The organism is Pseudomonas sp. PAMC25584 (assembly GCF_058135675.1).
Map to the genome: position 1 here is coordinate 4,474,243 of NZ_CM176870.1, position 113,571 is coordinate 4,587,813.

A 113,571-nucleotide genomic window follows, 5' to 3' on the forward strand; every position below is an offset into this window, starting at 1 on the left:
CGTCGTCCAGCAACACGGCCGCGTTCGACAACGCAGCGCCGGACGTCACCCCCGCGTGAATCTCATAACCACTGACCTCCGCGTCCTCCAGCAACAGGCGCCCACGCACATTGCGCAATTGCTTGTGCTCCTCCAGCGTCGTACTGAACGCCAGCCAGCCCAGACCTGCACTCGACCCGGCCGGCCCCTCGAGCCCGAGCGGGTCATGCACCTGCTCGCCGAGCATCTGCAAGCCGCCGCAAATCCCCAGCACCTTGCCGCCGTAGCGCAAGTGCCGCGCCACCGCCGTGTCCCAGCCATTGGCACGCAGGTACGCGAGGTCACTGCGCACGCTTTTCGAGCCCGGCAAGATAATCAGGTCGGCGGCGGGAATCGGCTGGCCCGGGCCGATGAACTGCAAGTCCACCTGGGGATGCAGGCGCAGCGGGTCGAAGTCGGTGTGGTTGCTGATGCGCGGCAATACCGGGACGACCACCTTGAGCACCTGGGCAGCCTTGTCGATCTGGCGCTGGTCGATGCCGTCTTCGGCTTCCAGATGCAGGTCCATTATGTAGGGCAATACGCCAACCACCGGCTTGCCAGTGCGTGCTTCCAGCCAATCCAGCCCCGGCTGCAACAAAGCGATATCGCCGCGAAAACGGTTGATGATGAAGCCCTTGACCCGCGCTTGCTCGGTCGGCGAAAGCAATTCGAGGGTGCCGACCAGATGAGCAAATACGCCGCCGCGATTGATGTCGGCGATCAGCAGCACCGGGCAGTCCACAGCTTCGGCGAAGCCCATATTGGCAATGTCATTGGCGCGCAGGTTGATCTCCGCCGGGGAGCCCGCGCCTTCCACCATCACCACTGGGTAGGCCTCGCTCAAGCGCGCGTGGGACGCCAGCACCGCGCGCATCGCGATGGCTTTGTAGTCGTGATAGGCGACCGCGTTCATGCTGGTCACGGCACGGCCATGGATGATCACTTGGGAGCCGGTATCGCTGTTGGGTTTGAGCAGCACCGGGTTCATGTCTGTGTGCGGCGCCAGGTTGGCGGCCTGGGCCTGCACCGCCTGGGCGCGGCCGATTTCGCCGCCTTCGGCCGTTACCGCGCTGTTGAGCGCCATGTTCTGCGGTTTGAACGGCACCACCGCGACGCCCTGGCGGACCAGCCAGCGACACAGGGCGGTGACCAGGGTGCTTTTACCGGCATCGGACGTCGTGCCTTGCACCATCAGCGTACTCATGGCGCTTCCTTGTAGGCGATCAGCGCCTGTTCGAGGCGCAGCCAGTCGGCATCGGTGTCGGGCAGGCCGAAACGCAGGCTGCTGTCGTGGACGAACAGGCGCAGCAGAATGCCGCGTTGGGCCATGAACGCATGCAGGCGTTCGGCGTGGGGTGTGATCAGCCATTGGAACAGGGCGCAGCCGCCCTGGGGTTGAAAGCCTTGGCGTTCCAGCAACTCGAACAAGCGCTGGCCGGCTTCCTGGCAACGATTACGTTGCCGGGTGTGCCCAGCGGTATCGCGCAGACACGCCTGGCCGATCACCCGCGTCGGCCCGCTGACCGCCCATGGCCCGACCTGTTCGGCCAACAGCTTGAGCAACCGGCGCTCCGCCAGCACAAACCCCAGGCGCACACCGGCCAGGCCGAAGAACTTGCCGAACGAGCGCAGCACGATCAGGCCGACCTGATGGGCCTGGCCTGCCAGGCTCAGGTGCGGCGTGACGTCCATGAACGCTTCGTCCACCACCAGCCAGCCACCGCGCTGGGCCAGCCGCGCGTGCCAATCCAGCAGACGTTGCGGGGACAGGCTCAGGCCGGTCGGGTTATTCGGGTTGACCACCACCAGCACGTCCAGGCTGTCGAGAAAGAAGTCGACTTCCTGCTCCTGCACTTCGCGCACCACGTAGCCCGCGCGGCGCCAGGCCTCGGCGTGCTCGGCGTAGCAAGGTGACAGCACACCGACCTTGCCACCCCGGCGCAGGCGCGGCAGCAGTTGGATCGCCGCCTGGGAACCAGGCACCGGCAATAAATGCGCGGTACCGTAATACTCGCTGGCGGCTTGTTCCAGGCCGTCGTCGGTTTCCGGCAGGCGCGCCCAGGCGTGCAACGGAATCTCGGGGATCGGCCACGGCCAGGGCGCCAGGCCGCTGGACAGGTCGAGCCATTCGGCTTCGGCAATCCCGTATTCAATCGCCGCCTTGCGCAGGCGACCACCGTGCTCAAGCATACAATTGCCCCCCGATGCATAGAATCAGCAGCCACAACCATACGCCGCGCTGCACCAGTTGCCAGCCTCGGTCGATGGCGTCTGCATCCGCCGCCGGGCCTTCGCCCAGTGGCGGGCGCTGGTGCAGTTCACCGTGGTAGATCGCGGCACCGCCCAACTCGACGCCCAAGGCACCCGCCCCCGCCGCCATGACCGGGCCGGCGTTGGGGCTATCCCAGGTCGGGCCCTGGCGGCGCCAGCATTTGATCGCCAGCCGGGTTTTACCGAGTACGGCGTAGGTCAACGCCACCAGGCGTGCCGGAATATAGTTCAGTACGTCGTCGATCTTGGCCGCCGCCCAACCGAAGCGCTCAAAGCGTGCGTTGCGATAGCCCCACATCGCGTCGAGGGTATTGCTCAAGCGGTACAGCACCACGCCCGGCACACCCGCGACGGCAAACCAGAACAGCGCGGCAAAGACGGCGTCACTGCCGTTCTCCAGCACCGATTCAGTGGCGGCGCGGGCCACTTCAGTGCGATCCAGCTCACTGGTCTGGCGACTCACCAGGTAACTCACGCGCCGACGGGCTTCGTCCAGGTCATCGCCGCGCAAGGCCTGAGCCACCGGGATCACGTGTTCACCGAGACTGCGCATGCCGAGGGCACAGTACAACGCGAGGATCTCCAGCACCCAGCCGATATAGGGCGCCCACGACAACGCGGTGGCCAGCAGCGTCAGCGGCACCACCGCAATAAACCACGCGGTCACACCGTGGCTGCGCCAGCCACGGCCGCCACTGTTGAAACGCCGCTCAATGCGCACGGCAAAATTACCGAACGCCACCAGCGGATGCCAGCGCTTGGGCTCGCCCAGCAGCGCATCCAGCGCCACCGCCGCGACACACAGCAAGGCCACACTCATTGACTCACTCCCCAGGTATTCTCATACAACATGTCACTCAGCGGCCGCGGTTCGGCCCAGCCTTCGAGCTGCAACATCGGTGCCGGGTAGAACGCCTCGACCGGCCCCAGGCACAACACCGCCAAGGGTTTCGCGCCGGGCGGCAAGCCCAGCAGGTCGGCCAGGGCCTGCGGCTCGAACAGCGAGACCCAGCCCATGCCCAAGCCTTCGACCCGCGCCGCCAGCCACAGATTCTGGATCGCGCAGGACAACGAGGCCATGTCCATTTCCGGCAAGGTGCGTCGGCCGAAGATATGCCGCTCGCGGTCATCCATCAGCGCCGCCACCAGCACTTCGGCGCAGTCGTGGATACCTTCGACCTTGAGCTTCATAAATGTATCGGAACGCTCGCCCAACGCTTCGGCGGTGCGTATGCGTTCTTCCTCCACCAACTGTTGAATCCGGCTACGCAGTTGGCGGTCGCTGATGCGGATAAACCGCCACGGCTGCATCAAGCCAACGCTCGGCGCCTGGTGTGCGGCCTGGAGCAAACGGTGCAGCAGTTCGGGAGCCACATCGCCGCCGCTGAAGTGACGCATGTCGCGGCGCTCGGCGATGGCGCGGTAGACGGCCTGGCGCTCGGCTTCGGGGAAGGCGTTGTCGGTCATGAGCCTATCGCGGGCAAGCCCGCTCCCGCAGTGGATTCGTGGTGTCTAGCCGAGTGCGATTCGCCTTCGCCGGGCGCAAACAGCGCAGCAACGGCGCGGGGATTGGAAGGGAAATAGAAGTGGACGTAGGACGCGGTCAGCCGCCCCTGCCGATACACCGCCTCCGCCCCGCGCCCACCATTGGGGCTCACGCCACGGGCAACGGGCTGCCATTCGGTACTGGTCAGCGAGTGGTGATAGGTATGACCGCGCAACACGCCCTCGGGCAATTCGACGCTTTGCAGGGCCAGGGCGGCGAGTTTCTTTTGCATCACCGCATCGCCCTGCAGCAGGCCGACCAGTTCGGCGCGGATGCCGTCGACATCGGTGAGCGAGTCCAACAGATAAAGCATCCCGCCACACTCGGCGAGCAGCGGTTTGCCGGCAGCGTGATGGGCACGGATCGCACCCAGCATCGCGGTGTTTTCCGACAGCGCCTGGTGATGCAGTTCGGGGTAACCGCCAGGCAGATAGAGGCTGTCGGCCTCAGGCAATTGGCGATCATGGATCGGCGAGAAGAAGCTCAACTCAGCGCCCATCGCCCGCAGTAGATCGAGGCTCGCACCGTAGGTGAAGGCGAAGGCTTCGTCACGGGCGATGGCGATACGCACGCCGGCCAGCAACGGTTCGGCGCGGGTCACGGGCGGTGCGGCAAAGGTCACCGGCGGCGGTAACGCGACCTCGCAACTGCTGCCCAACGCTTGGGCGGCAGCGTCCAGGCGCAGGTCGAGGTCATTCAGTTCGCTGGCTTGCACCAGGCCCAGGTGGCGGCTGGGCAATTCGATAGCGGTCTCGCGGGACAGCGCGCCATACCAGCGCAGGCCTTCGGTGAGGCTGCCTTCAAGCAGTTGTGCATGGCGCAGGGTGCCGACGCGGTTGGCCAGCACGCCGGCGAACGGCAAGTCCGGCTGGTAGCGTGCCAGGCCGAGGGCCAAGGCACCGAAGGTTTGTGCCATGGCCGTGCCATCGATCACGCCGAGCACCGGCACACCGAAGTGTCGCGCCAGGTCAGCGCTGGAAGGCGTGCCGTCGAACAGGCCCATCACGCCTTCGATCAGGATCAGGTCCGCCTCCCCCGCCGCTTCCCACAGCAAGCGGCGACTTTCCTGCTCGCCTACCATCCACATATCCAATTGATACACCGGCGCACCGCTGGCGCGCTCGTGAATCATCGGGTCGAGGAAGTCCGGGCCGCATTTGAACACGCGCACCTTGCGACCCAGGTTGCGGTGCAAACGGGCCAGCGCGGCGGTGACCGTGGTTTTGCCCTGGCCGGACGCCGGCGCGGCGATCAAGACGGCCGGGCAATGACGGGGCTGATTCAAAGTTCGACGCCTTTCTGTGCCTTGATACCGGCTTGGAATGCGTGCTTGAGCATGCCCATCTCGGTGACGGTGTCGCCCATTTCGATCAGCTCGGGCTTGGCGCCACGGCCGGTGACGACCACGTGCTGCATCGGCGGGCGGGCCTGCAGGTCACCAAGGACTTGATCCAGGTCGAGATAGCCGTGCTTGAGCGCGATGTTCAGCTCATCCAGCACCACCAGGCGGATGGACGGGTCTTGCAGCAATTGGCGGGACACCGCCCAGGCAGCTTCGGCGGCCGCGATGTCGCGCTGGCGGTCCTGGGTTTCCCAGGTAAAACCCTCGCCCATCACATGAAAACGCACTTGCTCGGGGAAGTGGCGGAAGAACAGCTCTTCGCCGGTGCTGTTGCGCCCCTTGATGAACTGCACCACACCGCACTGCATGCCGTGGCCCATGGCGCGGGCCAGCATGCCAAATGCCGAGCTGCTCTTGCCTTTGCCGTTGCCGGTCAGCACCAGCAGCAAGCCGCATTCGTTCGGAGAATTGGCGATGCGCTCATCGATCACGGCTTTTTTACGCAGCATGCGCGCCAGGTGGCGTTCGTCGCGCTCGGGGGAATCGGTCATGGCAGCTCTCCGTTGGGGCTGGACAAAAACGGCGGGCAGGAAAAATCAAAAACAGACAGCCAAGCATCGCCCACCGTGATGCTGTTGGATGATCCGGGCCGGTCTCCGGGCTCATGAGTGGCGCGCTAGAGCACACGCCGACGGCGCGCCTTCCCATATCGCGGGCGATACAGTGGCAAACAGCACCGTTTTGACTCATTTACCGTTGCGGGGGCAGCGCCGGAATCGCGGCAACACTGTGTACAAGTGCGCTCACTCACCGGCTTCCCTGTTTCACTCAGTCGACCCGTAGGTCACAGAGCACCTGGAACAAGCCGCGAAGGTTAGTGGGTTGGGGGTGGAGCGTCAATTAAAGCTGGCCTTGTACTTGAACCATCGTCGCAACACACACCTCTACCCTTACAGGCATCCAGGAGAAAACCATGCATAAAACAAGACTCGCCTTACTGATCATGCTCGCGGGCAGCCTTGCCGCCTGCGGCGAAAGCTCGACCCTGAAGGTATCCGACGGCACCGGGCCCTCACCGCAATTGCCGGAGCCGAACAAGACGCTGATCCCCACTGTGAACATCGCCCCGGCCATTGGCTGGCCAGCGGGCACCAAGCCCACGGCCGCCGCCGGCACCCAGGTGGCGGCCTTCGCCGAAGGCCTGGACCACCCGCGCTGGCTGTACGTATTACCCAACGGCGATGTGCTGGTGGCGGAAACCAACGCGCCGCCCAAGCCGGATGATTCCAAAGGCCTTCGTGGCTGGGTGATGGAGAAAGTCATGGGCCGCGCCGGCGCCGGGGTACCGAGCCCGAACCGCATCACCCTGCTGCGCGATGCCGACCATGATGGGGTCGCGGAGACCCGCACGGTATTCCTGGAAAACCTCAACTCGCCCTTCGGCATGACGCTGGTCGGCAATGACCTGTACGTGGCCGATTCGGACAAGCTGCTGCGCTTTCCCTATCAGACGGGCGAGACCGCGATCAAGACCGCCGGCAGCAAGGTCATCGACCTGCCCGGCGGCAGCATCAACCACCACTGGACGAAAAACGTGGTGGCCAGCAAGGACGGCAGCAAGCTGTATGTGAGCGTGGGTTCCAACAGCAACGTGGCGGAGAACGGCCTGGAGGCGGAACAAGGCCGCGCCGCGATCTGGGAAGTCGACCGCGCCAACGGCCAGCACCGTATCTTCGCCTCCGGCCTGCGCAACCCTAACGGCATGGCCTGGGAACCGCAGAGCGGCAAGCTGTGGACGGCCGTGAACGAGCGCGATGAGATCGGTAGCGACCTGGTACCGGACTACATCACGTCGGTCCAGGATGGCGCCTTTTATGGCTGGCCCTTCAGCTACTACGGGCAGCACGTGGATGTACGCGTCACGCCGCAAAACCTGGACATGGTGGCCAAAGCCATTGCGCCGGACTACGCCGTAGGCCCGCACACCGCCTCGCTAGGCCTGACCTTCGCCGAGGGCAGCAAACTGCCGGCGCCCTTTATCAACGGCGCGTTCATCGGCCAGCACGGTTCGTGGAACCGCAAGCCGCACAGCGGCTACAAGGTGATCTTCGTACCGTTCGAGGGCGGCAAGCCGAAGGGGCCGCCGGTGGACGTGCTGACCGGGTTCCTCAACAGCGACGAGAAAGCCATGGGCCGACCGGTTGGCGTGGTCATCGACAAGCAGGGCGGCTTGCTGGTGGCGGATGATGTGGGGAATAAGGTGTGGCGGGTTTCTGCGGCTAAGTAACCGCCCCCAAGACCACCACAAAACAAATGTGGGAGGGCGCTTGCTCCCGATAGCGGTGGGTCAGTCACCAAATGCAGGGACTGACACGCCCTCATCGGGAGCAAGCGCCCTCCCACATTTGGGTCTAGGTTTTATCTAAGGGTTACGCGCCAGGTTTTCAGCCGGCAACACACGCTTGGCGCTCAGGTAGGCATTCTGCCAATACGCTTTGGACAGCGTATCCAGCTTCACCGTACCGCCCGTCTGCGGCGCATGTACAAAGCGCCCTTCGCCGACATAGATCCCGGCGTGGCTGACCTGCGAGCCGCCGCCCGTGGCGAAGAACAACAGGTCACCGGTTTGCAGGTTCTGCTCGCTGACGTCCTGGCCACGCATTACGATCAGTTCGCGCGTGGTGCGCGGCAGGGAGATGCCGGCGGCATCACGGTAGACAAACCCGATCAGCCCGCTGCAATCGAACCCGGAGTCTGGCGTGTTGCCACCCCAACGATAAGGCGTACCGACCAGGCCCAGCGCGCGGAAGAGCACGTCTTCGGCGGCCGGCGAGAAATTCTGGCTGGTGTTGAATACCGGTTTAGGCTTGGCCGCGACAGGCGCTGGCTGCGGTCGGCTTGCGCAGGCGCTGAGCAGCGCGGCGCAAACAATAAGAATCAGGCGGGCCGAGGTCGACATGTGCAGAACAATCCTGGTCTGGATGCGGCTTTCGCTGCCGAACGCTGAAAACCAGAACGCGCAAGCAAGGCTTGCGCGAACGGATTACAACAATGTTCAAGGATTCTAGCGCTTACACGTCAAACTTCAAGTATCACTTTAACTTTACTTACTGGCGGTAATCGTCGTCGGGGCCATGGCGAGTGCGCGCTTGGCTTCGATGAAGGTTTTGCTCCAGTAGCTGTCGCCCAGGCTGTCGACTCGAACACCACCACTGCGGCGGCTGCTGGAGTGGATAAACTGGTTATCGCCCAAGTAGATACCGGCGTGACTGACGCGACCACGACCACTGGTGCTGAAGAAAAGCAGATCGCCAGGCTTGAGGTTGTTACGCGCGACCAACGGTGCATTCACGTTGATCATTTCGCGAGTGGAGCGTGGCAGGTTCATGCCAGCTTCTTCACGAAACAGGTAACCGATAAAACCGCTGCAATCGAAACCGGCTTCGGAAGTGCCGCCGAAACGGTAACGGGTACCGATCAGGGACATGCCGCGTTCGAGAATGCTGTCGGCCAGAACGGGAAGCTGATAAGGCTTGTTGCCAGCGAAGGCGGCCAGTTCTTTTTCGGTTGCCAGCTCTTCCTCATAAACAGTGGAAGACTGCGCAGCAACGAATTTTGCCTGATTTTTATACTGTTGATCGTGCTGCTCGGCCACTTGTTGAGGGTGGGAGGCGCAACCAAACAACAGGGCTACGAGTGCGAGAGGCACGAGGGGTGCGAAGCGATTCAGCATGGGCACGACCGTGGCAAATGTGTAAAGAAGCCGAGACTATGCCTTCTATCACATCGATTTGCAAATTCAATCGTGATCTATGTGACTTACTGTTTGCGCTATGACATCTAAGCCCTTAATACCCTATGCACGTGTTTTGCGTGGCCAAGCCGGCCAAAACGCAGGTTTTCTGGCGCCTGGAATTTGCTTAAACCCCACGAAATACAAGGGTTTGCTACCAGCCGAGGGTTTCCTTAAGGAAGGGAATCGTCAGCTTGCGCTGGGCCTGCAAAGAGGCCTGATCGAGCTGTTCGAGCAAATCGAACAACGCGCTCATGCTGCGGGTGCCACGGGTGAGGATAAAGTGCCCGACCTCGTCGGTGAGGTGCAGGCCGCGACGGGAAGCACGCAATTGCAGGGCACGCAATTTGTCCTCGTCGGACAATGGGCGCATCTGGAAGATCAGCGCCAGGGTCAGGCGCGACTTGAGGTCCGCCAGCTTGACCGGCAACTCACGGGGCGAGGTCGAGGCCGCGATCAACAGGCGGCGGCCGCTGTCGCGCAGGCGGTTGAACAGATGAAACAGCGCCTCTTCCCAATCCGCCTTGCCGGCGATGGCCTGCAGATCATCCAGGCACACCAGTTCGTATTGTTCGAGGTTGTCGAAAATCCCGATCCCGCGATCCATCAACTCGGCCAAAGGCAGGTAAACCGCCGGTTCACCCATTTGCTCGAAGCGCAGGCACGCGGCCTGCAACAGGTGGGTGCGCCCCACGCCCTGCTTGCCCCACAGATAGATCAGGCTTTCAGTCCACCCGGCGTCGGCTTCGCAGAGCCGCTCGACATAGCCGAGTGCAGCGGCATTGGCGCCTGGGTAGTAATTGATAAAGGTGGCGTCGTCACGCAGACGCACACCTAAGGGCAGCTGAATCGGTTTCATGCTGACTGAACGGTTCCGATCGAACCGTTAGTGGCCTCTGTGAAAAGTTTGCAAAGTTTATACCCGTGACGCCGGGCGCACAATGCAGCAGACCACAAGCAAAATCAAAGGTTTGCGTTAACTTGCTGGATTTACGCGAATTGTTTGACGCGACAGTGCCAGAAACCACAAACCCGGCCTGAGCCGGGTTTGTGACACCGCGATTACACGTCGGGGTCCTCGACGCCCGTATACACATCCGAATCCTTATACAGATCGTGTACATGCCGCACCAGCACCATGATCACCGCCGCCACCGGCAGCGCAAGCAGGATGCCGGTAAAACCGAACAACTCGCCGCCGGCCAGGATCGCAAAGATCACCGCGACCGGGTGCAGGCCGATGCGGTCGCCCACCAGCAGCGGGGTCAGCACCATGCCTTCGAGGGCCTGGCCGACCATGAACACCGCGACAATCCCAAGCATCGGGTACAGGTCACCGCCAAACTGGAACAGCCCGGCTACCAGCGCAGCACCGATGCCAATCACAAAGCCCATGTACGGCACGATAGCGGCCAGGCCGGCAATCAAGCCGATCAACAGGCCCAGCTCCAGGCCGATCGCCATCAAGCCGGCGGCATAGATAATCCCCAGGGCCAGCATCACCAGTAATTGGCCACGCACGAACGCCCCCAGCACCTCATGACACTCCCCGGCCAGGGACACGATGCGCGCCTCGCGGGCGCGCGGCAGCAGGCCACGAATCTTGGCCATCATGATGTCCCAGTCCCGCAACAGGTAGAACGCCACCACCGGGATCAACACCAGGTTAGTCAGCCAGCCAATCAGCGCCAGGCTGGATGCCGTCGCCTGACTGAGAACCACGCCGACAATATCGCTGGTCTGGCCCATATGATCGCTGATCGCGGCCTTGACCTTGTCGAACTTCCAGAAGCCATCCGCCAGCCCCAGCTTAGCCTGGGTCCACGGCATCGCCGTATGCTGCAGCCAGTCGAGCATTTGCGGCGCCAGCTCATACAGACGGAACAATTGCTTGGCCAGCATCGGCACCAGCACCAGCACCAGCGCCGTGATGATCAGCGTAAACAGCGCAAACACAGTGACCACGCCCAAGGTCCGTGACAGGCCGGCTTTCTCCAGGCGATCCACCACGGGATCAAACAGATAGGCGAGCAACAGCGCTATCAGGAACGGCGTCAGGATCGAATGCAGCAACAACACAAAAATGCACAGCAGGGCGATTCCGCCAAGCCAAACCCAACGACGCGTATCCGCCATAAACCACTCCATCTTTTATTTACTTTCCCCTTCTATATAGAGAAGGAAGAACATTCACCAACGAAAACGCAGTTGCGCCTGCGGCTCAGGGGCGGCGGCCGGCTGTGTAGCGTCCACCGGCGGTTGCTGAGCCGGCGCCTCACCTGCGGGAATCTCCTGCAACCTGGCCAGACTCAACTGAGTCCGCAACTGATCGGCGCTGCCATTGACGCGATACACAATACGATTGCCATCCACGCGCTGCGGCTGGCCGCCAAACGGCTCAAGCAAGTGGCCCAGCGCGGCGTAGCGTTCCAGGGTCATCCCCTGCACTTCCAGCAATTGCTCGGTGCTCACACCCGGCTTGACAGCAAAGCGCGGCGCCAGTTTTTGGCTGACGGCCAGCATCACGGCATCGGCCACGGCGGCGGTGTCGGCCCCTTGCGCAGTGCCCTGCTCGCTCTTGTCGCCCAGCCACAGGCGCCATTTGGCCTGCCATTGGCTGCCTTCCTGGCGCGCATGCACCGCGAGCATCGCATCGGCGCCGTAGCGTTCCGAGGCCGCACGCAACGGCGTGGCGTCCGCGCTTTCCAGATTCGGCGCGGTGGCAACCACCTGCTCATCCAGATCCCCCAACGGCAGGCGCAGCGGCAAGCCGCGGTGTTGCGCCGCGCGCCGCAACGCCTGGGCGATGGCCTGGCCATCACCCACCAGGCTGCTGCCGTCGGTCGAGTCGTTCAGCCACCAACCGAGGATCGACGGCCGATTGCTGCCCCAGATCGACAAGCCCGCGCCACGCAACGCGCGATCGGTGCTGACCGGATCGAAATCCACTTGCAGGCTTTCCGGCGGGCCGGCGTCGTAGCCGTATTGGCTGATGATTTGTTGCGGGTCCTTGCGAACCGCCGCCAGGCCCGGGCCATCGACGGCCTTGGCGTCGCCAGTCAGGCGGAGCACCAGGGTTTGAACGGCGCGCTGGGTCGCCTGGTCGCGTTCTTGCGGGGACTGGCTGCTGACCGGTTCGAGTACTTGATAAAGACCATTGAGGGTTTCGGCATGACTCGCCAGGCTGACCAACGACAAGCAGCCTACAAAAAAGACATTACACAGACGCATGGAAGATTCCCGAACGACAAAATTAGCGGCTGGAACAGACCGCGTGATCTCGGTTTGCCAAGGCTGTGACCACAGCGACCGGCAAAACATTCACGGAGTCTCGGTAAGTTTTCCTACTGTCATAACGATAGCGGCTTCAAGGCTATACCTTAATACGCACCGAAGCAGAGCCGATTAGCATTTTTTTAACCGGCTTTTTAACCTATATGGCCCTGCCCGTCGGCCCGAGGATGGCCGCTGCCCCTCAAGCCTGATAAAATCGCGCGCCTTCGCAGACCGTCAGCGGCTGGGCCTTTTTCACAAGAGCCCTTGCCCACTCGGTCGTTACCCCTGAATCCCCCCTAAAGGCCTGGATCATGAGCAAGCAACCCTCCCTGAGCTACAAGGACGCCGGTGTAGACATCGACGCCGGTGAAGCATTGGTCGAACGCATCAAGAGCGTCGCCAAGCGCACTGCGCGCCCCGAAGTCATGGGCGGCCTGGGCGGTTTTGGCGCCCTCTGCGAAATCCCGGCCGGCTACAAACAGCCGGTGCTAGTCTCCGGCACCGACGGCGTGGGCACCAAGCTGCGCCTGGCACTGAACCTGAACAAACACGACAGCATCGGCATCGACCTGGTCGCCATGTGCGTCAACGACCTGGTGGTGTGCGGCGCAGAGCCGTTGTTCTTCCTTGACTACTACGCCACCGGCAAGCTCAACGTCGAGACCGCCACCCAGGTGGTCACCGGTATCGGCGCCGGCTGTGAATTGTCGGGTTGCTCCCTGGTCGGCGGCGAAACCGCTGAAATGCCGGGCATGTACGAAGGCGAAGACTACGACCTGGCCGGTTTCTGCGTCGGCGTGGTAGAAAAAGCCGAGATCATCGACGGCTCCAAAGTCGCTGCCGGCGACGCCCTGCTTGCCCTGCCATCGTCCGGCCCGCACTCCAACGGTTACTCGCTGATCCGCAAGATCATCGAAGTGTCCGGCGCCGACATCGAAAACATCCAGCTCGACGGCAAGCCACTGACCGACCTGCTGATGGCCCCGACGCGCATCTACGTCAAGCCACTGCTCAAGCTGATCAAGGACACGGGCGCGGTCAAAGCCATGGCCCACATCACCGGCGGCGGCCTGCTGGACAACATCCCGCGCGTCCTGCCAAAAGGCGCCCAGGCGATTGTCGACGTGGCCAGTTGGCAGCGTCCTGCGGTATTCGATTGGCTGCAAGAGAAAGGCAACGTCAACGAAACCGAAATGCACCGCGTACTGAACTGCGGCGTGGGCATGGTGATCTGCGTGGCGCAAGAGCACGTGGAAACCGCGCTGAACGTACTGCGCGAAGCCGGCGAGCAGCCTTGGGTCATCGGCCAGATCGCCGCTGCTGCTGAAGGCGCGGCTCAGGTTGAACTGAAGAACCTTAAGGCGCACTGATGCCTGCAACCTGTGATGTCGTAGTGCTGCTCTCCGGCACCGGCAGTAATTTGCAGGCCCTGATCGACAGCACGCGCACCGGCGACAGCCCGGCGCGCATCGCTGCGGTGATCTCCAACCGCAGCGACGCCTATGGCCTGCAACGCGCCAGGGACGCGGGCATTGCCACGCGCACCCTGGATCACAAGGCTTTCGAAGGTCGCGAGGCCTTCGACAGCGCCTTGATCGAACTGATCGACACCTTTAACCCCAAACTCGTGGTACTGGCCGGCTTCATGCGCATCCTCAGCGCAGATTTCGTGCGGCACTACGCAGGACGGCTGCTGAATATCCACCCTTCCCTGCTGCCCAAGTACAAAGGCATGCACACCCATCAGCGCGCCCTCGACGCGGGCGACAGCGAGCATGGCTGCAGTGTGCATTTTGTTACGGAGGAACTCGATGGCGGGCCTCTGGTCGTACAGGCAGTGGTTCCGGTAGAGTCTGACGACTCGGCGCAGACGCTTGCGCAACGGGTTCATACCCAGGAACACAGGATTTACCCGCTGGCTGTTCGCTGGTTTGCCGAGGGGCGGTTGATTCTTGGTGAACAGGGTGCATTATTGGACGGTCAGTTACTCGCGGCCAGCGGCCACTTGATTCGAACCTAGGAGATTTTATGCGTCGCGCCTTGCTCTTCGCTTTTGCGCTGTTCGCCTTGCCTGCGGTGCAAGCAGCAGATTTACATCCTTTCTCCGCCAGCTATACCGCCGACTGGAAACAGTTGCCCATGAGCGGCTCGGCCGAACGCAGCCTGACCCACAATGGCGACGGCACTTGGACCTTGAACTTCAAGGCGTCCATGATGATCGCCAGCCTCACCGAAACCAGCGTGATCCACTTCGACAAGGACGCCCTGCAACCGAAGAGCTACACCTTCGAACGCGGCGGCCTGGGCAAGGCGAAGAAGATCAACCTGGACTTCGACCAGACGGCCAAGAAAGTCACCGGTTTTGAAAACAAAGATCCGGTCAACGTCGCCCTGCAAAGCGGCATGCTCGACAAGTCGACCTACCAGTTGGCGCTGCAGCGCGATGTCGCGGCAGGCAAGAAGAGCATGAGCTACAACGTGGTTGAAGGCACCGACGTCGACACCTACGACTTCCGCGTGATCGGCCCGGAAAAGGTCCAGACCAAAGCCGGCTCCATCGACGCGATCAAGGTCGAGCGCGTGCGTGACCCAACCCAAAGCAAGCGTATCACCCAGATGTGGTTTGCCAAGGACTGGGGCGGCATCCTGGTTGCTCTGCGTCAGGTGGAAACCGACGGCAAGGAATACAACATCATGCTGCTAGACGGTACGGTTGACGGTCAGTCTGTCAAAGGTAGCTGATAGCGCTGATGCGTTGAAAAGAGCCTCGCGCAATGCGGGGCTTTTTTTCGCCTGGGATTTTTTAGGCAAGGCCACTATCGCCATCGCGAACAACGCCAATCCAATATTAAAGCCTTACGCCAAGATGAAACTTTTGTCATAAAACTCAGCAGCCTGCGGCGCAATGTCGCGGTTTACGCGGCCTGCTGGATTGTTGCGATTACTGCAAAGAACTGTTGCAGGAAAAATCAGTTTACGTAGCAAGCTAACAAAACATATAACAAACGCCTGCGACGACTTGCCGCAGATCAACCAGAGATTGGAGCAAGCAGATGACTGTAAAAGTAACTGAACGCGACGACGAACATATGTCCCACGAAGCATTGGGCCATGGGATTCACATCTGGGATGTACACCAACAAGACCTGCTGGTCGGCATGTTTCATAACGAGAGCGACGCTCATAATTATAAGAACGAGCTCGAAAGCCTTGAGATGAAACGCCAGGCACAAAGCGTCTGAATATTTGTAAGACAGGCGCCAGGCCCACGCAGCTTGGCTGCCTGAAAACAAAAACCCGCCTTTGAGCGGGTTTTGTTGCCTCTACAGCCTCACCACATCAGATCATCCGGGATCTGGTAGGCGGCGTATGGATCATCCTCATCCGGCACCTGGCTTTCCGTCAGGATATTGAGCTGGACGATACGCTCCGGCGCGCGCTCCTGGATCTTCAGTGCCGCTTCGCGCGGAATCACCTCGTAACTGCCAGCGTGATGCACGATCGCCAGGGAACCGTTGCTCAGCTTGTTACGCATCAGCGTGTTGACCGACAGACGCTTGACCTTCTTGTCATCCACGAAGTTGTAGTAGTCCTCGGTGGTCAGCTTGGGCAGGCGCGAGGTCTCGATCAGTTGCTTGACTTGGGCCGTGCGGGCCTTGGCCTCGGCCTTTTCCTGCTGCTGGCGGTTCAGCTCCTGGTCGCGCTTGACCTTCTCGGCCATCGCTTCCTGGGCCAGGCGTGCCTGGGTGTCATCGGCCTCGGCCTGGCCCTTGTGGACCAGACGTTGCTGTTTCTGTTTGTCTTTGCCGACCTGCTTGGCCTGCTTTTGGTTGACCAGACCTGCTTTGAGCAACTGGTCGCGAAGGGAAAGGCTCATGGTGCTTACTCACTTAGGCAACTGCTCAACCGCAGCTGGACACATTCTTTTCCTGGCGTTTGGCTTCGCCCCACAGGGCGTCCAACTCTTCGAGGGTGCAATCTTCCATGGATTGGCGCGTATCGCGCAATGCCTGTTCGATAAATCGGAAACGTCGCTCGAACTTGGCATTGGCACCGCGCAAGGCAGTTTCCGGGTCGACCTTGAGGTGCCGGGCCAAGTTGACCGCCGCAAACAGCAGGTCACCGACTTCATCGGCGATGGCCACTGCATCGTTATCGGCCATGGCTTCGAGCACTTCATCCAGCTCTTCGCGGACGTTATCCACCACCGGCAAAGCAGCGGGCCAGTCGAAACCGACCTGGCTGGCGCGCTTTTGCAATTTGGCGGCACGGGACAGGGACGGTAAAGCGGTGGGCACATCGTCGAGTAGGGAAAGTTGCTCAGGAGCGTCGGACTTTTCTGCACGCTCCTCGGCCTTGATCTGCTCCCAGCGCGCCTTGACCTGCTCCTCGCTCAGTTGCGCGACATCCAGCGGCGCGTACAGATCGCCGGTGGGGAATACATGGGGATGACGTCGAATCAGCTTGCGGGTGATGCTGTCGATCACTCCGGCGAACTCGAAGCGCCCTTCTTCGCGCGCCAGTTGGCTGTAATACACCACTTGGAACAGCAGGTCGCCCAGTTCGCCTTGCAGGTGATCGAAGTCGCCGCGCTCGATGGCGTCGGCGACTTCGTAGGCCTCTTCCAGGGTGTGCGGGACGATGCTCGCGTAGGTTTGTTTGATGTCCCACGGGCACCCGTACTTCGGATCGCGCAGGCGGCTCATCAGGTGCAGCAGATCTTCAAGTGAATACATCATTCTATTTCCGATCAGGTATGAACACAGCCGATCAAATGTGGGAGGCGGCTTGCCCCCGATTGCGGTGGGTCAACCAAGAATCTGGTACCTGACACTCCGCTTTCGGGGACAAGCCCCTCCCGCCTTTCAGACTGTGTTCATCCAGATGCTCATGGGGTGCGGTTGCGCCGGGTTTCGATGATGTTCGGCAACTGGGAAATCCGCCCCAGCAACCGCCCCAACGCGTCCAGCCCCGGAATCTCGATGGTCAGGGACATCAACGCGGTGTTGTCCTCCTTGTTCGAGCGGGTATTGACGGCCAGCACGTTGATCCGCTCATTGAGCAGCACTTGCGACACGTCACGCAGCAGGCCGGAACGGTCGTAGGCACGGATGATGATGTCCACCGGATAGGTGAGCACCGGCACCGGCCCCCAACTGACCTGGATGATCCGCTCCGGCTCGCGCCCGCCCAACTGCAGCACCGAGGCGCAGTCCTGGCGGTGAATGCTCACGCCACGGCCCTGGGTGATGTAGCCGACAATGGCGTCGCCCGGCAGCGGCTGGCAGCAACCGGCAATTTGCGTCATCAGGTTGCCGACGCCCTGGATCTGGATATCGCCACGCTTGCCAGGCTTGTAGCCGGTGGCTTTGCGCGGGATCAGTTCCAGCTGTTCGTTGCCCCGCTCCGGCTCCACCAGTTGCTGGGCCAGGTTGACCAGTTGCGCCAGGCGCAGGTCGCCGGCACCGAGAGCGGCAAACATGTCTTCGGCGATCTTCATGTTGGCTTTTTCAGCCAGCTTGTCGAAATCCACCTGGGGCAGGCCCAGGCGCGCCAGTTCGCGTTCGAGCAGGGTTTTGCCGGCGGCGACGTTCTGATCGCGCGCCTGCAGCTTGAACCAGTGGACGATCTTCGCCCGCGCCCGCGACGTGGTGATGTAGCCCAGGTTCGGGTTCAGCCAGTCGCGGCTCGGCGTGCCGTGCTTGCTGGTGATGATCTCGACCTGTTCACCGGTCTGCAGGCTGTAGTTGAGCGGCACGATGCGCCCGTTGATCTTGGCGCCCCGGCAGTTGTGGCCGATTTCGGTGTGGACGCGGTAGGCAAAGTCCAGCGGCGTGGCGCCCTTGGGCAAGTCGATAGCGTGGCCGTCGGGGGTGAAGATGTAGACCCGGTCCGGTTCGATATCCACCCGCAGTTGTTCGGCCAGGCCGCCGATGTCGCCGAGTTCTTCGTGCCATTCCAGCACTTGGCGCAGCCAGGAGATTTTCTCTTCGTACTGGTTGGACCCGGCCTTGACGTCGGTGCCCTTGTAGCGCCAGTGCGCACACACCCCCAACTCCGCCTCTTCGTGCATGGAGTGGGTGCGGATCTGCACTTCCAACACCTTGCCCTCGGGGCCGATCACCGCTGTGTGCAGCGAGCGATAGCCGTTTTCCTTGGGGTTGGCGATGTAGTCGTCGAATTCCTTGGGGATGTGCCGCCACAGGGTGTGAACGATACCGAGCGCGGTGTAGCAGTCGCGCACTTCCGGCACCAGCACCCGCACGGCGCGCACGTCGTAGATCTGGCTGAACTCCAGGCCTTTGCGCTGCATTTTGCGCCAGATCGAATAGATGTGCTTGGCGCGGCCGCTGATGTCGGCGTCGACGCCGGTGGCCTGCAGCTCGGCACGCAACTGGCCCATCACGTCGGTGATGAAACGCTCACGGTCGAGCCGGCGCTCATGCAGCAGCGTGGCAATCTGTTTGTATTGGTCGGGTTCGAGGTAGCGGAAGGACAAGTCCTCCAGTTCCCACTTGATATGGCCGATACCCAGGCGATGCGCCAGGGGCGCGTAGATGTCGAAGACCTCGCGGGCGACGCGGTTGCGCTTTTCGTCGTCGGCGGTCTTCACCGCACGGATCGCGCAGGTGCGTTCGGCCAGCTTGATCAAGGCGACGCGCACGTCGTCGACCATCGCCACCAGCATCTTGCGCAGGTTTTCCACCTGGCCCTGGGTGCCCAGCACCATGGACTGGCGTGGGCTGAGGCTGGCGCTGATGGCGGCCATGCGCAGCACGCCGTCGATCAACTTGGCCACCAGCGTGCCAAAACGCTGGCTGACCAGCGGCAAGGCAATATGCCCTTCCCGCACGCCGCGATAGAGCACGGCGGCGATCAGCGAATCCTGGTCCAGCTTGAGATCCGCGAGGATCTCAGCGATTTCCAACCCGGTACGAAAGCTTGAAGTGCCCTCCGCCCACAGGTTCTTGGCCGCATTGTCTTGCTGTTCAGACTCACGAGCGAACTCGCAGGCTGCTTTCAAGGCTTCACGGTCCAGTGCCGGGTCGACACTGACGGCATGATCCAGCCATGCCTCGAGATTGATACTGCCGTCGGTGTTGATCGGCTGGTGTGCTCTCACCTGTACCATCTTGCTTACCTTCCCTACGACGCACCTTTGATGCGCCAAAAATCATCGCTGACCTGCTTTATCACTAAAGCTCACACACTCCCAGGCAGATCACGGCCCAGGAGAATGCAGGCCAGTCGGATTAAACGGGCGTCCTAGCCCGCTTCAAATAACGCCATCGCCTCGACATGCGCGGTTTGCGGAAACATGTCGAGAATCCCGGCACGTTTTAGCCGGTAGCCCTGCTTGACCAGCTCAACCGTGTCCCGCGCCAGCGTGGCCGGGTTGCAGGACACGTACACCAGGCGCTTGGCTCCCAGAGTGGCGAGCTTGCGCACAGCCTCCAGGGCACCATCGCGGGGTGGGTCCAAGAGTACCGCAGAAAAGCCCTGTTTGGCCCAGTCCGCGTCAGTCAGCGACTGGGTTAAATCGGCCTGAAAAAACTGCACATTATGCAAATTATTGCTGATGGCATTGAGCGCCGCGCGCTCGACCATCGCCTGTACACCTTCCACCGCCACCACTTCGCGCACCTGGCGAGCAAGTGGCAGCGCGAAGTTACCCAGGCCGCAAAACAGGTCCAGCACCCGCTCATCGGCTTGCGGCGCCAGCCATTCAAGCGCCTGGGCCACCATCGCCGCGTTGACCCCGGCGTTGACCTGAACAAAATCGCCCGGTCGATACGCCAGTTCCAGATCCCATTGTTCCAACCGATAGCCAAGGGCCTGGTCAGGCTCGACCGGTTCGGGCTGGCCCTCGCCATGCAGCCACAACTGGGCCTCATGGAAAGCGCAAAATTCGTTGAGGATCAGCAGGTCGGCGTCCGACAACGGCGCCATATGCCGCAACAATACGGCGATGGACGACCCGCTGAACAACTCCACATGCCCCAAAGCCTGAGGTTTGCTTAGGCGGCGCAGCATACCGGGCAAACGCTGCATGATCGGTTGCAAGGCCTGTACCAGCACCGGGCAATCGTCGATGGCGACGATGTCCTGGCTGGCCACGGCGCGGAAACCGACTTCCAGTTTCTTGGCCTTGGCATCCCAGCGCACGGCCACACGGGCGCGACGCCGATAGCCCAGCTCGGGCCCGCTCAACGGCGCGGCCCACTCTTGCGGCTCGACCCCCGCCACACGCGACAGCTGCTCGGCGAGCATGCGCTGTTTCAGGGCAAGTTGTTCAGCATGGGGCAGGTGCTGCACGCTGCAACCGCCGCAACGGCCGAAGTGCGCGCACGGTGCCGGGCGGCGCAGCTCGCTGGCCTTGAACACCCGCTCGGTGCGCGCCTCGACCACTTTGCCGTGGGCGCCCAACACCCGCGCTTCGACCTCTTCGCCGGCCAGCGCACCGTTGACGAACCACGTGCGGCCTTCAAAGAACACGATGCCACGGCCATCATTGGCCAGGCGCTCGATGGTCAGGCGTTGCTTTTTGCCCACGGGGATCTGTGGGGCACGGCTGCCGCCCGTCGGTTGGAAGCGCAGGCCTCTCTCGTGCTTGGCCATCAGTTGGGTTCGTCGAAAATGCCGGTCGACAAGTAACGGTCGCCACGGTCACAGATGATCGCGACGATCACCGCGTTTTCCACCTCCTTGGACAATCGCAACATGCCGGCCACGGCGCCGCCAGCGGACACGCCGCAGAAGATGCCTTCTTCACGGGCCAGGCGGCGCGTGGTGTCTTCGGCTTCACGCTGGGCCATGTCGATGATGCGATCCACGCGCGAGGCGTTGTAGATCTTCGGCAAATACTCTTCGGGCCAGCGACGAATGCCGGGGATCGACGCGCCTTCCATCGGTTGCAGGCCGACGATCTGGATCGCCGGGTTCTGCTCTTTCAGGTAGCGCGAGTTGCCCATGATGGTGCCGGTGGTGCCCATGGAGCTGACGAAATGGGTAATCGTGCCCTGGGTCTGGCGCCAGATTTCCGGGCCGGTGGTGGTGTAGTGCGCCTCGGGGTTGTCGCCGTTGGCGAACTGGTCCAGCACCTGGCCACGGCCTTCGGCGGCCATGCGCTCGGCGAGGTCGCGGGCGCCTTCCATGCCTTCTTCCTGGGTGACCAGGACCAATTCGGCACCGTAGGCGGTCATCGCAGCCTTACGCTCGGCGCTGCCGTTGTCGGGCATGATCAGCACCATCTTGTAACCCTTGATCGCCGCAGCCATGGCCAGGGCGATCCCGGTGTTACCGGAGGTGGCTTCGATCAGGGTGTCGCCGGGTTTGATCTGCCCGCGCAGCTCGGCGCGCGTGATCATCGACAGCGCCGGACGGTCCTTGACGGAACCGGCCGGGTTGTTCCCTTCGAGCTTGAGCAACAGGGTATTGCTGGTTTCACCCGCCATGCGTTGCAAGCGGACCAGGGGCGTGTTGCCGACGCAATCGGCGATTGTAGGGTACTGCAAGGTCATGGCGTATTCGCAATCCAGACTGCGGGGACGAACATCATACCGGGAAAGCCTGGCGCGCCATATCACGCAAAGTGCGGTGCTTATGGCTTATAGGAATAAGCGAGTGAAGTGGCGCGCCCATCGGGGGCAAGCCCCCTCCCACATTTGCCCTGTGCTCACCAAAAATAGTGTGTACCCCACAACCCCCTGTGGGAGGGGGCTTGCCCCCGATGGACGCGCCTCGATAAATGGACTAGCCCAAATACCCATCGCCATGATTTCTCTGAAAAACCTCTTCCCCCATCGCCGCGATCTGCCCGTCAATCAGCGCCTCAAACGGCTTGAGCAGCGCGGCAAACGATGTCGGCGCCTCCAACACCTGCAACGCCTGCACAATCGCCTCTACCGTCGACAACGCACCGGGGCCCGGCGCCTTGCGCAGCCGGTAGCGCGAGACGGCCGCCTCGACCAGCGTCACCCTGGGCAGCGCCGCCAGCAGCGGGTTGAGGTGCAACAACTTGCGCGCCTTGCGCCATGTGCCGTCGGGGACCACCAGCAACAACGGCTCGTCACTCTGTCCATAAGCCTGCAGCGGCCGGGCATCGTCAGCGGGAAACAACAGGCGCGCCTGATAACCAGGCGGGTTCAACAAACTCGGCAGATCATCGAATACCTCGCCCACCACCAACTGCGCATTTTTCAAGCCCAACGCCGCCAGCCGCGCGGTATTGAGCGCATGGTTGACCTCGCTCGGGTGCTGCAGCAGTAACACGCGGGTGCGGCTGTCGAGGCTGGGGATCAGCGCGCACAGGCAATGGCTGGTAGGCCGCAGGCAACGGGAGCAGTGGGGTCTGGACATGGTTTTTCAGGCCTGGTTGAGCTGGGTTTTGAGCAAGTCGCGAAAGGTCTGGATCAGCGGTTCACGGCTACGGCCACGGCGCATGATCATCGAGAACGGCGCCTGGTAGCCGAAGGTCGCCGGCAGCAGCACCCGCAGGTCGCCCTTGTCGGCCCACGCCTGGGCGTAGTGCTCGGGCAGGTAGCCGATGTAGGCGCCGGACAGCACCAGGATCAGTTGCGCCTCCATACTTTCCACGGTGGCGGCGCTGTGCTTGAAGCCATGGCGTGCCAGCTCCGCCTGGCTCCAGTAGCCGCGCCCGACCATGCGTTGTTGGGTGATCACCTGTTCAGGGATGCGCCGCTCATTGAACAGCGGGTGCCGGGTGCTGCAATACAACCAGTGCTGCTCGCGGTACAGCGGCATATAGATCAGCCCGCTCATGCGATTGGAAAACGCGCCGATGGCCAGGTCCAAGCGGTTGTCCTGCACGCCCAATTGCAGTTCGTAAGGACTCATCACCGACAAATGCAAATGCACCGCCGGGTGTTCCAGGCTGTAGGCGCCGATCACTTCGGCGAACGGCAGGGCCTTGTCGCTGACGGTGGAGTCGAGCACGCCAAGCTTAAGCGTGCCACGCAGTTCGCCTTTGAGCGCGGCGGCGTATTGCTCGAAGCCTTCGAGCTCGCCCAGTAGCCGCAGGGTTTCCTGATGGAACAGCTCGCCCTTGCTGGTCAGGCTGAACCCGCCCCGGCCGCGATGGCACAGCACCAGGCCCAACGCCGATTCGAGCTGGCTCATATAGGTGCTGATCGCCGAGGTCGAGAGGTTGAGTTCGTGCTGCGCATTGGCGAACCCCTGGTGGCGCACGATGCTGACAAAGATGCGCAGGAGTTTCAGGTCGGGCAAGGCGTTGGCCATGGTCGGCTCCGGGGAGGTGATCGCAGCAGTCTACCTGCCGGCATTAGTTTAGAAAAATCTGAACTAAGTATTTACCCCTGCCGATTCTTCCCGCCCCAGGCTTTTCGCAGAATCGGCCCCTTATAAACACAACAACGATGAGGCAATCCCGTGGACAAGATTTTCCACCAACCACTGGGCGGCAACGAAATGCCGCGCTTCGCCGGCATCGCCACCATGATGCGTCTTCCCCATTTGCAATCGGCCAAGGGCCTGGACGCGGCCTTTATCGGCGTGCCACTGGACATCGGCACCTCGCTGCGCGCCGGCACCCGCTTCGGGCCCCGGGAAATCCGCGCCGAATCGGTGATGATCCGCCCGTACAACATGGCCACCGGTGCCGCACCGTTCGACTCGCTGTCGGTGGCCGACATCGGCGACGTGGCAATCAACACCTTCAACCTGCTCGACGCCGTGCGCATCATTGAAGAAGCCTACGACGAGATCCTCGAGCACAACGTGATCCCCATGACCCTGGGCGGCGACCACACCATCACCCTGCCGATCCTGCGGGCGATCCACAAGAAACACGGCAAGGTCGGGCTGGTACACATCGATGCCCATGCCGACGTCAACGACCATATGTTCGGCGAGAAGATCGCCCACGGCACCACCTTCCGCCGCGCGGTGGAAGAAGGCTTGCTCGATTGCGACCGCGTGGTGCAGATCGGCCTGCGCGCCCAGGGCTATACCGCCGAAGACTTCAACTGGAGCCGCAAGCAGGGCTTTCGCGTGGTGCAGGCTGAAGAATGCTGGCACCACTCCCTCGCGCCGTTGATGGCCGAAGTGCGCGAAAAAGTCGGCGGCGGCCCGGTGTACTTGAGCTTCGACATCGACGGTATCGACCCGGCCTGGGCACCGGGCACCGGCACGCCGGAAATCGGCGGCCTGACCACCATCCAGGCGATCGAAATCATCCGTGGCTGCCAAGGCCTCGACCTGATTGGTTGCGACCTGGTAGAAGTTTCGCCGCCTTACGACACCAGCGGCAACACCTCGCTGCTGGGCGCCAACCTGCTGTACGAGATGCTCTGCGTACTGCCCGGCGTGGTGCACCGCTGATGAGCGCGCGCGAGGTATTGCAGGCCGCCGCCGATTTGGTCTCGGCCTTTGCGCGCAATGATCGCGCGGCCTACTTCGGCGCATTCACCGCCGACGCCAGCTTTGTGTTCTACACCCTGCCCCAGCCGCTGCTCAGTCGCGATGCCTACCAGGCATTGTGGGATAGCTGGCGCCGGGACGAGGGGTTCGAGGTGCTGTCCTGCATCTCGAGCAACGCCGTTGTCAGCCTGCAGGGTGATGTGGCGATTTTTATGCATGACGTGGCCACCGAGCTGCGCATGAACGGGGAGCAATTCAATAGCCAGGAACGCGAGACCATTGTCTTCACACGGCAAGGGTTAGACGTACAACAAAAACAAGGCCTGTGGCTGGCCTGTCACGAACATTTGTCCGCTATGCCGGAAGGGCTGCCGCCCCCTTAGCCAATGTGATCGGAGCTGATCATGAATAATAAAAACAACGAAAACAGTATTCGCAAGATAGAAACCAACGGGGTCGAACAGATCCCGGACCACGAACGTACCGCCGGGCCCAAGGATCTGTTTCGCCTGATCTTCGGCGGTGCCAACACCTTTGCCACGGCGGTGCTGGGCGCCTTCCCGGTGCTCTTCGGCCTGTCGTTCCAGGCCGGTGTCTGGGCGATTGTGCTGGGCGTGCTGGTGGGTGCGCTGATCCTGGCGCCCATGGGCCTGTTCGGGCCGATCAATGGCACCAACAATGCCGTGTCGTCCGGGGCGCACTTCGGTGTACACGGGCGGATTATCGGCTCGTTTCTGTCATTGCTGACGGCGATTGCCTTCTTCTCACTGTCGGTGTGGAGTTCAGGGGATGCGCTGGTAGGCGGTGCGAAACGCCTGATCGGCCTGCCGGAAACCGACCTGACCCTGGGCCTGGCCTACGGCGTGTTTGCCATTCTGGTGCTGACGGTGTGCATCTACGGCTTTCGCTTCATGCTGTGGGTCAACCGCATTGCGGTATGGGCGGCGAGCCTGCTGTTTCTGTTGGGGATCTTCGCGTTCGCGCCGACCTTCGACAGCCACTTCGCCGGCACCGTCGCCCTCGGCCAGAGCGGCTTCTGGGCCGCGTTTATCGGCGCGGCGCTGGTGGCCATGAGCAACCCGATCTCCTTCGGCGCGTTCCTCGGTGACTGGTCGCGCTACATCCCGCGTGAAACGCCGAAAATGCGCATCATGCTGGCGGTGGTCGCAGCACAGATCGCCACCTTGATCCCGTTCTTGTTTGGCCTGGCCACTGCGACCATCGTCGCGGTCAGGGCGCCGGACTACATCGCTGCCAACAACTACGTCGGCGGTTTGCTGGCGGTGGCGCCGAGCTGGTTTTTCCTGCCGGTGTGCCTGATCGCGGTGATCGGCGGCATGTCCACCGGCACCACGTCGCTGTATGGCACGGGGTTGGACATGTCCAGCGTGTTCCCGCGCCTGCTGTCGCGGGTCAAGGCCACGTTGCTGATCGGGGTGATGTCGATTGCCTTCATCTTCATCGGACGTTTCGCCGCCAACCTGGTGCAAAGCGTGTCGACCTTCGCGGTGCTGATCATCACCTGTACCACCCCATGGATGGTGATGATGATCATCGGCCTGATCGTGCGCCGCGGCTTCTACTGCCCGGACGACCTGCAGGTGTTTACCCGCGGCGAACGCGGCGGGCGCTACTGGTTCAGCCACGGCTGGAACTGGCGCGGCCTGGGCGCCTGGATTCCGAGCGCGCTGGTGGGGCTGTGCTTCGTCAACCTGCCGGGGCAGTTTGTCGGGCCACTGGGCAATCTCGCCGACGGCATCGATATCAGCCTGCCGGTGACCTTGGGGCTGGCCTCGGCGGTGTACCTGACCTTGCTTCGCGTGTTCCCGGAACCGGCTTGCGTATATGGGCCGACCGATCCGCGCAGCAAACGCACGGACGTGCGCGCTGAACCGGCGCTGCAACAGGCCGCCTGATTCCCATAAAAAAGACAATCGGAGACTCGCCGTCATGGCTTTGGATTTATTCGTCGTACTCATCTACGCCGCCGGCATGCTCGTGCTCGGCTATTACGGCATGCGCCGCGCCAAGACCCACGAAGACTACCTGGTCGCCGGGCGCAATCTCGGCCCGACGCTGTATATGGGCACCATGGCCGCCACGGTATTGGGCGGTGCGTCCACCGTCGGCACCGTGCGCCTGGGATATGTGCACGGCATCTCCGGCTTCTGGCTGTGCGCCGCGCTGGGCATGGGGATCATTGCACTGAACCTGTTCCTGGCCAAGCCGCTGCTGAAGCTGAAAATCTTCACCGTCACCCAGGTCCTGGAAAAACGCTACAACCCCATGGCCCGCCAGGCGAGTGCGGTGATCATGCTGGCCTACGCGCTGATGATCGGCGTGACCTCGATCCTGGCCATCGGCACCGTGCTGCAGGTGCTGTTCGGCCTGCCCTTCTGGATTTCGGTGCTGCTCGGCGGTGGCGTGGTGGTGGTGTACTCGACCATCGGCGGCATGTGGTCGCTGACCCTGACCGACATCGTGCAGTTCGTGATCAAGACCGTCGGCCTGATGTTTATCCTGCTGCCGATCTGCCTGTACCGCGTCGGCGGCTGGGACGAACTGGTGACCAAGCTGCCGGCGTCGAGCTTCAGCTTCACCGCGATCGGCTGGGACACGATCATCACCTACTTCATGATCTACTTTTTCGGCATCCTGATCGGCCAGGACATCTGGCAACGGGTGTTCACCGCTCGCGACGAAAAAGTCGCCCAGTACGCAGGCACCTTCGCCGGTTTCTACTGCATTCTCTACGGCCTGGCCTGTGCGTTGATCGGCATGGCGGCCCATGTGCTGATCCCCGATCTGGATAACGTCAACAACGCGTTTGCCGCGATCGTCAAAATGTCGCTGCCCGATGGGATTCGTGGATTGGTGATTGCGGCGGCGTTGGCGGCGATGATGTCGACGGCCAGCGCCGGCTTGCTGGCGGCGTCCACCGTATTGACCGAGGACCTGCTGCCACGTTTGCGCGGCGGCAAGCAGTCGAGCCTGAACATCAACCGCCTGTTCACGATGCTGACCGGTATCGCGGTACTGGGCATCGCCCTGGTGGTGAACGATGTGATCAGCGCCCTGACCCTGGCTTACAACCTGTTGGTGGGGGGCATGCTGATCCCGCTGATTGGGGCGATTTTCTGGAAGCGCGCGACGACCGCAGGGGCGATTACGTCCATGACCCTGGGCTTTGTGACCGCGCTGGTGTTCATGTTTAAGGATGGCTTGGACGCGAACACGCCGATCTACTACAGCCTGGCGGTGGCGTTGGTGAGTTTTGTCGGGGTGAGCCTGTTGTCGCGCCGGCCTGAAACGGTGCCCGCTCGGGCGGCCTGAACAAACACTTGGCCTATCACGTTTTCTTCAGCGGGTGCGACGTCGGATGTCGCACCCGTTTTTTTTTGCGTGGCGTACAAGACAGGGTGGGGGCGGGTTTGCTCGCTCCTACACAAGCCCGCACCTACATTAATTCTGCGGCATTCCAGTGGCTGCGGTTTAGCGCCGACGTGGACGACGCTGCTCATCATCCGTGCGAATGGGCACCGGCTGCAGCGGGGGCTCGATCAGACCCAGCGCAACGCCAAGGTCGTGGAGCCAGTTTTGGATTTTCTCTTTCATGATTGCCCCCTTTGAGGGTAGTGCGGGTCGGCGGGAATTCGTTCGCCTCTTCCTACAGATAGTAGCCCTAACTCCTACGCATTGCTTCAACGAAACCACAACGAACTATTACTGAATTGATTCAAATGCCGACGGTACGTTCAGGCAATCGCACGGGCGTCTTGCGGCAACTCTGCCTGGCCTTCGCGCTGCAGTTCGATCCATGCGTTGAGATTAGCGCCGAGCATACCCTTTCGCCACATCAGCCAGGTGGTCGCAGTGGCAAAAGGCCCAGATAGGGGATGAACGGACACGCTGTCCTTGCCTGGCAGGCTGTCGAGCATGGATTCGGACATCAGGGCCACGCCGGAACCGGCGATCACACAGGCGAGCATGCCCTGGTAAGACTCGATCTCAATGGCGCGGCCCATGGCCACGCGCTCGTGGGAAAACCACGTCTCCAAACGTCTGCGATAGGAACAACTGCGTCGGAAGGTGAACACCGCACGGCCGGCCACATCCTGGGGACCGTGTACCGGTGGGTGGTCGGCTTCGCAAATCAGCACCAGCTTTTCGTCGCACAGGGGCACACCGTCCAGCGTCGCGAGGGTCAGCGGGCCGTCGACCAGCGCAGCGTCAAGACGCCCGGTGATCAAGCCTTCCAGCAGCTCCCCGCTGGGCGCCGACTGCACCTGCAAATTCACCAGCGGATACGCCTTGTGGTAGCGCGCCAACAGTTTCGGTAAGTGAATCGCGGCGGTGCTGTACATGCTGCCCAGCACAAAGTCGCCGGCCGGTTGCCCGCCTTGCACGGCACCGTGGGCTTCGTCGTGCAGCGCCAGCAGACGGGTGCTGTAGTCCAGCAACACTTTGCCCGCTGGGGAAAGCTGCAGGCGTTGACGTTCACGGACGAATAAATCGACGCCCAGTTGTTCCTCCATCTGCTTGAGCCGGGTCGACAGGTTCGACGGCACGCGGTGCAAGCGCTCGGCAGCGCGGGTGATGGAGCCCTCTTCCGCCACGGCCTGGAAAATGCGCAATTGACTGAACTCCATACCTTTCTCCAAAACTGAACAAGTTGATCACTATTATTCAATTTTACAGAACATCAATCCACCTTAGCCTGCACATCATTCGCTTTCCCGCAGGAAACCTTGAACATGTCCCCCTTGATTCGCCTCCTCGCCAGCTTTATCGCCTTGATGATGGCCATGGGCATTGGCCGCTTCGCCCTCACCCCGCAAATGCCGCATTTGCTGAGCGAAGGACAGATCGATCTGACAGGTGCCGGGCTAATCGCTGCCGCCAACTACCTGGGCTACTTCGTCGGTGCGGTGGATTCGATTTTTGCCCGCAGCCATCAGCATGTGCGCGCCCGTTTGTACGGCGGGTTGTGGTTGTGCGTGCTGCTGACCCTGGCGTCGTACTGGGCCCATGGGTTCTGGCCGCACCTGCTGTTGCGCTTCGGCACCGGCGTGGCCAGCGCCTGGGCACTGGTGATGATCACCAGCCTCAGCCAACCGCTGGCGATTGCCGCAGGGCAGCCACGCTTGGGCGCCCTGGTGTTTGCCGGGCCGGGCCTGGGGATTCTATTGACCGGCCTGCTGGCGCTAGGCTCGAACCTGCTGGGGCAAAGCTCCGCGACGCTGTGGCTGGTCTACGGCGGGGTGGCGCTGCTGATGCTGCTGGCGATCCTGCCTTTCCTGCCTCGACCGAGCCTCACTGACGCGCCCATCAGCGGCGCGGACAGCAATGCGAGCATCGCGCACCTGGGCGGGATTTATTTTCTGTTCGGCCTTGGCTACATCATTCCGGCGACCTTTCTGTCACAGATGGCCAGCGCGCAGTTCAAGGGCGCCTGGCAGGCAGACCTGTTCTGGCCATGCTTTGGCCTGGCGGCTGCGCTCGGTGTGGTCGTGGCGAGCCTGCGCCGCAAGGCCGCGAACACAACCCGTCGCTGGCTGATGACAACCCTATGGCTGCAAGCGGCGGGCGTGTTTGCCTGCTTGCTGGGCAACGGCTGGGGTCTGGCGCTGGGCGTGTTGCTGTGCGGCGGGCCTTTTCTGGCGTGTATGCAGTTGGTGATGGCGCGCTTGCGGGAGGTGGCGCCGCACGGCTATCAGCGCAGCACCGGGGTGCTGACTGCCTGCTTCGCGATCGGCCAACTGAGCGGCCCGTTGCTCGCATCGGTGAGCAGCCATCTGAGCGACGGCCTGCAACCGGCGCTGGTGATTGCCGGTTGCGGGCTGTTATTGGCGGGCGCGGTGTTGCTGCGCCACGCTACGACGGTCACCCAGCAATCACCGGCGTTGACACGCGAGCTTGTTCGCGTCGAGCGAGCACCAGCAAAAACAGCCCACCCAGGAAACAGCCGGTAAACCCGGCGTAGAAGTCCACCAGCAGAATCCCGAACAACGGCCCGCAGAAGGCAAAGGTGTTGTATTAGGCTCAGCAACGGTGCGCGCCTAAATTCTGTACACAATCACTTGCACGCCCGTTGCGCACACAGATGGCCAACCGTGCAACAAACAGCGCTGAGAAACGTGCCCCAGGCCATGTCCATGAGCGCCAGCCCCGCCGACCAACCTTGCAGCGTGGCCCAGTTGCTCAGGTCATACGTGCCGTAGGCCACCAGACCGAACAAAGCCCCCAGGCGCGCCGCGCGCAGCCAAGTGCCGCTGGGCAAGATCACCAACACCACGCAACCGAGGACATAGAGCAGATAGAACAGCATGGCAGGCAACAGCCGCGGCTGCTCGAGCATCAGCGGGCCCAACAGGGTTTTGTAGGTCGGCCCCATGAGGACACCGAGCCAGAGGCCGTCGAACACCAGAAAGGCGAGCAAGGTGCCGAGGTAAGCGAACAAGGATTTGCGGGGCATCGGCACAGCCTCTGTAGGAGCGATTTGCTCCTACAGAAGAGCAAACCGCACTTAGCTTAGTTCAATACGATCCGCGTGAATCACAATCTGGCCCTGCTTGTAGAGCGCACCAATGGCTTTCTTGAAGTTGCCTTTGCTAACGCCGAACAAGTTGCTGATCACTGCCGGGTCGCTTTTATCGCTGACCGGCAAGCTACCGTTGTTTTCACGCAGCTTGGCGAGGATCTTCGAGTTGAGGCTGGAGGCCGCTTCCTGACCGACCGGTTGCAGGCTCAGGCTGATATTGCCGTCGGCGCGGATTTCCTTGATAAAGCCTTTCTCTTCCTTGCCCGGGCGCAGGAACTTGAACACTTCGTTCTTGTGGATCAGGCCCCAGTGCTTGTTGTTGATGATCGCCTTGAAGCCCATGTCCGTGGCCTCGGCCACCAGCAGGTCGACTTCCTGGCCCACCTGGTAGTTGGCGGGCGTCTTATCGAGGTAGCGGTCAAGACGCGCGGTCGCGGTGATGCGCTTGGTGTGCTTGTCGAGGTAGACATGCACCACGCAATATTCGCCAGCGGTCAATTGACGTTTTTCTTCCGAATACGGCAGCAACAGATCCTTGGGCAAACCCCAATCGAGGAAAACACCAATGCTGTTGACTTCGACGACTTTCAAACTAGCGAATTCGCCGACTTGAACTTTGGGTTTTTCAGTGGTGGCGATAAGTTTGTCATCGCTGTCCAAGTAAATGAATACGTTAAGCCAGTCTTCATCTTCACTGGGAATATCTTTGGGGATATACCGATTAGGCAAGAGGATTTCACCGTCTTGCGCACCATCCAGGTACAAACCAAAGTTAGTGTGTTTAACCACTTGCAAGCTGTTGTAGCGCCCGACTAAAGCCATTTCCAATACCCTCATTGCGTGGGCGGCATTCTACCCGAGTTGCGCCCGGCACGCGCGCGCGCTTGAAAAATCGCGGGCTTGCATGGCGTTCTACTGGCTGCGCCCCGCTCGTCTGATCAGTCGGCTGAATTTTGCAGCGCTTGCTGCACCCGGCAGGCCGCGTGGTTTCGAGTTAAAACAGCAAGTTAGGGGCTTATTTCGACGACAAACTTTGCGTGTTTCAGCCATCACTGTAAATACCAGGGGATATTTACCAAGCAATTGTCAAGCATTTCCTGTACGATGCCTGGCCAAGTTAATTTTCTACAGGTTAGTGGCCGCCATGCGCGTAAAAGCATCCAATAGCAAAGCAAAGCCAGCTCCCGCCGTCGAAACCAGCGAGTCGATCAACAGCCAGATCGCTGCGTTCCTCAAGTCCGGTGGCGAAATCCAGCAGATTGCCAAGGGCGTGAGCGGCCAGACTTTCGGCCCGTCCAAGCAGATCAGCCTGGGCAAGAAGTAAGCTGACGGCGCAATACACCTGGTCCCTAAGCGTCTTGCCAGCAAGGCGCTAGGACTAGAGTCCGAAACACCCTCTTGCTTCACCCCCTGCTCCACAAAATCGACGAACGGGCCTCAGCACCTGGGATTCGCCGGTATGCTTGCACGCGTCTAGCACGGGCATCCGCCTGATTTCTTTCGTTACTGCTCCTCGCTTTTCATGGAGTGAAGCATGCTCAAACCGATTATTTTCCTGCTCAGCGCCCTCGCCGCGAGCCCACTGGCCGAAGCGCAAATTTTCCAGCGCGAATTGGGCGACTTCGATCTGAAATTGGGCACCACGCCCAGCCGCAGCATGGCCCAGGGCCTGGTCAAGCCCACCTCGCCGGGCAGCGACGCCTTCCACGGCGGCCTCGACCTGAGCCACAACAGCGGCCTGTATTTCGGCCAGTTTTCGCCGAATATGGGCCTGTCTTCGGCGAGCAACCTCGAAGTCGACTCATACATGGGTTTCAAGCACCCCTTCGACCAGACGCTGGGCTACGAAGTAGGACTGATCCACTACAGCTACCCCTCGCTCAGCCTCCTCGACAGCCAGGAGTTCTACGGCGGCCTGAACCTGCTGGGCAATCGCTTCGGCGCGTCTTTCAGCAATGACCCCGACCGCCAGGACAGCACGCTATTCGCCGACCTTGGCGGCACGCAGCCTTTCGGCATCGGCGTCAGCATGAAGTACACGACGCACCAACTGGGTAGCCCGGTGTCGGTGGATAGCGGCTCGATTCGCAGCTTCAGCGACTGGTCGGTGCAATTCTCGAGGGCGTGGATGGGCGTTGACCTTGACCTGATCTACAGCGACTCCAGCCTCAATGGCGGCGACTGCTCGGCCTACTCCGGACACAATTCGCAATGCGATGGGCTGTTGACCCTGAAGGCCGCGCGGACGTTTTATTGATGGGCTGAACTGTCGCACCCAGCGCGGGTTCACATGCATCAACCCCCTCTGCGCAAGGACCTGCCCATGTTGCATCGGCTCACATTTCTGCTGGTATTCGTGATCGCGAGCCTGGCGCTTGGCGGCTGCAACCGCGTGGGTTTGGCCTACCGCAATCTCGACGTGATCATCCCGTGGACCCTAAGTGACTACCTGGCCATGAACGCCGTGCAGAAGCGCTGGTTCAACGACACACTCCAGCAACACCTGGCCTGGCATTGCACCACGCAGTTACCGGGCTATCTGGACTGGTTAGACCGCCTGCAACAAATGGTCGACAACCATCAGGTCAGCGACAGCGCCTTGCAGAGCCGTACCGGCGAAGCCAAACAGGCGGTTAACGAGATCGCGCGCGCGATCACCCCGTCGGCCGTCCACTTGCTGCGCGGGCTGGACGACCAGCAGGTCAAGGACATGAACGACGCCTTGGCCAAAGACCTGCGCAAGCGCCAGGACGAATACCTCAAACCGCCCCTGCCGCAACAGGTCCAGGAGCGGGCCGAGCGTATGAGCAAGCGCCTCGATACGTGGATCGGGCCGCTCAGCGCAAGCCAGCAGCAACGCGTGACGGCCTGGTCCGCAGAGCTGGGTGAACAGAACCAGCAGTGGCTCGACAACCGCGCCCGCTGGCAGGGGCAGTTCATCGACGCAGTGCAACAACGCCACGACGCTGACTTTGCGCAAAAAATGCAACAATTGTTGGTGGACCGAGAAGGCCTATGGACCCCGGAATATCGGGAGGCCTATGCCCAGACAGAAACAGCAGCGCGCAGCCTGATCGTGGATCTAATGGCGCAAAGCAGCGTACAACAACGCCAGAAGCTGACGCACAAAATCGAGGGCGTGCGCAGCGATCTCAAGGCGCTCAAATGTCTAAAAGCCGCCGCTGACTAGAACGTGGGGGCAAGACCGCTCCCACATGCTCTTCAGGCAATCGCCGCCTTCGACGCCACAGCGTCGAACGTCACCGGTTCCAGCGCATCCGCCTGCTCATCCAGCACCTGACGTGGGTGAGCGTTGCCCGGTATTGAGCTGTCTATCAAGGCCAGCAATTGGGCACCTCGCGGCGTCAAAACAAAGTTCTCACCACTGCCACCCTCGTCCTCTGGCCGCGACTCGATAAACCCGCGCTTGAACAACAGCGCCTCGTAATCCGCAGCGGTCTTTTTCAGCGCATCCAGATTGCCGGTGGACTCGCCCGCCGTGGCCTTATCAGCGGCTTCCTCCTCGGCGTATTTGCGCGGGGCAAAGCTGCCCTCGCCATTCTGCACTTCATGCAGCAGACGCTCGATCAGATCCCAGTTGTAAGTCGTCATCCTGATTCCTCCTGCGGGCCAAAGGAAAGTAACCCGTCTAGAGGTGTGACACGCGACGTCACTGGCCGTTCAGCCGAATGGACAGGTGTCATTGCGCTGAACTTTCCAGACGTTCACCCCCTCAACTGAGCATCACCGCCAAGGAGGTCCGATCATGAAAACCCTGATAAACCTGAGCATCGCCGCCACATTGCTCGCTGCCCTGCCCGCTTGGGCCTGCACCCCCGAAGAAGCCACCATCAAGCGCGAAGAACTGGCCAAGGCCGTCACTCAGCTTACCGAGCAGAACCCGAGCAAGGCCAAGGAGATGAACGACGAGCTGCAGAAGATGGACCTGGACACGCAAAGCGCGGAGTTCCCGGATAAATGCCAATTGATCGACGCCCGCCTCAAAGAACTGAAAGAAGCGGCGGCCAAAACAAAAAACTGAAGGCAATAAAAAACCGGACAACGTCCGGTTTTTTTATTGCGGCCCAGGCTTATTCGGCAGCCGGCGCTTCCGGCTTGCGACGCTTGAGTGGCGCCATGCCGTCCTTGCTGACCAACGACAGGTTGTCGGTCTTCGGCCGGTTGGCGATCTTGCGCTTGGTCGGCGACTTGGCGCCGGCCTTTTTCTTGTCGCCCTTGGCGTCGACTTTTTTCTTCTTCACGCCCACGGCCTTGCCCGACGCCTTGACCTTCTTCGGCCCGGTGTAGGTGCCTTTGACTTCCTTGATGGTGCGGCGCTCGAACGACTGCTTGAGGTAGCGCTCGATGCTCGACATCAAGTTCCAGTCACCGTGGCAGATCAATGAGATCGCCAGGCCATCGTTGCCGGCACGCCCGGTGCGGCCGATACGGTGTACGTATTCATCGCCGCTGCGGGGCATGTCGAAGTTGATGACCATGTCCAGACCATCGACGTCCAGGCCGCGCGCGGCGACGTCGGTGGCGACCAGGATCTTCACCCCGCCTTGCTTGAGACGGTCGATCGCCAGCTTGCGGTCCTTCTGGTCTTTCTCGCCGTGCAGGACGAACGCCTTGTAGTCCTGCGCCACCAGGCGACCGTAGATACGATCGGCCGCAGCCCGGGTGTTGGTGAACACGATGGCCTTCTGATAGGTCTCGTTGGCCAACAGCCAGTTGAGGATCTGCTCTTTGTGGACGTTGTGGTCAGCGGTGATGATCTGCTGGCGCGTGGTCGCGTTCAGGTCGCTGACGTTGTTGACCTGCAGGTGCTCGGGGTTGTTCAGGACCTTGGCAACCATGTCGCGCAGGGTCGAACCGCCGGTGGTGGCGGAGAACAGCATGGTCTGCTGGCGATTCACACATTCAGCCACCAGGCGCTGCACGTCATCGGCAAAGCCCATGTCGAGCATGCGGTCGGCCTCGTCGAGCACCAGCACTTCGACCTCCTTGAGGTCGAGGTTGCCGGCGTTGAGTTGCTCGATCATGCGGCCCGGGGTGGCGATGAGGATGTCCGGCACCTTGCGCAGCATGGCGGCCTGGACCTTGAAGTCTTCGCCGCCGGTGATCAGGCCGGACTTGATGAAGGTGAACTGTGAGAAACGTTCCACTTCCTTCAGGGTCTGCTGGGCCAGCTCGCGAGTCGGCAGCAGGATCAGGGTCTTGATGCTGACGCGCACTTTAGCCGGGCCGATCAGGCGGTTAAGAATCGGCAGGACGAAAGCGGCGGTCTTGCCACTCCCGGTTTGAGCCGTCACCCGCAGGTCACGCCCTTCGAGCGCGAGCGGGATGGCCGCTGCCTGCACAGGCGTAGGCTCGACAAATTTAAGCTCGGCCACGGCTTTGAGCAGGCGTTCGTGCAGGGCGAATTGGGAAAACACGGGTGCTACCTCGAAGAAATACAAAATATCAGCTGCATAGGGTAACGGTTTCGGGCGTCCAAACCGAGTTTCTTTACGCGAACAGCGTCAATCAGCTGTTTTTTTGTTAAGGCGTTTGTCTGTAACGCCAATGTTGCGGCACTTAGATGCTCTAATCGCACGGTCTTGTCTTACAGAAGAATCGGTTTCACCCATGGATATCAAACAGCTCTGGCTCAACGTCAAAGACCTTTGGAGCGCCCTCGACGAACATCCCCTGCTGCATTCCAGCCTGGGCTTGCTGGTGCTGCTGGTGGTGGCCCTCTTGCTCGGACGGGCGGCGCGTTACCTCATCCTGCATGCGGTCAAATTGCTCGGACGGCAACCGTCCCTGCACTGGCTCAATGACCTGCGCCACAACAAAGTCTTCCACCGCCTGGCGCAGATGACGCCGTCGCTGGTGATCCAGTTCGGCCTGTACCTGGTGCCGGACCTGAGCAAGACCGCGACCCTGTTTATCGGCAACGTGGCGTTGGCGTTCACCCTCCTGTTCATGGTGCTGGCCATGAGCGCACTGCTCAACGCCCTGCTCGACATCTATGCGCGCACCGAACACGCGCGTACCCGCTCGATCAAGGGTTATGTGCAGTTGGCGAAGATGGTGCTGTTCGTGTTTGGCGCGATCATCATCGTCGCCACCCTGATCGACCGCTCACCGCTGTTGCTGCTGTCCGGCCTGGGTGCGATGTCGGCGGTGATCTTGTTGGTGTACAAGGACACCCTGCTGTCATTCGTCGCCAGCGTGCAGTTGACCAGCAACGACATGCTGCGGGTTGGCGACTGGATCGAAATGCCCCAGGTCGGCGCCGACGGTGACGTGGTGGACATCACCCTGCATACGGTCAAGGTGCAGAACTTCGACAAGACCATCGTCTCGATTCCGACCTGGCGCCTGATGTCCGAGTCGTTCAAGAACTGGCGCGGCATGCAGGCGTCCGGCGGGCGTCGGATCAAGCGCAGCCTGTTCATCGACGCCAGCGCCGTGCGCTTCCTGCGCGACGATGAAGAGGCGCGCATGAGCCAGGTCCACCTGCTCACCGACTACATCAGCCGCAAGCAGGCCGAGCTCAAGGCCTGGAATGAAGCCCAGGGCCAAAGCGCGCGGTTGTCGGCCAATCGCCGGCGCATGACCAACCTCGGCACCTTCCGCGCGTATGCCCTGGCCTATCTGAAAAGCCACCCGGATATCCAGCCGAACATGACCTGCATGGTGCGTCAGATGCAAACCACCGCCCAGGGCGTACCGCTGGAAATCTACTGTTTCACCCGCACCACGGCGTGGTCGGATTACGAGCGGATTCAAGGGGATATCTTCGATTACCTGCTGGCGGTGCTGCCGGAATTCGGCTTGAGCCTGTACCAACAGCCGAGCGGCACTGACCTGCGCAGCGGGCTGTTTGCAATGACGCAGAACACCACCGCCGCGCAAGCCCCGGAGAACTGACAAAGCGCACGGTGAGGGGCTCCCTTGCCCCTCGCCTGTTGAATCCCCCCGCGCTAAATCAGGCCTTGCGCTACAGGCCAAGCCTGCCCGGCAAATAGCTGACGAACATGTTTAGTTGCCCACGCCGCAAAATCAAACCCACGCAACAACAAAGAAAACTTCACCTATACATTTAGTGATTTTCACTATCCAGGCGCCCGATTTTTAATCTGTTTTTAGAAAAACCAAAGCTATAGCATCTGGCCATCGAACAACTCTGTGAGAAGGCATTACTTATGTTATGGACAACTAAGCTTTCAGATGATGTGGCACACTTTTTATTAAGTTCGGATGCGGAAGCACTGACTCACTACTGCAGTGCAACTGGCTTCTCTCAACCTCGCGACTTTTATACCGACAGCCCTTACCAGCGACCTTCAAGGCCGCAGGACGTGACCGATGCAATTATCAGCACCCGCCTGACAAGCGACCAACTTTCACACAGCCAGCATCTTTTGGCGCAACGCTTATTATTGAACATCTATGAACAAGACTTGGTCTTTTTACCCAAGCCGCCCATGGCACTGGATCTCAAGGCATTCAAGAATTTTTATGATCCGCAGCATGCCGCGTCCGGTAAAAAGATTCGTCCGCTACTGGAGCAATACCTCTACAACTGGCTCAAGGAAGAGGTTCACATCAACGGTCCCTGGTGCCTAGACTCCTTTGTCGCCCACACCGACAAGGTATTGGACGATGTGGCCCGGTCCGACTCCAAGCTCCATGAAGTCCTGACCACCAGCCGCCATCCCGAACGTGCTGCGCGGTTTTTCATGACGCAATGCGCCGGCGACTTCCTCAGTGAAGCCTCGGCCATGGCGCGCAATGTGCTGGGTAACGGCGGCGTGTACACCAGCGAACTGTTCAAGATCCTGATCGACGAATACGGTTACGGCATCGACAAGAAGAAGCACAGCACCATTTTTGAAGACATGCTCAAGGACATGGACATGTCCCATCACGTGCATCACTACTGGCAGTTCTATACCCCCGCCTCGCTGTCGCTCACCAACTACTTCCACTACGTGTCGGCCAACCATGGCGAGCTGTTCCGCTATATCGGCGCCATGTACTACACCGAAGCCACACTGGCCCTGACCACCCAGCATCAGTCACGCGCGATCAAGACGATCTTCAACGGCACGGTCTCCACCGAATACTTCGACGAGCACTCACACATCGATGTGCATCACGGAAGAATGGCCCTGCAACGCCTGATCCTGCCGATGATCAAACAGTTCGGCAACGCGATCATCCCCGACCTTATCCGCGGTTTTGAGGAGTTCCGGTTACTGCAGGACATCGCCGACGATGAGCTTTATGCCCATATCAAGTGGCATGACGAGATGGATGAACACCGTGCCAACGCCCGCGCCCTCCATGGCCGCAAGCCGGTGGACCTGACGATCACCGAGCCTGAACACGAGCTTTCGGTGCTGCACACCCACCCCAATGACGAACTGTTCTGGGTCGAATCCGGCGAGCTGGATTTTGTCGCCAGCCCCGAACTGACCGTGCGGCTCAAGGCCGGGGAAGGCGTGGTGATTCCCAAGGGCATGCTGCATGGCACCTGCATCGTCAGCCCCTCCTGCACTTACACCGTCACGGCCATGTGAGGACGCCGCCCCATGAAAGCCATCAGCCTGAACCTCAGCCATACCCACTATGTGGCGGTGGACGGGAAAACCTACTTTCTCAAGCGTCATGCGCATTCGACTCAACTGCTGCCGACAGCCTGCCCCCATCGCGGCGGCCCGCTGCACATGGGGGAAGTGACGGGTGACGGGCAAAGCGTGATCTGCCCCTGGCACGACAACGCCTACAAGGTCTGCAACCTGGAAAAGAAGTCGCTGCCCACCGTTCGCGTCAGAAACCAGATCAGTACCGTCATCGGTGACACCGAGCGATGCGTGCCTCTCCTTAAACTCTCTCGTTACGACTGATGGTGCCCATGAATAATAAATCGACCCTTGCTGCGTTTTATTCGATCGTGACCCTCTTCACCGGCCTGGACATGGCGATTGTGATCGCCATGGTCTGGTTCGGCCTGGAGACTACCGGCTCGACGTTCCTGGTGGGCGCCACCTTATGCGTGGCGACCGTGGTGCCGTATTTGTGCGAACAGTACATCGGCAAGTTCTTCACCATTGAACTGAGCATGAAACGACTGTTGTACATTCGCCTGACCGCGTTCGCCGCCGTGCTGGGGCTGTCGTTTACCGACGCGGCGCTGTTGCCGATCGGCTTCCTGGCGATTGCCTTCGTGGTGGGGGTCACCGACTACTTCACCATCAGTACCCTGGAATCGAAAAACACCAAGCTGGTGCTGGCCGGGCTGACCAACAGCGACACCTCGGCGCGCTTGATGCAAACCTCCATCCAGATCGGGGCCTTCGGCGGTGCGCTGCTGGGCGGCGTGATTGTGGATGTGTTCAGCGTCAACCAGACCCTGCAGATCATCAGCCTGGGGGCGATCCTGTCATTGGCGGCGATTCTTTTTGTGGCGCCAACCCCCGTCGCCGATACCCCCGAGCAGGCCGCCGACGGCCACACGGCGCAGCCCCTGCACCTGCCGCGCAACCTGTACATCCTGATCATCGTGTTGAGCATGATCGGCTTCCATATCGGCGCCTTCAACAGCCTGGTGCCCATCGTTTTCCAGAAACTCAACGAATGGAACGCCACCCTGTTTGGCGTCGCCAGCGGCCTGGCGGGCCTGGGTGCCTTCAGCGCCGCAGTGCTGCCACGGATCAAGCTCAACAGCTACAGCGCGATCCTGCTGGTGATACTGGCCGACGTAGCAATCGTCTATTTCCATAACCTCTACGTGATGATGGGCGCCGCCTTCCTGCTGGGTTTCTGCATCAACAGCCTGCGCATCCAATTGCGTAAAACCCTGATCGAGTCGGCGCCCAACGCACGGATCGCCGACGTGATCGCCGCCAAAAGCTCGCTCTACTACCTGCTGGTCAGTGGCTCGGCGCCGATGATCCTGACGTTCTTCACCACCGCAGCCTTCCTCGGGCTCGAAGGTGCGCGCGTGCTGATGATCGTCTCCGCCGCGCTGTTGGCTGCTGCCGTACTGGCGTGGAACCTCACCCCTGCCGTCGCGGCCACCGCCACCACCGAATAGGAGTACCTGCTTTGGAAACCGTACTGATCGTTGACCCGTTCTCCACAGGCAAACTCTACGCGCCCTTGCTCAAGGCTCAGGGCGTAAGGTGCATTGCCGTGATGTCCACCGACAGCTTGCCCAAGCATTTCACCGATGACCTGATCAGAGAAAACTTCGACGCGGTCTACAACTGGGAAGAGGGTTTGCTGGAGATCCTCGAACTGCTGTCGCTGAGCGCCGTGATCGCGGGTTGCGAAACCGCGATCTACCTGACCGACTACCTCACCGAAGTCCTGCGTATTCCCGGCAATAGCCGCATCACCAGCGACCTGCGTCGCAACAAGTTCTCGATGCAGCATGCCCTGAAAAAACACGGGCTGGCGAACATTGAATCGCAACTGCTGAGCTCGCCAACGCGCATTGCAGAGGTGGTTGCCACGCTGAAAGACACCGCCACCTATGTAGTCAAGCCGCTCAATTCCGCCGCCACCGAAGGCGTGGTGTTTGCCCAAGGCCGGGCTGGCGTCGAAACTGCCTTGAACAATGCGGCCTGGCAGCGCAAAAACGACCTGGGGGAAATCAACCTCGGCTTCATCGTGCAGCCGTTCGTCTCGGGCCCGGAATATGTCGTGGATATGGTCGCCTTTGACGGCGTGTACATCATTGCCTCGGTGTGCAGATACACCAAGGTCCAGAAAAACGGCAGCATGTTTGTCTACGAAAGCCTGGACACCCTCGATCCCCGCGCCGAGGAACTGCAGCCGCTGAACGACTACGCCCGCCAGGCCGCTGCGGCGCTGAGCATCGAGGTCGGCCCGATTCATATGGAAATCATCTGGTCTGCAGACGGCCCGGTGATGATTGAAGCCGGCGGCCGCTTGCATGGCGGCATCGCACCGCTGTTGTTTCAACAGGTGTACCACCCCGACTTGCTGTCGCTGGCCATCGACAGCTACCTCGGCCGCCCACGCCCCCGCAAGGATGCGGTCAGCCAGATCAGCCACGGCCGGATCGGGTTCTTCTGCTCCGATGAACAACGCACCTTCGCCGCACCCTCGTCGCAGGCCTTGCAGAGCGTGATGGAGGACGAGGCGTATTGCGGCCACCGCTACTTCATCGACGCCGGCGATACCACGCCGATCACGATCGACTTCGCCACCTGTCCGGGGCTGTTCTGGCTGCAACACCTTTCGGCGCCGCAACTGGACATCAGTACCGCCAATCTACGTAAAAAACTGTGGTGTTAAGGCAATGAAAAGTCGTTTGATCATCCGAAAGTCAGCCAGTGATCTGGGCATCAACAATGCGTGCGCAGCGGTTATCGAAGACATTACCGTGTCGGACGACCAGAGCTTCGTCAGTGTCCTGCAAAGCAACCTCAATCACGTTGCGTCCCACCTCAACGAACTGGACTCCAACGTCATTTACGAGGGCTTTGCCAAGCAACTCAAAAAACTCGGCTACGAAAACACCGTCAGCGCCAACGAGAAACTGTTGCGGCGTTTCATCGCCAAAGGCGTCCACCCCATCAACAACATCGTCGATGCCTATAACGCCGTGGCGATCCGGCATGGGGTCAGCATCGGCGTACACACCTATCATCAGCAGGATGATATTTATGTCATGCGCTCGCAGGCCCCCAGGGCTTTCCGACCATTGTTCGCCAAGAAGGACATTACGATTCCGGCGGGCGACATCGTCTATACCTGCGGTGACGTGCCCCTGGCGAGCATCGGCAAGGTCGACGCCGACGCCCATGACTTCAGGCTGACGAAGGACTCGTCCAGCCTGCTGGTGGTGGTGCTGGGGCACGACGACACGACGTTTGCCTTCAACCAGGCCGTCATTGAAGAGTTCGTCGACACCCTGCGCCAGCGAATGCCGGCCTTGAGTCATCACTTTCTCGAGACCGTACACGATCACGCCTGAGGCTGATGCCGCGTAGCCGTTGCCGAAACAGCAGCGGCTAGCGCCAGGCCTTGAGTACCGGGTTGACCACCACCTCGCGCACATGCTCGATCTTCAGCAGGTTGTCCTTGAACACCATCAGCTCTTCGAAGTTGCGGTATTTGACCTCGAGCATCATGTCGACGTCGCCGAACAGCGAGTAAGCCTGAACCACTTCGCGGAACTGGTAGATCTTCGGAAACACCAGGTGACAGTTGCTGCCATTGAGCATGAGCATCAGAAACGCCGACTGCTGGGCTTCTTCATCTTCAGCGACGTTGATGGTGAAGCCGAGGATAATGCCCTTTTCGATCAGTTTTTGAACCCGCGATTCGACGGCGGTTCGAGACTTGTGAACTTGTCGCGCCAACTGCGCCAGGCTGACCCGGGAGTCGTCCTTCAAGGCAGCAATTATCTGTTCGTCAACCTTGTCCACTCTGCCGCCCCCACACTTTTCTCTTCGATAACAGACTTTCATTCCCGCTCACGCATGCCCAGGGCCTATCACCCCGCAGACTGTACGCCTGCTTCGGGTTTTATGCCCAACCGACTGATCCACACCGCGCCCAGAATCACCAAGCCGCCCAGCGCCAGGCGGCCCAGGGGCTCGTGCTGGTTCCAGATCAACAGGTTCAATAGCAGCCCCACCGGCACGTGCAGGTTGTTCATCACCGCCAGGGTGCCGCCGTTGACCAGGCACGCGCCCTTGTTCCACCAGTACATGCCCAGGGCCGTGCTGACCAGCCCGAGGTACACCAGCACACCCCACTGCAGCGGCGCTTCGGGCAGGAAATCGGCCTTGCCGAACACCAGGAACGCCGGCAACACCACCAGCAACGCGCCGAGGTAGAAGTAGCCGAAACGCCGGTAGTGCGGCAGATCACTGGGGTAGCGCGCCACCAGATGCTTGTACATCACTTGCCCGGCGGCGTAGGTGAAGTTGGCCAGTTGCAGCAGCAGGAAGCCCATGAGGAAGTGCGGGGTGATTTGATCGAAGCGGATGAGCGCCGCGCCCGCCACCGCGACTAGGGCGGCGACCAGTGCCCAGGGGTTGAAGCGCCGGTTGAGGGCGTCTTCGATCAGGGTCACATGCAACGGCGTAAGGATGGTGAACAGCAGCACCTCCGGCACCGTCAGCACGCGAAAGCTCAGGTACAGGCAAACGTAGGTCACACCGAATTGCAGCGCACCAATGACCAGCATGCCGCGCATGAAGGTCGGCTCCACCGAGCGCCAGCGCGTCAGCGGAATGAACACCAGCCCGGCCAACAGCACGCGCACCAGCACCGCGAAGTAGCTGTCGACGTGACCGGCAAGGTATTCGCCGATCAAGCTGAAGGAAAATGCCTGTATCAGGGTGACAACCAGTAAGTAGCCCATGCGCGCCTCGTATCGAATGGGCGGGACATTAAAGGTTTTCGGCGGTTCACGAAACTCGGGGCAAAAAAAACCCGACCTCGCTAGAGCGGCAGTCGGGCAGGAGCACTCAGGAGCAACAAGTGCAAAGGGAGGTTCTTACGCGTACTTGAAGGGTTTGCGTGGGGAGATATAAACACCCCGCGATTATCTGACGATTAAAGGATCACGCGACCTGCGCCAGCAACGCCTTGGCGTGGTTGATGCCTTTTTCCTGGAAGTCCCCACTCAGGTTCACCCCTTCGGCGTGAATGAACGTCACGTCATGAATCCCGATAAACGCCATCACCTGACGCAGGTAAGGTTCCTGGTGATCGGAGCTCGCGCCGGTGTGAATCCCGCCACGGGCGGTGAGCACGATGGCCCGCTTACCGATCAACAAACCCTGGGGGCCGGTGGCGGTGTACTTGAAGGTCACACCCGCGCGCAACACATGATCCAGCCAGGCTTTGAGGGTGCTGGGGATAGCGAAGTTGTACATCGGCGCCGCCATCACTAGCACGTCGGCGGCGAGCAATTCGTCGGTCAATGCGTTGGAGCGATCCAGAGATGCCTGCTCGCGGGCGTTGCGCTGATCCGCCGGTTTCATCCAGCCGCCGAGCAGGTTGGCGTCCAGGTGTGGGAGCGGGTTGAGCGCCACGTCGCGCACGCTGATCTGATCCGCCGGGTGAGCCGCCTGCCACTGGCTGATGAACTGCCGAGTCAGTTGGCGGGAGATCGAATCCTGCTGGCGGGCGCTGCTTTCGATGATCAGAACGTTGGACATGGCTGCGTAGGCTCCATCTGTGATTGCTGTAAGTCGATGGAGAAAAGATTAACCAGGGCCAATTCGATAAAAAAGCGCAAAAAACTGCTACAACCCATCTAGAAATTTGTTTATAAGCGGAGTATTCCTGTAGACATGCTCCGCTGCTGCTTTATTTCGGGGCACAGGCCAGGGCGATACGCATCTTGATGATTGCGCGGTTGAACTTGGCGGTGGTGTTGGTGCTCTTGCCCGCCGGCACGCTAACAGTACGGCGACGTGGCGCTTCCGGCCCATTGGTGAAGGTGACGGAACACACCGCGTCGTTGGTCCCGTAGTTGTTCAGTTGGATCGAACTGATGTCACCGTCCACGTCGGACGCGGTGTAATCCACGCTCACGCCGTCGATTTTTTTTGTCACGTCGATCGGGTAGGCAAACGCGCTTAACGGCAGCAGTGCCAGCAACACACAACACAATTTTCTCATTCGGCAGTCTCCAATAAGGACCGCCAGCTTAGGACAAGAGGAGCTCATCTTGAAAGCGCCCCGCGTTACCCTCGATCAATGGCGCACATTGCAAGCCGTGGTCGACCATGGCGGCTTCGCCCAGGCGGCCGAAGCGCTGCACCGTTCACAGTCCTCGGTGAGCTACACCGTGGCCCGCATGCAAGACCAGCTCGGGGTGCCGCTGCTGCGCATCGACGGGCGTAAGGCCGTGCTCACCGACGCCGGCGAAGTGCTGTTGCGCCGTTCCCGGCAGTTGGTGAAAAACGCCAGCCAACTCGAAGACCTCGCCCATCATATGGAACAAGGCTGGGAAGCCGAGGTGCGCCTGGTGGTCGATGCCGCCTACCCGAATGCGCGCCTGGTGCGCGCCCTGACCGCCTTTATGCCGCAGAGCCGTGGCTGTCGCGTGCGCCTGCGCGAGGAGGTGCTGTCGGGCGTTGAAGAGCTGTTGATCGAAGGCGTGGCCGACCTGGCGATCAGCGGCTTCAGCATCCCCGGTTACCTCGGCACGGAGATGAGCAACGTGGAATTTGTCGCCGTCGCTCATCCAGAGCATGCCCTGCACCGTATGAACCGCGAACTGAGCTTCCAGGACCTGGAAAGCCAGATGCAAGTGGTGATCCGCGACTCCGGGCGCCAACAGCCGCGCGATGTCGGCTGGCTCGGCGCGGAACAGCGCTGGACCGTCGGCAGCCTCGCCACGGCCAGCAGTTTCGTCGGCAGCGGCCTGGGCTTTGCCTGGTTGCCCCGGCACATGATCGAGCGCGAACTCGCCGAGGGCGTGCTCAAGCAGCTACCCTTGGAACAGGGCGGCAGCCGCCACCCCACGTTCTACCTGTACTCGAACAAGGACAAACCCCTGGGGCCGGCGACGCAGATCCTCGTGGAACTGCTACGCACATTTGACACCGCGCCCCTGGATGCGCCTTTCGCCGCCCCGCAGCAAGCCTGAAACGGAGTTCATGCATGGCCTGGTTCGAACATGAAGGGTGCAGCCTGCATTACGAGGAATATGGCCACGGCGCCCCACTGATTTTGATCCACGGCCTGGGCTCCAGCAGCCAGGATTGGGAACTGCAGATTCCGGTGCTGGCCAGGCATTACCGGCTGATCGTGGTGGATGTGCGCGGCCACGGGCGCTCGGACAAACCCCGGGAGCGCTACAGCATCAAAGGTTTCACCTTCGACCTAATCGCCCTGATCGAACACCTGGACCTGCCTCCCGCCCATGTGGTGGGCTTGTCCATGGGCGGCATGATCGCGTTTCAACTGGCGGTGGACGAACCGGCGCGGGTCAAGAGCCTGTGCATCGTCAACAGCGCGCCCGAGGTCAAGGTGCGCAGCGCCGACGATTACTGGCAATGGGCCAAGCGCTGGACCCTGGCGCGCGTCCTCAGCCTGGGCACCATCGGCAAGGCCCTGGGCGACCGGCTGTTTCCCAAACCGCAGCAAGCCGACCTGCGCCGCAAGATGGCCGAGCGCTGGGCAACAAACGACAAACGTGCTTATCTCGCCAGCTTCGATGCGATTGTGGGCTGGGGCGTGCAGGAACAACTTTGCAGAATTACCTGTCCAACCCTGGTCATCAGCGCCGACCACGACTACACCCCAGTGGCGCAGAAAGAAATCTATGTAAAACTGCTGCCCGATGCGCGGCTGGTGGTGATCGAAGATTCCCGCCACGCCACGCCCTTAGATCAACCCGAAGTCTTTAACGCTACCCTTCTCGATTTTCTAAAGACAGTCGAAACCACTACCCAGGATCACTGACCCATGCTGAAAAAAATCGCCTTCTTTGCCGGTTCCGTGCTGTTCGCTGCCAACCTGATGGCGGCCGAGCCTGCCAAGGCGCCCCACGTATTGATCTCCACCACCAACGGCGACATTGAAATCGAACTGGACCCGGTCAAGGCGCCGATCAGTACCAAGAACTTCCTGGCCTACGTCGACAAGGGTTTCTACACCAACACGATTTTCCACCGTGTGATCCCGGGCTTCATGGTCCAGGGCGGCGGGTTCACCACGCAGATGGCGCAAAAAGACACCAATCCACCGATCAAGAACGAAGCCAGCAATGGCCTGCATAACGTGCGTGGCACGCTGTCGATGGCCCGCACCTCGAACCCGGATTCGGCCACCAGCCAATTCTTCATCAACGTCGCGGACAACGCCTTCCTCGACCCAGGTCGCGATGCCGGTTATGCCGTGTTCGCCAAAGTGGTCAAGGGCATGGACGTCGTCGACATCATCGTCAACTCGCAGACCACCACCAAACAAGGCATGCAAAACGTGCCCATCGATCCTGTCCTGATCAAGTCGGCCAAGCGCATCGACTGAGGTCTGCAGGTAGTTTCGCGCGGCGCTCACAAGGCGCCGTGCGCATTTGAACAGGAGAGCCCGCCGGGCGGGCGTCAACCCTAATGCTCTATCGTCGTTTCGAACAACTGATCGATATTTTCCGCGACGCGCCCAGCGCCGCCCCTCCCGACAAAGTCCTGCCCTTCTACCTCTACTACTTGCGTCAGGTGTGGCCGTGTTTTGCCGCACTGTTGGTGGTGGGCCTGATCGGCGCACTGATCGAAGTCGCGCTGTTCAGCTACCTGAGCCGCATCATCGACCTGGCCCAGGGCACACCACCGGCGAATTTCTTCCAGGTTCACAGCACCGAGCTGATCTGGATGGCCGTGGTCGCCCTGCTGCTGCGTCCGATCTTCGGCGCCCTGCATGACTTGCTGGTCCACCAGACCATCAGCCCCGGCATGACCAGCCTGATCCGTTGGCAGAACCACAGCTACGTGCTCAAGCAGAGCCTGAATTTCTTCCAGAACGACTTCGCCGGGCGTATCGCCCAGCGCATCATGCAAACCGGCAACTCCCTGCGCGACTCCGCCGTGGCGGCCGTGGATGCGATCTGGCACGTGGCGATCTACGCCATCAGTTCCCTGGTGCTGTTTGCCGAGGCCGACTGGCGCCTGATGATCCCGTTGGTGAGCTGGATCGTCTGCTACAGCCTGGCATTGGGCTACTTCGTGCCACGGGTGAAAGAGCGTTCGGTGATTTCCTCCGAGGCACGCTCCAAGTTGATGGGGCGCATCGTCGATGGCTACACCAACATCACCACCTTGAAGCTGTTCGCCCATACCCAGTCCGAGCAGGAATACGCCAAGGAAGCGATCATCGAGCAGACCGAAAAAACCCAGTTGGCCAGCCGTGTGGTGACCAGCATGGACGTGGTGATCACTACCATGAACGGCCTGCTGATCGTCACCACCACCGGCCTGGCCCTGTGGCTGTGGACCCACTCGCTGATTTCCGTGGGCGCAATTGCCCTGGCGACCGGCCTGGTGATTCGCATCGTCAACATGTCCGGTTGGATCATGTGGGTGGTCAATGGCATTTTCGAAAACATCGGCATGGTGCAGGACGGCCTGAAAACCATCGCCCAGCCGCTGGCCGTGGTCGACCGCGACAACGCTCCACGCCTAACCGTACCCCATGGCGAAGTGCGCTTCGAGCAGGTGGATTTCCACTACGGCAAGAAGAGCGGGATCATTGGCGGCCTGAACCTGAACATCAAGGCCGGTGAAAAAATCGGCCTGATCGGCCCCTCCGGCGCGGGCAAATCGACCCTGGTCAACCTGCTGTTGCGCCTATACGACCTGCAAGGCGGGCGCATCCTGATCGATGGCCAGAACATCGCCGAGGTCGCCCAGGAAACCCTGCGCGAACAGATCGGCATGATCACCCAGGACACCTCGCTGCTGCACCGCTCGATCCGCGAAAACCTGCTGTATGGCAAGCCGGACGCCAGCGACGAAGAACTCTGGGCAGCCATACACAAGGCGCGTGCCGATGAGTTCATCCCGCTGCTGTCAGACGCCGAAGGCCGCACCGGGCTGGATGCCCATGTGGGCGAGCGCGGGGTCAAACTGTCGGGCGGGCAACGCCAGCGCATCGCTATCGCGCGGGTGCTGCTCAAGGATGCGCCGATCCTGATCATGGACGAAGCCACCTCGGCGCTGGACTCGGAAGTCGAAGCGGCGATCCAGGAAAGCCTGGAAACCCTGATGCAAGGCAAGACGGTGATTGCGATTGCGCACCGGTTGTCGACCATCGCGCGGATGGACCGCCTGGTGGTGCTGGAGAAAGGCCAGATCGCCGAGACGGGCAGCCATGCCGAGCTGCTCGCCCACGGCGGGTTGTATGCGCGGCTATGGCAGCACCAGACCGGAGGTTTTGTCGGCATCGACTGAAAACTGCCGGCCCTACGCAACTCAACATGTGGGAGCAAGCCCCCTCCCACATGGGTGGCCTGGATTTGTGCCACAACCCTGCTGTAATCAGTGCAGTGCCCAGACGGGCGCTGAAGTAAATCTGCAGGGAGCATCACTGATTTACTGATTCGGTAGAGCGATCTATCAAGGACGTGTGGCATGTCTTTGTTCAAGCGTTCAGTCACAGAGGGTTTAGGTACGTTTTGGCTGGTGTTGGGCGGCTGCGGGAGTGCGGTGTTGGCCGCAGCGTTTCCCGCAGTCGGCATCGGGTTGTTGGGAGTGGCCCTGGCCTTCGGGCTCACGGTGCTGACCATGGCAGTCGCCATCGGGCACATCAGCGGTTGTCACCTCAACCCGGCGGTATCGGTGGGGTTGGTCGTGGGCGGCAGGTTTCCGGCCAGGGAGTTGCCGGCGTACATCGTGGCCCAGGTCATTGGTGGCACTGTCGCGGCTGCGCTGTTGTATGTGATCGCCAGCGGCAAACCGGGGTTCGAACTGGCGTCAGGCTTGGCGTCCAACGGCTATGGCGAGCATTCGCCTGGCGGTTATTCATTGGCGGCGGGGTTCGTCTGTGAGCTGGTGATGACAGCGATGTTCGTGCTGATCATCCTCGGCGCCACCGACCACCGTGCCCCGAAGGGCCTCGCACCCATCGCCATCGGCCTGGCGCTGACCTTGATCCACCTGATCTCGATTCCCGTGACCAACACCTCGGTCAACCCGGCCCGCAGTACGGGGCCGGCGCTGATCGTGGGCGGGTGGGCGATCCAGCAATTGTGGATGTTCTGGCTCGCGCCGATCCTTGGCGCGGTGATCGGCGGCATGGCCTATCGATGGCTGGGCAAGGAGGAGCCGGCCTGAAGCAAAACGGGTTCAGCCCTGTCGATACGGCAGGGCTGCCCTCGCCTCTTCGGCATACGCCAGAATCCCCACCCGCTCGCGCGCCAGGAAATCCTCAACCGCATTCTTCAACCCCGGATGGCGCAGGTAATGCCACGACCGGGTGATCACCGGTTCGAACCCGCGAATCAATTTATGTTCGCCCTGGGCGCCGGCATCGAAGCGTTGCAAGCCGTGGGCAATGGCGTAATCCATGCCTTGGTAGAAGCAGGTTTCGAAATGCAAGCGGTCGAATTCCGCCAGGCAGCCCCAGTAACGACCATAGAAGCTGTCGCCGCCGATCAGGCTGAACGCCATGGCCACCGGGCGTGTGCCTTGTTTAGCCAGCACCACGCGGATCGCTTCGGGCATGCGTTCGGCCAGCAGGCTGAAAAACGCGCGGGTCAGGTACGGCGCTTGGCGGCGCACCGCGTAAGTGTTGGCGTAGCAGGCGTAGACAAAATCCCACTGCGCCTCGCCGAGTTCATGGCCTTGCAACCATTCGAACTCGATGCCCTGCCCCGCCACCTGTTCGCGTTCCTTGCGCATCTGTTTGCGCTTGCGCGAACTCAAGGCGTCGAGGAAGTCCTGAAAGTCTCGGTAGCCACGGTTCTGCCAGTGAAACTGACAACCCAGGCGCTGCAACCAGCCCGGCTGTTGGGCGAGGGCGCCATCCGCCAGCGGATCGGTGAAGTTGATATGCGCGCTGGAGAGCCCTTCGATTTCCAGGTAGCCCGGCAGGCTGTTGAGCAGCTCGAAAGCCTCTTCAGCGCTGGCGGCCAGCAAGCGCGGGCCGCTGACCGGGCTGAACGGCACGGCGACCAACAGCTTGGGGTAGTAATCGATACCGGCCCGCTGGCAGGCATCCGCCCAACCGTGGTCGAAGACGTACTCGCCGGATGAATGCCATTTGCGATAACCGGGCAAAGCCGCCACCAGCCGATCGTCTTCCCAGTGCAGTAAATGCTCGGGCTGCCAGCCCGAATGCGGGCCCAGGCTGGCGCTGTCTTCCAGCGCGCTCAGGAACGCATGTCGCACAAAGGGTTGGGCCTGCGGCACCAGGGCGTCCCAGACCTGCGGGGCGATTTCGGACAGGCTGTCCAGGCGTTGCAGCGGCATCGGCATCCTCACTACTTCAGGGCGTGAAAGCCTCGCGAGTATCGCTTATCGCCACTCCCAACACACCCCCGAATCGACGGACAAGGCTCTAAACCAATAGTTCCATTCTAAATAATTTGTCATCTTCATGACATCATTTCGCCACCTCTTCGTCATAAACGATCGTGATACTAACGCCTGTTTTTAGCGCGCCTGGTTCTACCCGGGCGGTTATTTTTCCGTCCGTCATCGGTCGGTTGTGTCCTGGATGGTTTGCCATCCCTCCTCACTTTCGGAGATTGATATGCGTCTTGCTTCCACTAAAACTGCGGCGGCCCTATGTGGCGGCTTGTTGCTGGCCCTGAGCGTTCCGGCCAGCGCTGCAGTCGACGCTAAATTGCTCGACATGCTCAAGGCCAACGGTCAGATCACCGGTTCGCAGTACACTGAACTGCAAGCTGAGCTGGCCAAGGATCAGAAAGAAAAGCAGATCGCACAGCAAGCTCAACAAGAGACCAACGAACAGATCGCGGCCACCGCGAAAAAAACCAACGACCTGAGCGTGTTCGACCAGAAACTCGCCTGGGCCGCCAGGACCCAGTTCAAGGGTGACGTGCGTTTCCGCCAGGAAACCGTGAAGATCCAGGGCGAATCCAACAACGGTGGCCGTGACAAGGACCGTCAGCGCATCCGTGCCCGCCTGGGCGCCTACACCGAGATCAACAACCAAGTCGACACCGGCATTCGTATCTCCACCGGCAGCAGCGACGACGCACGCTCCACCAACCAGGATCAGGACAACTACTTCAACAAGAAGTCGATCTGGCTGGACCTTGGCTACATCGACTACCACCCGGACCAGATCAAGAACCTGCACGTCATCGGCGGCAAGATGCTCCAGCCGTGGGTGAGCATGGGCGACATAATCTGGGATAGCGATATCAACCCGGAAGGTCTGGCACTGACCTACAAATACCCGCTGGGTAGCAGCGCCGAGCTGTTCGGCAGCCTCGGTAACTACAACCTCAAGGACAACGTCGACGGCGACGGCGTGCAATTTCGCAACGACCTGCGCCTGACTTCCGGCCAGTTGGGTACGCGTTTCTCGGTGACCGACAACCTGAAAATGACCCTGGGCGGCAGTATCTACGCCTACCAGAACGACCAGAGCAGCGCCTGTACGAGCAGCACCACGCCTTGCGCACTGGCAGTCAACGGCAACTCGGCGAACGAACAATTCCGTCTGTATGAAGGTTTTGCCCAGGCCGACATCGGTGGCCTGGCCGTGCCACTCGCGTTCTACGGCCAGTACGTGAAGAACAACGATGCGTCCAACGATCAGGACACCGCCTGGTTGCTGGGTGCCAAGTCCAAGGTGTTCGGGTTCAACCTGGACTACAACTACCGCGATACGCAACGTAACGCTGTAGTCGGCGCCTTCACCGATTCGGACTTCGCCAACGGCACCACCGGTTCGCGCGGCCATAAGATGAAGGTCAGCTACGACATCGATAAGAACTTCGCCGTCGGCGCCACGTACTACCTGACCAAGGCTGACTACGCCAGCCGCACGCAGCGTGATGCCAACACCAACACCCTGCAGTTGGATGCTGAAGCCAAGTTCTAAATGTAAGTGCGACACGCCTGGGGCCAGGATGGCCCTGGGTGGCTTTAACAGCCTGGCGTGGGTGAGTCGGTCCCCATCATCCGTCCGATTCCCCCGCGCGAGTCTGCCTTTCCCCCGCCGTTACTGATCCTTGCGCCGCTCGGCGGCCAGCCGTTCAGCCAAGGCATCCACACCCTGTACCGGCGCCTGCGGCATGATCCGCAACGTGGCCTGCATCAGGCGCATCTGACGGATAAAACGCCGGCAATTGGGGCAGAACATCAAGTGATGACGCACCAGCAGCCGCTCGCGAAAGGTCAACTGCCCATCGAGAAAGTCACTGGAATGTGCCACTTGCTCTTTACACGTCAACATTCGCCGGTTTCCTCAAAATGCTCCACCGTGGCGAAGACTTTAAGCCGCGCACGATGCAACAGCACCCGTACATTGGAGAGCGAAAGCGTCAGAAGATTACAAATTTCCTCCAGCTCCAGACCCTGACGTTCACGCAGCACCAGGACGCTGCTTTGCAATTCCGACAAATTCAGCAACGTATGCTCCAGGCATTTGCGCAGCTCATCCTCAGTGAGCAGGGCTTCCGGGGTGTCCTGATGCCAGGCAAAGGGGGCGACAGCCCAGTGGCCATCATCCGGCATGAAACGCTCATCCCCGATCGTACCGTGGGGCGAGGGCAAATCATCGAGCAATACTTCGCGACGATTCTGCTTGTAGCGGCCCTTGGCGGCATTGGCGGTGATGGTCAGCAGCCAGGTCTTGAGGCTGGAGCGCCCTTCGAACTTGGCCAGGTTGCGCACCACTGAGAGCCAGGCGTCCTGCACCACTTCGTCGGCATGGCGCTGGCCGACAATCGCATAAGCCACCGCGCGCATTGCGCTTTGGTATTGCGTGACCAATTCCTTGTAGGCCCGCTGCTCGCCCTTGAGCAAGCGTTCAAGCAGGTGCGCGTCGTCCGCTGCTGCCATTCGAGACCTCGGTTTCCAAGTGAGAACGCGATCTGTGTGGGGGCTGGCTTGCCAGCTCCCACATTTGACCGCGGCGAGCCGCAGAATCAGCGTTTGCGCAGGATCACGCTGCCGATCGAGTAGCCCGCGCCGAACGAGCTAAGTACCGCCACAGCGCCTTTGGGCAAGTCGTCCTGGTAAGTATGGAACGCAATCACCGATCCCGCCGAGCTGGTGTTGGCGTAGGTGTCGAGAATCACCGGCGCTTCTACCAGCGTGGCTTCACGCCCCAGCAGCTTCTTCACGATCAGGTGGTTCATGCTCAGGTTGGCCTGGTGCAGCCAGAAGCGCTTCACGTCGTCGACGTTCAACTGGTTTTGCGCCAGGTGCGCGCCGATCAACTCTGCGACCATCGGGCAGACGTCGCGGAAGACTTTGCGGCCTTCCTGCACGAACAGTTTGTCGGGCGCACCGATGCCCTCTTCCGCCGCGCGGTTGAGGAAGCCGAAGTTGTTGCGGATGGTATTCGAGAACTTGGTCAGCAGCTTGGTGCTCACCACGTCGAACTGGTGCTCGGAGGTTGCCAGGTCGGCGCGTTCGAGGATCACCGCAGTGGCCGCGTCACCGAAAATGAAGTGGCTGTCGCGGTCGCGGAAGTTCAAGTGGCCAGTGCAGACTTCCGGGTTGACCATCAGGATTGCCCGCGCCTGACCCAGCTTGATGCTGTTGGCGGCGTTCTGGATGCCGAAGGTTGCCGAGGAACACGCCACGTTCATGTCGAAACCGAAACCTGCGATGCCGAGGGCTTCCTGGACTTCGATGGCGATGGCCGGGTAGGCACGTTGCAGGTTGGAGCAGGCGACGATCACCCCGTCGATGTCGGCGGCGGTCTTGCCGGCGCGCTGCAGGGCCTGTTCGGCGGCGCCGACGGCCATCTGGCAGAGCACCGACCACTCGTCGTTGCTGCGCTCGGGCAGGCGCGGAGTCATGCGCTGCGGGTCAAGAATGCCGTCCTTGTCCATCACAAATCGGCTCTTGATGCCCGACGCCTTCTCGATGAAGGCCGCGCTGGACTCGGTCAGCGCCTGCACGTCACCGCGTTCGATGGCAGCGGCGTTCTTCGTGTTGAACTGCTGCACGTAGGTATTGAAAGACTGCACCAGCTCTTCGTTGGAGATGCTGTTGGCCGGGGTGTACAGGCCAGTGCCGCTGATGACGACGTTATGCACGGTCGTTCCTCTAAATCTGTCAGGCAGAAGATATTGGTACCGTCGTACCAAACTGTAGGTCGTTTGAGGCCATCCAGCGGGCTTCAAACTGGCAACGCTTTATTCCATCGCGCCGCGGCTGCACACCAGCCCATCACGACGATCCCGGCATTTATAACCGCGAAGTTTGCCACAACCCTGGGGATTTGGCGCCATATCCCGGATAAGCGCCATTGCCCATTAGTGTGATCAAGCCTCCACCAGGCTCCATTGCTTGCTCAGGCGCTTGTCCGAAATCGGTACCTTGGTGCCCAACTGCTGGGCAAACAACGACACCCGATATTCCTCCAACCACCAGCGGTAGAGCGTTAGCTGGGGGTCGCGCTTGCCTTCCTGGGCGTGCTTGTTCAAGCGGTTCTGGTACTGCGCCCACAGGCCGCCCAGCTCGCCGCTCCACACCCGGTCTTTTTGCACCTGGCTGGGCAGTTTTTCCAGGCGCAGCTCGATGGCCTTGAGCAAACGCGGCAATTCTTTTAACCACAGCGCCGGGGTTTCCCGCACAAAACCGGGATAGACCAGATTGCTCAGTTGCTGCTTGATATCGTTCAAGGCCACCGCCTGCGCCAGGTCGATCTTGCCTTTGAAGCGCTTTTGCAGGCCGTGCCAGAGTTTCAGCACGTCCAGCGTCAAGCGCGCCAGACGCTCGGCATGTTCGGTCCAACTGCCACGCTTGCGCTCGGCCAACGCCGCCAACCCGGCACCGTCACGCGGCAGGTTGGCTTCGCCGTCCAGCACGCAGGTGTCGAGGCTGGCCAGCAGGATGTCTTCCACCAGCGCGTCGATGCGCCCCAGCTCGCGGTACATCAGGCCCAGTTCGGTCAGGCCGGGCAATTTGCCACGCAGGAATTTTGCCGGCTCAGCCAATTGCTGCATCAACAGGCGCTGCAAGGCGCGCCGGTGCTGGAATTCGGCCTCGGCGGCGGTGGAGAAACGCCCTTCCTTGACCGTGGCGTTTTCTTCCACCAGCGCCGGATACACCGTCATCGACAACCCGGCGATCTTTTGCTGGGTCTTCTCGGCTACCGCCGCAAACCCCTTGGCCTCCACCGGCTGTTGGCTTTTCGCGGTTTGCGGCACGGCCAGCGCGGCCTGGCTCGCCTCGGCAAAGCGCGCGGTCAGCTCGGCCAGGTCGCGGCCTTCGCCGAGAAACTTGCCCTGGCCGTCGACCACTTCCAGGTTCATCTTCAGGTGGCTTTCCACCTGCTGCGCGGCCTCGGCCCAGGCTTCATCGCTGACGCGTGCGCCGGTCATGCGCAGCAACTCGCGCCCCAGCGCCTGGGGCAGCGAACCCTGGGCGAATTCGATACGTTGCAGGGCAGCCCTGACGAAGTCCGGCACCGGCACGAAATTCTTGCGCAGGGCCTTAGGCAGGTTACGCACCAGGGCGATGCACTTGGCTTCGATCACCCCCGGCACCAACCACTCCAGGCGCTCGGCGGGCAAGGCCGGCAACAGCGGCGCCGGCACGCGCAGGGTCACGCCGTCACGCGGATGGTTGGGTTCGAAGTGGTAACTCAAGGCCAGCGCCAGGTCGCCCAGGTGCAGGGTGTCCGGGTAATGCGCAGCGGTGACTTCGCTGGCGTCGCGGGCCAGTACGTCTTCCTCGCGCATGATCAGCAATTGCGGGTCTTTCTGGCTGTTGACCTTGTACCAGCTGTCGAACGTCGCGGTCTGGTGGATCTCCGCCGGCAAGCGCGCATCGTAGAACGCATACAGCGTCTCTTCGTCGGCAAGAATGTCACGACGACGCGCCTTGGCTTCCAGTTCGTCGAGCTGCTCCAGCAGTTGCTGGTTGGCCGTCAGGCACTGGGCCCGCGACTGGATCTCGCCGCGCACCAGGCCTTCGCGGATAAACAGCTCACGCGACACCACCGGGTCGATCGGCCCGTAATGCACCGGACGCCGCCCGACCACAATCAGCCCGAACAGGGTGATCTGCTCGAACGCCACCACTTGGCCGCGCTTCTTCTCCCAGTGGGGTTCGAAGTGGTTTTTCTTGATCAGGTGCCCGGCCAGCGGCTCGATCCAGTCGGCATCGATCTTCGCCACCATGCGCGCATACAGCTTGGTGGTCTCCACCAGTTCGGCGGCCATCAGCCATTGCGGACGTTTCTTGCCGATGCCCGACGACGGGTGAATCCAGAAGCGCCGCTGACGCGCGCCGAGGTAATCGCCGTCTTCGGTTTTCTGCCCGATCTGGCTGAGCAGGCCGGACAGCACGGCCTTGTGCAATTTGGCGAAGTCCGCCGGTTCCTTGTTGAGGCTCAACTGCATATCGCGGCAGATCAGACTCAACTGGCGATGGGAATCGCGCCACTCGCGCAGGCGCAGGTAGTTGAGGAAGTTCTTGCGACACCAGTTACGCAGCGGGCTGGCGGTCAATGCCTGGCGTTGCTCTTCAAAGCCGCGCCACAGATTGACCAGGCCGGCGAAGTCCGAATCGACGTCCTTCCATTGCGCGTGGGCCTGGTCGGCGGCTTGTTGACGCTCCGGCGGGCGCTCGCGCGGGTCCTGGATCGACATGGCACTGGCCACGATCAGCACTTCCTGCAAGCTGCCCAGCTTGGCGGCTTCGAGCAGCATGCGGCCCATGCGCGGGTCCACCGGCAGGCGCGCCAACTGGCGGCCCAGCGGGGTCAGCTGGCTGTTGCGGTCAACCGCCGACAGCTCTTGCAGCAGGTTGAAACCGTCGCTGATGGCCTTGCCATCCGGCGGTTCGATAAACGGGAAATCGGTGATTTCACCCAGGCGCAGGTGCAGCATCTGCAGGATCACGGCAGCCAGGTTGGTGCGCAGGATCTCCGGGTCGGTAAATTCCGGGCGACCGATAAAGTCTTCTTCGCTGTACAGGCGGATGCAAATCCCCGGCTCGACCCGGCCGCACCGGCCTTTACGCTGGTTGGCGCTGGCCTGGGAGATCGCCTCGATGGGCAGACGCTGCACCTTGGCGCGGTAGCTGTAGCGGCTGATGCGCGCGGTGCCGCTGTCGATCACATAGCGAATGCCCGGTACGGTCAGCGAGGTTTCCGCGACGTTGGTCGCCAGCACCACGCGCCGGCCGGGGTGGGACTGGAAAATGCGCTGCTGTTCGGCCGGTGACAGGCGCGCGTACAGCGGCAAAATCTCGGTGTGCTTGAGCTGGGCCTTGCGCAGCATGTCGGCGGCGTCGCGAATCTCGCGCTCGCCCGGCAGGAACACCAGCACGTCGCCAGGGCTGCGCCGTTCGCTGCGCTCATAGGCGGCGATTTCATCGAGGGTGGCGAGGATCGCCTGGTCGACGGTCAAGTCGTCTTCGACACGGTTGCCCTCTTCGTCCTGTTCCAGGGTCAGCGGGCGGTACCAAGTGTCCACCGGGAAGGTGCGGCCCGACACTTCGACAATCGGCGCATCGTCGAAATGCTTGGAAAAGCGCTCCAGGTCGATGGTCGCCGAGGTGATGATGACTTTCAGGTCCGGGCGACGCGGCAGCAGGGTTTTCAGGTAGCCAAGCAGGAAGTCGATGTTCAGGCTGCGTTCGTGGGCTTCGTCGACGATGATCGTGTCGTAGCGTTCGAGGTAGCGGTCGTTCTGGGTTTCCGCCAGCAGGATGCCGTCGGTCATCAGCTTGATCAGGGTGTTGGAATCGCTCTGGTCTTCGAAGCGCACCTGGTAACCGACCAGCGCACCGAGCGGCGTGGCCAACTCTTCGGCGACCCGACTGGCGACGCTGCGCGCCGCGATCCGGCGCGGCTGGGTATGACCGATCAGGCCGTATTGGCCGCGACCGATTTCCAGGCAGATTTTCGGCAGTTGGGTGGTCTTACCCGAGCCGGTCTCACCGGCAATGATCAGCACCTGATGCTTGAGCAGCGCAGCCTTGATTTCGTCACGCTTGGCGGCAATCGGCAGGCTGTCGTCATAGCGGATCAGCGGCAGGCTGGCGCGCCGCGCCGTAACCTGGGCGCAGGACGCCTGCATGCGCGTCACCCACTGCGCCAGCTTCTCCTCATCGGGCTTCTTGCGCAGCTCGAGCAACTGCCGCCGCAAACGGGGGCGGTCGGCGAGCATGGCGTGATCGAGATTTTTCAGCAGTTGGTCGATAGCAGGCGCTTGGTCAGTCATCAGGTGCGTTTTGGTCGTCTATTTATGCAGGGGGCGGATTGTCGCAGAAAACCGCCGGCACGCGCGCCCCTCATTCGTTATCGCGCTCCTTGCGCCGATACGGAAACACATCGATCACCTTTCCAGCACGAATCGCGTCCTGCAGGCCCTTCCAATAGTCGGCGTTGTACAACTCGCCGTGCAGCTTATCGAACAACTTGCGCTGGCCGGCGTCGGCGAACAGGAACGGTGGGAACTCTTCGGGGAACACATCCAGCGGGCCGATGGAGTACCAGGGCTCCGAAGCCATTTCATCCTCTGGCGTGCGGGGTGCGGGGATGTGGCGGAAGTTGGCTTCGGTGAGGTAGCAGATCTCGTCGTAGTCGTAGAACACCACGCGGCCGTGGCGGGTGACGCCGAAGTTCTTCAGCAACATGTCGCCGGGGAAAATGTTCGCCGCCGCCAGTTGCTTGATCGCCAGGCCATAGTCTTCCAAGGCTTCGCGTTCCTGGGCGGGGTTGGCGTTCTCAAGGTAGAGGTTGAGCGGGGTCATGCGCCGTTCGGTCCAGCAGTGGCGGATCAGCACGCTGTCGCCTTCGACTTGAACCGTGCCGGCCGCCACTTCGAGCAATTCGGCCAGGCACTCGGGTTCGAACTTGCTCAACGGAAAGCGAAAATCAGCGAACTCCTGGGTATCGGCCATGCGCCCGACGCGGTCGACACTTTTGACCAGGCGGTACTTCTCGATCACGGTGGCGCGGCTGACGTTTTTCGACGGCGAGAAGCGGTCCTTGATGATCTTGAACACCGTGTTGAAGCCCGGCAACGTAAACACGCTCATGACCATGCCGCGTATGCCGGGAGCCATGATGAACTGATCATCGGTGGTGGCCAGGTGGTTGATCAGGGCGCGATAGAATTCCGACTTGCCGTGCTTGTAGAAGCCGATCGAGGTGTACAGCTCGGCAATGTGCTTGCCCGGCAGGATGCGCTTGAGGAAGCCGATGAACTCCGCCGGCACCGGCACGTCGACCATGAAGTAGGAGCGGGTGAAGGAAAAAATGATCGACACATCGGCTTCGTCGGTAATCAGCGCGTCGATCTGGATACCCTGCCCTTCGCGGTGCAGCAACGGGATTACCAGCGGCCACTGCTCGTCGCGGGTGTAGATGCGTCCGACAACGTAGGCGCCCTTGTTGCGGTAGAGCACCGAGGAAAACAGCTCGACCTTCAGCTCAGGGTCCTTGCACACCCAGTCCGGCAGGTTCTCGCGCAATTGCACTTCGAGGCGGCACAGGTCGGCCGGCAAATCCGCGTAGGGCTCGCTGAAGCTGTAATCCGCGAAAATCTGCGCCAGCATGTCGGAGATCTTCCCGACAGGCGTGTAGATCCGCGTTTGCGCCGCCCTCGCCCGGCGCAGGCTCGGCCGAGTGGTATGGACAAACATGCAGCCGTCGGTGATCAGGTCATGGCTGAACAGGCTGCAGAAGATCGAGTTGTACCAGGTCTCGGACAGCTCATCGTCAAAGCGCAGGTCGATCAGGCCGATGTAGGCGCTTTTGACCAAGGGCCAGGCATCAATGGCCTGCAGCGTAGCGTCATCGAAACTCGCCTGCAGGCGGTTCGTCACTTCGCTGACTTTCTCCTCATACAGGTTGATACGCGCCGCCGAGGCTGCCTGGCCCTGCTGCCACTGGGCCTTTTCGAAACGTTCACGGGCTCCATCGGTGATCTGGCGGAAGTGCTCGCGGTAATCGTCGAAGCCATCGAGGATCATCTGGGCGATAGCGAGGGCGGGTGTGCGCTGCGACATGCGGGAAACCTCGAACGGGCATCTGGAAGCCCAGAGCTTAGCCAGTCAAGGGAGCCAGGAGAAGCAGTCATTTAGCATGCTTGTTTGTGGACTTTCGTTCATTTCGCAGATTTATGCGCGTTATTGAGAACACTCACCGCGGCCAATGCGCATATCGGCCAGCACCGCGCGGTGATGCGGGTTGTCCTGTAATCAGTGATTGTGTCGAGCCAGTCGCTGGGCAACACTCGCCGCCTTCTTGATGTAGGAGTTTTCTGTGAGACCTGTCGACACCCTGTACCTGCTGGGGCTGGCCGCGATCTGGGGCGCGAGTTTCCTGTTCATGCGCATTATCGCGCCGGAAATCGGCACGCTGCCGACCGCGTTTTTTCGCGTGTCGATTGCCGCCGCCGGCTTGCTGGTGATGCTGGCGGTGATGCGCGTGAACTGGGACTTTCAGGGCAAGTTCAAGACCATCCTGCTGCTGGGCGTGATCAACTCCGGCATACCCGCGACCCTGTACTCCGTGGCCGCCCAGGTGTTGCCGGCGGGTTACTCGGCGATCTTCAATGCCACCACGCCGTTAATGGGCGTGCTGATTGGCGGATTGTTTTTCAGCGAACGCCTGACGCCATCGAAAGTCGGCGGGGTGTGCCTGGGCCTGTTTGGCGTGGGCGTACTGACCCGCGCCGGGCCAGTGGCATTTGACCTGGAATTGTTGATGGGCGCGTTGGCCTGCCTGTTGGCCACCACTTGCTATGGCTTCGCCGGTTTTCTCGCGCGGCGCTGGCTGGATCAGCGCGGCGGGCTCGACAGTCGGCTCGCGGCCCTGGGCAGCATGCTCGGCGCGACCTTGTTCCTGCTGCCGCTGTTTGCCTACAGCGCCATCCGCCATCCGCCGGCAAGCTGGGGCGGCTGGCACGTGTGGTTGTCGCTGCTGGGGTTGGGGCTGATGTGTACGGCGTTTGCCTACGTCCTGTACTTTCGCCTGCTGACGGCGATTGGCCCGGTGAAGTCGATGACCACCACCTTCCTGATTCCGCCGTTCGGGGTACTGTGGGGAGCGTTGCTGTTGGATGAGCCATTGTCGATGGCGCATCTGTATGGCGGGGTGTTGATTGCGGGGGCGTTATGGTTGGTGTTGCGGCCGGGGACATTGGCCAAAGCGCTGTAGGGGCGCCTTGCCCCTACAGCGTGTTCAGACGTCAGCTTTTACGGAATACAAACACCAGACCCATGATGATCAACCCCATCCCCAGCAGGCTCAATAACGCGAGCCGGTTGCCGAAGATCAGGTAATCCATCACCGCTGTCACCGCAGGCACCAAGTAGAACAGGCTGGTGACATTGACCAAATTGCCCCGGGCGATCAGGCGGTACAGCAACAGCGTCGCCAGCAGCGACACCACCAGGCCCATCCACAGCACCGGCAGGTAAAAGCTGGCGTTGTGCTCAAAGTGGAACGGCTGGAACGGCACAAACACCGAGCACAGCAGCAGCCCTGCCAGGTACTGCACGGGTAGCGTGCCCAACGGGTTGTCGGTGATGCGCTTCTGCATGATTGAGCCGAAGGTCATGCTTGCCAGGGCCAACAAACCGAAGAGCATCCCGGCCAGGGACATCCCCGACAGCCCGATGCCTTGGTAGACCACCATGATCAGCCCCACCAACCCCAACCCCAGGCCGAACATCCGGCGCCAGGAGCGTTGGCGCTCCATCAGCACCACGGTGAGAATCGGCTGCACCCCCATGATGGTTGCCATCACCCCTGGGGTGACTTTGAGGTCCAGGGCCAGCAGATAGAAAATCTGGTACGCCCCCAACAACACCAGCCCCGTGGTCGCCGCATACAGCAGCGGCTTGCCGGGTTGCGGCAGTTTGAGCTTGAGGATCGGTACCAAAATCACCAACCCCGCAAGGGCGATGGCAAAACGGATCAGCAAAAAGGCGAAGGGCGACGCATGGGCCAGGCCCAACTTGGAGAAAATCGCCCCGCTGCTCCACAGCAATACAAACAGGCTCGTCGAAGCCGCCGCGGCCACGGATTGTTTCGAAATAACAGACATGGTTACCACCTGTAATCAGGCAAAAAGCCGATTCAGCAAAAGCTAAAGCGCGTGGGTTTAGCTCAGTAGGTTTTTTTCAGGCGGGCATACGGGAACAGCAATCAGCTGATCAGCCCGAAATGCCAACACCCGGCGGTGATACGACTGCGTACACCGGCGTGCTACTGACAGGTGGAGGGGGGTAGTGACTGATCTGCGCAGGCTGCTGATTCCCGCACGGCACGACCACAGCGCTGGACGCTGAATCGACTACCGCTATGCACAGGAATGCAGGCATGGGCTGATCTTTTGAGGAGATGAAAGCGCGACGACTATAACCAGCCGCCGACATATTTTGCAATCGCTCCAGCAGAACCGCTTTCGCGTGATGGCTTTTTCATTTTGGCCGCGCAGGCCGCCCGCTATACTACCGCCCGGTTTTTTCCAAGGATTTCACATGGCCGCTTTGCCCTGGCTGTACCTCGCTCTCCTATCCATCGGCTATGTCATGGCGTTGGTCTACGGCCAACTGGGGGTGCTGGCGGCAATCTCCGTGGCCCTGCTGCTGATCGCCGGGTATGCGGTACGCCAGCAACGGACCGCATGGGGGCGTTACGTCGGCCACGGGTTGTTCATCGTATTGGCCTTGGGCCTTGCAATGCACTGGCTGCCGGGGTTCGACAACGGGCGCGGTATCGCGCCCCAGCGTTTCACCGCCGATGCCGTGCCCTTCTCGATGTACCTCAACCAGGACAAACCGCTGATCGGCTTCTGGCTGCTGCTGGCCTGCCCGTGGATTGTGGCGCGGCGCTCATTGCGACTGTCGATCTGCGTCACCGCCTTGGCGTTGACTCTGACAGCCATAGTGGCACTGGGTGGCGCGGCGTTGCTGGGCGTCATCAGTTGGGCGCCGAAGTGGCCGGACCAGGCGTGGTTGTGGGTGCTGAATAACCTGTTGTTGGTGACGTTAGTGGAAGAAGCGCTGTTCCGCGGCTACATTCAGGGCGGCCTGAGCCGACGCTTCAAACACTTGCCCTACGGCGAAAACCTCGCATTGCTGCTGGCCGCTCTGCTATTCGGCCTTGTACACCTGGGCGCGGGCTGGCAGTGGGTGCTGCTGGCCAGCATCGCTGGCGTCGGTTATGGCCTTGCTTATCGTTTTGGCGGCCTGGGCGCGGCGATTGCCACGCATTTCGGCCTTAATTTTCTGCATTTCGGACTGTTTTCCTACCCAATGCTCGCCGGCTGATTATTGCAAAAATAAGTTAAATATATGATCGCCATCGCCGATACCCATTGAAAGCCTCGCGGATTGAATAACCATGCGTAATAACCAACCCGTTACCCAGCGCGAACGGACCTTCCCCGCTCAGCAACGGTTGATCTCCACCACAGATGCCAAGGGTGTCATCACTTACTGCAACGACGCTTTCGTCGAAATCAGTGGTTTCTCCCGCGACGAACTGGTGCGCGCCCCGCACAACCTGGTTCGCCACCCGGACGTTCCGGGGGCTGTGTTCGCACACATGTGGTCCACGCTCAAGCAAGGCTTGCCATGGATGGGCATCGTCAAGAACCGCTGCAAGACCGGCGATCACTACTGGGTTAACGCCTATGTGACGCCGATGTATGACGGCAACCAAGTGGTCGGCTATGAATCGGTGCGCGTCAAGCCCACCGCCGAGCAGATCCGCCGGGCCGAAGCGCTCTACCAACGCATCAATCAGGGCAAGTCCGCCATTCCCAAACGGGACAAGTGGCTGCCGGTGCTGCAGGACTGGCTGCCGTTTATCCTGGTCAGCCAGTTGAGCTTCATGATTGGCGCGTCGCTCAACTCCCACTGGGGCTTTGCCCTCGCGGCGGGGTTGTCGGTGCCGTTGGGCCTACTGGGCCTGAGCTGGCAACAGCGCGGCCTCAAGCGTTTGCTGCGCCTGGCCGAACAGACCACCTCCGATCCGTTGATCGCGCAGATGTACACCGACAGCCGTGGCGCCCAGGCACGCCTGGAAATGTCGATCCTCAGCCAGGAGGCACGTCTGAAGACCTGTCTCACGCGCTTGCAGGACACCGCCGAACACCTCAACGAGCAGGCGGCGCAGTCCAACACCTTGGCGCACAACAGCTCCAGCGGCCTGGAACGCCAGCGCGTGGAAACCGAACAGGTGGCCACCGCAGTCAACCAGATGGCGGCGACGACCCAGGAAGTCGCCAGCCATGTGCAGCGCACGGCCGATGCCACCCAGGAAGCCAATCGCCTCACCGGGCGCGGCCGCGATATCGCCGGGGAAACCCGCGCGGCGATTCAGCGGCTGTCGGTCGCGGTTGGCGAGACCGGCGTGACCGTCACCCAACTGGCCAAGGACAGCGATGAAATCGGCGGCGTGGTCGACGTGATCAAAGGCATTGCCGACCAGACCAACCTGCTGGCCTTGAACGCCGCGATCGAAGCCGCGCGTGCCGGTGAGATGGGCCGTGGTTTTGCGGTGGTTGCCGACGAAGTCCGCCAACTGGCGCAACGCACGGCTGAATCGACCGGGCAGATCCATACCCTGATCGCCAAGCTGCAGCAAACCGCTGCCGCTGCCGTACAAACCATGGACGCCGGGCATCGCCAGGCCGAAGAAGGCGTATCGCGGGTGATGGAGGCGGATCAGGCGCTGGTGGGCATCAGCGAAGCGGTGGCCAACATCACCGACATGACCACCCAAATCGCCGCCGCCACGGAAGAGCAAAGCTCGGTTGCCGAAGAGATCAGCCGCAATATCAGCACCATCGCGCTACTGGCCGATCAGACGTCGGAACAGGCGTTGAACTCGGCGCAGTTGAGTGAAGAGTTGACGCACACGGCGCATACCCAGTATTCGCTGGTGGAGCGTTTTAACCGCTAAACCGCTATCGGGGGCAAGTCGAATCGTCGCAACGCCCCTCCCACATTCGACTGCATTCCAAGGGGTGTACGCGGTTAAATGTGCGAGGGGGCTTGCCCCCGATAGGGCCCTAACAGGCACCGAGAAACTGAGCCACTTGCACCGCCGCAGCCTCCAAATGCTGCTCATGACTGCACCCCGACGCCTTCAACGGCTTCAAATCATGATCCCCCGCCGCCAGCCACATCACCTCGATGCTCGGCGACAAGTCATACCCCTGCACCGCCGCTCGATTGCCCAACGCATCGCGCTCGCCCTGCACAATCAATGTCGGCGTCTTCAACCCGGCCAAATGTGCGACTCGCGGCTTTTGCGGCTTGCCCACCGCATAGAACGGATAGCCCAGGCACACCAGCCCATCGGCACCCAATTCATCGGCGAGCAAACTGGCCATGCGCCCGCCCATGGACTTGCCACCAATGACCAGTTTCCCAGCGACATGGCGTCGCACCTCGGTATAGACCTCGCGCCAGCTCTGCAGCAGTTTCGGCGCCGGGTTGGGCGGGCGCTTGCCGCCATCCACGCGGCGCTGGGCCATGTAGGGAAACTCGAAACGCAAGACGCTTACACCCTGCCCGGCAAGGCGCGCAGCCATGTCGTCCATGAAGGATGAGTCCATCGGCGCGCCGGCGCCGTGCGCCAGGATCAGCGTCACCGGCGTATGCGTGGGAGCGCCCGAGGCAACATCCCATCGCCAACCATGTTCCTGCACACACCGTGCCCATTGATCCCCGTCAATACTGGCCTTGTGCTCTTTGCCCATGCTTACCTCGCTTTTTAGTCTGCCTATAACTCCAGCCCAAGTGTCGCATCTGCTTGGGTTGAACCGTGGATGGGGAACCATGAACACTACTTTAAGTACCGCCTATAACTACAAGGTGGTCCGCCAATTCGCCATTATGACGGTGGTGTGGGGCATCGTCGGCATGGGGCTCGGGGTTTTTCTCGCGGCCCAATTGGTGTGGCCTGCACTCAACTTTGACTTGCCTTGGACCAGCTTCGGCCGCTTGCGCCCGCTGCACACCAACGCGGTGATCTTCGCCTTCGGGGGTTGTGCGCTGTTTGCCAGCTCCTTCTACTCGGTACAGCGCACCTGCCAGACCCAGCTGTTCGCGCCAAAAGTCGCTCAGTTCTGCTTTTGGGGCTGGCAACTGGTCATTGTCCTGGCAGCGATCACCTTGCCGCTGGGTTACACCAGCTCCAAGGAATACGCCGAGCTGGAATGGCCGATCGACATCCTGATCACGATTGTCTGGGTGGCTTATGCCATTGTGTTTTTCGGCACTGTGGCCAAGCGCAACACCAAGCACATCTACGTCGGCAACTGGTTCTTCGGTGCGTTCATCATCACCGTGGCCATCTTGCATATCGTCAACAACCTGGAAATCCCGGTCAGTCTGACCAAGTCCTACTCGCTGTACGGCGGTGCGACGGATGCCATGGTGCAGTGGTGGTATGGACATAACGCAGTAGGCTTCTTCCTGACTGCCGGCTTCCTGGGGATGATGTACTACTTCGTACCCAAGCAAGCCGAACGTCCGGTGTATTCCTATCGCCTGTCGATCGTGCACTTCTGGGCGCTGATCACCCTGTACATCTGGGCCGGTCCGCACCACCTGCACTACACCGCTCTGCCAGACTGGGCACAGTCGTTGGGCATGGTGATGTCCCTGGTGCTGCTGGCGCCAAGCTGGGGCGGCATGATCAACGGCATGATGACCCTCTCGGGTGCCTGGCATAAGTTGCGCAGCGACCCGATCCTGCGCTTCCTGGTCGTCTCGCTGGCGTTCTACGGCATGTCGACGTTCGAAGGGCCAATGATGGCCATCAAGACCGTCAACTCGCTGTCCCACTACACCGACTGGACCATCGGCCACGTACACGCCGGCGCACTCGGTTGGGTAGCGATGATCTCCATCGGCGCGCTGTACCACATGATCCCGAAAGTGTTTGGGCGCGAGCGGATGTTCAGCGTCGGCCTGATCAACGCGCACTTCTGGCTGGCCACCATCGGCACCGTGCTCTACATCGCCTCGATGTGGGTCAACGGCATCGCCCAGGGCCTTATGTGGCGTGCGATCAACGATGACGGCACCCTCACCTACTCCTTTGTCGAAGCGCTGCAAGCCAGCCACCCGGGCTACGTCGTGCGACTGGTAGGCGGTGCGGTGTTCCTCAGCGGCATGTTGCTGATGGCTTACAACACATGGCGCACCGTGCGCTCGGCACAACCTGTCGAAGCCACCCCTGCCGCGCAGACGGCCTGAGGAGTCAGTGATGAAACACGAAACGATTGAAAAGAACGTCGGTCTGCTGATGCTGCTGATGGTGCTTGCCGTGAGCATCGGCGGCCTGACCCAGATCGTCCCGCTGTTCTTCCAGGACGTGACCAACAAACCGGTGGAAGGCATGAAGCCCTACACCGCGCTGCAACTGGAAGGCCGCGACATCTACATCCGCGAAGGTTGCGTACAGTGCCACTCGCAGATGATCCGTCCGTTCCGCGCCGAGACCGAGCGCTACGGCCACTACTCGGTCGCGGGCGAAAGCGTATGGGACCATCCGTTCCTGTGGGGCTCCAAGCGTACCGGGCCAGACCTGGCTCGCGTCGGCGCACGCTACTCGGACGACTGGCACCGCGCGCACTTGTACAACCCGCGCAACGTAGTGCCTGAGTCGAAAATGCCGGCCTACCCATGGCTGGTGACGGCGCCGCTCGACAGCAGCGATACCGTGACCAAGCTCAAAGTGATGCGTACCCTCGGCGTGCCTTACACCGACGAAGACATCAGCGGTGCAGTGGCCAGCCTCAAGGGCAAGACCGAGATCGACGCGCTGGTTTCGTACCTGCAAGTCCTCGGCACCGCCATCAAGAGCAAGAGGTGAGCCATGGGATTTGAATTCGATGCGGGCACCATCCGCGGCCTCGGCACACTAGTCGTCGCCATCGCCTTTATCGGCCTCTCGCTGTGGGTATTCAACAACCGACGCAATGCGGAATTCGAGCAGGCACGCCTGCTGCCGTTTGCCGACGAACCCACCGCCACCCCATCCGACGCTCAAGAAGCGCCTGCAACAAGGAGCAATCGGCCATGACTACCTTCTGGAGTACATGGATCTGCGTACTGACCCTCGGCAGCCTGATCGGCCTGACCTGGCTGTTGTTCGGCACCCGCAAGGGCGAGACCAAGGGCAGTGTCGACCAGACCATGGGCCACGCCTTCGATGGCATTGAGGAATACGACAACCCGCTGCCCCAGTGGTGGTTCATGCTGTTCGCCGGCACGCTGGTATTTGCCGTCGGCTACTTGATCCTCTACCCGGGCCTGGGCAACTGGAAAGGCGTACTGCCGGGCTATGAAGGCGGCTGGACCTCGGCCAAGGAATGGGACAAGGAAATGGCCAAGGCCGACGCCAAGTTCGGGCCGATCTTCGCCAAATTCTCGGCCATGCCGGTGGAAGAAGTCGCCAAAGACCCGCAAGCGCTGAAAATGGGCGGTCGCCTGTTTGCCTCCAACTGCGCGGTGTGCCACGGCTCGGATGCCAAGGGCGCGTATGGCTTCCCGAACCTGGCGGACAATATCTGGCGCTGGGGCGGTTCCGCCGACGCGATCAAGACCACCATCATGGGCGGTCGCCATGCGGCGATGCCGGCCTGGGGCGAAGTACTGGGCGAGGACGGTGTGAAAAACGTCGCGGCCTATGTGCGTCACGACCTGGCCAAGCTGCCACTGCCAGCCGACAGCGGCGCCGACCTGGTCGCCGGCCAAGCCACGTTCAACACCACTTGCGTGGCCTGCCACGGTCCGCAAGGCCACGGCACCGAAGCCATGGGCGCGCCGAACCTGACCGAGCCAAGCGGCTTTATCTACGGCACCAGCCTGGCGCAGTTGCAGCAAACCATTCGCCACGGCCGCCAAGGCCAGATGCCGGCGCAGGAAGTGCTGCAAGGCAATGACAAGGTTCACCTGCTGGCCGCTTATGTTTACAGCCTGTCCCACAACGCTGACGGCGCAACGCCGCAACGCCAGGCACAGTAACGCTTCACCCCTGAACTGCCGCCCCTGATCCAGGGGCGGTAGCTCTACCCTTCTACGCGACCAAGTGTCGCACCCTTCCAAAGCACTGCTTTCCCCTCCTGCCATTCGGGTCTACGCTTGTCTGCACAGTGGATCGGTACGGACCGGTCGACGGTCGACTTGCACTCAATGGGTTGAACGCTTCTGCAGGGATGACACGCGCAAAGGCAGGCAGTGACCGGCTGTCGTGCTACTGACCACTCATCACCTGCGCCGCGTGTTGACACACAGCCAGTCATCCGCCGGCGTGCCCCGAAAAAATTCCTGTCCGATCGATCAGCTTTTGATTTCGGATTTTGTCCTTACATCAAACATGGAAAGGGCGCAGAATCTGGCGTGGAACGTATTGACACAGGTCACCCTTGCGTTGCAATGGCACCTCGGTTTCTACATACTTGCGACCGATTTTTACCTATAAAAAAACCTAAACCGTGGAACCTTAGAATGAGCACAGCAATCAGTCCGACTGCTTATAACTATAAGGTAGTCCGCCAGTTCGCCATCATGACGGTGGTCTGGGGGATCCTTGGCATGGGGCTCGGGGTCTTCATCGCCTCGCAACTGGTTTGGCCGGAATTGAATTTCGGCTTGCCATGGACGACCTTCGGCCGCCTACGCCCGCTGCACACTAACCTGGTGATTTTCGCCTTCGGCGGATGTGCACTGTTTGCCACCTCTTACTATGTCGTGCAGCGAACCTGCCAGACGCGACTGATCTCCGACGGCCTCGCCGCCTTCACCTTCTGGGGATGGCAAGCGGTGATCGTGGGGGCCGGCATCTCGTTGCCGCTGGGCTACACCACCACCAAGGAATACGCCGAGCTGGAATGGCCCATCGCCATTTTGCTCGCGATTGTGTGGGTGACCTACGCGGTGGTGTTCTTCGGCACCATCACCAAGCGCAAGACCAAGCACATCTATGTGGGTAACTGGTTCTACGGTGCCTTCATCCTGGTGACGGCGATGCTGCACATCGTCAACCATGCGTCGTTGCCGGTCAGCCTGTTCAAGTCCTATTCGGCCTACGCCGGGGCGACGGATGCGATGATCCAGTGGTGGTACGGCCACAACGCTGTAGGGTTCTTCCTCACCACCGGTTTCCTGGGGATGATGTACTACTTCGTGCCGAAACAGGCCGAACGCCCCATCTACTCTTATCGCCTGTCCATCGTGCACTTCTGGGCGTTGATCACCCTGTACATCTGGGCCGGCCCGCACCACTTGCACTACACCGCACTGCCGGACTGGGCACAGTCGTTGGGCATGGCGATGTCGATCATCCTGCTGGCCCCGAGTTGGGGCGGCATGATCAACGGCATGATGACCCTGTCGGGCGCCTGGCATAAGCTGCGCACCGACCCGATCCTGCGCTTCCTGGTCGTGTCCCTGGCGTTCTACGGCATGTCGACCTTCGAAGGGCCGATGATGGCGATCAAGACCGTCAACTCCCTGTCCCACTACACCGACTGGACCATCGGCCACGTACACGCCGGCGCACTCGGCTGGGTAGCGATGATCTCCATCGGCGCGCTGTACCACATGATCCCGAAAATCTTCGGGCGTGCGCAGATGCACAGCGTCGTGTTGATCAACACGCACTTCTGGCTGGCCACCATCGGCACCGTGCTCTACATCGCCTCGATGTGGGTCAACGGCATCACCCAAGGCCTGATGTGGCGTGCGATCAACGATGACGGCACCCTCACCTACTCCTTCGTCGAAGCGCTGCAAGCCAGCCACCCGGGCTACATCGTCCGAGCCATAGGCGGCGCGTTCTTTGCCTCCGGCATGCTGTTCATGGCCTACAACGTCTGGCGCACCGTGCGTGCCTCCGACCCTGCAGAAGCCGAAGCCGCCGCCAAGATCGCCGTTGTGGGAGCCCACTGATGAAGCATGAAGTAATCGAGAAGAATATCGGCCTGCTGGCCTTCTTCATGGTTATCGCCGTGAGTATCGGCGGCCTGACCCAGATCGTTCCGCTGTTCTTCCAGGACGTGACCAACAAGCCGGTCGAAGGCATGAAGCCGCGCACCGCGCTTGAACTGGAAGGCCGCGACATCTACATCGCCAACGGTTGTGTCGGCTGCCACTCGCAGATGATCCGCCCGTTCCGCGCCGAAACCGAACGTTATGGCCACTACTCAGTAGCCGGTGAAAGCGTGTGGGACCACCCGTTCCTGTGGGGCTCCAAGCGCACCGGGCCGGACCTGGCCCGTGTCGGCGGCCGTTACTCCGATGACTGGCAACGCGCGCACTTGTACAACCCGCGCAACGTCGTGCCGGAATCGAAAATGCCGGCGTACCCGTTCCTCGTGGAAAACAAGCTCGACGGCAAGGACACCGCGAAGAAAATGGAAGTCTTGCGCACCCTGGGCGTGCCCTACACCGACGAAGACATCGCCGGTGCATCCGCAGCCGTGAAGGGCAAGACCGAAATGGACGCATTGGTGGCCTACCTACAAGGCCTTGGCACCATCATCAAAAGCAAACGGTGATTCTTCATGGATATCGGGATGATTCGTGGCCTGGGCACCGTTGTGGTGATGGTGGCCTTTATCGGCCTGGCCTTGTGGGTATTCAGCCCCAAGCGCAAGTCGGAGTTTGACGACGCAACCATGCTGCCCTTTGCGGATGACCCCGAAGCCATCAAGCACGTCGAGCAAGCTTCTAGGAGTAACAAAGAATGACTACGTTCTGGAGTCTGTACGTCACAGTCCTCAGTCTGGGTACCATTTTCGCCCTGACCTGGCTGCTGCTGTCGACCCGCAAGGGCCAGCGCGCCGAGCAAACGGACGAGACCGTCGGCCACTCGTTCGACGGTATCGAGGAGTACGACAACCCACTGCCGAAATGGTGGTTCATGCTGTTCGTCGGCACCATCGTCTTCGCCCTGGGCTACCTGGTGCTGTACCCCGGCCTGGGCAATTGGAAAGGCCTGCTACCGGGCTACAACTACCTCGACAACGACAAGCAGACCGCCTTCGCCAACGGCCAGACCGGCTGGACCGGCGTGCATGAGTGGGAAAAGGAAATGGCCAAGTCGGACGCCAAGTTCGGGCCGATCTTCGCCAAATTCGCCGCGATGCCGATTGAAGACGTCGCCAAAGACCCGCAAGCGCTGAAGATGGGGGGCCGTCTGTTTGCCTCTAACTGCTCGGTGTGCCACGGTTCCGACGCCAAGGGTGCCTACGGCTTCCCTAACCTGACCGACGCCGACTGGCGCTGGGGCGGCGAGCCCGCGACCATCAAGGAAACCATCATGAAAGGCCGCCACGCGGTGATGCCGGCCTGGGCCGAAGTCATCGGCGAACAAGGCGTGGCCGACGTGGCGGGCTTCGTGGTGACCAACCTGGACGGCCGCAAACTGCCGGAAGGCGCCAAGGCCGACGTGGCCAACGGCGGGAAACTCTTCGCCACCAACTGCGTGGCCTGCCACGGCCCGGCCGGTAAAGGCACGCCTGCCATGGGCGCACCTGACCTGACTCACCCGGGTGCGTTCATCTACGGTTCAAGTTTCGCCCAACTGCAGCAGACCATCCGCTACGGCCGCCAGGGCCAGATGCCTGCGCAGGAGCAACTGCAAGGGAACGACAAGGTGCATTTGCTGGCCGCGTATGTTTACAGCTTGTCCCATGGGGATAAGAAGGCTCAAGAGCAGTAAGACGAAGCAGCAACAAAAAGGCCCGTTCATTGAAAAGTGATGGGCCTTTTTTGTTGCAGTTGCCTGAAAACACCGAAGATTCAATGTGGGAGGGGGCTTGCTCCCACATTGGATCGTCAGTGTTTTGAAGACTGAGCCCGCAAAAACCGTCCATACTTCACAAGTCAATTGATCCACGTCACCTACACCATCAATTGATTTCCCCCAACGCGACCAAAGGTCGCACCCTTTGCGCGTGATCGGGGGCGTATCATTACGCCACTGCAAGACCCTTCATTTGACCCCGACTGGCACGTACTGGCCGAGGCAAATCTCCACCGCCGTGGGATGCAATGATGAGCAACCAAATACCGGTACAAGACGTTACTCCACCTGCCAAAAACGCCAACAACGGTGTCGACCTCTACGCGTCGCGAGAGAAAATCTACACCCGCGCCTTCACGGGCCTGTTCCGCAACCTGCGCATGCTTGGCGGTGCCGGTCTGTTCCTGCTCTATTTCGGCACGGTGTGGCTGAACTGGGGTGGCCACCAGGCCGTATGGTGGAACCTGCCGGAACGTAAGTTCTTTATCTTCGGTGCAACCTTCTGGCCCCAGGACTTCATCCTCCTCTCGGGCATCCTGATCGTCGCGGCCTTTGGCCTGTTCTTTATCACGGTGTACGCCGGACGCATCTGGTGCGGGTATACCTGCCCGCAAAGCGTGTGGACGTGGATCTTCATGTGGTGCGAAAAAGTCACCGAAGGCGACCGTAACCAGCGCATCAAGCTGGACAAGGCGCCGATGGGGGCTAACAAGTTCCTGCGCAAATTCAGCAAGCACACGCTGTGGCTGCTGATCGGCTTTGTCACCGGCATGACCTTCGTCGGTTACTTCTCACCGATCCGCGAACTGGTGTTTGACTTCTTCACTGGCCAAGCCGATGGCTGGTCGTATTTCTGGGTCGGCTTCTTCACCCTCGCCACCTACGGCAACGCCGGCTGGCTACGCGAACAGGTGTGCATCTACATGTGCCCCTACGCGCGCTTCCAAAGCGTGATGTTCGACAAGGACACCCTGATCGTCTCCTACGACCCGCGCCGCGGCGAAGTCCGTGGCCCGCGCAAAAAAGGCAGCGACTATAAGGCCCAAGGCCTGGGCGATTGCATCGAGTGCACGATGTGCGTACAGGTGTGCCCGACCGGCATCGACATCCGCGATGGCCTGCAAATCGAGTGCATCGGCTGTGCCGCGTGCATCGACGCGTGCGACAACATCATGGACAAGATGGACTACCCGCGCGGCCTGATCAGCTACACCACCGAACACAACCTGTCAGGGCAGAAAACCCACAAGCTGCGTCCGCGCCTGATCGGCTATGCGCTGGTGTTGCTGGCAATGATGAGCCTGTTGGCCACAGCATTCTTCCTGCGTCCGCTGGTGGGTTTCGACGTCAGCAAAGACCGCGTGCTGTACCGCGAAAACGCCGAAGGGCGGATCGAAAACGTCTACAGCCTGAAGATCATGAACAAGGATCAGCGCGACCACACTTACGTGCTTGACGCTGCCGGCCTGCCGGACCTCAAGCTGCAAGGCCGCCGTGAAATCAAAGTGGCTGCCGGCGACATCGTCAGCATGCCGGTAGAACTGTCGAGCGCGCCGGAACAACTGCCGTCGAGCACCAACGAGGTGGTGTTTATCCTCAAGGATGCCGATGACACCAACGTTCATATTGAAGCCAAGAGCCGATTCATCGGCCCACAAGTTCGTTAACGAGAGAGCAGAACAATGCCCGTAGCCACTGCCGCAAGTCCCTGGTACAAGCACCTCTGGCCCTGGATCATCATCGCAATCCTGGCCTGCTCAGTGACCTTGACCTTGTCCATGGTGACCATTGCAGTGAACAACCCGGACAACCTGGTCAACGACAACTATTACGAGGCAGGCAAAGGCATCAATCGCTCCCTGGACCGCGAACGCCTGGCCCAGACCCTGCAGCTACGTGCCAAGGTTCGTCTGGACGAGTTGACCGGCGAAGTCGAACTGCACCTTACTGGCTACAGCAACCCGGCCAGCCTGGAACTGAACCTGATTTCGCCGACCCAGCCGGAGAAAGACCGCAAGATCAACCTGGCCCGCAGCGACAGCGAACCCGGTCGCTACATCGGCCAGGTCACCGACAAGGTCGAAGGCCGGCGCTTCGTCGAACTGCTCGGCGTGGAAGGCGACAGGACCTGGCGCTTGTTCGAAGAAGAACAGATCAGCCACGACAAGGACTTGCTGCTGGGGGATGAACCGCTGCAGGGTGCTGAAGACCTGAAGAAGTAAACAGGCTGCGCTTCACACATCGCGGGCAAGCCCGCTCCCACATGGACACCGCAATCCACTGTGGGAGCGGGCTTGCCCGCGATGAGGCCCTACCCGCCACCAAAGATCTAACGCCATGACCACCCCAACCCCCTGCTACCACTGCGCCCTGCCCGTTCCACCCGGTAGCCGCTTCACCGCCGTGATCCTCGGCGAGCGCCGCGAACTCTGCTGCCCGGGCTGCCAGGCAGTGGCCGAAGCAATCGTGGCGGGCGGGTTGGAAAGCTATTACCAGCACCGCAGCGAAGCCTCGGCCAACCCCGAGGCGCTGCCGGTGCAACTGGTGGACGAATTGGCGCTGTATGACCGCGCCGATGTGCAAAAACCCTTCGTGCGCCACGACGGCGAACTGGCCGAAGCTACGCTGCTGATGGAAGGCATCAGTTGCGCCGCCTGCGGCTGGCTGATCGAAAAACACCTGCGCAGCCTGCCCGCCGTGGCCGAGGCGCGCCTGAACCTGTCCAACCATCGCCTGCAAGTGCGCTGGGCCGACGGACAACTGCCGTTGAGCCAACTGCTCAGTGAGCTGCGCCATATCGGCTACGCCGCCCACCCCTATCAGGCAGACCGCGCCGCCGAGCAATTGGCCGGCGAAAACCGCCTGGCCTTGCGCCAACTCGGCGTTGCCGGCTTGCTGTGGTTCCAGGCGATGATGGCAACCATGGCCACCTGGCCGGAATTCAATATCGACCTGAGCTCGGAGCTGCATGTCATCCTGCGTTGGGTCGCGATGTTTCTGACCACGCCCATTGTGTTCTACAGCTGTGCGCCGTTTTTCAAGGGCGCCATGCGCGACCTGCGCACCCGCCACCTGACCATGGACGTCTCGGTATCCCTGGCCATTGGCGGGGCTTACCTCGCAGGGATCTGGACCGCGATCACCGGCGTGGGTGAACTGTATTTCGACGCGGTGGGCATGTTCGCGCTGTTCCTGCTGACCGGCCGCTACCTGGAGCGGCGTGCCCGCGAACGCACAGCCGCCGCGACCGCGCAGTTGGTCAACCTGCTGCCGGCCTCGTGCCTGCGCTTGAATGCTGAAGGTCAGAGCGAACGCATCCTGCTCCCCGAACTAGCCCTGGGCGACCGCGTGCTGGTTCATCCCGGCGCAGTGCTGCCGGCAGATGGGGTGATCCTCGACGGCCAGTCCAGCATCGATGAATCCCTGCTCACCGGCGAATACCTGCCGCAACCGCGTCAAGTCGGCGATGCGGTAACGGCCGGCACCCTCAACGTCGAAGGCGCGCTGACCGTCGAAGTCCGCGCCTTGGGCCATGACACGCGCCTGTCCGCCATCGTGCGCCTGCTGGAGCGGGCCCAGGCGGAAAAACCGCGCCTGGCGCAAATCGCCGATCGCGCCGCGCAGTGGTTCCTGCTGTGCTCGCTGATCGCTGCCGTGCTGATCGGCCTGTTGTGGTGGCAGTTGGACGCATCGCGGGCGTTCTGGATCGTACTGGCAATGCTCGTGGCGACCTGCCCGTGCGCGCTGTCGCTGGCCACGCCGACCGCCCTGACCGCCGCCACCGGCACCCTGCACAAACTCGGTCTGCTGCTGACCCGTGGCCATGTGCTGGAAGGCCTGAACCAGATCGACACGGTGATTTTCGACAAGACCGGCACCCTCACCGAGGGGCGCCTGGCGCTGCGTGCGATCCGCCCCCTGGGCGCGTTGAACAGCGACCAGTGCCTGGGCCTCGCCGCCGCCCTGGAAAATCGCTCCGAACACCCGATCGCCCGCGCCTTCGGCCGAGCGCCCCTGGCCGCCGACGAAGTGCTCAGCGCCCCCGGACTCGGTCTGGAAGGCTGGGTGGGCGAGCGCCAACTGCGCATCGGCCAGCCAGGCTATGCGTGCGAACTCAGCAGTTGCCCGATCCCTGCCGCGCCGGATGAAGCCGGGCAATGGCTGCTGTTGGGCGACCGTGACGGCGCCCTCGCCTGGTTCGTCCTGGATGACCGCCTGCGCAGCGACGCCCCCGCCCTGCTCGCGGCCTGCAAGGCGCGCGGCTGGCGCACACTGCTGCTGTCGGGCGACAGTTCGCCGATGGTCGAAAGCGTCGCCGCCGAACTGGGCATCGACGAAGCCCACGGCGGCCTGCGCCCCGATGACAAGCTGCGAGTGCTGCAACAATTGCATAAAGAAGGGCGCAAAGTGCTGATGCTCGGCGACGGGGTGAACGATGTGCCGGTGCTGGCGGCTGCCGATATCAGCGTGGCCATGGGCTCGGCCACCGACCTGGCAAAAACCAGCGCGGATGCGGTGTTGCTGTCCAACCGCCTGGACGCCCTGGTACAAGCGTTTACCCTGGCGCGCCGCACCCGTCGGGTCATCACGGAGAATCTGCTGTGGGCCGGACTGTACAATGGCCTTATGCTGCCGTTTGCGGCCCTCGGTTGGATCACACCGATCTGGGCGGCGGTCGGCATGTCCCTCAGTTCGTTGACCGTGGTGCTCAACGCCCTGCGCCTGACTCGCCTGCCGAGCGCGCCGGCCGTCGGCGCCCCCTCAGTAACCCGTCCGCTGCCGGTATGAGCCGCACGGGCATGGAGTGCAGATGCCAGCTTTATACATAATGATTCCAGCGGCGCTGCTGATTGTGGCCATCGCCATCTATATCTTCTTTTGGGCAGTGGACAGCGGCCAGTACGACGACCTCGATGGTCCGGCCCACAGCGTGCTGTTCGACGATCAGGACCCCAACCACCTGGCCGCCATCGACAAGGCCAAAAGCCCCGAGCCCCCCGCCGCCCCCAAAGATCCGCCCCATGCTTGATTTGGCGCCGCTGCTGGTCTCCGCGCTGATCCTTGGCCTGCTGGGGGGCGGCCATTGCCTGGGCATGTGCGGCGGCCTGATGGGCGCGCTGACCCTGGCGATCCCCAAGGAGCAACGCAGCCGCAGGTTCCGCCTGCTGCTCGCGTACAACCTGGGACGCATCCTCAGCTATGCCACCGCCGGCCTGCTGATCGGCCTGGCCGGCTGGGCCGTGGCCAACAGCCCGGCGGCGATGTTCATGCGCGTGCTGGCCGGCCTGCTGCTGATCAGCATGGGCCTGTACCTGGCCGGCTGGTGGAGCGGCCTCACCCGCATCGAAAGCCTCGGCCGCGGCCTGTGGCGGCACATCCAGCCGTTCGCCAACCGTTTACTGCCGGTATCCAGCCTGCCCCGCGCCCTGCTGTTGGGCGCGCTGTGGGGCTGGTTGCCGTGCGGGTTGGTCTACAGCACCCTGCTGTGGGCCGCCAGCCAAGGCAATGCACTGGACAGTGCGGTGCTGATGCTGGCGTTCGGGCTAGGTACTTGGCCAGTGCTGCTGGCGACCGGACTGGCAGCCGAACGCGTCACGGCACTATTGCGCAAGCGCAGTGTGCGCACGGCCGGCGGCGTGCTGGTGATGCTGTTCGGGATTTGGACCTTGCCCGGGCCCCATCAGCACTGGCTAATGGGCCACTAAAAGGCCGTGTGGCATAGCGCCGCTCCCCGTTGACGCAAATCAAGATGCGCTATCCGCCACGCCCCTAGACTCGACCCATTAGTCTATCCGGGGGAACGCCCGCATGCTCGACGCCATTCGTTGGGACACCAATCTGATTCACCGCTACGACTTGGCCGGACCGCGCTACACGTCCTACCCCACCGCTGTGCAATTTGAAAGCGAGGTTGGCTCGTTCGACCTGCTCCACGCCCTGCGCGACAGCCGCAAGGCTGCACGACCGTTGTCGCTGTATGTGCACGTGCCGTTCTGCGCAAACATTTGCTATTACTGTGCCTGCAACAAAGTCATCACCAAGGACCGCGGCCGCGCCCAACCCTACCTGCAGCGCCTGGAACAGGAGATCCAACTGATCGCCTGCCACCTCGACCCGAAACAAACCGTGGAACAGCTGCATTTCGGCGGCGGCACCCCGACCTTTCTCAGCCATGACGAACTGCGCCAGGTGATGACCTCCCTGCGTAAGCATTTCAACCTGCTCGATGATGATTCCGGCGACTACAGCATCGAGATCGACCCGCGCGAAGCCGACTGGGCAACCATGGGGCTGCTGCGCGAGTTGGGCTTCAACCGCGTCAGTATCGGCCTGCAAGACCTCGACCCCGAAGTGCAACGGGCGGTCAACCGCCTGCAAAGCCTGGAAGAGACCCGCGCCGTCATCGATGCGGCGCGCACCCTGCAGTACCGCTCGATCAATATCGACCTGATCTACGGCCTGCCCAAGCAAACACCGATCAACTTCGCGCGCACCATAGAAGAGGTGATCAAGCTGCAACCGGATCGCCTGTCAGTGTTCAACTATGCGCACTTGCCGGAACGTTTCATGCCTCAGCGGCGGATCAACGCCGATGAACTGCCGTCCCCGGAGGCAAAACTGCTGATGCTGCAAACCACCATCGAACAACTGACCAACGCTGGCTACCGCTATATCGGCATGGACCACTTCGCGCTACCGGATGACGAATTGGCCATCGCCCAGGAAGAAGGCACCCTGCAACGCAACTTCCAGGGCTATACCACTCACGGTCATTGCGACCTGATCGGGCTTGGGGTCTCGGCCATCAGCCAAATCGGCGATCTGTATTGCCAGAACACCAGCGACATCAATAGCTACCAGCACGCCCTGGCCGATGCGCAACTGGCGACCAACCGCGGCCTGATCTGCACCACCGATGATCGGTTGCGGCGGGAAGTGATTCAGCAATTGATCTGCAATTTCAGCCTGACCTTCGAGCAGATCGAACAGGCGTTCAATATCGATTTTCGCGGCTACTTCGACGACATCTGGCCACAACTTGAAACGATGGCCGAAGACGGCTTGATCGAACTGAACGCACAAGGCATTTGCGTTCTACCCGCCGGGCGGCTGCTGGTGCGCTCGGTGTGCATGGTGTTCGATGCCTATCTTGAGCATCAGAACAGGCAGCGGTTTTCGCGGGTGATCTGAGCGCGCCTACTTCATCGCCAGGCTGGCGGTGGTCATCGCATCGCTGGCACCCATGCCCTTCATCACTTTGGCCAGGGAAGCCTGAGCGCTGGTCATGCTGGCTTGCAGCCCGCCCAAAGCAGCTTGCAAGCCGGAAAGCTTGGCGCGTGCTTGTTCAGGGCTGAGGCGCTTATCAGCCATCACTGCAGCCATCTCTGCCTGCTTCTCGGCAATTTGCTTCTTGATATTACGAAGCATCTTCAGCAAATTCTTGACGTTGTCTGCCAGGCCGCTGTCGTCAATGTCACTGTTGGCGTTTTTTTCGGTTGCCGAAGCTTTCATTGCAGCGCCGGAAATAGTGACGGAAACCGCCGGTTTGACCTCATCGGTAGCCGACGCCGCAGCAATTTCGTTTGCGGCATTAACCTGTTTGGTTTCAGGCTGCACCTGTATCAGGGTGCGAGAAACCAAATTCGTAGTAAAAGAAAGCATTTTGTAAACCACTGAGTTTCTGTTCGACAGCAATGCATCGGCCGCTGCTGGAAAATCTTCATACCCATTGGTTTTTCGTCCATGCTGGCCTCTTCTACCCACAGTGCGTTACCCTTACGTCTTATGTGTGTTTTCCCACAAGGATTTAAGAAATGTCCGAGCCCGTTAAGCTGCGCGCTAACAGCCAGGCCCATTGCAAGGATTGCAGCCTGGCACCCCTCTGCTTACCACTTTCATTGAATCTGGAAGACATGGATGCGCTGGACGAAATCGTTAAACGCGGGCGCCCGCTGAAAAAAGGCGAGTTTCTGTTTCGCCAGGGCGACAAGTTCGATTCCGTCTATGCAGTACGTTCGGGTGCATTGAAGACATTCAGCCTGAGCGACAGCGGCGAAGAGCAGATCACCGGCTTCCACCTGCCGAGCGAGCTGGTCGGACTGTCGGGAATGGACACCGAGATTCATCCGGTGTCGGCCCAGGCCCTGGAAACCACATCGGTATGCGAAATTCCTTTCGAGCGCCTGGACGAACTGGCCCTGCAATTGCCGCAACTGCGCCGCCAACTGATGCGCGTCATGAGCCGCGAGATTCGTGACGACCAGCAAATGATGCTGCTGCTGTCGAAGAAAACCGCCGACGAGCGTATCGCCACCTTCCTGGTCAACCTGTCAGCGCGATTCCGTGCCCGTGGTTTCTCGGCCAACCAGTTCCGCCTGAGCATGTCGCGCAATGAAATCGGCAATTACCTGGGCCTGGCGGTAGAAACCGTGTCCCGGGTGTTTACCCGTTTCCAGCAGAACGAGCTGCTTGCCGCCGAAGGCAAGGAAGTGCATATCCTCGACCCGATCCAACTGTGTGCGTTGGCGGGCGGCTCCCTGGAGGGCTGATCCAGACATTTGCGGCCGCGCCAATCGGCAAGGCCGCAAGGTATACTTCGAGTCCGTTTTCCGCCCCAGGACTCTTCGACGATGACCTTCGATTCGTTCGACATCAAATCCCTGATCCGCCCTGTCATCGACTTCCCCAAGCCTGGGGTGACCTTTCGCGACATCACGCCGCTGTTCCAGTCGCCCAAGGCCCTGCGCCTGGTGGCCGACACCTTTGTCCACCGCTATGTCGAAGCCGATTTCAGCCACATTGGTGCGATGGATGCCCGGGGTTTCCTGATCGGCTCGATCATCGCCTACCAATTGAACAAACCGCTGATCCTGTTCCGCAAGCAAGGCAAGCTGCCGGCCGACGTGCTGGCCGAGGGTTACCAGACCGAATACGGCGAAGCCTTCCTCGAAGTGCATGCCGACAGCCTGTGTGAGGGCGACTCGGTGCTGATCTTCGATGACCTGATCGCCACCGGCGGCACGCTGATCGCTGCGGCGAACCTGGTGCGGCGCATGGGCGCGAAGGTTTTTGAAGCGGCGGCGATTATCGACCTGCCGGAGCTGGGTGGCTCGCAACGCCTGGAAGATATGGAGATTCCAACGTTTTGCCTGACGCAGTTTGCGTTGAGCGAGCGCTGAGGGTTGTCTGAACTGGCGCCCTCGATGGACAACTTGCTTGCCCATCAAACCAGGCACGTATATCACCGACAACACAAAACCAATGTGGGAGGGGGCTTGCTCCCGATGGCGGCATATCAGCCAATGCAAAGGTGACTGAAGCACCGCTATCGGGAGCAATCCCCCTCCCACAACTTGTCCTGCGGCGTGGCTTAGAGGGCGATCGGTTTACGCCCTGCGAACGAGTGTGCCAGGGTGCCGCCGTCCACCAATTCCAGCTCGCCACCCAGCGGCACGCCGTGGGCGATACGTGAGGTGACCAGGCCTTTGTTGCTCAGCAGTTGGGCAATGTAATGGGCGGTCGCTTCACCTTCCACGGTCGGGTTGGTGGCCAGAATCACCTCGGTAAAGGTGCCCTGCGCTTCAATCCGCGCCACCAGTTGCGGAATGCCGATGGCCTCGGGGCCCAGACCGTCCAACGGCGACAGATGGCCTTTGAGCACGAAGTAGCGCCCGCGATAACCGGTCTGCTCCACCGCGTACACGTCCATCGGTCCTTCCACCACGCACAACAGCGTGTCATCGCGGCGAGGGTCGGCGCATTGCGGGCAGAGTTCTTCTTCGGTGAGGGTGCGGCACTGGCGACAGTGGCCAACGCCTTCCATGGCCTGGCTCAAGGCCTGGGCCAACCGGGTACCGCCGCTGCGATCACGCTCCAGCAGTTGCAGCGCCATGCGCTGGGCGGTTTTCTGGCCGACGCCGGGTAAGGTACGCAGGGCGTCGATCAGTTGGCGAATCAGGGGGCTGAAGCTCATGGGCGAAAGGTCCGACAAAACAACGAGACGCGGTTTATACCCGCGCCCCGGATTAGCGTCAAATGCTCAATCCTGCGCGACGCGTACCACCAACTTGCCGAAGTTGCGTCCTTCGAGCAAACCGATAAACGCTTCAGGCGCCTGCTCCAGGCCATCGACCACGTCTTCGCGGAACTTGATCTTGCCGTCACGTACCCACGGCGCCATGGCGCTGAGGAATTCCGGCTGGCGATCGCCGTAGTCATCGAACACGATAAAGCCCTGGATACGCACGCGCTTGGTCAACAAGGTGCGTTGCAGCGCCGGCAGTCGATCAGGGCCGCTCGGCGCTTCATCGGCGTTATAACCGGCGATCAGCCCGCACAGCGGAATCCGCGCCTTGGGGTTGAGCAGCGGCACCACGGCATCGAACACCTTGCCACCGACGCTTTCAAAGTAGATATCCACGCCCTTGAAACAGGCATGGGCCAATTCATCGGCGAAGTGCTCGCTTTTGTGGTCAATGCAGGCATCAAAGCCCAGTTCATCCACCACGTAACGGCACTTGTCGGCCCCGCCCGCAACCCCCACCACGCGCAGGCCCTTGAGCTTGGCCACCTGGCCCACCACCGAGCCCACCGCACCGGACGCTGCCGCCACCACCAGGGTTTCCCCGGCTTTGGGCTGGCCGATATCCATCAGGCCCATGTAGGCGGTCATGCCCGGCATGCCCAGCACACCCAATGCCATCGACGGACTGGCCAGGCCGTTGGGCACCGGTATCAGGTTGCGACCGTCGCAAACGCTGTGGCTTTGCCAGCCAGTGGAGCCGACCACCAGGTCGCCCACTTCGAATTTCGGGTTGCGCGACTGCTCGATACGGCTGACAGCGCCACCCGTCATCACTTCGTCGATTTCTACCGGAGCGGCGTAGGACGGAGCATCACTCATGCGCCCACGCATGTAGGGGTCGAGGGACAGGTACAGCGTCTTCAACAAGACTTGGCCGTCTGCCAGTTCCGGCAGCGTCACGCGTTCGAGGCGGAAGTTTTCCGGGGTTGGCGCGCCTTGAGGGCGCGAGACGAGAACAATGCGCTGGTTAAGAATCGGTGCTTGAGGCATCGAGGGACTCCTTTATCGATGAGCGAATTCAATGGCATTAAGTGCAGACACTGGCCAAGGCGCCGAGGTTCGTCATAGTTGCCGCCCGGTAGCAAATGCAGAGGGGTGAACAGCCAAAAAAAATGCCAGGCGCGATGCCTGGCATTTCAGTCTAGCTAAGGCTGGCCGATCAGAACGGCAGTTTCATGCCCGGAGGCAGTTGCATGCCAGCGGTCACGCCGGACATTTTGTCCTGGCTGTTGGCTTCGATCTTGCGCACAGCGTCATTGACGGCCGCAGCGAACAGATCTTCCAGCACTTCACGGTCGTCATCACTGACGCCTTCGAGCAGGCTCGGGTCGATGCTCACGCGCTTGATGTCGTGACGACCGGTCATCACCACGCTGACCATATCGCCACCGGCTTTACCGGTGACTTCGGCGTTGGCCAGCTCTTCCTGCATCTTGGCCATTTTTTCCTGCATCTGCTGCGCCTGCTTCATCAGGCCGGCCATGCCACCTTTCATCATGGGAATCACCTCAAAAGTACGTGGATCAATAAGTAGCCCGGGTTATGACGCCTGGGGCACCGGGGCTTCGACAGGTTCAATAGTATCGTGACGGACGACCGCACCGAACTGTTGCATCAATTGCTGGATGAGCGGGTCACCGTGGATCGACTCCTCGGCCTCGCGCTGGCGATTGAGGCGCCGGCGGGTCGCGGCCTGGGCTGGGGTTTCCTGCTCGGGCTTGATCAACTCGATGGCGATGGTCAGCGTGCGCTCGTGGTACTGGTTGAGGGCATCGTTGAGCCGGCGCTGCTGGGTCGTATTGAACAGGGCGCTGTGGGCCGGGTCCAGGTGCAGCACCCAGTGGTCGCCATCGATGGCGATCAGGGTGCAGTTGGCTGCGATGCTACCGGTCATGCCGGAAATCGGCAGTTTCGGGAACAACTCCAGCCATTGCAGGGCCAGGCCGGTGGCTGGCGCCGCAGCGGGTTCCGCTTCGGGTTCGGGGGCAGGCTCGGCAGCGTGCTCACTGGCCAGTTCGTCCAGGTAGCTGTAGGCCGAATCGATGTCCGGCTCGATGTAGTCTTCGTCCAGCGGCGGTTCGTCGTCGAGGTCGATGCCGTGCGTTGCGGCGTCCACCTGGGCGACAGTCGGCTCGGGGGCGGGCGCGCTGACCCACTCCGGCGCGTCCGGCACCACGCTGTCCGGGGTCGGTGTGGGCATCGGCGTTAGCTCGGGCTGCTCGCCGGCGGTTTCCAGCATGGGTTCCACGGCGGGCTCAGCCTCCACCGGGGCATTCCAGGGCAAGTCGACCACCGGGGCCGGGGCTGGCTCGACCACCGGTTCAGGCGCGACCACAGGCGCGACAACCACAGGCTCAGGCTCAGGCACCGGCGCAACCGGCGCAGGTGCAGGTGCAGCAACCACTGGCGCGACCACCGCCGCGCCAGCCACGGGTTTGGCGGAATCAACTGTGGCCTGGCTGATCCCCACTGGCTTTAGCGGCTGTCTCGGCGCGTCTGTCGAGTCGGCGGGCCGGAAGGCCAGCATGCGCAGCAGGACCATTTCGAAGCCGCCGCGTGGGTCCGGCGCCAGGGGCAAATCCCTGCGACCGATCAGGCCCATCTGGTAGTAGAACTGCACGTCTTCGGCCCGCAACGCCTGGGCCAGCGCCAACACGCGGTCGCGGTCGCCGTGGCCGTTGTCGACACCCTCCGGCAGGGCCTGGGCGATGGCGACGCGGTGCAGCACGTTGAGGATTTCCGAGAGCACGCCGTTCCAGTCCGGACCTTGCTCCGACAAGTGGCGCACAGCTTCGAGCAACGCCTTGGCGTCGCCTTCGATCAACGCGTGCAACACGTCGAACACCTGACCGTGGTCGAGAGTGCCAAGCATCGCTCGCACATCGGCGGCCATGACCTTGCCTTCACCAAAGGCGATAGCCTGGTCGGTGAGGCTCATGGCATCACGCATCGAACCATCGGCAGCGCGGCCGAGCAGCCACAGTGCGTCGTCTTCAAACGGCACGTTCTCGACACCCAGCACGTGGGTCAAGTGCTCGACCACGCGCTCCGGGGTCATGTTTTTAAGGGAGAACTGCAGGCACCGCGACAAAATCGTTGCAGGGAGTTTCTGCGGATCGGTGGTGGCCAGGATGAATTTGACGTAGGGCGGCGGCTCTTCCAGAGTTTTCAACAAGGCGTTGAACGAGTGGCTGGAGAGCATGTGGACTTCGTCGATCAGGTAGACCTTGAAGCGGCCGCGGCTCGGCGCGTACTGCACGTTATCGAGCAGCTCGCGAGTGTCTTCGACCTTGGTGCGGCTCGCGGCGTCGATCTCGATCAGGTCGACGAAACGCCCTTCGTCGATCTCGCGGCACACCGAGCAGGTACCGCAGGGCGTCGAGGTGATACCCGTTTCGCAGTTCAGGCATTTGGCAATGATTCGGGCAATGGTTGTCTTGCCGACACCGCGAGTACCGGTAAACAGGTAGGCGTGGTGTAGCCGTTGGCTGTCCAAGGCATTGATCAGAGCCTTGAGCACATGGGTCTGGCCGACCATTTCGCGGAACGAGCGCGGGCGCCATTTACGTGCAAGAACCTGATAACTCATCGAAAACCGTCGCAACTGAGAAGCGGAGCCGGTAATGCTAGCGGAGCAAGGGGGAAATTGCATCCGGCACGCTTGCCTAATCTGACTAAGATTGCCAGATTGGCCATGAAAAGGCCTGAACCCGGAGAGTGTATGCGCGTAGTCCTGGGCGCTTTATGGATGATCACCACGGCCAGCCTGGCGGCGCCCGCACCGTTGCGTTTCTCTGTTTCCGACAGTTGGGCGATGCCCATGGTGCAAGTGGAGGACGGCCGACCCACCCAGGGCATTTTGTATGACCTGATGTTGAGCCTGGCCACCCAGGTCGGCCGCCCGGTCGAGTTCCACGTACTGTCCAGGGCACGCATTGCCAGCGCGATGGCCCATGGCGACATCGATGTGCGCTGTTATGTCGCCCAGGCCTGGCTCAACAATTTGTCTGACGACTACATCTGGAGCCTCCCGCTGCTGGTCCAGCGCAACGTATTGGTCAGCGCTCACAGCCATCCGGTGCAAGTGACCCAGCTGGCGCCGCAGTCGATCGGAACAGTGCTCAATTACCGCTACTCCACACTCGACCCGCTGTTCGCCAACGGCCAATTGAGGCGCGACGACGCCCGCAGCGAAGAGCAGGTGCTGCACAAACTGGTGGCCGGGCGCTTCAAGTATGCGGTGGCCAATGAATGGATCGTCGACCGCTTCAACCAGAACCTGCCGATGGATCAGCGACTGCACAAAGTTGCCATGCTCGAGGAGCAAAGCCTGGGCTGCGTTGTGCGCAACGACCCGGACCTGCCGGTGCAACAAATCCTGCGCACCCTGCTGCAGATGAAAATGTCAGGCGAAATCGACGACATCATCAAGCTGTACACCGGCGAAAACGCAGTGCCCTTGCACGCTCCTGACAAGAACTGACAGGGCCACCTTATAGACTGGGCTCAACCACCCCCGTTCTCAAGGAGCCCCAATGAACACCGTTGCCCATTACTTCCTGCTGTATGTCGACAGCCCCGCCACCAGCGCCAACTTCTACAGCCGCCTGCTGGACAAAGCACCGGTTGAGTTGAACCCTACCTTTGCCCTGTTCATTCTCAATAATGGTGTAAAGCTGGGCCTGTGGTCGCGCCACACCGTGCAACCGGCGGCCCAAGCCACGGGCGGCGGCGGCGAAGTGGGTTTCGCCCTGCCCGACCAGGCGGCCGTGGATACCCTGCACGACCAATGGCTGGAACGTGGCGCCACGATCATTCAGTCACCGACCGTCGTGGACTTTGGCTACACCTTTGTCGCCCAGGATCTCGACGGCCATCGGTTGCGGGCGTTCTGCATGAGCGACTGAGCAGCGCCGCCAGCGTCCTTCCAGGCTGATGGCCGCCACGCTGGCGAGCACGATCACCGCGCCGAGCATCACCTGCCCGGCAAGGTGCTCGCCCAGCAGTGTCGCCGCCATCGCCATGGCCACCGGGGGAACCAAGTACATCGCCACCGATGCACGGCTGACCTCGACATGCTTCAACACGTAGGCCCAGGCAAGGTACGCCAGGGCGCTGGGGAAAATGCCCAGGACCAGCACCGCCAGGTTTTCCGGCCAGGGCGCCTGCGCCACGGCGGCGGGCAGGCCGGGCAGGTTCACGCAGAGCATCAGGGTGCCCGACCACACCATGTAGCACGCCAGGGTCAACGGGCTGTAGCGGTGGGCATAGTGCTTCTGGATGGCGAAATACACGCTCCACGACACCGCCGCCAACAGGATCAACAGACCACGTGGATCGATGTCACCCACACCCTGCTCACCCCAGATCACCACCAGCACGCCGAGCAACCCCAGCACTACGCAGCTCCAGCGCCAGGCGCTGATCCGCTCCTTCAAGCCAAAAAACGCAATCAGTACACTGAACAGTGGCGCCGACTGCGCCAATACACTGGATGCCGCCGCTGTCACCCATTGCTGCCCGTAGTTGAGGCAGGTGTGATGCAGGAACACCCCGAAAAATCCCAGCACCAGCAACCATGGCACATCCCGCAGGCGCGGCTGGCTGATGCCCTGCACCAGCGCCACGCCGCCCATGAACACCGATGCGACCAGAAACCGCACCAACGCCAACTGGCCGGGGTTATAACTGTGCAGCCCCATGTGTACGCCAATCGGCGAATAGGCCCAACAGAGGATCACGCTGGCGATGACTAGCGTAAGCTTTGCGGGTGACGGGGCATTCATCGATGGCATCCAGAAACAGAAAAGGAGTGCCGCCAGTCTTGGCCGGGTCATGCGGCAGGACAATTAAGCGTTTCTGACTTCTGAAATCAGTGGAACTGAGCGATGGAAATGGCCCAACTGAAGATGGTGCGAGCCGTGGCGCAAACCGGCAGCGTGGCCCAGGCCGCGCTGCAATTGCATTGCGTGCCGTCGAACATCACCACGCGCATCAAACAGCTGGAAAGCGAATTGGGCACGCCGTTGTTCATCCGTGCCGGACGCGGGCTGGCGATCAGTGCCGCCGGTGAAATCTTCCTCGATTACTGCGAGCGCATCCTGGCACTGGTGGACGAATCCAAACGAGCGGTGGGCGCCAATGCGATCCCGCGAGGCACCTTGCGTATCGGCGCGGTGGAGTCCAGTGCCAGCGGCCGGCTGCCACCGCTGCTGGCGGAATACCATCGACGCTATCCCGACGTCAGCCTGGAACTGGTGACGGGTGCCTGGAGCCAACTGCTCGACGACCTGCAACACCACCGCCTGGACGTGGCGCTGGTAGCCGCCGGCAACACACGCGCCAAGCTCGAACACAGCGTGGTCTACAGCGAACGCCTGGTGCTGATCGCCAGCCCCTCCAGCGCGCCGATCAACGGCGCCGAGGACCTGGCAGGACGCACCCTACTGGTCTGGCCGCCCGGCTGCCCTTATCGCGCAGCCCTGGAAAACTGGGTCAAACCCCACGACCTCAAGCCGGCCATCGCCAGCTACGCCAGTTGGGGCACGATCATCGGCTGCGTCAGCGCGGGGATTGGCGTGGCATTGGCGCCGGAGGGCATTCTGGCGCGCTATGAGCAGACCAGTCAGTTGGCCTCGTACCGATTCGAAGAACTGGCGGCCGTGGATAACCTGCTGTTCTGGCACAAGGACACGCAGCGGCATCTGGCCAGGGATGCGTTCGCGGGGCTGCTGCGCGAAACCTTCGGCCAACACTGATCAAACATCAGTTTTTCGGGGCGGCCAATCGCGCGTACTGATCCGGGCTGATCCAGCCGGTGAACGACCGATCCTGAGCATTGACGAACTCGACCTGGGCCCAGCCATCCTTGAAGGCCAGCACGCGACCACATCAGGCTGCGCAATAAAATACCGGCAGACGGCTGAAAGGAAGACAAAGGGGGTTGAAACAGAAGGGGTACTACAAGGAGGAGCGTTATGGAGGCAACCCCACCAGCCACACCCCGGCACACAATGTTCCCGCTGTGGCTGCTGCCTTCCGGCTCTGACCAGGTTCACGGGTAATCGTTGCGGGGGGACCGATGGGGTCACCATAACGACGCTCGCCTCTCGGCAAGCCGCGCCATTGTACCCATCTCATCGGAAGTTACAACCATTGGTGCGGGATTAAAAAATCAAGAGGTTCAAGCACTTGCCATAGCCGTCAGCATTCCCCCTGCCACACGGGTTCATGACTGTGCCTGTAGGACCTCATCCGCCCTGCCGCCCTCTTCCTGGATCACCAGGTGAATGAAGTGCAGCTTGGCTATCACTGCCGGTGGCAGTACGAAGGGGTAGAAATCCGGCTGGCCCATGGCGCGGGACAGTTCGTTGAGCATGCCGGCGAGTTCGATCCAGGCGTTGACGAACGACAGGAACGCCGCGCCGCCGGGGTGTTCGGGGTCATAGAGGCTGGCGAGGGGGAACGGCTGGTAATCCAGGTCCATCTCGCGGGCGCTCATGCCGAAGCCCAGGGCGGTGTCGACGGCGTCCATCATGTGCAGGTAATGCGCCCAGGTTTCGGCCCAGTCTTCCCAGGGGTGCATGGTGGCGTAGGCGCTGACGCAGGTGTGTTGCCAGTCCGGGCGCGGGCCGTTCTGGTAGTGTTGGTCGAGAGCGTCGGCGTAACTGGCGCGTTCGTCGCCGAACAGGTTGCGAAACGGTTGAAGCCAGTGGCTGTTGGCGATCAGCCGATCCCAATAGTAGTGGCCGACTTCATGGCGAAAGTGGCCAAGTAAGGTGCGGTACGGTTCACGCATCTGCACGCGGATTTTTTCGCGGTGGGCGTCGTCGGCTTCCTTGATGTCGAGGGTGATCAGGCCGTTGGCATGGCCGGTGGTCGGCGCGTTGCCTTCCAGGTCGATGCCGACGAAGTCGAAGGCCAGGCCGTTGTCTTCGTCGACGCTTTTGGGCACGACGTGCAGGCCCAGGCTGATCAGTTGCGCCACCAGCCGGCGCTTGGCGGTTTCGACTTTGCACCAGCGCTCGGGGTTTTCGGGGATCGACAGGTCGGGAATGGTGCGGTTCAGGCTGCACGCCACGCACAGCGAGCGGGTGCTGTGGGCGCGAATCAGCCAGTTGCAGGCGGCCGGGCTGTCGAGGTTGGCGCAGCGGCGGAAAGCGCCGGCATCGAGGTTGTCATCCAGCAGCCAGGTGTCGGCGACCGGACCCGGTTGCAGCGAGGACAGACGGCTTTGTTGCGGGTGGTAACCCAGCAGCGCCGCGCAGGCCAGGCACTGGCTGTTGCGAAAGAACAACGACTGGCCACACCGACACTGCCAGACCTTGCTGTTGCGCGAGGATTCGACCATGAACGGTGCGGCGATGCGCGAACTGAGTTGTTCGAAGAAGCGGTACATAGCGATCTCTCCCGGGGCGACCAAGACTAGATCATTTCGCGCTCGGGATCGTTCCACTTTCTTCGAAGGGCTGCTTCGCAGCCCAACGGGAACAAGAAATCGTCAGACAGTGATGTTGTGCCGGGCTAGAAAGTCCACGAAAGCGGCTTCGTCCAATACCTTCAGGCCCAACTCACTCGCCTTGGCCAGTTTTGAACCGGCACCCGGCCCGGCCACTACACAATACGTCTTCGCCGACACCGAACCGGCCACCTTGGCGCCGAGGCTTTCGAGCTTGTCCTTGGCCACGTCACGGCTCATCAGTTCCAGGGAGCCGGTCAGCACCCAGGTGTGCCCCGCTTCCGGCAAGCCTTCGATCACTTTCTTCTCGCTCTGCCAGTGCATGCCGAAGTCCTTGAGCTGCTGCTCGATGGCCAGGGCAAGGTTGGCGTGGTCGGGGTTATCGAAGAACTCGCGCACGGCCTTGGCCTGCTTCTCGGGCAGTGCCTGGCGCATATCGAGCCAGTCGGCCTTGATCACGCCGTCGAGGGAGCCGAACTTGTCCGCCAGTTTCTGCGCGGCGCCAGGGCCAACGCTGGGCACGTTGAGCTTGTCGAGCAAACCGCCGAGGGTGGTGCTGGCGGCGAACTCGGCGCTCAGGTCGCCTTGTTCCTGCAGTTGCAGGCCGCATTTGTCCGGCGCCAGCAGCGCGCCGATCACGTCCTGGTTGTGGCGGTCTTCAAAGAAGCTGTGGATCTCGTGCGCCACTTCCAGGCCCACGTCCGGCAAGTACGTCAGCACTTGCGGCAACGCGCGCTGCACGCGCTCCAGGGACGCCAGGGAGCGCGCCAACACCTTGGCGGTCTCCTCGCCCACGTCGGGAATGCCCAGGGCGTAGATGAAGCGCGCCAGGGTCGGCGTCTTGCTGTGTTCGATAGCGCTGATCAGCTTCTTGCTGGAGACATCGGCGAAGCCTTCCAGGTCGATGATCTGTTCGTACTTGAGCGTGTAGAGGTCGGCCGGCGAGGCGATGAGCTTTTCATCCACCAATTGCTCGATGGTTTTGTCGCCCAGGCCGTCGATATCCATCGCCCGGCGCGAGACGAAATGGATGATCGCCTGCTTGAGCTGCGCGCCGCAGGCCAGACGGCCGACGCAGCGGTACACCGCGCCTTCGCTGACGGTTTCCTTGCCCTTGCTGCGTTTGACCAGTTGGGTGCGCTCGACATGGGAGCCGCACACCGGGCAGTTTTCCGGGATATGGACCGCGCGAGCGTGTTCCGGGCGGCGCTCGGTGACGACCGATACGACCTGCGGGATCACGTCCCCGGCGCGGCGGATGATCACGGTGTCGCCGATCATCAGGCCCAGGCGCGCCACTTCATCCATGTTGTGCAGGGTGGCATTGGACACGGTTACACCCGCGACCTTGACCGGCTTGAGGCGCGCCACCGGGGTGACGGCGCCGGTACGGCCGACCTGGAACTCCACGTCGAGCAGCTCGGTCAGCTCTTCCATGGCCGGAAATTTGTGCGCGATCGCCCAACGCGGTTCACGGGCGCGAAAACCCAGCTCGCGCTGGGACGCAATGCTGTTGACCTTGAACACCACGCCGTCGATTTCATAGGGCAGGCTGTTACGCCGCTCGCCGATATCGCGGTAGTAGTCCAGGCATTCCTGGATGCCCTTGGCCAACTTCAGCTCATGACTGATCGGCATGCCCCATTTCTGCAACTGCTGCAGATTGCCGATGTGGGTGTCGCTGATGTCCGCCGTCACCTGGCCAATGCCGTAGCAGCAGAATTCCAGCGGGCGACTGGCGGTGATTTTCGAATCCAACTGGCGCAGGCTGCCGGCGGCGGCGTTGCGCGGGTTGGCGAAGGTCTTGCCGCCGACTTCCAGTTGCGAGGCGTTCAGGCGCTCGAAACCGGCCTTGGACATAAACACTTCGCCGCGCACTTCCAGGGTCGCCGGCCAGCCGCTGCCGTGCAGTTTCAACGGGATATTGCGCACGGTGCGCACATTCACGCTGATGTCTTCGCCGGTGGTGCCATCGCCCCGCGTAGCGCCGCGCACCAGTTCGCCGTCTTGGTACAGCAGGCTGACCGCCAGGCCGTCCAACTTTGGCTCGCAGCTGTATTCCACGGCGGCGCCGCCGCCAAACAGATCGCCCACCGGCAGGTCGAGACCTTCGGTAACCCGGCGATCGAACTCGAGCATGGTGGTTTCATCGAAGGCGTTGCCCAGGCTCAGCATTGGAATCTCATGCTTGACCTGGGTGAACGCCGACAACGCCGCACTGCCGACCCGCTGCGTCGGTGAATCACGCGTGACCAGCTCCGGATGCTCGGCCTCCAGGGCCTTGAGCGCTTGGAACAAGCGGTCGTACTCGGCGTCCGGAATGCTCGGTTCGTCGAGGACGTGATAACGGTAGTTGTGCTGATCCAGTTCAGCGCGCAGTTCGAGGATGCGGGTGTGGGCGGCGGTCATGGGTGTTCTCTCATAAAGCAAAAGAGCAGCCGAAGCTGCTCAAATGTTGGTGCGCTTGATTCTATCGACAACGCTTGAGACCAGGCCTCAGCGTTTCTGTGTCAGGGCGCGACGCTCGAACTCGACGATGCGCTGACGGTAGTGTTCGATGGTCTGGGCGGTCAGGACGCTGCGCTGGTCGTCCTTCAGTTCGCCGTTGAGCTCCTGGGACAGCTTGCGCGCTGCAGCGACCATCACGTCGAACGCTTGTTTCGGATGACGCGGACCTGGCAGGCCGAGGAAGAAGCTCACCGCGGGCGTGCTGAACAGGTCGATATCGTCCAGGTCGAAGGTGCCTGGCTTGACCGCGTTGGCCATGGAGAACAGCACTTCGCCATTACCGGCCATGCTTTCGTGGCGGTGGAAGATATCCATCTCGCCAAAACGCAGGCCGCTTTCCAGGATGTTCTGCAACAGTGCCGGGCCCTTGAAGCCGGCGGCGTCGCGGCAGATCACGCTGATCACCAGGACTTCTTCGGCGGCCGGCTGATCGTTTACCGATTGACGCGGCGCGCTTTTGGTCGGGCTCTCGTCAGGGAAGTCGTCATCGCGGCTGCTGAAGCTCGGGCCGTCATCCACGCCCAGGTTCAGGTCGCCCTGATGCGGCTCGGCGGCGGCACTGCCGCGCTTGCCACGCTTGGAGGACGGTTCGCGGGCTTCGCGCAAAGGTGCGCTCATGGACGGCAAGTCGTGCTCGTCCAACTGCGGTTCCTTATGGGTATCCAGCACACGGGGCGGCCCCAGCAGTTCCGCACCGGCGTCGTCGTCGGGCAAGTTGGACAGGTTGCGGTCCAGACGGAACTTGAGCTTACCCTTGCCACCGCGCATGCGGCGCCAGCCATCAAAAAGAATACCGGCAATGACAATAATGCCGATGACGATCAGCCACTCGCGCAGACCGATTTCCATGTAATCCCGTGCCTCTAATAAAAAATGCTGAAAAATAAGGGGTTTAGCACCGTGCAAACCGCTTTAAAACGTGGCGCCAACTCTATGTTCTGACTGACGTTTTGCCCACGCATACGAAAAATTGACATTAAACTAGCACGACCAAAGATAACTTTACACCGTCTGTCAAAATGCCTTGAACAAATATGTCCATTTGCCACTTTCGTCAGACCGGTAAACCGCCCTACATCGAGCTGAAAATCTTCGCTGCAGGCGCGGATCAGGATTCCACCATCGCCATCGCTTCTTCGACATCCACCGCCACCAATCGCGAACAACCCGGCTCGTGCATCGTCACCCCCATCAACTGATCCGCCATTTCCATGGCGATCTTATTGTGGGTGATATAGATGAACTGCACGGTCTGGGACATCTCTTTAACCAGGCGTGCGTAACGTCCTACGTTAGCGTCATCCAGTGGCGCGTCAACTTCGTCGAGCATGCAGAACGGCGCCGGGTTCAACTTGAAGATGGCAAACACCAGGGCCAAAGCAGTCAGGGCTTTTTCGCCACCGGACAACAAATGGATGGTGCTGTTCTTCTTGCCCGGAGGCCGCGCCATGATCGTTACCCCTGTATCGAGTAGATCTTCGCCCGTCAGTTCCAAGTAAGCGCTGCCACCACCGAAAACTTTTGGGAATAACGCCTGTAAACCGCCGTTAATCTGATCAAAGGTATCTTTGAAGCGGTTGCGGGTTTCTTTGTCGATCTTGCGGATCACGTTTTCCAGGGTGTCCAGGGCTTCCACCAGATCGGCGTTCTGGGCATCCAGATAACGTTTACGCTCGGACTGTTGCTGATATTCGTCGATGGCGGCGAGGTTGATCGCGCCGAGTCGCTGAATACGCGCGGCAATCCGCTCAAGTTCTTCTTCGGCGTCTTTCTCGTTGGCCTGGGCGGTCAGGGTGTTGAGTACGCCATGCAGGTCGTAGCCGTCTTCGAGCAGTTGGTCCTGCAGGGTTTTGCGGCGCACGGTCAGGGCTTGCCATTCCATGCGCTGTTGTTCGAGCTGGCCGCGAATCAGCTGGGATTGCTGCTCGGCCTGGGTCCGGCGTTTTTCCGCTTCGCGCAGTTCGCGGTCGGCATCTTCCAGGGCGATTTGCGCGGTCTTGAGCTCTTCGTCGACGGTCATACGCTTGTCGAGCAGTTCTTCGAGCTTGAGCCGCAACTCTTCCAGGGGCGCTTCGCCCTCCTCCAGGTTAAGGCTCAGTTGCTCGCGCTTTTCGGTCAGGCGCTCGGACTGCATCTCCAGGCGCTCCAGGGCCTGGCGCGTGGAGTCGTGCTGGGCGCGCAGGGAGCCAAGGCGCACCGCCAACTGATGGGCATGGTCCTTGTGCTGGCGCGCTTCCTGGCGGACCCGGTCGAGGCGTTCGCGCAGGCTGTCGCGCTGGGCCAGCAGCAGTTCGCGCTGTTCGGTGTCGAGGGCCATGCTGTCGAGGGCTTCCTGCAATTGCAGGCGCGCTTCGCCGATCTGTTCGTGTTCGAGAGCGCGCTGCTCGCCCATCTCGGCCACTTCTTCGTCGAGGCGAGTGCGGCGCAGGGTCAGTTGCTCGGCCTTGGCCTTGCTCGCCGAGAGCTGGGCTTTCAATTCGCCCTGCTGGCGCGCTTCGTCCTGCAACAGGCGGCGCAGGTGTTCGCGGCCGGTCTCTTGCTGACGCTGGGTGGCGCGCAGGGTTTGCAGTTCGGTTTCCAGGCTTTCCAGGGTGGCTTCACGTTCTTCACGCTCGGCGATCAGCTTGACGATTTCCTGGCCACGGGCCAATACGCCGCTCTGCGCTTCACTGGCGCGGCACACCCGCAGGAAGTGGCGGCCAACCCAATAGCCGTCGCGGCTGATCAGGCTTTCGCCGGTGCCCAACTGACCGCGTTGGGCCAGGGCCTGCTCCAGGGACTCCACCGGTTTGATCTGGCCCAGCCACGGCGACAGGTCAATCGCGGCCTCGACTTTATCCAGCAAACTGCCCGGCACACGGGTGCCATCGGCGGCAGGACTGAGCAAGCGCAGATCGCCCTGGGCAAAGCCGGCCAGGTCGAAACCGGCAAAATCATCCACCAGCACCGCTTGCAGGTCGGCGCCGAGCACGGTTTCCACCGCCAACTCCCAACCCGCCTCGACCTTCAAGCCCTCCGCCAGGCGCGGGCGCTCGGCCAAGTGCTGGTCGCGCAGCCATTCGGCGGTGCCGGTGCCGGGGTCCAGCGCGGCTTGCTGCAAGGCTTCGAGGGACGCCAGGCGCCCGTTGAGGCGCTGCAAATCGCCCTGGGCCTGTTGCTGGGCCTGGGTCGCCTGTTGCAGTTGCTGACGCAATTGCTCCAGGCGTTCCACTTGCTGTTCTTCACTGGCTTCCAGCTCTTCGAGAGTCATTTCGCTTTCGGCGAGTTGCTCGCTCAGCGTCATGATCGCCGCGTCTTCCGGGTCGGCGGCGAGCAACACGCGCTCTTCCTGCAGACGACGCTGGCGCTCGGCCAGGCGCTCCATGCTGGTTTCCAGTTGCTGGATGCGCGACTGCTGCACCTCGGCCTGGCGGCGCGGCTCGGCGGAGCGCAGGTTGAAGGTGTCCCACTGCTCCTGCCAACCGTGCATGGTGGTCTCGGATTCTTCCAGGGTGGCGGCGGCTTCTTCGGCGGCGGCGCTGGTGATTTCCTGTTCGGGGGTGAGCATGTCCAGCTCTTCGCCGAGGGTCAGCAGCAAGGTGCGGTCGTGACCGAGGTGGGACTCGGTCTCCAGGCGCGCACGCTCGGCTTCCTTCAGATCATCCTGCAACTGGCGCAGACGCTGCTGGCCGTGCTGGATGCTCTGCTCGACCCGGGCGATGTCGCCGCCCACCGAATAGAAGCGGCCCTGCACCAGATTGAAGCGCTCGGACAGATCATGATGACCGTCGCGCAGGCGCTCGATGCTGGCGTCGGCGTTGCGTTGATCGGCCACCAGGGCTTCGAAGCTGATTTCCTGAGTGCCGATAATCGCTTCGCGCTGGCCGACCTGATCGTTCAGCGCCTGCCAGCGCAGGGCCGACAGTTGCGCCTTGAGCTGGCGTTCTTCGCCCTTGTATTCCTGATACTTCTCGGCGGCCTGGGCCTGGCGGTGCAGGCGCTCCAACTGGCGCTCCAGCTCGTCGCGCAGGTCGGTCAGGCGGGCGAGGTTTTCATGGGTGCGACGGATGCGGTTTTCAGTCTCGCGGCGGCGCTCCTTGTACTTGGAGATGCCGGCGGCTTCTTCGATAAAGTTACGCAGGTCTTCGGGCTTGGCTTCGATCAGCTTGGAGATCATGCCCTGCTCGATGATCGAGTAGCTGCGCGGGCCGAGGCCGGTGCCGAGGAAGATATCGGTGATGTCCCGACGGCGACACTTGGTGCCGTTGAGGAAGTAACTGTTCTGGCTGTCGCGCGTCACTTTGCGGCGGATGGAGATTTCCGCGTAGGCCGCGTATTCGCCGACCAGGGTGCCGTCGGAGTTGTCGAACACCAGTTCGATGCTGGCCTGGCTCACCGGCTTGCGGCTGGTGGAGCCGTTGAAGATGACGTCGGTCATCGACTCGCCACGCAGGTTTTTCGCTGAGCTCTCGCCCATCACCCAGCGCACGGCGTCGATGATGTTCGACTTGCCGCAGCCATTGGGCCCGACCACCGCCGCCATGTTACTGGGGAAGTTCACCGTGGTCGGGTCGACGAAGGATTTGAACCCCGCCAGTTTGATGCACTTGAGCCGCACGCTTAGACGTCCGCCAACGCAGCGATCACCAGCGAGCAACTGCGCTGGCCGTAGGCCGACAGCACCTGGCGAATCTGCGGCAAGTCACGGGCGAGCACGGCGGCGAGCAGTTGCGCGAACAGCGCGAGGTATTCGCTCATGGAGGCCTTGCGTTGATCCAGGGCCAGGTAGTAGGCGCGGTTCATTGCCGGCTGCAGGTTCTCGACGGTTTCCTGCAAGTACGGGTTGTTGGCGAAGGGGTACGCAGCACGCATCACGTTGAAGCATTCTTCGACAAACGAGCGGATGTCCTGGCGTTCGAAATTGCTCACCAGGCGCTGCTGGATCTGCACGAACGGCGCCATGTCGGCCTGGGTCCGCCAGCCCTGCGCCACCGCATTGCCGAGCAGGATGTACAGCTCGGCCATCAGCGTACACAGGCTCTGCACCTTGTGCGCCGTGAGTTCGGTGACGTGGGCGCCACGGCGCGGCAAGATCGCGATCAGGTGGCGACGTTCAAGGATCAGCAAGGCTTCACGCACGGAACCACGACTGACGTTGAGCGCCAGCGTGACCTTCTGTTCCTGTATCCGCTCCCCAGGCTTGAGATCGCCGCGAATGATACGTTCGGCGAGGTGGTGAGCGATTTGCTCGGCGAGACTGTCCGGCGCCTTGAACGTCATGTTTTTCCTTCAAAATCTTCTATCGGTACAAGCGCGGCAGTGTAGCGCAAATGCCCGCTGATGGCGCTCGGCCCACGTTCAACAATTTGGCATGAAATAAGCAGCAGTGAACAGCCAGAAGTCCCCAAAAACGCCGGTTCCAGAAGACTGGACCATAATTGAACGTGTTGCGGCCGCATTTTCTTGACCCAAAGGTCAGAAACTCGTTGACCGAAAAGTCAGACATGACTAGATTCGGCGCAAAGCGGTTAACAACAATAATGAGTCTGCGAGGCCTTCCGTGATCCAGTTTTTACTTAACCAGGAACTCCGTAGCGAGCACGCCCTGGACCCCAACCTGACCGTGCTCAACTACCTGCGCGAGCATGTGGGCAAACCCGGCACCAAGGAAGGCTGCGCCAGCGGCGATTGCGGCGCCTGCACCGTGGTGGTCGGTGAACTGCACAGCGATGAGCAAGGCGCCGAGCGCATTCGCTATCGCAGCCTCAATGCCTGCCTGACGTTTGTGGCGTCGTTGCATGGCAAACAACTGATCAGCGTCGAAGACCTCAAGCATCAGGGCCAACTGCACAGCGTGCAACAGGCCATGGTGGAGTGCCACGGCTCGCAATGCGGCTTTTGCACCCCCGGTTTTGTGATGTCGTTGTTCGCCCTGCAAAAGAACAGCGACGCCCCCGACCGCGAGAAAGCCCATGAAGCCCTGGCCGGTAACCTCTGCCGCTGCACCGGTTATCGCCCGATCCTCGCCGCCGCTGAACAGGCCTGCGGCAACAACCCCCAGGATCAGTTCGACAGCCGTGAGGCCCAGACCATCGCCCGTCTCAAGGCCATCGCGCCGACGCAAACCGCTGAACTCAACAGCGGCGACAAACGCTGCCTGGTGCCGCTGACCGTCGCCGACCTGGCCGACCTCTACGACGCCTACCCCCAGGCCCGCCTGCTGGCCGGCGGCACCGACCTGGCGCTGGAAGTCACGCAGTTCCACCGCACGCTGCCGGTTATGATCTACGTCGGCAATATCGACGAGATGAAGCGCATCGAGACGTTCGACGATCGCCTGGAAATCGGCGCCGCCGCCGCCCTCTCCGATTGCTATACCGCGCTGCACCACGAATACCCGGACTTCGGCGAACTGCTGCAGCGCTTCGCCTCCCTGCAAATCCGCAACCAGGGCACCTTGGGCGGCAACATCGGCAATGCCTCGCCGATCGGTGATTCGCCGCCGCTGCTGATCGCCCTCGGCGCGCAGATCGTGCTGTGCAAGGGCAACGTCCGGCGCACCCTGGCGCTGGAAGATTACTTCATCAACTACCGCGTCACCGCGCGCCAGGACAGCGAGTTCATCGAGAAGATCATCGTGCCCAAGGGCCACGCGCGGTTCCGTGCGTACAAGGTATCCAAGCGCCTGGACGATGACATTTCCGCAGTGTGCGCGGCGTTCAACCTGAAGATCGATAACGCTGTGATCAGCGACGCCCGCGTTGCCTTCGGGGGCATGGCCGCCACGCCAAAACGCGCCAAACACTGCGAGACCGTGCTGATCGGCGCCCCCTGGAATGCCGCCACCGTGGAGCAAGCCTGCGCCGCCCTGGCCGAGGATTTCACTCCGCTGTCGGACTTCCGCGCCAGTAAGGAATACCGCCTGCTCAGCGCACAAAACCTGCTGCGCAAATACTTCATCGAACTGCAAACGCCGCACATCGAGACTCGGGTGACCGCTTATGTCTAACCACCACGCCGTGGCAAAAACCCAGGCCGAACTGGCCGAACTGTTTGCCCAGGACCTGACCTGCGGGGTCGGGCGCAGCGTCAAGCATGACAGCGCCGCCAAGCACGTCTGCGGCGAAGCGCAGTACATCGATGACCGCCTGGAATTCCCCAACCAGTTGCACCTGTATGCGCGCCTGTCCGACCGCGCCCACGCGAAGATCCTGCGCATCGATACCGCGCCCTGCTACGCCTTCGACGGCGTGCGCATCGTCATCACCCACGAAGACGTGCCAGGGCTCAAAGACATCGGCCCGCTGCTGCCGGGTGATCCGTTGCTGGCCATCGACACCGTGCAGTTCGTCGGCCAGGTGGTGCTCGCCGTGGCCGCCCGCGACCTGGAAACCGCGCGTAAAGCGGCGCTGGCCGCGGTGATCGAATACGAAGACCTGGAGCCGGTGCTGGACGTGGTCGAAGCCTATCGCAACCAGCACTTCGTGCTGGACAGCCACACCCATCAACGCGGTGATTCGGCGGCGGCGCTGGTGGCCGCGAAGCACCGCATCCAGGGCACGCTGCATATCGGTGGCCAGGAACACTTCTACCTGGAAACCCAGATTTCCTCGGTCATGCCGACCGAAGACGGCGGCATGATCGTCTACTGCTCCACGCAAAACCCCACCGAGGTGCAGAAGCTGGTGGCCGAAGTGCTGGACGTGTCGATGAACAACATCGTCGTCGACATGCGCCGCATGGGTGGCGGCTTCGGCGGCAAGGAAACCCAGGCCGCCAGCCCGGCGTGCCTGTGTGCGGTGGTCGCGCACCTTACCGGGCAGCCGACCAAGATGCGCCTGCCGCGCGTCGAAGACATGCTGATGACCGGCAAGCGCCACCCCTTCTATATCGAATACGACGTGGGCTTCGACGACAGCGGTCGACTGCACGGCATCCAGCTGGAGCTGGCAGGTAACTGCGGCTGCTCGCCGGACCTGTCGAACTCGATTGTCGACCGCGCCATGTTCCACGCCGACAACGCGTATTACCTGGGCGATGCCACGGTCAACGGCCATCGCTGCAAGACCAACACCGCGTCCAACACCGCCTATCGCGGCTTCGGTGGCCCGCAAGGCATGGTCGCCATCGAAGAAGTGATGGACGCCATCGCCCGCCATCTGGCCCTCGACCCGCTGGCCGTGCGCAAAGCCAACTATTACGGCAAGACCGAGCGCAACGTCACGCACTACTACCAAACCGTCGAGCACAACCTGCTCGAAGAGATGACCGCCGAGCTTGAGGCCAGCAGCCAATACGCCGAGCGCCGCGAAGCGATCCGCCGCTACAACGCCCACAGCCCGATCCTGAAAAAAGGCCTGGCGCTGACCCCAGTGAAATTCGGCATCTCCTTCACCGCCAGCTTCCTCAACCAGGCCGGGGCGCTGATCCATATCTACACCGATGGCAGCATCCACCTGAACCACGGCGGCACCGAGATGGGCCAGGGCTTGAACACCAAGGTTGCGCAAGTGGTGGCCGAGGTGTTCCAGGTGAACATCGACCGTGTGCAGATCACCGCCACCAACACCGACAAGGTGCCCAACACCTCGCCGACCGCAGCCTCCAGCGGTGCCGACCTGAACGGCAAGGCCGCGCAGAACGCCGCCGAAATCATCAAGCAACGCCTGGTTGAATTTGCCGCACGCAAATTCGAGGTGAGCGAAGCGGACGTGGCATTCCACAACGGCCATGTGCGCGTGCGCGAGCAGATCCTGAGCTTTGAAAGCCTGATCCAGCAGGCGTATTTCGCCCAGGTGTCGTTGTCGAGCACCGGCTTCTACAAGACCCCGAAAATCTTCTACGACCGCAGCCAGGCGCGCGGTCGGCCGTTCTACTACTTCGCGTTCGGCGCGGCCTGCTGCGAAGTGATCGTCGATACCCTGACCGGCGAATACAAGATGCTGCGCACCGATATCCTCCACGATGTGGGCGCCTCGCTGAACCCGGCCATCGACATCGGGCAGGTGGAAGGCGGCTTTATCCAGGGCATGGGCTGGCTGACCATGGAAGAGCTGGTATGGAACGACAAGGGCAAGCTGATGACGAACGGCCCGGCCAGCTACAAGATCCCGGCCGTTGCCGACATGCCCCTGGATTTGCGCGTGAAGCTGGTGGAAAACCGCAAGAACCCGGAAGACACGGTGTTCCATTCCAAGGCCGTGGGCGAACCGCCGTTCATGCTCGGGATTGCTTCGTGGTGCGCGATCAAGGATGCAGTGGCGAGCCTGGGCGACTATCGCCACCAGCCGAACATCGATGCGCCGGCGACGCCTGAGCGGGTGTTGTGGGGGTGTGAACAGATGCGGAAGTTGGCTGCTGCGAAGGCGGTTGAGGCTGAAACCGAGATGGCTTCGCTTTGAATCGAGGTGCTGCCATCGGGGGCAAGTCGAATCGTCGCACCGCCCCTCCCACATTTTTGACCTGTGAATACATTCAAGTGTGGGAGGGGGCTTGCCCCCGATGACGGTAGAACTGACAACAGAAATGTTGAGGTAGACATGAACAACTGGATCAGCGCCCTCGCCAACCTGCAAAACCAGGGCGAACCCTGCGTACTGGTGACCATCATCGAAGAGCTCGGCTCCACGCCGCGCAATGCCGGTTCGAAGATGGTGATCAGCGCCGCGCAGACGTTCGACACCATCGGCGGCGGGCACCTGGAATACAAGGCGATGCAGCTCGCCCGCGACATGCTCGCCCGCCGCCAGCAACACACCCATCTGGAGCGCTTCAGCCTCGGCGCGAGCCTGGGCCAGTGCTGTGGCGGCGCGACCGTGCTGCTGTTCGAACCGATGGGCCAAGTGCAGGCACAGATCGCCGTATTTGGCGCCGGCCACGTAGGCCGCGCACTGGTGCCGTTGCTGGCGAGCCTGCCGTGTCGGGTGCGCTGGATCGATTCGCGCGAGCAAGAGTTCCCGGAACACATCCCACAGGGCGTGCGTAAAATCGTCAGCGAAGAACCGGTCGACGAAATTGCCGACCTGCCCGTGGGCAGTTACTGCATCGTGATGACCCACAATCACGCGCTGGACCTGGAGCTCAGCGCCGCCCTGCTCAAGCGCAATGACTTTGCCTACTTCGGCCTGATCGGTTCGAAGACCAAGCGCGTCAAGTTCGAACACCGCCTGCGTGATCGCGGCGTCGACACCGCACAGCTGCAACGCATGCGCTGCCCCATGGGCCTTAGCGAGGTGAAGGGCAAATTGCCGGTGGAAATCGCCATCTCCATCGCCGGGGAAATCATCGCCACCTACAACGCCCATTTCGGCCAGCACACCGCGAGCGCCGAACCGATTGCCCAACTGCTGCCGGCCTCGCGCCGCAGTCAAGCTGCCACTTTTGCCAAAAATTGAGATCACCATGCCTTTGACGCGCAAAGCCTACCGTGCCGCCATCCTGCACAGCCTCGCCGACCCCGCTGAAGTGGGGATCGAGGCGTCCTACGAGTATTTCGAAGACGGCCTGCTGGTCATCGACAACGGTCGGATCAGTGCCTTGGGGCACGCCCGTGACCTGCTGCCGAGCCTGCCCGCCGAGGTCGAAATCACCCATTACCAGGACGCGCTGATCACCCCCGGCCTGATCGACACGCATATCCACCTGCCGCAAACCGGCATGGTCGGCGCCTATGGCGAGCAGTTGCTGGATTGGCTCAACACCTACACCTTCCCCTGCGAACGCCAATTCGCCGACAAGGCCCATGCCGAGGAAGTCGCGGATATCTTCATCAAGGAGTTGCTGCGCAACGGCACCACCACCGCGCTGGTGTTCGGCAGCGTGCATCCGCAATCGGTGAATGCGTTCTTCGAAGCCGCCGAAAAACTCGACCTGCGCATGATCGCCGGCAAGGTGATGATGGACCGCAACGCTCCAGACTACCTCACCGACACCGCCGAATCCGGCTACCAGGAGAGCAAGGCGCTGATCGAACGCTGGCACGGCAAGGGCCGCCTGCACTATGCGGTGACGCCACGCTTCGCCCCCACCAGCACGCCGCAGCAATTGGCGCTGGCCGGGCAACTGCTGGGCGAATACCCGGACCTGTACATGCAGACGCACATCAGTGAGAACAAGCAGGAAGTCGAGTGGGTCAACGAACTGTTTCCTGAGCGCAGCGGCTACCTGGATGTGTACGACCACTACAAGCTACTGGGCGAACGCTCGGTGTTTGCCCACGGCGTGCACCTGTGCGATGACGAATGCGCGCGGTTGGCGCAAACCGGCTCGGCAGTCGCATTCTGCCCGACCTCGAACCTGTTCCTCGGCAGCGGGCTGTTCAACCTGCCAATGGCCGAGAAGCACAAACTCAACGTGGGCCTGGGCACTGACGTGGGCGGTGGCACCAGTTTCTCGTTGCTGCAGACGCTGAACGAAGCCTACAAGGTCATGCAACTGCAGGGCGCACGATTGAGCCCGTTCAAGTCGCTGTACCTGGCCACACTGGGCGGTGCGCGGGCGCTGCGACTGGAAGACAAGATCGGCACGTTGCAGCCGGGCACCGACGCGGACTTCCTGGTGCTGGACTACAACGCCACGCCGCTGCTCAGCTACCGCATGAAGCAGGCGAAGGACATTGCCGAGAGGTTGTTTGTACTGATGACACTGGGGGATGATCGGGCGGTGTTGCAGACCTACGCGGCCGGCAGTCTAGTCCACCAACGCTGATCTCAGTCACAACACAAAACACATGTGGGAGGGGGCTTGCCCCCTCCCACATTTTTGATCGGGTTTACAGCTTTACCGAAGAGCGCCCAGGCTTCTTGCTCAGCAACAAATGCGAGAACACCGCATGCAAATCATCCGACGCACTTTCCTCATCGAGGTTGAGCTTGCTGTCGATGTGATCCATGTGATGCATCATCAAACTCACCGCCAGCGCCGCGTCCCGGGCTTCGATCGCATCGATCAACTGGGTGTGTTCATCGTAGGAACAGTGCGAGCGGTTACCGCTTTCGTACTGGGCGATGATCAACGAGGTCTGGGACACCAGGCTGCGCTGGAAGCTGATCAGCGGCGCGTTCTTCGCCGCTTCGGCCAGCTTCAGATGGAACTCTCCGGAAAGGCGGATACCGGCACCGCGATCGCCGCGGGAGAAGCTGTCGCGTTCGTCGTTGACCATCTGTCGCAACTCGGCCAACTGCTCAGCCGTGGCGTGCTGCACCGCCAGTTCCGTGATCGCCCGCTCGACCAGACGTCGGGCCAGGAACACCTGGCGCGCTTCTTCGACACTGGGGCTGGCCACCACGGCGCCACGATTTGGCCGCAGTAGCACCACGCCTTCATGGGCCAAACGCGACAGCGCGCGGCGAATGATGGTGCGGCTGACGCCGAAGATTTCGCCCAGTGCCTCTTCGCTCAACTTGGTACCGGGAGCCAGGCGTTGTTCGAGGATCGCCTCGAAGATATGCGCGTAGACGATATCGTCCTGGGTTCCACTGCGACCGGTCTTGCCGGCTCGCGGTTGTTTCTTGAGAGGTTGCAACTGTTCGTTCATGGGCACTCGGGTCGGGAGAACGGCGGCGAATTAACGGTAATACGGCAACAAAGATGCGCTGGCAAGTATCGCCTAAAATCAGCGCACATTGTACACAACCCCATGTGCCAACACACTGTACGGCTGTTTGCGGCCCCGGCTGTATTGCAATGAATCGTTACGTTTGAGTTTAGGCTTGAATCTGCGCCTTCACTGGCAAACTCCCAGGTAAAAGGAAACACCTCGCCATGACCGACGCCACCCAAGCGCCCTTGCGCCCGCTGGCCGATACTTCTCCCTCGGCCATCGTCGCCGGTTTCATCGCCATGATGACCGGCTACACCAGCTCCCTGGTGCTGATGTTCCAGGCTGGCCAAGCCGCCGGTTTGACCACCGCGCAGATTTCCTCGTGGATCTGGGCGATTTCCATCGGCATGGCGGTGTGCAGCATCGGCCTGTCCCTGCGCTACCGCACGCCGATCACCATTGCCTGGTCGACGCCCGGCGCCGCGCTGTTGATCACCAGCCTCGGCGGCGTCAGTTACGGCGAAGCCATCGGCGCCTACATCACCTGCGCGGTGCTGGTGACGCTCTGCGGGCTGACCGGCAGCTTCGAAAAACTGGTCAAACGCATCCCGGCGTCGCTGGCGGCGGCCTTGCTGGCGGGGATTCTGTTCAAGATCGGCAGCGAGATTTTCGTCGCCGCGCAACATCGCACCGGCCTGGTGCTGGGGATGTTTTTCACCTACCTGATCATCAAACGCCTGTCGCCGCGGTATGCGGTGCTCGCCGCGCTGGTGATCGGCAGCGTGCTGTCCGGGCTGATGGGGCTCCTGGATTTCAGCGGCTTTCACCTGGAAGTGGCAACGCCGGTGTGGACCACGCCGCACTTCTCGCTGGCGGCGACCATCAGCATCGGCATCCCGCTGTTCGTGGTGGCGATGACCTCGCAGAACATGCCGGGCGTGGCCGTGTTGCGCGCCGACGGCTACAACGTGCCTGCGTCGCCGCTGATCACCGTCACCGGCCTGGCCTCGCTGGTGCTGGCGCCGTTCGGCTCCCACGGCATCAACCTGGCGGCGATCAGTGCGGCGATCTGCACCGGGCCCCACGCTCATGAAGACCGTAACAAGCGCTACACGGCGGCTGTCTGGTGTGGGGTGTTCTACGGCATTGCCGGGGTGTTCGGCGCCACATTGGCGGCCTTGTTCGCAGCGCTGCCCAAAGAGCTGGTGCTGTCGATTGCGGCGTTGGCCTTGTTTGGCTCGATCATCAATGGCTTGAGCATTGCCATGAATCAGCCGAAGGAACGGGAAGCGGCGCTGATCACCTTTATGGTCACCGCGTCAGGCTTGACGTTGTTTTCCATCGGGTCGGCGTTCTGGGGAATTGTGGCGGGGGTGTTGACGCTGCTGATTCTGAACTGGCGCAAGGCCTGAGTGTTTAAGGCCCCATAACGAAACAGCGACCCGGGCGGGTCGCTGTTTCATGACATCAGACGGCCGAGTTGATCGACGTCTCTGGATGCCAAGCGTCCAACAGCGCGCTTACTTCAACGCGAGTCAGCTCTGCGCGGGCCTTGAGCCACGCTTCAACGGTTGCACGTTGCTCTTCGGTGACCGAACCACGAGTGGCTTTGCACACCAGACCGAAGTCATCGCCGCCGACGTAGTCGAGGCCATTGCCGTCCATCGCTTCGGTCAGGAACGCTTCGAGGAACGCGTCAACCGCTGCATCGTCCAAACCTTCTTTGAAATCCAGGTTCAGTTCGAAACCCAGCTCTTGAAATTCATCAACGCACAGTTTTTTGCGCAGACGCCGGGAACGGTTAGTCGCCATTGGAACAATCCTCATAAGTAATAACGGGCGGCACTTTAGCAGTTTAAGGAAGCGATTGCCCGATTCTCTAGGACAGGCGGCGAAATGCTCGGAAAAAAAACGCCGATTAGCAGCTATCGTTCAGCTACAAGTGGCTCCAGCTTGGGGCATAATGCCGACACTTTCATGACCACTGGGGGATTTTCTTACATAACCCTCGCCTTTTTTCACCCTCCTCAGCAGTAGGGTCTTATTTCTTATGATCAAATCTTTGCGTCCATTGCTCCTTGCCGGCTTTCTCCTGCCGCTGGCCTTTTCCGCCACCGCCGCCCCGATCAACAACACCCTGCCGCCCAATGTTGCACAGGCCCTGCAGAAGGCCAAACTGCAAAACACCGCACTGTCCCTGGTGATGCTCCCGCTGAACGGTCCCGGCACACCCACCGTATTCAACGCCGACGTCTCGGTGAACCCGGCCTCTACCATGAAGCTGGTCACCACCTACGCGGCCCTGGAAATGCTCGGCCCCAACCACCAGTGGAAGACCGAGTTCTACACCGACGGCACCCTCAGCGGTGGCGTGTTGCGCGGCAACCTGTACCTCAAGGGTGGCGGCGACCCCAAGCTGAACATGGAAAAACTCTGGCTGCTGATGCGTGACCTGCGAGCCAATGGCGTGCAGCAAGTCACTGGCGACCTGGTACTGGACCGTAGCTTCTTTATCCAGCCACAACTGCCGGAATTCAATGACGACGGCAATGACGAGAACAAACCGTTCCTGGTCAAGCCCGATGCCCTGCTGGTCAACCTCAAGGCCTTGCGCTTCGTGACGCGCAACGATTCGGGACGCGTGATCGTGTCGGTCGAGCCGCCGATTGCCAGCATTCGCATCGACAATCAGGTCAAGGTATCCAACGCCAAGCAGTGTACCGGTGACGTGCGCTACAACCCGGTGACGGCGGCCGATGGCAGCATCACAGTAACCGTCAGCGGCCAGTTGGGCGAAGGCTGCAGTTCGCAGACCTACTTGTCGCTGCTCGACCACGCCACGTATACCGCCGGCGCCGTGCGGGCGATCTGGCAGGAATTGGGCGGCACCATCCAGGGCCGCGACATCCAAGCTCCGGTGCCCAAGGACGCCAAGGTACTGGCACGGGCCTTCTCGCCGGACCTGGCGGAAATCATCCGCGACATCAACAAATACAGTAACAACACCATGGCCCAGCAATTGTTCCTGAGCCTGGGCGCGCAGTTTCGCAACGATGCCGACGGCGACGATGCCAAGGCCGCCCAACGTGTGGTGCGCCAGTGGCTGGCGAAGAAAGGCATCACTGCACCGCATCTGGTGATGGAGAACGGTTCCGGCCTGTCACGTGCCGAACGCGTCAGTGCCCGTGAAATGGCGGCCATGCTGCAAGCCGCGTGGAAAAGCCCCTACGCGGCTGAGTACATCAGCTCGATGCCGATTGCCGGCACCGACGGCACCATGCGCAAACGCCTGAAGACCACTGCCATGCGCGGCGAAGCCCACGTCAAGACCGGCACCTTGAACACCGTGCGGGCCATCGCCGGGTTCAGCCGCGATAACAACGGCAATACCTGGGTAGTGGTGGCGATTCTCAACGATCCGAAACCGTGGGGTGCGTCGTCGGTGCTCGACCAGGTGCTGCTGGACCTGTATCGCCAGCCGAAGCTGGCGGCGGCGGCGCCAGTCCTCTAGCGTTTGTGGCGAGGGGGCTTGCTCCCGCTGGGCTGCGACGCAGCCCTCAAGCCCGGCCCCGAATGTTATCTGCAAGCATGCGGGGTGTTAATCGGGACCGCTTCGCGGTCCAGCGGGAGCAAGCTCCTTCGCCACAGTTTCGACCCGATCCCTGCCCGCCTGCTTGGCCACGTACACCGCCGAATCCGCGCGCAGCAGCAACCCGTCGACCCCTTCGTCGATCCGCCAACTGGCCACCCCGAAGCTGGCTGTGACGGTCCCCACCGACTCCATCGGCGCGCTGCGCAGCGACTGCCATAACGCCATCGCCAAACTGTAGGCCTGGGTGCTATCGGTATTGGGGCACAACACCATGAACTCCTCGCCGCCCAGGCGACAGAACACATCGCTGCGGCGCAGACGTTGGCTGATGCGCTTGCACAGTTCCTGCAAGACCCCGTCGCCGACCGCATGGCCATATTGGTCGTTGATACGCTTGAAGTGATCGATATCCAGCATGATCACTGACAACGCCCCCGACGTGCGATTCAGGCGGACCATCTCGGCCTTGAGACGATCCTGGAAATACCGGCGGTTGTGAATCCCGGTGAGGGCATCGGTGATGGACAGCGCGCGCAGTTCTTCTTCCACGCGCTTGAGATCGGAAATATCAGACACATAACCATGCCACAGCGTACCGCCGCCCGGCAGTTCCTCCGGCGTGGCCTCACCGCGAATCCAGCGCAGGCCCCGTTGCGGCAACTGCACGCGGTACTCTTCGCGCCAGTGGCTCAATTGCAGCGCGGATAAGCGGATCGACGCATCCACCCGCTCGACGTCCAGGGGGTGGATGCGCTCCAAGACCTGCTTCGCATCCCGTTGCAGCACCCCGGTGTCGATCTCGTAGATATCGCGCATGCCATCGCTGGCGTAGATAAACCGCCAGTTGTCCTGGGGCTCCACGGTGAACTGGAAGATCCCGCCAGGCACATGGGCGCTGAGTTTTTTCAGCAAGCGGTCCCGCACGGCCAGGGCCTCATAGGCGCGTTTTTGCTCGGTGACATCCAGGTAAATCGCCAGGTGCCCGACCCATAAGCCATGCTCATCCAGCAACACGGTGCCGAGCATATTCACCGTCAACTGGCTGCCGTCCTCGCGCACCAGGGTCCACTCGCGGGCCTCCTGCGGGTTGTCCGGGCTTTCCACCAGCATCGCCTGGCTCGGCGGGATTCGCCGGCCCAACGCCACGCTCAAACTCGTCGCGCGCGCGTCCAGCTCCGCCGCGACATGCAGGCTTTCCAGGGTCAAGCGGCCGATTACGTGCTCGGCCTTGAACCCCAGCATCTGCTCGGCACCGGCGTTGAAGGTGTTGATCACGCCGTGCAAGTCGGTGGCAATGATTGCAACCTGCGTCGCGGCGTTCAGCACGCTACGCAACTGGCCGTGGGCGCCGCGCAGTTCCTGCTCGCGCAGGCGCAACTGCGCGGTACGCTGCTCCACCAGTTTCAAGGCGCGCTGACGCTGGCTGACCAACATATAGAGCAAGACGCTAAGCAACAGGCTGAAGAGCCCGCCCATGGCCAGGATCGAGACCAGGGAGAAACCGCTGCCCTTTTCGAACACCAGGCTGGGGCGCAGCGTTAGGGCGTAGACATGATCGCCGAGGGTCAGGCGGCGCGTGGCCACCAGATCGCTGTTGGCCAAAGCATTGCTGGACTCGTACAGCAGGCGCTTTTGCTGGTCAGAAGTGTCGACGATCTGCGTCACCAGATTATCGCGATCCGGCTTGGGCAAGCCGTCGGCCATCAACTGGCGCATGCTGATCACGGCCATCACAAAGCCGTAGGGTTCTGTCCCGCCTAGGGAGACGACTGGT

General features: G+C 61.4%; 104 protein-coding genes, 1 other RNA gene and 1 riboswitch (2 of these 106 cut by a window edge). Of the genes, 54 read left to right on the forward strand and 51 right to left on the reverse strand.

All coding sequences use genetic code 11. The annotated features are described in order from the left end of the window. The 6 genes in view from ACS5Q8_RS20735 to cobO are tightly spaced (each overlapping or abutting the next) and all read right to left on the reverse strand, a layout consistent with a single transcriptional unit that may run on beyond the window. Positions 1–1,225: the 5' portion of a cobyric acid synthase gene (locus tag ACS5Q8_RS20735; RefSeq protein ID WP_276194248.1), read on the reverse strand. 227 nt of this gene lie to the left of the window's left edge; 1,225 of the gene's 1,452 nt are visible here — the first part of the coding sequence; the start codon lies at positions 1,223–1,225; the stop codon falls past the left edge of the window. Then, complete coding sequence (gene cobD / locus ACS5Q8_RS20740; RefSeq protein ID WP_443697635.1) at positions 1,222–2,211, reverse strand: threonine-phosphate decarboxylase CobD; 990 nt, start codon at positions 2,209–2,211, stop codon at positions 1,222–1,224. Before cobD ends, ACS5Q8_RS20735 begins: the two co-directional genes overlap by 4 nt. Continuing rightward, on the reverse strand, positions 2,204–3,112 hold the full coding sequence (gene cbiB, locus ACS5Q8_RS20745) for an adenosylcobinamide-phosphate synthase CbiB (protein ID WP_443693498.1): 909 nt from the start codon (positions 3,110–3,112) through the stop codon (positions 2,204–2,206). Before cbiB ends, cobD begins: the two co-directional genes overlap by 8 nt. Then, positions 3,109–3,759 carry a 5,6-dimethylbenzimidazole synthase gene (gene bluB, locus ACS5Q8_RS20750; protein WP_247408302.1) on the reverse strand — a complete coding sequence of 217 codons (651 nt, stop codon included), beginning with the start codon at positions 3,757–3,759 and terminating at the stop codon, positions 3,109–3,111. The genes cbiB and bluB overlap by 4 nt, the downstream gene beginning before the upstream one ends. Then, a complete protein-coding gene (locus ACS5Q8_RS20755) occupies positions 3,756–5,123 on the reverse strand; it encodes a cobyrinic acid a,c-diamide synthase CobB (protein ID WP_465159375.1) in 1,368 nt (455 codons plus the stop codon). Before ACS5Q8_RS20755 ends, bluB begins: the two co-directional genes overlap by 4 nt. Beyond that, entirely contained in the window at positions 5,120–5,731 is a 612-nt protein-coding gene (gene cobO, locus ACS5Q8_RS20760; RefSeq protein ID WP_443693492.1) for a cob(I)yrinic acid a,c-diamide adenosyltransferase, read from the reverse strand. Before cobO ends, ACS5Q8_RS20755 begins: the two co-directional genes overlap by 4 nt. 79 nt (positions 5,732–5,810) lie before the next feature. Further along, positions 5,811–6,054, reverse strand: a riboswitch (cobalamin riboswitch). Between the two features lie 99 nt (positions 6,055–6,153). Between cobO and ACS5Q8_RS20765 the strand changes: the two genes are divergently transcribed. Then, positions 6,154–7,467 (forward strand): PQQ-dependent sugar dehydrogenase, encoded by a 1,314-nt coding sequence (locus ACS5Q8_RS20765; RefSeq protein WP_276194253.1) that lies wholly within the window; start codon positions 6,154–6,156, stop codon positions 7,465–7,467. A 135-nt stretch (positions 7,468–7,602) separates the two neighbouring features. Here ACS5Q8_RS20765 and ACS5Q8_RS20770 read toward each other — a convergent pair whose 3' ends face one another. The 5 genes from ACS5Q8_RS20770 to ACS5Q8_RS20790 form a co-directional block, all read right to left on the reverse strand. After that, entirely contained in the window at positions 7,603–8,139 is a 537-nt protein-coding gene (locus ACS5Q8_RS20770) for a C40 family peptidase (RefSeq protein ID WP_276194254.1), read from the reverse strand. 144 nt (positions 8,140–8,283) lie between these two features. Then, complete coding sequence (locus tag ACS5Q8_RS20775) at positions 8,284–8,913, reverse strand: C40 family peptidase (protein ID WP_247406653.1); 630 nt, start codon at positions 8,911–8,913, stop codon at positions 8,284–8,286. Between the two features lie 214 nt (positions 8,914–9,127). After that, complete coding sequence (gene hda / locus ACS5Q8_RS20780; RefSeq protein ID WP_247406650.1) at positions 9,128–9,832, reverse strand: DnaA regulatory inactivator Hda; 705 nt, start codon at positions 9,830–9,832, stop codon at positions 9,128–9,130. Between the two features lie 203 nt (positions 9,833–10,035). Beyond that, on the reverse strand, positions 10,036–11,109 hold the full coding sequence (locus ACS5Q8_RS20785) for an AI-2E family transporter (protein ID WP_276194255.1): 1,074 nt from the start codon (positions 11,107–11,109) through the stop codon (positions 10,036–10,038). A 54-nt stretch (positions 11,110–11,163) separates the two neighbouring features. Continuing rightward, a complete protein-coding gene (locus tag ACS5Q8_RS20790; RefSeq protein WP_276194256.1) occupies positions 11,164–12,204 on the reverse strand; it encodes a DUF2066 domain-containing protein in 1,041 nt (346 codons plus the stop codon). Positions 12,205–12,560: 356 nt separating this feature from the next. On the opposite strand from ACS5Q8_RS20790, the gene purM reads away from it, so the two are divergent. The 4 genes from purM to ACS5Q8_RS20810 all read left to right on the forward strand — a co-directional run bounded on the left by purM (position 12,561) and on the right by ACS5Q8_RS20810 (position 15,491). After that, positions 12,561–13,619, forward strand: a complete 1,059-nt coding sequence (gene purM / locus ACS5Q8_RS20795; protein WP_247397040.1) for a phosphoribosylformylglycinamidine cyclo-ligase — start codon at positions 12,561–12,563, stop codon at positions 13,617–13,619. Then, a complete protein-coding gene (gene purN, locus ACS5Q8_RS20800; protein ID WP_276194257.1) occupies positions 13,619–14,269 on the forward strand; it encodes a phosphoribosylglycinamide formyltransferase in 651 nt (216 codons plus the stop codon). The genes purM and purN overlap by 1 nt, the downstream gene beginning before the upstream one ends. An 8-nt stretch (positions 14,270–14,277) precedes the next feature. Beyond that, the gene (locus tag ACS5Q8_RS20805; protein ID WP_276194258.1) at positions 14,278–14,991 is read left to right on the forward strand and encodes a DUF3108 domain-containing protein; all 714 of its coding nucleotides are present in this window, start codon (positions 14,278–14,280) and stop codon (positions 14,989–14,991) included. A 311-nt stretch (positions 14,992–15,302) separates the two neighbouring features. Further along, positions 15,303–15,491 (forward strand): hypothetical protein, encoded by a 189-nt coding sequence (locus ACS5Q8_RS20810; protein ID WP_247397035.1) that lies wholly within the window; start codon positions 15,303–15,305, stop codon positions 15,489–15,491. A gap of 89 nt (positions 15,492–15,580) precedes the next feature. Here the strand turns inward: ACS5Q8_RS20810 and ACS5Q8_RS20815 are convergent, their stop codons facing one another. From ACS5Q8_RS20815 to ACS5Q8_RS20845, 7 genes are all read right to left on the reverse strand, one after another. Further along, positions 15,581–16,126, reverse strand: a complete 546-nt coding sequence (locus ACS5Q8_RS20815) for a DUF2058 domain-containing protein (RefSeq protein WP_247397034.1) — start codon at positions 16,124–16,126, stop codon at positions 15,581–15,583. A 25-nt stretch (positions 16,127–16,151) separates the two neighbouring features. Further along, positions 16,152–16,985, reverse strand: coding sequence for a nucleoside triphosphate pyrophosphohydrolase (gene mazG / locus ACS5Q8_RS20820; protein ID WP_426100114.1), 834 nt, complete (start codon positions 16,983–16,985; stop codon positions 16,152–16,154). Positions 16,986–17,137: 152 nt separating this feature from the next. After that, positions 17,138–19,381: a GTP diphosphokinase gene (gene relA, locus ACS5Q8_RS20825; protein WP_247397032.1), complete on the reverse strand. Its 2,244-nt coding sequence runs from the start codon at positions 19,379–19,381 to the stop codon at positions 17,138–17,140. Between the two features lie 134 nt (positions 19,382–19,515). After that, positions 19,516–20,868: a 23S rRNA (uracil(1939)-C(5))-methyltransferase RlmD gene (rlmD, locus tag ACS5Q8_RS20830; RefSeq protein WP_426100059.1), complete on the reverse strand. Its 1,353-nt coding sequence runs from the start codon at positions 20,866–20,868 to the stop codon at positions 19,516–19,518. Next, positions 20,868–21,770 carry a cysteine synthase CysM gene (cysM, locus tag ACS5Q8_RS20835; protein ID WP_276194260.1) on the reverse strand — a complete coding sequence of 301 codons (903 nt, stop codon included), beginning with the start codon at positions 21,768–21,770 and terminating at the stop codon, positions 20,868–20,870. The genes rlmD and cysM overlap by 1 nt, the downstream gene beginning before the upstream one ends. 232 nt (positions 21,771–22,002) lie before the next feature. Further along, the gene (locus ACS5Q8_RS20840) at positions 22,003–22,608 is read right to left on the reverse strand and encodes a tRNA-uridine aminocarboxypropyltransferase (protein WP_276194261.1); all 606 of its coding nucleotides are present in this window, start codon (positions 22,606–22,608) and stop codon (positions 22,003–22,005) included. Between the two features lie 6 nt (positions 22,609–22,614). Continuing rightward, the gene (locus tag ACS5Q8_RS20845) at positions 22,615–23,508 is read right to left on the reverse strand and encodes a LysR family transcriptional regulator (protein WP_247397420.1); all 894 of its coding nucleotides are present in this window, start codon (positions 23,506–23,508) and stop codon (positions 22,615–22,617) included. A 150-nt stretch (positions 23,509–23,658) separates the two neighbouring features. On the opposite strand from ACS5Q8_RS20845, the gene speB reads away from it, so the two are divergent. Genes speB through ACS5Q8_RS20865 form a run of 4 tightly spaced genes read left to right on the forward strand, consistent with a single transcriptional unit; the run spans position 23,659 to position 27,981 of the window. Further along, a complete protein-coding gene (speB, locus tag ACS5Q8_RS20850; protein ID WP_247397418.1) occupies positions 23,659–24,609 on the forward strand; it encodes an agmatinase in 951 nt (316 codons plus the stop codon). After that, entirely contained in the window at positions 24,609–25,031 is a 423-nt protein-coding gene (locus ACS5Q8_RS20855; RefSeq protein WP_465159376.1) for a YybH family protein, read from the forward strand. The genes speB and ACS5Q8_RS20855 overlap by 1 nt, the downstream gene beginning before the upstream one ends. A 21-nt stretch (positions 25,032–25,052) precedes the next feature. Continuing rightward, positions 25,053–26,564: a purine-cytosine permease family protein gene (locus ACS5Q8_RS20860; protein WP_443693485.1), complete on the forward strand. Its 1,512-nt coding sequence runs from the start codon at positions 25,053–25,055 to the stop codon at positions 26,562–26,564. A 34-nt stretch (positions 26,565–26,598) separates the two neighbouring features. Continuing rightward, positions 26,599–27,981: a sodium:solute symporter family protein gene (locus tag ACS5Q8_RS20865; protein WP_276194264.1), complete on the forward strand. Its 1,383-nt coding sequence runs from the start codon at positions 26,599–26,601 to the stop codon at positions 27,979–27,981. A gap of 159 nt (positions 27,982–28,140) precedes the next feature. Here ACS5Q8_RS20865 and ACS5Q8_RS20870 read toward each other — a convergent pair whose 3' ends face one another. Beyond that, positions 28,141–28,263: a PA1414 family protein gene (locus ACS5Q8_RS20870; protein ID WP_003193089.1), complete on the reverse strand. Its 123-nt coding sequence runs from the start codon at positions 28,261–28,263 to the stop codon at positions 28,141–28,143. 140 nt (positions 28,264–28,403) lie between these two features. Further along, on the reverse strand, positions 28,404–29,297 hold the full coding sequence (gene ptrR, locus ACS5Q8_RS20875) for a putrescine utilization regulator PtrR (RefSeq protein WP_443693483.1): 894 nt from the start codon (positions 29,295–29,297) through the stop codon (positions 28,404–28,406). Positions 29,298–29,402: 105 nt separating this feature from the next. Between ptrR and ACS5Q8_RS20880 the strand changes: the two genes are divergently transcribed. Next, the gene (locus ACS5Q8_RS20880) at positions 29,403–30,620 is read left to right on the forward strand and encodes a YbfB/YjiJ family MFS transporter (RefSeq protein ID WP_426100063.1); all 1,218 of its coding nucleotides are present in this window, start codon (positions 29,403–29,405) and stop codon (positions 30,618–30,620) included. Between the two features lie 104 nt (positions 30,621–30,724). On the opposite strand, the gene ACS5Q8_RS20885 is transcribed toward ACS5Q8_RS20880, so the two are convergent. Then, the gene (locus tag ACS5Q8_RS20885) at positions 30,725–31,123 is read right to left on the reverse strand and encodes a DUF2177 family protein (protein ID WP_276194267.1); all 399 of its coding nucleotides are present in this window, start codon (positions 31,121–31,123) and stop codon (positions 30,725–30,727) included. A gap of 51 nt (positions 31,124–31,174) precedes the next feature. After that, entirely contained in the window at positions 31,175–32,011 is an 837-nt protein-coding gene (locus ACS5Q8_RS20890; protein ID WP_028617391.1) for a CvfB family protein, read from the reverse strand. Between the two features lie 322 nt (positions 32,012–32,333). Here ACS5Q8_RS20890 and ACS5Q8_RS20895 point away from each other — a divergent pair, with 322 nt between their 5' ends. From ACS5Q8_RS20895 to ACS5Q8_RS20905, 3 genes are all read left to right on the forward strand, one after another. Then, positions 32,334–32,513, forward strand: coding sequence for a PFL_1563 family small protein (locus tag ACS5Q8_RS20895; protein WP_003193095.1), 180 nt, complete (start codon positions 32,334–32,336; stop codon positions 32,511–32,513). 210 nt (positions 32,514–32,723) lie between these two features. Next, a complete protein-coding gene (locus tag ACS5Q8_RS20900; RefSeq protein WP_276194268.1) occupies positions 32,724–33,446 on the forward strand; it encodes a TorF family putative porin in 723 nt (240 codons plus the stop codon). A 66-nt stretch (positions 33,447–33,512) separates the two neighbouring features. Next, positions 33,513–34,379, forward strand: a complete 867-nt coding sequence (locus ACS5Q8_RS20905) for a DUF6279 family lipoprotein (protein WP_276194269.1) — start codon at positions 33,513–33,515, stop codon at positions 34,377–34,379. A gap of 32 nt (positions 34,380–34,411) precedes the next feature. On the opposite strand, the gene ACS5Q8_RS20910 is transcribed toward ACS5Q8_RS20905, so the two are convergent. Continuing rightward, positions 34,412–34,801 (reverse strand): transcriptional regulator, encoded by a 390-nt coding sequence (locus ACS5Q8_RS20910; protein ID WP_247397393.1) that lies wholly within the window; start codon positions 34,799–34,801, stop codon positions 34,412–34,414. Positions 34,802–34,955: 154 nt separating this feature from the next. Between ACS5Q8_RS20910 and ACS5Q8_RS20915 the strand changes: the two genes are divergently transcribed. Further along, positions 34,956–35,231 (forward strand): hypothetical protein, encoded by a 276-nt coding sequence (locus ACS5Q8_RS20915; RefSeq protein WP_247397391.1) that lies wholly within the window; start codon positions 34,956–34,958, stop codon positions 35,229–35,231. A gap of 49 nt (positions 35,232–35,280) precedes the next feature. Here the strand turns inward: ACS5Q8_RS20915 and ACS5Q8_RS20920 are convergent, their stop codons facing one another. After that, positions 35,281–36,627, reverse strand: a complete 1,347-nt coding sequence (locus ACS5Q8_RS20920) for a DEAD/DEAH box helicase (protein ID WP_276194270.1) — start codon at positions 36,625–36,627, stop codon at positions 35,281–35,283. Between the two features lie 193 nt (positions 36,628–36,820). Here ACS5Q8_RS20920 and ACS5Q8_RS20925 point away from each other — a divergent pair, with 193 nt between their 5' ends. The 6 genes from ACS5Q8_RS20925 to ACS5Q8_RS20950 all read left to right on the forward strand — a co-directional run bounded on the left by ACS5Q8_RS20925 (position 36,821) and on the right by ACS5Q8_RS20950 (position 43,193). Further along, on the forward strand, positions 36,821–38,110 hold the full coding sequence (locus ACS5Q8_RS20925; RefSeq protein WP_465159377.1) for a mechanosensitive ion channel family protein: 1,290 nt from the start codon (positions 36,821–36,823) through the stop codon (positions 38,108–38,110). 557 nt (positions 38,111–38,667) lie between these two features. Further along, entirely contained in the window at positions 38,668–39,765 is a 1,098-nt protein-coding gene (locus tag ACS5Q8_RS20930; RefSeq protein ID WP_276194272.1) for an iron-containing redox enzyme family protein, read from the forward strand. Between the two features lie 12 nt (positions 39,766–39,777). Next, positions 39,778–40,092, forward strand: a complete 315-nt coding sequence (locus ACS5Q8_RS20935) for a Rieske 2Fe-2S domain-containing protein (protein ID WP_247397386.1) — start codon at positions 39,778–39,780, stop codon at positions 40,090–40,092. An 8-nt stretch (positions 40,093–40,100) separates the two neighbouring features. Then, positions 40,101–41,282 (forward strand): MFS transporter, encoded by a 1,182-nt coding sequence (locus ACS5Q8_RS20940; protein ID WP_276194274.1) that lies wholly within the window; start codon positions 40,101–40,103, stop codon positions 41,280–41,282. A gap of 11 nt (positions 41,283–41,293) precedes the next feature. Next, on the forward strand, positions 41,294–42,511 hold the full coding sequence (locus tag ACS5Q8_RS20945; protein WP_443695586.1) for an ATP-grasp domain-containing protein: 1,218 nt from the start codon (positions 41,294–41,296) through the stop codon (positions 42,509–42,511). Positions 42,512–42,515: 4 nt separating this feature from the next. Continuing rightward, positions 42,516–43,193 (forward strand): phenylalanine--tRNA ligase beta subunit-related protein, encoded by a 678-nt coding sequence (locus ACS5Q8_RS20950; RefSeq protein WP_426100065.1) that lies wholly within the window; start codon positions 42,516–42,518, stop codon positions 43,191–43,193. A gap of 37 nt (positions 43,194–43,230) precedes the next feature. On the opposite strand, the gene ACS5Q8_RS20955 is transcribed toward ACS5Q8_RS20950, so the two are convergent. The 4 genes from ACS5Q8_RS20955 to ACS5Q8_RS20970 form a co-directional block, all read right to left on the reverse strand. Beyond that, positions 43,231–43,647, reverse strand: coding sequence for an Lrp/AsnC family transcriptional regulator (locus ACS5Q8_RS20955; protein ID WP_247397381.1), 417 nt, complete (start codon positions 43,645–43,647; stop codon positions 43,231–43,233). 68 nt (positions 43,648–43,715) lie between these two features. Beyond that, complete coding sequence (locus ACS5Q8_RS20960; RefSeq protein ID WP_426100066.1) at positions 43,716–44,591, reverse strand: carboxylate/amino acid/amine transporter; 876 nt, start codon at positions 44,589–44,591, stop codon at positions 43,716–43,718. A 202-nt stretch (positions 44,592–44,793) separates the two neighbouring features. Then, positions 44,794–45,393, reverse strand: a complete 600-nt coding sequence (locus ACS5Q8_RS20965) for an FMN-dependent NADH-azoreductase (RefSeq protein WP_276194276.1) — start codon at positions 45,391–45,393, stop codon at positions 44,794–44,796. Between the two features lie 151 nt (positions 45,394–45,544). After that, positions 45,545–45,859, reverse strand: coding sequence for a 3-phosphoglycerate kinase (locus tag ACS5Q8_RS20970; protein WP_247397373.1), 315 nt, complete (start codon positions 45,857–45,859; stop codon positions 45,545–45,547). 49 nt (positions 45,860–45,908) lie between these two features. On the opposite strand from ACS5Q8_RS20970, the gene ACS5Q8_RS20975 reads away from it, so the two are divergent. From ACS5Q8_RS20975 to aqpZ, 5 genes are all read left to right on the forward strand, one after another. Next, positions 45,909–46,832: a PA3225 family LysR-type transcriptional regulator gene (locus ACS5Q8_RS20975; protein ID WP_253397824.1), complete on the forward strand. Its 924-nt coding sequence runs from the start codon at positions 45,909–45,911 to the stop codon at positions 46,830–46,832. Positions 46,833–46,846: 14 nt separating this feature from the next. Next, complete coding sequence (locus ACS5Q8_RS20980; protein WP_276194277.1) at positions 46,847–47,650, forward strand: alpha/beta fold hydrolase; 804 nt, start codon at positions 46,847–46,849, stop codon at positions 47,648–47,650. 3 nt (positions 47,651–47,653) lie between these two features. Beyond that, a complete protein-coding gene (locus ACS5Q8_RS20985) occupies positions 47,654–48,217 on the forward strand; it encodes a peptidylprolyl isomerase (protein WP_253397827.1) in 564 nt (187 codons plus the stop codon). 83 nt (positions 48,218–48,300) lie between these two features. Beyond that, positions 48,301–50,133, forward strand: a complete 1,833-nt coding sequence (locus ACS5Q8_RS20990) for an ABC transporter ATP-binding protein (RefSeq protein WP_276194278.1) — start codon at positions 48,301–48,303, stop codon at positions 50,131–50,133. A gap of 180 nt (positions 50,134–50,313) precedes the next feature. After that, positions 50,314–51,015, forward strand: a complete 702-nt coding sequence (gene aqpZ / locus ACS5Q8_RS20995; protein WP_276194280.1) for an aquaporin Z — start codon at positions 50,314–50,316, stop codon at positions 51,013–51,015. A 12-nt stretch (positions 51,016–51,027) separates the two neighbouring features. On the opposite strand, the gene ACS5Q8_RS21000 is transcribed toward aqpZ, so the two are convergent. Further along, a complete protein-coding gene (locus ACS5Q8_RS21000) occupies positions 51,028–52,152 on the reverse strand; it encodes a GNAT family N-acetyltransferase (RefSeq protein ID WP_276194281.1) in 1,125 nt (374 codons plus the stop codon). A 283-nt stretch (positions 52,153–52,435) separates the two neighbouring features. Here ACS5Q8_RS21000 and ACS5Q8_RS21005 point away from each other — a divergent pair, with 283 nt between their 5' ends. Then, positions 52,436–53,758: a putative porin gene (locus tag ACS5Q8_RS21005; protein ID WP_276194282.1), complete on the forward strand. Its 1,323-nt coding sequence runs from the start codon at positions 52,436–52,438 to the stop codon at positions 53,756–53,758. A gap of 120 nt (positions 53,759–53,878) precedes the next feature. On the opposite strand, the gene ACS5Q8_RS21010 is transcribed toward ACS5Q8_RS21005, so the two are convergent. From ACS5Q8_RS21010 to aceK, 5 genes are all read right to left on the reverse strand, one after another. Beyond that, on the reverse strand, positions 53,879–54,112 hold the full coding sequence (locus ACS5Q8_RS21010) for an anti-sigma factor family protein (protein WP_276194284.1): 234 nt from the start codon (positions 54,110–54,112) through the stop codon (positions 53,879–53,881). Then, complete coding sequence (locus ACS5Q8_RS21015) at positions 54,106–54,720, reverse strand: RNA polymerase sigma factor (protein WP_247403507.1); 615 nt, start codon at positions 54,718–54,720, stop codon at positions 54,106–54,108. The genes ACS5Q8_RS21010 and ACS5Q8_RS21015 overlap by 7 nt, the downstream gene beginning before the upstream one ends. An 86-nt stretch (positions 54,721–54,806) precedes the next feature. Continuing rightward, positions 54,807–55,928, reverse strand: coding sequence for a beta-ketoacyl-ACP synthase III (locus ACS5Q8_RS21020; protein WP_276194285.1), 1,122 nt, complete (start codon positions 55,926–55,928; stop codon positions 54,807–54,809). Between the two features lie 228 nt (positions 55,929–56,156). Then, positions 56,157–60,068 carry an ATP-dependent RNA helicase HrpA gene (hrpA, locus tag ACS5Q8_RS21025; protein ID WP_426100069.1) on the reverse strand — a complete coding sequence of 1,304 codons (3,912 nt, stop codon included), beginning with the start codon at positions 60,066–60,068 and terminating at the stop codon, positions 56,157–56,159. A 70-nt stretch (positions 60,069–60,138) separates the two neighbouring features. Continuing rightward, positions 60,139–61,860 carry a bifunctional isocitrate dehydrogenase kinase/phosphatase gene (aceK, locus tag ACS5Q8_RS21030; RefSeq protein ID WP_276194287.1) on the reverse strand — a complete coding sequence of 574 codons (1,722 nt, stop codon included), beginning with the start codon at positions 61,858–61,860 and terminating at the stop codon, positions 60,139–60,141. Positions 61,861–62,116: 256 nt separating this feature from the next. Here aceK and ACS5Q8_RS21035 point away from each other — a divergent pair, with 256 nt between their 5' ends. Beyond that, positions 62,117–63,013, forward strand: coding sequence for a DMT family transporter (locus ACS5Q8_RS21035; protein ID WP_247401669.1), 897 nt, complete (start codon positions 62,117–62,119; stop codon positions 63,011–63,013). Between the two features lie 31 nt (positions 63,014–63,044). Here ACS5Q8_RS21035 and ACS5Q8_RS21040 read toward each other — a convergent pair whose 3' ends face one another. Next, the gene (locus tag ACS5Q8_RS21040) at positions 63,045–63,905 is read right to left on the reverse strand and encodes a DMT family transporter (RefSeq protein WP_276194288.1); all 861 of its coding nucleotides are present in this window, start codon (positions 63,903–63,905) and stop codon (positions 63,045–63,047) included. A gap of 436 nt (positions 63,906–64,341) precedes the next feature. Here ACS5Q8_RS21040 and ACS5Q8_RS21045 point away from each other — a divergent pair, with 436 nt between their 5' ends. After that, entirely contained in the window at positions 64,342–65,133 is a 792-nt protein-coding gene (locus tag ACS5Q8_RS21045; protein ID WP_426100071.1) for a CPBP family intramembrane glutamic endopeptidase, read from the forward strand. A 73-nt stretch (positions 65,134–65,206) separates the two neighbouring features. Next, on the forward strand, positions 65,207–66,772 hold the full coding sequence (locus tag ACS5Q8_RS21050) for a methyl-accepting chemotaxis protein (protein WP_465159378.1): 1,566 nt from the start codon (positions 65,207–65,209) through the stop codon (positions 66,770–66,772). 109 nt (positions 66,773–66,881) lie between these two features. Here ACS5Q8_RS21050 and ACS5Q8_RS21055 read toward each other — a convergent pair whose 3' ends face one another. Further along, complete coding sequence (locus tag ACS5Q8_RS21055) at positions 66,882–67,574, reverse strand: alpha/beta family hydrolase (RefSeq protein ID WP_276194290.1); 693 nt, start codon at positions 67,572–67,574, stop codon at positions 66,882–66,884. A 79-nt stretch (positions 67,575–67,653) separates the two neighbouring features. Between ACS5Q8_RS21055 and ccoN (ACS5Q8_RS21060) the strand changes: the two genes are divergently transcribed. From ccoN (ACS5Q8_RS21060) to hemN, 14 genes are all read left to right on the forward strand, one after another. Beyond that, positions 67,654–69,078, forward strand: a complete 1,425-nt coding sequence (ccoN, locus tag ACS5Q8_RS21060) for a cytochrome-c oxidase, cbb3-type subunit I (RefSeq protein ID WP_276194291.1) — start codon at positions 67,654–67,656, stop codon at positions 69,076–69,078. A 10-nt stretch (positions 69,079–69,088) separates the two neighbouring features. Further along, entirely contained in the window at positions 69,089–69,697 is a 609-nt protein-coding gene (gene ccoO / locus ACS5Q8_RS21065) for a cytochrome-c oxidase, cbb3-type subunit II (RefSeq protein WP_276194292.1), read from the forward strand. Positions 69,698–69,700: 3 nt separating this feature from the next. Continuing rightward, entirely contained in the window at positions 69,701–69,907 is a 207-nt protein-coding gene (locus ACS5Q8_RS21070; protein WP_017845261.1) for a cbb3-type cytochrome oxidase subunit 3, read from the forward strand. Further along, positions 69,904–70,851 (forward strand): cytochrome-c oxidase, cbb3-type subunit III, encoded by a 948-nt coding sequence (gene ccoP, locus ACS5Q8_RS21075; RefSeq protein WP_276194293.1) that lies wholly within the window; start codon positions 69,904–69,906, stop codon positions 70,849–70,851. The genes ACS5Q8_RS21070 and ccoP (ACS5Q8_RS21075) overlap by 4 nt, the downstream gene beginning before the upstream one ends. 483 nt (positions 70,852–71,334) lie before the next feature. Beyond that, positions 71,335–72,777, forward strand: a complete 1,443-nt coding sequence (ccoN, locus tag ACS5Q8_RS21080) for a cytochrome-c oxidase, cbb3-type subunit I (protein WP_276194294.1) — start codon at positions 71,335–71,337, stop codon at positions 72,775–72,777. Further along, the gene (gene ccoO / locus ACS5Q8_RS21085; RefSeq protein ID WP_247401679.1) at positions 72,777–73,385 is read left to right on the forward strand and encodes a cytochrome-c oxidase, cbb3-type subunit II; all 609 of its coding nucleotides are present in this window, start codon (positions 72,777–72,779) and stop codon (positions 73,383–73,385) included. Before ccoN (ACS5Q8_RS21080) ends, ccoO (ACS5Q8_RS21085) begins: the two co-directional genes overlap by 1 nt. A gap of 6 nt (positions 73,386–73,391) precedes the next feature. Further along, positions 73,392–73,577 carry a CcoQ/FixQ family Cbb3-type cytochrome c oxidase assembly chaperone gene (locus tag ACS5Q8_RS21090; RefSeq protein WP_016775513.1) on the forward strand — a complete coding sequence of 62 codons (186 nt, stop codon included), beginning with the start codon at positions 73,392–73,394 and terminating at the stop codon, positions 73,575–73,577. Beyond that, positions 73,574–74,551, forward strand: coding sequence for a cytochrome-c oxidase, cbb3-type subunit III (ccoP, locus tag ACS5Q8_RS21095; protein ID WP_276194295.1), 978 nt, complete (start codon positions 73,574–73,576; stop codon positions 74,549–74,551). Before ACS5Q8_RS21090 ends, ccoP (ACS5Q8_RS21095) begins: the two co-directional genes overlap by 4 nt. 335 nt (positions 74,552–74,886) lie before the next feature. Continuing rightward, a complete protein-coding gene (ccoG, locus tag ACS5Q8_RS21100) occupies positions 74,887–76,302 on the forward strand; it encodes a cytochrome c oxidase accessory protein CcoG (RefSeq protein WP_276194296.1) in 1,416 nt (471 codons plus the stop codon). Between the two features lie 15 nt (positions 76,303–76,317). Continuing rightward, positions 76,318–76,857, forward strand: coding sequence for a FixH family protein (locus tag ACS5Q8_RS21105; RefSeq protein WP_276194298.1), 540 nt, complete (start codon positions 76,318–76,320; stop codon positions 76,855–76,857). Positions 76,858–76,972: 115 nt separating this feature from the next. Then, positions 76,973–79,423 (forward strand): heavy metal translocating P-type ATPase, encoded by a 2,451-nt coding sequence (locus ACS5Q8_RS21110; protein WP_276194299.1) that lies wholly within the window; start codon positions 76,973–76,975, stop codon positions 79,421–79,423. A 22-nt stretch (positions 79,424–79,445) separates the two neighbouring features. Beyond that, positions 79,446–79,664, forward strand: coding sequence for a cbb3-type cytochrome oxidase assembly protein CcoS (gene ccoS, locus ACS5Q8_RS21115; RefSeq protein ID WP_276194300.1), 219 nt, complete (start codon positions 79,446–79,448; stop codon positions 79,662–79,664). Then, entirely contained in the window at positions 79,657–80,340 is a 684-nt protein-coding gene (locus ACS5Q8_RS21120) for a sulfite exporter TauE/SafE family protein (RefSeq protein ID WP_276194301.1), read from the forward strand. Before ccoS ends, ACS5Q8_RS21120 begins: the two co-directional genes overlap by 8 nt. A 103-nt stretch (positions 80,341–80,443) precedes the next feature. Next, on the forward strand, positions 80,444–81,826 hold the full coding sequence (hemN, locus tag ACS5Q8_RS21125) for an oxygen-independent coproporphyrinogen III oxidase (RefSeq protein WP_276194302.1): 1,383 nt from the start codon (positions 80,444–80,446) through the stop codon (positions 81,824–81,826). Positions 81,827–81,832: 6 nt separating this feature from the next. Here the strand turns inward: hemN and ACS5Q8_RS21130 are convergent, their stop codons facing one another. Further along, positions 81,833–82,297 (reverse strand): hypothetical protein, encoded by a 465-nt coding sequence (locus tag ACS5Q8_RS21130; protein WP_276194303.1) that lies wholly within the window; start codon positions 82,295–82,297, stop codon positions 81,833–81,835. Positions 82,298–82,449: 152 nt separating this feature from the next. Here ACS5Q8_RS21130 and fnr point away from each other — a divergent pair, with 152 nt between their 5' ends. Continuing rightward, positions 82,450–83,184, forward strand: coding sequence for a fumarate/nitrate reduction transcriptional regulator Fnr (gene fnr, locus ACS5Q8_RS21135; RefSeq protein WP_276194304.1), 735 nt, complete (start codon positions 82,450–82,452; stop codon positions 83,182–83,184). 81 nt (positions 83,185–83,265) lie between these two features. Continuing rightward, entirely contained in the window at positions 83,266–83,814 is a 549-nt protein-coding gene (locus ACS5Q8_RS21140; protein WP_465159379.1) for an adenine phosphoribosyltransferase, read from the forward strand. Between the two features lie 191 nt (positions 83,815–84,005). Here the strand turns inward: ACS5Q8_RS21140 and recR are convergent, their stop codons facing one another. The 4 genes from recR to dnaX all read right to left on the reverse strand — a co-directional run bounded on the left by recR (position 84,006) and on the right by dnaX (position 88,308). Next, a complete protein-coding gene (gene recR, locus ACS5Q8_RS21145; RefSeq protein WP_017845247.1) occupies positions 84,006–84,608 on the reverse strand; it encodes a recombination mediator RecR in 603 nt (200 codons plus the stop codon). 66 nt (positions 84,609–84,674) lie between these two features. Next, on the reverse strand, positions 84,675–85,709 hold the full coding sequence (locus ACS5Q8_RS21150; RefSeq protein WP_276194305.1) for an NADP-dependent oxidoreductase: 1,035 nt from the start codon (positions 85,707–85,709) through the stop codon (positions 84,675–84,677). Positions 85,710–85,878: 169 nt separating this feature from the next. Continuing rightward, positions 85,879–86,217: a YbaB/EbfC family nucleoid-associated protein gene (locus ACS5Q8_RS21155; RefSeq protein ID WP_017527493.1), complete on the reverse strand. Its 339-nt coding sequence runs from the start codon at positions 86,215–86,217 to the stop codon at positions 85,879–85,881. 42 nt (positions 86,218–86,259) lie between these two features. Then, positions 86,260–88,308, reverse strand: coding sequence for a DNA polymerase III subunit gamma/tau (gene dnaX / locus ACS5Q8_RS21160; RefSeq protein ID WP_465159380.1), 2,049 nt, complete (start codon positions 88,306–88,308; stop codon positions 86,260–86,262). 132 nt (positions 88,309–88,440) lie between these two features. Between dnaX and ACS5Q8_RS21165 the strand changes: the two genes are divergently transcribed. Continuing rightward, positions 88,441–89,202, forward strand: coding sequence for a substrate-binding periplasmic protein (locus tag ACS5Q8_RS21165; RefSeq protein ID WP_276194308.1), 762 nt, complete (start codon positions 88,441–88,443; stop codon positions 89,200–89,202). Positions 89,203–89,254: 52 nt separating this feature from the next. Beyond that, entirely contained in the window at positions 89,255–89,626 is a 372-nt protein-coding gene (locus tag ACS5Q8_RS21170) for a VOC family protein (protein WP_276194309.1), read from the forward strand. On the opposite strand, the gene ACS5Q8_RS21175 is transcribed toward ACS5Q8_RS21170, so the two are convergent. Then, on the reverse strand, positions 89,540–90,505 hold the full coding sequence (locus ACS5Q8_RS21175) for a DMT family transporter (protein ID WP_276194310.1): 966 nt from the start codon (positions 90,503–90,505) through the stop codon (positions 89,540–89,542). The two genes, ACS5Q8_RS21170 and ACS5Q8_RS21175, sit on opposite strands and share 87 nt — an antisense overlap. Positions 90,506–90,607: 102 nt before the next feature. Here ACS5Q8_RS21175 and ACS5Q8_RS21180 point away from each other — a divergent pair, with 102 nt between their 5' ends. Further along, positions 90,608–91,477 (forward strand): LysR family transcriptional regulator, encoded by an 870-nt coding sequence (locus ACS5Q8_RS21180; RefSeq protein WP_443695212.1) that lies wholly within the window; start codon positions 90,608–90,610, stop codon positions 91,475–91,477. Positions 91,478–91,706: 229 nt separating this feature from the next. Here the strand turns inward: ACS5Q8_RS21180 and ffs are convergent. From ffs to ACS5Q8_RS21210, 6 genes are all read right to left on the reverse strand, one after another. After that, positions 91,707–91,803: signal recognition particle sRNA small type (gene ffs / locus ACS5Q8_RS21185), an RNA gene on the reverse strand. A 144-nt stretch (positions 91,804–91,947) separates the two neighbouring features. Continuing rightward, entirely contained in the window at positions 91,948–93,117 is a 1,170-nt protein-coding gene (locus tag ACS5Q8_RS21190) for a zinc-binding metallopeptidase family protein (protein WP_276194311.1), read from the reverse strand. A gap of 102 nt (positions 93,118–93,219) precedes the next feature. Beyond that, positions 93,220–95,586 (reverse strand): NAD-dependent DNA ligase LigA, encoded by a 2,367-nt coding sequence (gene ligA / locus ACS5Q8_RS21195; protein ID WP_276194312.1) that lies wholly within the window; start codon positions 95,584–95,586, stop codon positions 93,220–93,222. A gap of 87 nt (positions 95,587–95,673) precedes the next feature. After that, positions 95,674–96,534, reverse strand: a complete 861-nt coding sequence (gene zipA, locus ACS5Q8_RS21200; RefSeq protein ID WP_276194313.1) for a cell division protein ZipA — start codon at positions 96,532–96,534, stop codon at positions 95,674–95,676. A 259-nt stretch (positions 96,535–96,793) separates the two neighbouring features. Beyond that, positions 96,794–100,282, reverse strand: a complete 3,489-nt coding sequence (smc, locus tag ACS5Q8_RS21205; protein ID WP_443698800.1) for a chromosome segregation protein SMC — start codon at positions 100,280–100,282, stop codon at positions 96,794–96,796. A 2-nt stretch (positions 100,283–100,284) separates the two neighbouring features. Next, positions 100,285–100,944 (reverse strand): GntR family transcriptional regulator, encoded by a 660-nt coding sequence (locus ACS5Q8_RS21210; RefSeq protein ID WP_247405719.1) that lies wholly within the window; start codon positions 100,942–100,944, stop codon positions 100,285–100,287. Between the two features lie 280 nt (positions 100,945–101,224). On the opposite strand from ACS5Q8_RS21210, the gene xdhA reads away from it, so the two are divergent. The 4 genes from xdhA to guaD all read left to right on the forward strand — a co-directional run bounded on the left by xdhA (position 101,225) and on the right by guaD (position 107,370). Further along, on the forward strand, positions 101,225–102,673 hold the full coding sequence (xdhA, locus tag ACS5Q8_RS21215) for a xanthine dehydrogenase small subunit (RefSeq protein WP_465159381.1): 1,449 nt from the start codon (positions 101,225–101,227) through the stop codon (positions 102,671–102,673). Further along, on the forward strand, positions 102,666–105,065 hold the full coding sequence (xdhB, locus tag ACS5Q8_RS21220; RefSeq protein WP_276194316.1) for a xanthine dehydrogenase molybdopterin binding subunit: 2,400 nt from the start codon (positions 102,666–102,668) through the stop codon (positions 105,063–105,065). The genes xdhA and xdhB overlap by 8 nt, the downstream gene beginning before the upstream one ends. Before the next feature lie 138 nt (positions 105,066–105,203). Further along, on the forward strand, positions 105,204–106,058 hold the full coding sequence (xdhC, locus tag ACS5Q8_RS21225; RefSeq protein ID WP_426100084.1) for a xanthine dehydrogenase accessory protein XdhC: 855 nt from the start codon (positions 105,204–105,206) through the stop codon (positions 106,056–106,058). 7 nt (positions 106,059–106,065) lie between these two features. Further along, positions 106,066–107,370, forward strand: coding sequence for a guanine deaminase (guaD, locus tag ACS5Q8_RS21230; protein WP_276194318.1), 1,305 nt, complete (start codon positions 106,066–106,068; stop codon positions 107,368–107,370). A 64-nt stretch (positions 107,371–107,434) separates the two neighbouring features. Here the strand turns inward: guaD and ACS5Q8_RS21235 are convergent, their stop codons facing one another. Next, positions 107,435–108,199, reverse strand: a complete 765-nt coding sequence (locus tag ACS5Q8_RS21235; RefSeq protein ID WP_276194319.1) for a GntR family transcriptional regulator — start codon at positions 108,197–108,199, stop codon at positions 107,435–107,437. 227 nt (positions 108,200–108,426) lie between these two features. On the opposite strand from ACS5Q8_RS21235, the gene ACS5Q8_RS21240 reads away from it, so the two are divergent. Then, the gene (locus tag ACS5Q8_RS21240) at positions 108,427–109,617 is read left to right on the forward strand and encodes a benzoate/H(+) symporter BenE family transporter (protein ID WP_276194320.1); all 1,191 of its coding nucleotides are present in this window, start codon (positions 108,427–108,429) and stop codon (positions 109,615–109,617) included. A gap of 55 nt (positions 109,618–109,672) precedes the next feature. On the opposite strand, the gene ACS5Q8_RS21245 is transcribed toward ACS5Q8_RS21240, so the two are convergent. Beyond that, positions 109,673–110,017: a YggL family protein gene (locus ACS5Q8_RS21245; RefSeq protein ID WP_247400046.1), complete on the reverse strand. Its 345-nt coding sequence runs from the start codon at positions 110,015–110,017 to the stop codon at positions 109,673–109,675. Between the two features lie 238 nt (positions 110,018–110,255). On the opposite strand from ACS5Q8_RS21245, the gene dacB reads away from it, so the two are divergent. Then, positions 110,256–111,716 carry a D-alanyl-D-alanine carboxypeptidase/D-alanyl-D-alanine endopeptidase gene (gene dacB, locus ACS5Q8_RS21250; RefSeq protein WP_276194321.1) on the forward strand — a complete coding sequence of 487 codons (1,461 nt, stop codon included), beginning with the start codon at positions 110,256–110,258 and terminating at the stop codon, positions 111,714–111,716. An 87-nt stretch (positions 111,717–111,803) separates the two neighbouring features. On the opposite strand, the gene ACS5Q8_RS21255 is transcribed toward dacB, so the two are convergent. Then, a protein-coding gene (locus ACS5Q8_RS21255) for a sensor domain-containing diguanylate cyclase (RefSeq protein WP_465159382.1) crosses the window boundary here: on the reverse strand, positions 111,804–113,571 show its 3' portion. The gene runs 647 nt beyond the window's last position; only the last 1,768 of its 2,415 coding nucleotides appear in the window; its start codon lies off the right edge, out of view; it ends in the stop codon at positions 111,804–111,806.

Coding starts and splice junctions, on each gene's coding strand:
- cobD (WP_443697635.1), bottom strand. CDS start 2,211: ATGCTTGAGCACGGTGGTCGCCTGCGCAAGGCGGCGATTGAATACGGG.
- cbiB (WP_443693498.1), bottom strand. CDS start 3,112: ATGAGTGTGGCCTTGCTGTGTGTCGCGGCGGTGGCGCTGGATGCGCTG.
- bluB (WP_247408302.1), bottom strand. CDS start 3,759: ATGACCGACAACGCCTTCCCCGAAGCCGAGCGCCAGGCCGTCTACCGC.
- cobO (WP_443693492.1), bottom strand. CDS start 5,731: ATGACCGATTCCCCCGAGCGCGACGAACGCCACCTGGCGCGCATGCTG.
- ACS5Q8_RS20765 (WP_276194253.1), top strand. CDS start 6,154: ATGCATAAAACAAGACTCGCCTTACTGATCATGCTCGCGGGCAGCCTT.
- ACS5Q8_RS20770 (WP_276194254.1), bottom strand. CDS start 8,139: ATGTCGACCTCGGCCCGCCTGATTCTTATTGTTTGCGCCGCGCTGCTC.
- ACS5Q8_RS20775 (WP_247406653.1), bottom strand. CDS start 8,913: ATGCTGAATCGCTTCGCACCCCTCGTGCCTCTCGCACTCGTAGCCCTG.
- hda (WP_247406650.1), bottom strand. CDS start 9,832: ATGAAACCGATTCAGCTGCCCTTAGGTGTGCGTCTGCGTGACGACGCC.
- ACS5Q8_RS20785 (WP_276194255.1), bottom strand. CDS start 11,109: ATGGCGGATACGCGTCGTTGGGTTTGGCTTGGCGGAATCGCCCTGCTG.
- ACS5Q8_RS20790 (WP_276194256.1), bottom strand. CDS start 12,204: ATGCGTCTGTGTAATGTCTTTTTTGTAGGCTGCTTGTCGTTGGTCAGC.
- purM (WP_247397040.1), top strand. CDS start 12,561: ATGAGCAAGCAACCCTCCCTGAGCTACAAGGACGCCGGTGTAGACATC.
- purN (WP_276194257.1), top strand. CDS start 13,619: ATGCCTGCAACCTGTGATGTCGTAGTGCTGCTCTCCGGCACCGGCAGT.
- ACS5Q8_RS20805 (WP_276194258.1), top strand. CDS start 14,278: ATGCGTCGCGCCTTGCTCTTCGCTTTTGCGCTGTTCGCCTTGCCTGCG.
- ACS5Q8_RS20810 (WP_247397035.1), top strand. CDS start 15,303: ATGACTGTAAAAGTAACTGAACGCGACGACGAACATATGTCCCACGAA.
- ACS5Q8_RS20815 (WP_247397034.1), bottom strand. CDS start 16,126: ATGAGCCTTTCCCTTCGCGACCAGTTGCTCAAAGCAGGTCTGGTCAAC.
- mazG (WP_426100114.1), bottom strand. CDS start 16,985: ATGTATTCACTTGAAGATCTGCTGCACCTGATGAGCCGCCTGCGCGAT.
- relA (WP_247397032.1), bottom strand. CDS start 19,381: ATGGTACAGGTGAGAGCACACCAGCCGATCAACACCGACGGCAGTATC.
- rlmD (WP_426100059.1), bottom strand. CDS start 20,868: ATGGCCAAGCACGAGAGAGGCCTGCGCTTCCAACCGACGGGCGGCAGC.
- cysM (WP_276194260.1), bottom strand. CDS start 21,770: ATGACCTTGCAGTACCCTACAATCGCCGATTGCGTCGGCAACACGCCC.
- ACS5Q8_RS20840 (WP_276194261.1), bottom strand. CDS start 22,608: ATGTCCAGACCCCACTGCTCCCGTTGCCTGCGGCCTACCAGCCATTGC.
- ACS5Q8_RS20845 (WP_247397420.1), bottom strand. CDS start 23,508: ATGGCCAACGCCTTGCCCGACCTGAAACTCCTGCGCATCTTTGTCAGC.
- ACS5Q8_RS20855 (WP_465159376.1), top strand. CDS start 24,609: ATGAGCGCGCGCGAGGTATTGCAGGCCGCCGCCGATTTGGTCTCGGCC.
- ACS5Q8_RS20860 (WP_443693485.1), top strand. CDS start 25,053: ATGAATAATAAAAACAACGAAAACAGTATTCGCAAGATAGAAACCAAC.
- ACS5Q8_RS20865 (WP_276194264.1), top strand. CDS start 26,599: ATGGCTTTGGATTTATTCGTCGTACTCATCTACGCCGCCGGCATGCTC.
- ACS5Q8_RS20870 (WP_003193089.1), bottom strand. CDS start 28,263: ATGAAAGAGAAAATCCAAAACTGGCTCCACGACCTTGGCGTTGCGCTG.
- ptrR (WP_443693483.1), bottom strand. CDS start 29,297: ATGGAGTTCAGTCAATTGCGCATTTTCCAGGCCGTGGCGGAAGAGGGC.
- ACS5Q8_RS20880 (WP_426100063.1), top strand. CDS start 29,403: ATGTCCCCCTTGATTCGCCTCCTCGCCAGCTTTATCGCCTTGATGATG.
- ACS5Q8_RS20885 (WP_276194267.1), bottom strand. CDS start 31,123: ATGCCCCGCAAATCCTTGTTCGCTTACCTCGGCACCTTGCTCGCCTTT.
- ACS5Q8_RS20890 (WP_028617391.1), bottom strand. CDS start 32,011: ATGGCTTTAGTCGGGCGCTACAACAGCTTGCAAGTGGTTAAACACACT.
- ACS5Q8_RS20895 (WP_003193095.1), top strand. CDS start 32,334: ATGCGCGTAAAAGCATCCAATAGCAAAGCAAAGCCAGCTCCCGCCGTC.
- ACS5Q8_RS20900 (WP_276194268.1), top strand. CDS start 32,724: ATGCTCAAACCGATTATTTTCCTGCTCAGCGCCCTCGCCGCGAGCCCA.
- ACS5Q8_RS20905 (WP_276194269.1), top strand. CDS start 33,513: ATGTTGCATCGGCTCACATTTCTGCTGGTATTCGTGATCGCGAGCCTG.
- ACS5Q8_RS20910 (WP_247397393.1), bottom strand. CDS start 34,801: ATGACGACTTACAACTGGGATCTGATCGAGCGTCTGCTGCATGAAGTG.
- ACS5Q8_RS20915 (WP_247397391.1), top strand. CDS start 34,956: ATGAAAACCCTGATAAACCTGAGCATCGCCGCCACATTGCTCGCTGCC.
- ACS5Q8_RS20925 (WP_465159377.1), top strand. CDS start 36,821: ATGGATATCAAACAGCTCTGGCTCAACGTCAAAGACCTTTGGAGCGCC.
- ACS5Q8_RS20930 (WP_276194272.1), top strand. CDS start 38,668: ATGGCACTGGATCTCAAGGCATTCAAGAATTTTTATGATCCGCAGCAT.
- ACS5Q8_RS20935 (WP_247397386.1), top strand. CDS start 39,778: ATGAAAGCCATCAGCCTGAACCTCAGCCATACCCACTATGTGGCGGTG.
- ACS5Q8_RS20940 (WP_276194274.1), top strand. CDS start 40,101: ATGAATAATAAATCGACCCTTGCTGCGTTTTATTCGATCGTGACCCTC.
- ACS5Q8_RS20950 (WP_426100065.1), top strand. CDS start 42,516: ATGAAAAGTCGTTTGATCATCCGAAAGTCAGCCAGTGATCTGGGCATC.
- ACS5Q8_RS20960 (WP_426100066.1), bottom strand. CDS start 44,591: ATGGGCTACTTACTGGTTGTCACCCTGATACAGGCATTTTCCTTCAGC.
- ACS5Q8_RS20965 (WP_276194276.1), bottom strand. CDS start 45,393: ATGTCCAACGTTCTGATCATCGAAAGCAGCGCCCGCCAGCAGGATTCG.
- ACS5Q8_RS20970 (WP_247397373.1), bottom strand. CDS start 45,859: ATGAGAAAATTGTGTTGTGTGTTGCTGGCACTGCTGCCGTTAAGCGCG.
- ACS5Q8_RS20980 (WP_276194277.1), top strand. CDS start 46,847: ATGGCCTGGTTCGAACATGAAGGGTGCAGCCTGCATTACGAGGAATAT.
- ACS5Q8_RS20985 (WP_253397827.1), top strand. CDS start 47,654: ATGCTGAAAAAAATCGCCTTCTTTGCCGGTTCCGTGCTGTTCGCTGCC.
- ACS5Q8_RS20990 (WP_276194278.1), top strand. CDS start 48,301: ATGCTCTATCGTCGTTTCGAACAACTGATCGATATTTTCCGCGACGCG.
- aqpZ (WP_276194280.1), top strand. CDS start 50,314: ATGTCTTTGTTCAAGCGTTCAGTCACAGAGGGTTTAGGTACGTTTTGG.
- ACS5Q8_RS21000 (WP_276194281.1), bottom strand. CDS start 52,152: ATGCCGCTGCAACGCCTGGACAGCCTGTCCGAAATCGCCCCGCAGGTC.
- ACS5Q8_RS21005 (WP_276194282.1), top strand. CDS start 52,436: ATGCGTCTTGCTTCCACTAAAACTGCGGCGGCCCTATGTGGCGGCTTG.
- ACS5Q8_RS21010 (WP_276194284.1), bottom strand. CDS start 54,112: ATGTTGACGTGTAAAGAGCAAGTGGCACATTCCAGTGACTTTCTCGAT.
- ACS5Q8_RS21015 (WP_247403507.1), bottom strand. CDS start 54,720: ATGGCAGCAGCGGACGACGCGCACCTGCTTGAACGCTTGCTCAAGGGC.
- hrpA (WP_426100069.1), bottom strand. CDS start 60,068: ATGACTGACCAAGCGCCTGCTATCGACCAACTGCTGAAAAATCTCGAT.
- aceK (WP_276194287.1), bottom strand. CDS start 61,860: ATGTCGCAGCGCACACCCGCCCTCGCTATCGCCCAGATGATCCTCGAT.
- ACS5Q8_RS21040 (WP_276194288.1), bottom strand. CDS start 63,905: ATGTCTGTTATTTCGAAACAATCCGTGGCCGCGGCGGCTTCGACGAGC.
- ACS5Q8_RS21045 (WP_426100071.1), top strand. CDS start 64,342: ATGGCCGCTTTGCCCTGGCTGTACCTCGCTCTCCTATCCATCGGCTAT.
- ACS5Q8_RS21050 (WP_465159378.1), top strand. CDS start 65,207: ATGCGTAATAACCAACCCGTTACCCAGCGCGAACGGACCTTCCCCGCT.
- ACS5Q8_RS21055 (WP_276194290.1), bottom strand. CDS start 67,574: ATGGGCAAAGAGCACAAGGCCAGTATTGACGGGGATCAATGGGCACGG.
- ccoN (WP_276194291.1), top strand. CDS start 67,654: ATGAACACTACTTTAAGTACCGCCTATAACTACAAGGTGGTCCGCCAA.
- ccoO (WP_276194292.1), top strand. CDS start 69,089: ATGAAACACGAAACGATTGAAAAGAACGTCGGTCTGCTGATGCTGCTG.
- ACS5Q8_RS21070 (WP_017845261.1), top strand. CDS start 69,701: ATGGGATTTGAATTCGATGCGGGCACCATCCGCGGCCTCGGCACACTA.
- ccoP (WP_276194293.1), top strand. CDS start 69,904: ATGACTACCTTCTGGAGTACATGGATCTGCGTACTGACCCTCGGCAGC.
- ccoN (WP_276194294.1), top strand. CDS start 71,335: ATGAGCACAGCAATCAGTCCGACTGCTTATAACTATAAGGTAGTCCGC.
- ccoO (WP_247401679.1), top strand. CDS start 72,777: ATGAAGCATGAAGTAATCGAGAAGAATATCGGCCTGCTGGCCTTCTTC.
- ACS5Q8_RS21090 (WP_016775513.1), top strand. CDS start 73,392: ATGGATATCGGGATGATTCGTGGCCTGGGCACCGTTGTGGTGATGGTG.
- ccoP (WP_276194295.1), top strand. CDS start 73,574: ATGACTACGTTCTGGAGTCTGTACGTCACAGTCCTCAGTCTGGGTACC.
- ccoG (WP_276194296.1), top strand. CDS start 74,887: ATGAGCAACCAAATACCGGTACAAGACGTTACTCCACCTGCCAAAAAC.
- ACS5Q8_RS21105 (WP_276194298.1), top strand. CDS start 76,318: ATGCCCGTAGCCACTGCCGCAAGTCCCTGGTACAAGCACCTCTGGCCC.
- ACS5Q8_RS21110 (WP_276194299.1), top strand. CDS start 76,973: ATGACCACCCCAACCCCCTGCTACCACTGCGCCCTGCCCGTTCCACCC.
- ccoS (WP_276194300.1), top strand. CDS start 79,446: ATGCCAGCTTTATACATAATGATTCCAGCGGCGCTGCTGATTGTGGCC.
- ACS5Q8_RS21120 (WP_276194301.1), top strand. CDS start 79,657: ATGCTTGATTTGGCGCCGCTGCTGGTCTCCGCGCTGATCCTTGGCCTG.
- hemN (WP_276194302.1), top strand. CDS start 80,444: ATGCTCGACGCCATTCGTTGGGACACCAATCTGATTCACCGCTACGAC.
- ACS5Q8_RS21130 (WP_276194303.1), bottom strand. CDS start 82,297: ATGCTTTCTTTTACTACGAATTTGGTTTCTCGCACCCTGATACAGGTG.
- fnr (WP_276194304.1), top strand. CDS start 82,450: ATGTCCGAGCCCGTTAAGCTGCGCGCTAACAGCCAGGCCCATTGCAAG.
- ACS5Q8_RS21140 (WP_465159379.1), top strand. CDS start 83,266: ATGACCTTCGATTCGTTCGACATCAAATCCCTGATCCGCCCTGTCATC.
- recR (WP_017845247.1), bottom strand. CDS start 84,608: ATGAGCTTCAGCCCCCTGATTCGCCAACTGATCGACGCCCTGCGTACC.
- ACS5Q8_RS21150 (WP_276194305.1), bottom strand. CDS start 85,709: ATGCCTCAAGCACCGATTCTTAACCAGCGCATTGTTCTCGTCTCGCGC.
- ACS5Q8_RS21155 (WP_017527493.1), bottom strand. CDS start 86,217: ATGATGAAAGGTGGCATGGCCGGCCTGATGAAGCAGGCGCAGCAGATG.
- dnaX (WP_465159380.1), bottom strand. CDS start 88,308: ATGAGTTATCAGGTTCTTGCACGTAAATGGCGCCCGCGCTCGTTCCGC.
- ACS5Q8_RS21165 (WP_276194308.1), top strand. CDS start 88,441: ATGCGCGTAGTCCTGGGCGCTTTATGGATGATCACCACGGCCAGCCTG.
- ACS5Q8_RS21170 (WP_276194309.1), top strand. CDS start 89,255: ATGAACACCGTTGCCCATTACTTCCTGCTGTATGTCGACAGCCCCGCC.
- ACS5Q8_RS21175 (WP_276194310.1), bottom strand. CDS start 90,505: ATGAATGCCCCGTCACCCGCAAAGCTTACGCTAGTCATCGCCAGCGTG.
- ACS5Q8_RS21180 (WP_443695212.1), top strand. CDS start 90,608: ATGGAAATGGCCCAACTGAAGATGGTGCGAGCCGTGGCGCAAACCGGC.
- ACS5Q8_RS21190 (WP_276194311.1), bottom strand. CDS start 93,117: ATGTACCGCTTCTTCGAACAACTCAGTTCGCGCATCGCCGCACCGTTC.
- ligA (WP_276194312.1), bottom strand. CDS start 95,586: ATGACCGCCGCCCACACCCGCATCCTCGAACTGCGCGCTGAACTGGAT.
- zipA (WP_276194313.1), bottom strand. CDS start 96,534: ATGGAAATCGGTCTGCGCGAGTGGCTGATCGTCATCGGCATTATTGTC.
- ACS5Q8_RS21210 (WP_247405719.1), bottom strand. CDS start 100,944: ATGACGTTCAAGGCGCCGGACAGTCTCGCCGAGCAAATCGCTCACCAC.
- xdhB (WP_276194316.1), top strand. CDS start 102,666: ATGTCTAACCACCACGCCGTGGCAAAAACCCAGGCCGAACTGGCCGAA.
- xdhC (WP_426100084.1), top strand. CDS start 105,204: ATGAACAACTGGATCAGCGCCCTCGCCAACCTGCAAAACCAGGGCGAA.
- guaD (WP_276194318.1), top strand. CDS start 106,066: ATGCCTTTGACGCGCAAAGCCTACCGTGCCGCCATCCTGCACAGCCTC.
- ACS5Q8_RS21235 (WP_276194319.1), bottom strand. CDS start 108,199: ATGAACGAACAGTTGCAACCTCTCAAGAAACAACCGCGAGCCGGCAAG.
- ACS5Q8_RS21240 (WP_276194320.1), top strand. CDS start 108,427: ATGACCGACGCCACCCAAGCGCCCTTGCGCCCGCTGGCCGATACTTCT.
- ACS5Q8_RS21245 (WP_247400046.1), bottom strand. CDS start 110,017: ATGGCGACTAACCGTTCCCGGCGTCTGCGCAAAAAACTGTGCGTTGAT.
- dacB (WP_276194321.1), top strand. CDS start 110,256: ATGATCAAATCTTTGCGTCCATTGCTCCTTGCCGGCTTTCTCCTGCCG.